The organism is Pseudomonas sp. GW821-FHT09C08 (assembly GCF_059418125.1).
In genome coordinates this window covers 1-112,822 of record NZ_JBWKPG010000006.1, presented here as the reverse complement: position 1 = coordinate 112,822, position 112,822 = coordinate 1, and the positions used below count along the sequence as shown (strand labels likewise).

Genomic DNA, 112,822 nt, shown 5'->3' with positions numbered 1-112,822 from the left:
TTCTTCAAGCTGCTGCAGGCCGGCGGCGCGTCGATCCTGCAGATGAACGTGGCGCGCTGCGGCGGGCTGCTCGAAGCCAAGAAAATCGCGAGCATGGCCGAGGCGTACTACGCGCAGATCGCGCCGCACCTGTACAACGGCCCGATTGGCGCGGCGGCGAGTTTCCAGCTGGCGACCTGCACACCGAACTTCCTGATCCAGGAAAGCATCATGACCTGGGGCGGCTTCCACGCCGAAGTGCTGACCAAGCCGCTGCAATGGGAGGACGGCTACATCATCCCGTCCACCGAGCCGGGCCTGGGCGTGGAACTGAACATGGACGTGGTGCGCAAACACACGCCGTACAGCGGTCAGCGCCTGCACCTGCAAATGGCGCCGACGCCGGCTGACGTCAAAGACACTTCGCCCGCCAAGGGCTAAAAAAACGACTTACGCGGTAACCGTGAATGACATATGACTACATCATCGCCGGCGCTGGCGCCGCAGGTTGCATCCTCGCCAACCGGCTGTCCGCCTCGGGCGAATACTCGGTGTTGCTGCTCGAAGCCGGCGGCAAGGACAGCTCCTGGTGGTTCAAGATCCCGGTCGGATTCGCCAAGATGTATTACAACCCGACCTTCAACTGGATGTACTACAGCCAGCCGCAAAAGCAGTTGGCCGGGCGCGAAATCTACGCGCCACGCGGCAAGGTGCAGGGCGGCTCGGGCTCGATCAACGCGATGATCTACGTGCGCGGCCAGGCCCATGACTTCAATGACTGGGCCGCGAACGGCAACGACGGCTGGGGCTTTGCGGACGTATTGCCGTACTTTCGCAAACTGGAGAATCACCCGCTGGGCGACACCGAGTACCACGGCGGCAGCGGCCCCATCAGCATCACGCCGATGAAGGGCCAGACCCACCCGATCTGCGACGTCTTCCTCAAGGGCTGCGAACAGCTCGGCTACGCCCACAGCGACGACTTCAACGGCCCGCACTTCGAAGGCGCCGGCCTGTATGACGTCAACACCCGCAACGGCGAACGCTGCTCCAGCAGCTTTGCGCACCTGCACCCGGCGCTGGGCCGGCCGAACCTGACGGTGGAGCTGCATGCACTGGTCGACCGCGTGCTGTTCGACGACCAGCAGCGCGCCACCGGCATTGCCGTCACCCAGCACGGCGTGGCGCGCACCTTCAGCGCGCGCAAGGAAGTGATCCTGTGCGCCGGTGCAGTGGACACGCCGAAGATCCTGCAATTGTCCGGGGTTGCCGACCGGCACCTGCTGGCCGAGCATGCGATCCCGCTGGTCAAGCACCTGCCGGCGGTGGGCGAGAACCTGCAGGACCACCTGTGCGCGAGCTACTACTACAAGGCCAATATCCCGACCCTGAACGACGAACTCAGCTCGCTGTTCGGCCAGTTGAAACTGGGCCTCAAGTACCTGCTGACCCGCAAGGGCGCGCTGGCCATGAGCGTGAACCAGGCGGGCGGATTCTTTCGTGGCAACGAGGCGCAGAAGGACCCGAACCTGCAGCTGTACTTCAATCCGCTGTCGTACCAGATCCCGAAAAACAACAAGGCCAGCCTCAAGCCCGAGCCGTATTCCGGCTTCCTGCTGTGCTTCAACCCGTGCCGGCCGACCAGCCGCGGCACCATTCGCATCGCCTCGAAAAACCCACGGGACGCGGCACTGATCGACCCCAACTACCTGAGCACCGAGAAGGACATCGACGAGGTGATCCAGGGCAGCCGGTTGATGCGCAAGATCATGCAGGCGCCCGCGCTCAAGGGCATCACCGTGGCCGAAGTATTGCCCGGCGATGCGGTGCAGACCGATGAGCAGATGCTGCAGTACTTCCGCGAAAACAGCGGATCGATCTACCACCTGTGCGGCTCCTGCGCCATGGGCTCGGACCCGCAGGTGTCGGTGGTCGACAAACGCTTGAAAGTGCACGGCCTGCAGGGCTTGCGCATCGTCGATGCATCGATCTTCCCCAACGTGACCTCGGGCAACACCCACGCGGCGGTGCTGATGGTGGCAGAGAAGGGCGCTGATCTGATTCTCGAGGATGCTTGAGTGGGGAAGTGGCTTTGCTCGCGAAAGCGGTGTGTCAGTCGACATTTTCAGCGACTGACACACCGCCTTCGCGGGCAAGCCCGCTCCCACATGTTTGATCTGTGTGAAGCCTGGGTTTTTGGCGGCGTGGCTGAAATGGCCGGGCCTTGCGCCGCATCAGTGGCCAAAGCATCCCCAATGTGGGAGCGGGCTTGCTCGCGAAAGCGGTGGATCAATCGACACTTCCAGCGACTGACACACCGCCTTCGCGGGCAAGCCCGCTCCCACATTTTTGATTGGTGTGAAGCCTGGATTTTGGCGGTGTGGCTGAAATTGCCGGGCCTTGCGCCGCATCAGTGGCCGATGCATCCCCCAATGTGGGAGCGGGCAGGACAGATCAGTGCCCGACCAATTCTTCCAGCAACTGCTCCTTGTAGCCCTGCAACACCGGCGAGGCGCGGTCGCGCGGGTGCGGCAGGTCGACCTGGATTTCATGCTTGATCCGTCCCGGATGGGCATCCATCACGATCACCCGGTCGCCCAGGTACAGCGCTTCTTCGATGTCGTGGGTGACCATGATCACCGTGCAACGCTGCTGCACCCAGATGCGTTGCAACTCACGCTGCAGGTGCACGCGGGTCAGGGCATCGAGGGCGCCGAGCGGCTCGTCCAGCAGCAACACCTTGGGCTTGTTGATCAACGCCCGGGCAATGGCCGCGCGCTGGGCCATGCCGCCCGAAAGCTGGTGCGGGTAGGCGTTTTCAAAGCCGCTGAGGTTGACCAGGGCGATGTGTTCGGCGACCTGGCGGTCTTTTTCGGCCGCGGGCAGCGCGTGGTTTTTCAGCGCCAGGGCGATGTTCTGGCTGACGGTCATCCACGGGAACAGTCGGTGGTCCTGGAACACGATGCCGCGCTCCAGGCTGGTGGACGCGATGCGTTTACCGTCGAGCAGGATGTCGCCTTCGTATTCGGCTTCCAGCCCGACGATCAGGCGCAGCAAGGTGGATTTGCCGCAGCCGCTGGCGCCGACAATGCTGACGAATTCACCCGGGCGTACGTCGAGGTGGATGTCCTGCAGCACCGGCAAGGCGCGGCCTTCGATTCGATAAGCTTTGTTCAAGCCGCGAATCTGCAGGGCGCCAGTCTGCACGTGTTGATGAAGGGAAGCGTGGGCGATTGCATTCATATCGAGGCCTTTCAACGGAGGTTGCGCCAGCGCAGCAGGTGGCGGCTCAGCAGGGTGAACAACAGGGTCATCAGGTAGCCGAGCAAGCCGATGCACAGCACGCTGAGCACGATGACTTCCATGCGCGAGCCGGCCTCGGCGTTCATCATCAGGTTGCCCAGGCCGGCGCCCGAGGACAGGAACAGCTCACTGCCGATCGCCGTTACCCAGGCAAACGCCAGCGCGTGCAGGACACCGGTGGCGATGCTCGGCAAGGCTGCCGGCAACAGCACCTGGGTAAATTGCTGCAGCGGGGTGAGGACCAGCACCTGGCCGACTTCGCGGTAGCGGCGCTCGACGTGGCTGAAGCCCTGGTAAGTGTTGAGCACCATCGGGTAAAACGCCGCCAGGCTGACGATCAGCACTTTGGAGAACTCGCCATTGCCGAACCACATGGCAATCAGCGGGATCCAGCCGAGCATCGGCACCTGGCGAATCGCATGGAACAACGGGCTGATCAAGCGGTTGGCCACGCTGGACAGCGCCATCAGCACCCCCAGCGTCACCCCGAACAGAATGCCCAGAGCCAGGCCACTGCTGGTGCGCGCCAGGCTCGCCAGCAGGTTGACCAGCAGTTCGCCGTTGCCAAGCATCTCCAGCAGCGCCGAGCCAATTGCCGACAATGGCACGAACGCGTACGCGCCGGCGGCGTCCTGGCGAGAGGCATATTCCCAGGCGAGGATCAGCAGCAGCGGCAGCAACAGCCCACGGGCTTTTTTCAATACAGGCAGCATCGGAACTCCTAGCGGGTTTGCCAGCGGAACAGGCGTTGTTCGATGCGGCGAAAGGCATAGTCGAGGGTAAAACCGATCACTCCGGTGACCACCACGCCGACCATCACCACGTCTATGCGCAGCATCTGCCGCGCCATCTCGATCATCTGGCCCAGGCCACTGTCGGCGGCCAGCAATTCAGTGGCCACCAGCACCACCCAGGCGCGGGTCAGGCTGATGCGAAAGCCGGTGATGATCGGCGGCGCCGCAGCGGGCAGGGCCACCAGGCGCACAAAAGTCGGCCAGCGCAGGCGATACACGTCCGCCACTTCGAAATAGCTGCGCGGGATGCCCCGTACACCTTCGCCAGCGGCCAGTGCCACCGGGAAGAACGCGGTCTTGGCGACGATGATGATCTTGAAGGTTTCGTCGATGCCGAACAGCAGCACGAACATCGGGATCAAGGCGATGCTGGGGATCTGGCGCAGGGTATGAAACAGCGGGCCGCAATACGCCTCGACGTTTTTCGACAGCGCCATCAGCACACCGAAGGCCAACCCGCACAGCGAGCCGATGCCAAAGCCGAGGCCCAGGCGCGACAGACTGTTGCCGAGGTGTTCGAGCAGCTCGCCACTGGCCAGCAGGTCTTCGAAGGTCTGCAGCACCTGGGCGGGCGGTACCAGCAGGTTGCGCGGGAAAATCCCGAGGTGGGCCACCAGCGTCCAGACGGCCAGCAGGGCCACGGGTGAGATAAGCCAGGTGAGGTATCGAAGCAGGCGCATGGCAAGTCTTAATTCAGCTGAATACCCAGCAGCTATCGCAAGACATGTGCCACATCACTGAATCTCCCAGTAGGTGCTGGCTTGGCGGCGATGGGCCCTTCAGGTGTGCGCATTTGCGCAGGACATCATCGCCGGCAAGCCGGGCTCCTATAGGGGGAGGTCGCTGGGAAATGGTGATCGGGTGCTGCTGGAGCAGCACCCATTCAGCAGTCTTCTCAGAAGTCGTAGCTCACACTGGTGTAGTAGAACGCACCCTGCGCGCCTTCCGGGCTGGTGATCGAGTACTTGGGCACGCCATACAGCTGCGCGCCGTCAGCCTTGTCCGGGTGCGAGTCGAACAGGTTGATCGCGCCCACCGAGACCTTCACGCCCTTGTGGAAGGTGTAGGACAGGTCCAGGTCAGTCACCCATTGCGGGCTGTAGGTCTGGTCGAGGTTGGGGTTGGTGGCGTTGAGGCTTTTCCACTCGCCGTAGCGGCGCTGGGCAATGGTCAGTCCCCAGTTTTCATACAGCCAGTTGGCGCTCAGGGTCAGCTTGTTTTGCGGGGTGCCGTCTTCGATCAGGCCCTGGGTATTGCGCCCGATGATCTGCGAGCCCTTGATATTGCCGACGTCGCGCAAGCCGGTGATGGTGGTGTTGTTCTGCGCAAAACCACTGCTCAGGTTCAGGCGGCCCCATTGCTGCAGGTCCCACTGGTAGTTGCCGGTCAACTCGACGCCGTCGGTGCGGGTGTCGGCCACGTTGGTGTAGAACGCCGCGCTCTGGATATTCGCGTAGGGCGTGCCGGCGAAGATCGGCGAGACCACGCTGGCGGGCAATTGGTCGGAGAGGGTGATGCGGTTATTGATGTTGATCCGGTAGGCGTCCACCGTCACCGAGGCATTTTCCAGTGGGCGCCACACCAGGCCCAGGGAGTAGTTGGTCGACTCCTCGGGCTTGAGCGCCTTGCCGCCGAGTGCCTGGGCTTCCGGGCTGTTGGCGCGCAGGGTGCGTTGCTGCACCTCGACGTAGTTGCCGCTGCCCGGCGGTTGCTCCACCACCTGCACGCTGAATGAGGACATGCCGCTCTGCACCAGCGACGGCGCGCGGTAGCCGGTACTGGCAGTGGCCCGGGCGGCGATCTGTGGGGTGAAGTCATAGCGCAGCGACAGCTTGCCGTTGGTGGTGTCGCCAAAGTCCGAATAGTGCTCGGTGCGCACCGCCACGCCGGCCTGGAATTTCTCGGTGATCTGGCCTTCGACGTCGATGTAGGCACCGAGCACCTTGCGGTCCAGCGAGGCCGCATCGACCTGGGTGATGCCCGAGTAATAGCCCGGAATGCGCCGCCCGGTGATCGGGTCGATGGTGTTGAACAGCGGCCCGTTCTGCCAGCCGGCGGCTTCGCCCGCGCTCAACTGGTAGTTTTCCTTGCGCCAGGCCAGGCCTGCCGACAGGGTCAGCGGCTTGAACAGCAGGTCGGTGGGGAAGTCGCGCACCCAGTCCAGGGTCAGGTTGGTCTGGTCGTTTTCGCGCTTGCCGGTGTAGATCGACGACGGACTGTTCACGCCATAGCTGGGGTTGATCGCATTGCGGTCAGCGGACTCCAGTGTGTTGTTGCCATGGTTCAGGGCCAGGTCGAACTTGCCCAATTGGTCGTTCTCGAAGCGCAGGCCGCCGGTGACGGCGTAGTCTTCCAGACTGTAGCGGGTGATCGGCAAGCGACCGTCCGGGTAACGCTGCAACGCGGTGCTGCCGTAGTTGTTGCGCAGGGTGGTCGGCGGGTCGAAGAAGCCTTCGGCGTCGGTGTTCTTGTGGGCATAGGTGGCAAAGCCATAGGCTGTCAGGCCCTCGCCGACGCCGATCTCGCTGTTGGCGACAACATTGTACTGGTCCGAGACATTGCCCGCGCCCCAGCGCCAGGTGCGGTAGCGGTTGTTCTGCTCGCGGGGCGTGTTGACGCTGGTGTCGCCGGGGTAAAAGATCCGGTTGTCGGGGTTGGTATCGCTGGCCGGGTCTTGGCTGCCGGCGTCGAAACTCAGGGTCAGGAAACCGTCGTTGGGCAACGCGAAACCCTTCCAGCCGCTGAGCTTGCGCTGGATACCGTCGCCCTTGTCGTAGCCGCCGAAGCGGTAGCCGAGGTTGCCGCCGTCATCGTTTTCCTTGAGCACAATATTGATCACCCCGGCGATTGCATCCGAGCCGTACTGAGCGGCGGCGCCGTCGCGCAGGATCTCGACGCGCTGGATCGCGCTGAGTGGGATCAGGCTCAAATCCACCGCCGCTGCGCCACGCCCGTTCACCAGGCTCTGGCGGGTGATGTTGGCGCTGCTGTGGCGGCGCTTGCCATTGACCAGCACCAGCACCTGGTCCGAGGCCAGGCCGCGCAACGAGGCGCCCTGGGCGATGGAACCGGCGAAGGCGCCCTGGGGCGACTGTGGGAAGTTGAACGATGGCGACAGGGCGGTGAGGGCACCGGACAAATCGGTGGCGCCGGTCTGTTGCAATTGCTCGCCGGAGAGCACGTCCACCGGTGCTGCGCTTTGCAGGGCGGTCAGGTCGCTGCGCCGGGTGCCGAGGACCACCACGGTGTCGAGGTGATCGTTTTTGACGGTCGGTTGGGTGTCGTCTGCCGCGACGACGGGCAGGGCAAGGCTGCCCATGACCAGCGCGATGGCGCCGGCCAACGGAGTACGTTGGAACATGGAAGTGGTCCTTTCAACAATAGAATGACTGGATAGTGGCGATGGCGGGCCGGGTGTCGTGGCTCAAGCAATGGGGGCCAGTTGTGGGCGCTGGCAAGCCAGTTCCCACATTGATCCTGCTAGGCGGATAAATACCCTCCAGCGTCTGGCTTAGAAGCGGCTGGTCACGCTCAGGCCCACGGTGCGCGGGTCGCCATAGGTGATCACGTATTGGCCGAGGCCACCGTTGGGCCGGCCATGCACTTGGTAGCGGCGATCGGTGAGGTTGTTCACGAACCCGGTGACGCTGAGTTTTTCATCCGCGCTGTACCAGGTCAGGCGGCTGTTGGCCAAGGTGTAGTGCGCTTGGCTCAAGTCCTTGTCGGCGCTGCTCTGGCGGTCGGCGAGAAAGTATTCCTTGTCACGAAAGCTCACGTCGGCACCGGCCACCAGCTTGCCGCCGATTTCCAGCGGGAAGGTGTAGTCGCCGCCCAGCGACACCACATTGCGCGGTGAACGCACGAAGCTGTTGCCGCTGTAGTCGCCGGTGACCGCGCCCGTGGTCGGGTTGGTGTTCTTGAAGTCGGTGTACTCGGTATCGAGGAACGACACCGCCGCGCGCAGGTGCAGGTAGTCGGTCGGCTGGCCTTCGAGTTCCAGCTCGGCGCCCTTGACCTTGCCCTTGGCGCCGTTGGTCAGCGCCGTGGTCAGCACGCCGTTGTTGACCGTCAGCAGGTTGACCTGAATGTCCGAGTAGTCGTAGTAGAAGATGTTCGCGTTGGCCGTGAGGCGGTGGTTGAACCACTCGGACTTGACGCCGAATTCGTACGCGTCGAGTTGTTCCGGGTCCACCGTGGTCAGCTGCGACAGGCTGGTGGACAGCCCGGTGTTGAAGCCGCCGGACCGGAAGCCGTGGGCATAGCGCAAGAACACGCGCACGTTGTCGTTGATGCGGTATTCCGGGGTCAGGTCGTAGGTCCAGGCCTCCCAGGTCTTGTTTTCCTGGCGATTGCCGTTGCTGCCGGCAGCGGCCAGCGGGATCAGCGGGCCGTTGGCGGTGGCGCGGGTCAGCTGCGCGAGGTTGAGGTCGATGTCTTTCTTTTCCTGGGTCCAGCGCAGGCCACCGGTCACGCTGAAGTTGTCGGTGAAGTCGTAGGTCAGGTTGCCGAACAGCGCGTAGCTGTCGGTCTTGTGGTCGTAGCTAAGGTCACGAAAGTCCGTGGCGCCGTTGATCTGGTTGGAGCCGGTGCCGTTCGGTGTCGGGCCAGGCTGGATAAACCGCCCGGCGCTGCTGTCGAGGTCTTCGTGGAAGTAATGGGCGCCGGCCAGCCAGCGCAGGGTTTCCTGCTGGGGCGAGGCCAGGCGGATTTCCTGTGAATACTGGGTGTATTTGTTGTCGGCGGTGGACGTGCCGTTGACCTCGTACGGGGTGTAGTCGGCGTCGCCGCTGGACTGGCCGCGAATGTAGTCGTAGGCCGTGATTGACGTCAGCGTGTAGTCGCCCAGGTGCCAGTTGAGCGTCAGCGAGGTGCCGTCGTGGTCGAGCTTGGAATCGTCCTTCACGTTCAGCGCGATATTGCGCCCCAGCGGGCGCTGGTAGCCGACGTTGTAGTAACGGCCCAGGGTCAGCGCACCGTTGGCACCATCGCCCTTGAACTCGCGGGCGTGGATCTTCCACAGCGCGTCGAGGTCGTCATTGAGCTGGGCGAAGAATTGCAGGCGCACGGCCTTTTTATTCACGTCGCCGTAGGTGTGATCGTCCACCAGGTTCTTCTGGAAGCCGTCGCGCTCCTCGGAGTACAGCGAGATCCGCGCGGCGAGTTTTTCATCCACCAGGGCGCCGCCCAGGGCGCCGCTGAGGATGCGTTCGTTCTTGCTGCCAAAGCCGATAGTGCCGAACCCGTCGGTGTCGAAGGTCGGCTTCTTGGAGATGATGTTCACCGCACCCGCGGTGGTGTTCTTGCCGTACAGCGTGCCCTGTGGTCCGCGCAGAATCTCGATGCGCTCCAGGTCCCAGAGCGGCCCGCCGCCGGCAATCGGCGCGTTCAGGTAGACGTCATCGGCATAGATGCCCACCGGGTAGACGGTCGCCGCGCCGGTATCGCCGGTGCCCAGCCCACGGATGTACCAGCGCGGCCGCCCGTCACCGTCCGGGTTCTTCGCCGAGGCGTTGGGAATGAAGGTGGTGATGTCGCCCATATTGCGTACGCCGTCGGCGACCAGGGTGGTGCCCTGGACCGCCGACACGGCCACCGGAACCTCTTGCAGGGTTTCCTCGCGGTGCTGTGCGGTGACGGTAACGGTCTTGAGTGACGGCTCGGTTTTAGTGGTGTCTTCTTCAGCGGCGTGCGCGCCACCGGCGACCAGTAAAGCCAGCCATAAGCCCTTGGTGATTGGATTGATTTTATGCATTGCAGTCTCCCCCGGAAAAGTGTCCTTGAAGGGGCTAGAGCAGAGATCGTGCCAAGAGGATTTCAGTGTTGATACAAGCGCATAAGCTGTTGAATCTAAACACTAAAAAAACATGTTTGGGTGGAAAAAAGCAGGCGAAAAAAGTCCTCGGGACAGGCCTGTGGAACAATCAGCAGAAAGTGCTTGGCGGGTGCTGCTGGAGCAGCAGGAGAGGTGTTGCCAGGCCAACACAATTGGCCCTGGTTTCAGCGGATTTGTAGAAGCCCGGCTTGTCGAATCGTCGCAGCGCGGCGATGGCGTCATCGAGATCGCCATCGCCGGTGCGAGGGTTACACGGCGACGCGAGAGGTGGAGCCGATGACTTTTTCCAGCACGCTGAAATCGATCCAGTCGCGCACATCAAAACGGCGCGGGATGAAGTTCCAGCGGAACAGGAAATCGGTGAAATCCTGCAGTGCTTCAATCGAGCGGGAGTCGAGGGTCGTGCGCAGACGCCGATGCGCGTCCTCGCCATACGCCGCCGTGACCCAGTACTCGCTGGTATTGAGTTCCTTGGCGAGAAAACGCCGGGTTTCGTCCGGGTTGGCCCAGGCCCACTGCTCGGTGCGCAACACCGTGTCGACGATCTTCACGCTGGCATCGAAGTGCTCCTGCAGCAGGTGGATATCCACCGTGAGCGTGCGGGGCGTGCCGTTGTTTGAGCGGATCAGCGGGTCCGGGTGCGAACCGGTGTCGACCACCACATGCAGGCCGAACTCGTTGGCCAGGTGCACGGCATGCGCGCCCTTGAGGAAGATCGCGTCGATGTCGCCGCGCAGCAGGCCGATCAGCTCGTTATTGCGCCGGCTGAAACGGCTGACGCCCAGGCTGACTTCCGGTCCGTAGACGTAGGAGGTCTGGTTGTCGCTGTAGGTGCCGCCGTAGGGGTAGTCCACCAGCTCCACATCCGAGACCTCCAGGCCTTCGAGCTTGAGCGCATTTTCCAGCCCGCGCAGCGCCTGGGCACGGGTGAAGTCGATTTGCACGTTGGCCCATTTCGGCAGGCCGAAGCGCCGGTTCTTCAGGTCGCGCACGCTCTTCACGCCGCTTTCGGCGGTGGTCAGGATCAACTGCACTTCATCACTCCACGACAGCCCCAGCACGCGGGTTTCGACGCCGCTGGCATAGGCCCAGATCGCCGGGATATTGCCGCCGTGGCGCACCGAATTTTGCAGGTGATGGTCATAGTGCGCTTCACGCACTTCGCGCTCGGTGGACTCGCGCAGCGATTGGATATTGGTGCCAAAGGGCAGGAAGGCTTCAGCGAGTCGCCCGGACTGCACCGCAATGCCGAGCCCGGTGGGCACCGGGCTGTGGGTGTACCAGAGAGTATCGAGTGGTTTGCTCATAAAATTCTTCGTTCCAATCCATGAAGTCTTCTGTGGGCGCCTGGCTGGGTGGCGATGGCGTCCGCAAACACGCTATCGCCGGCAAGCCGGCTCCTACAGGGGTTAGCCGGCGAGTGCGGTGTTGCCTTCGAGCAGCGCCTGCAACGGCCGCGCGTCAATCCATTCGCGCACATCGAAGCTTTGCGGGATAAAGCGCCACCGGTGCAGGAAGTGAGTGAAGTCCTGCAAGGCCGCAATGGCTTGTTCATCCAGCCCGGTACGCAGGCGCAGGTGGGCATCGTCGCCATAGGCGGCGGTCACCCAGTATTCGCTGCTGTTGGTTTCCCGCGCGAGGTAGCGCCGGGTGTCTTCCGGGTGGGTGTGCGCCCACTGCTCGGCACGCAGCACGGAGTCGAGGATGCCGGTGGCCACGTCAAAATGCTGGTCCAGCAGGTTCAGGTCGACCGCCAGGGTGCGCGGGGTGCCATTGTTGCTGCGGATCAGCGGGTCGGGGTGGGCGCCGGTGTCGATCACCGTGTGCAGGCCGAAATCATGCGCGTGCTGCGCCGCGCTGGCGCCTTTGAGGAAGATCGCGTCGACTTCGCCGCGCAGCAGGCCGATCAGCTCCAGGTTGCGTCCAGTCGTCTGCGCAGTCACCGGTGTGCCGGCCACGTTGCGCACTGCGCTGTCGCTGAAGGTACCGCCGTATTGAAAGTTCTTCAGCTTGACGTCGCCGACCTTCAGGCCTTCCAGCGACAGGGCGTTTTCCAGGCCACGCAAAGCCTGGGCCCGGGTGAAGTCGATCTGCGCGCCGACCCAGTCCGGCAGGCCGAAGGTGCGACCCTTGAGGTCCTTGACGGTCTTGATGCCGCTGTCCTGGCGGGTCAGGATCAATTGCACTTCGTCCGCCCAGGATAGGCCGATCACACGGGTTTCACGGCCTTGGGCGCGGGCCCAGATCGCCGGGATATTGCCACCGTGGCGCACGGAATTCTGCAGGGTGTGGTCGAAGTGCGACTCGCGCACGGCCTTGTCATTCGACTCGCGCAGCGACTGCACCTCGGTGCCGAGGGCACCGACAGTGTCTTGCAGCCAGCCTTTTTGCACGGCAATGCCCAGGCCGGTCGGCACAGGACAACGGGTGTACCACAGGGTGTCGAGAGGTTGCGTCATCAAAGGGGCTCCCCCAGCGTTCAGGCGCTGGCTTTCAAAGGTTGGACGGCCGGGCGTTGGTGCACCAGCGGCAAGACTTCCTGGCCAATGCGCAGGGCCTCTTCCAGGTGCGGATTGCCGGCGAGGATAAAGGTCGAGAAACCGGCGTCGCGGTATTCCACCAGGCGCTCGGCAATGTTTTCGTGGCTGCCCACCAGGCCCACGGTCGGGCCCGGCTTGGCCTTGGCAAAACCGGCCCAAAGGTTGGGGCCGATGATCAGGTCATCAAAGCGGTCGACGTTCTGGTGGTAGGCGGTTTGCCGGGCGGCACCGACCGAATCCGAGCCGCTGGTAAAGCCCTTGGCCACGGCACTGGTCTTGCCATCGAGCTTGTCGAACTGGCGGCGCAGGTCCTTCCAGGCCAGCTCTTCGGTTTCGCGGGCGAACAGGTCGACGCGCAGTCCGAAACGCACGGTACGCCCCTGTTTATCCGCCAGTTCGCGCACCCGGTCGATGTGCGGCTTGAGCTTGTCGATCGGCTCGGCCCAGTTCAGGTAGACGTCGGCATGTCGGGCGGCCACACCCAGCGCGGCCTCGGAGAACCCCGAGAAATACACCCCCGGCTTGCGTTCGTTGTGCAGGCCGGCGGGCAGCGAGCCGTTTTCCAGTTGGTAGATATCGCCGTCATAGGAGAATTTCTGGTTTTCCCAGAGGCCCCGGATGATGTCGAGGAACTCGCCGGTGCGCTTGTAGCGCAGGTCATGTTCGAGAAAGTCGCCGTTGGCGCGTTGGCTGGCCGGGTTGCCGCCGGTGATGATGTTCCACTCCAGGCGACCACGGCTGAGATTCTGCAGGATCGCGGCTTGCTGCGCGGCATAGGCGGGCAGGGTCCAGGTGGCCTGGAAGGCGATCAGGAACTTGATGCGCCGGGTTTCCCGCGCGAGTGCTGCGGCGGCAATCCACGGCTCGGGGCCGGTGGGCAGCAGTGCGCCTTCGAAGCCTGCGAGTTCGGCGGCCTTGGCCACCTGGGCGATGTAGTCGATGTAGGTGAAGTCATCGGGCTCGCCATTCGGCAGGCGGCCGGGGGCGATATGGCCGGGGCGGTAGTCCGGGTTGCCCCGGTTGTGCTTGTCGGTGGTCAGCTGCGGGCCGTCGGTGCCCAATGGCAGGCGCCAGAAAAATTCAGTGCTCATGGGTGCTCCTGATTTCAGTCGTGCAAGGTGCGTGGACCTGATTGAGGGGATGTGTGCAACGGGCATGCCATTGGGGGTGGGGGTAATGGTTGCGGGGGGTTGGGGGGGATTATGGGGGAGGGGTGTTGCTGTGGCAGCAGTCTTGCAGCAGTGGGTGTTCAGGGGGCAGCAGGGGGTGGGGGCATATCCGTTGCTGCGGTTATGTCGGCCTATGGTTCCGCCCTTACGGCGGGTCACTTTTGGAAAGGAGCCCCAAAAGTAACCAAAAGGGCTCTTGCCCCAACACTCGGCACCTCGCCTAGGCTCGGTGTGCCCGTAATCCGACATTGATTTGGGGGGCCGCCGCCACGCGCCATCCATGGCGCGGGGCGGCTAAACCGGCATCCCTGCCGGTTTACCCCCCAAATCAATATCGAATTCCGGCCAGCGTGTTTGATGGGGCGCCTAGATCAAGATCAAGATCAAGATCAAAAGCAAAAGCACGGCGGCCTGGCAGCCGGCCTGAGTGGTTAGATCAAGAGCGGATATGTGTAGGAGCTGGCTTGCCTGCTCCCACAGGAATTGAGGTATGGCTCAGGCCCCCGGGTGTATAGAGATCAAATGTGGGAGCTGGCTTGCCTGCGATGGTCGTTAACGATGACGCGGAAGAATCAGAATGCACGCGGCGCACTCACATTTTTTCGCCGGCAAGCCGGCTCCTACAAAGAGCAAAAAGCGCATCCACGATGCGAAGCGAGCCGCTTTTGATCTTGATCCTAGGCGCCCCATTAAACACGCTGGCCGCACGCAGGCTTGAATCCGTGGGTAACCCGGCAGGACGCCGGGTTAGCCGCACTGGGCCAGGGATGGCCCATTGCGGCGGCCCACGGATTCAAGCCTGCGTGCGGGCACACCGAGCCTAGGCGAGGTGCCGAGTGTTGGGGCAAGAGCGTTTTGGTTACTTTTGCGCTGTTCAAAAGTGACCCGCCGTAAGGGCGGAACCCATTGCAGCCATTACCCCAACAACGGATCCCCACACAATCTAAGCCCCAACAACCCTCAAAACCTCATCCGTCACCCGCGCCGCCGTGTGGCGATTCACCGGCACCGGCAAGCCCAAGTGCCCACGCAAAGTGTCGTGGCTGTACTCATGGCGAAACAACCCACGCTCACGCAACAGCGGCAACACCTGATCGGTAAACCGCGCAAAGTCATCCGGCGCGCCCACGTGGATGTTGAAACCATCCACCGCGCCCTCGACAAACCAGCGCTCGATCTCGTCCGCCACGGTCTTCGGCGAGCCGACGAAACTCGAAAACGGCTTGGCAAAACGCAGCGCCGCCTGGCGCAGGGTCAGCTTCTGGTCGCGGGCTACCTGCTTGATATTCTCGGCATGCCCGCGATAGCCGTTGCTGCCCAGGTCGCCCAGTTCCGGAAAAGGTTCGTCGAGCGGGTACTGGCTGAAGTCGTGGTAGTTGAACGGCCGCCCCAGTTGTACCAGCGCCTTGTCCAGGTCCAGCTCGCCATTGCGCGCGCGGTCGATGGCCTGGGCCTCTTCGTCGGTGTCGGCAATGATCGGCGAAATGCCCGGCAGGATGGTCACGTGGTCAGGGTTGCGCCCCGCCGCTGCGGTGCGTCGCTTGATGTCGCTGTAGTAGGCCTGGGCGTCCTCGAAGTTACCCACGCCGGCAAAAATCCCCTCGGCATAATTGGCCGCCAGGCTGCGCCCGGACTCGGAGATGCCCGCCTGGAAAATCACCGGCTGACCCTGCGCCGAACGCTGGATATTCAACGGCCCGGTCACCGAGAAAAACTCGCCATGGTGGTCGAGACGATGCTGGCGCTGCGGATCGAGGAAGACCTTGCTGGCTTTGTCGCGCACGAAGGCATCGTCCTCGTAAGAGTCCCACAGGCCTTGCACCACCTCCAGGTGTTCGGCCGCGCGGCGGTAGCGCTCGGTATGGTCGATATGCTGTTCACGACCAAAGTTGCCAGCCGCGCCTTCAAGGCCCGTGGTGACCACGTTCCAGCCAGCACGCCCGCCGCTGATCAGGTCCAGCGAGGCGAACTGCCGCGCGACGTTGAAAGGTTCGGTATAGGAGGTGGTCAACGTCGCCACCAGGCCAATCTTCGAGGTCGCCCCGGCGATGGCCGAGAGCAAAGTCAATGGCTCCAGGCGGTTGAGAAAATGCGGCGCCGAATCCGCAGTGATGTAGGGGCTGTCGACGATGAAGACCAGGTCGAACTTGGCCGCTTCCGCCTGCCGCGCCTGGGCACGGTACCAGTCGATATCGACACTGGCATCGCCTGGGATCTGCGGGTGCAGCCATTCGTTTTGCGCGGTGCCGACGCCGGTGAGGATGGCGCCGAATTTGAGTTGCCGCGGTGCTGTGGACATGGGACGTCTCCTGGTTGGCATCAAGCGGTGCGGGCGGCGATGGCTTCGACTTCCACCAGTGCACCGGGCAGTGGCAACGCCACCACTTGCAACGCCGTGCGCGCGGGTTTGTGCGGCTGCTCGGGCGTGCCGAAGAACTGCGTATAGCCACGCTGCAAGCCGGCAAAATCGAGCTTGCCGGCCGTCTCTTCGGCGCCGACCAGGAACACGCGCAATTGCACGATATCGCCCAGGTCGAGGTCGTGTTGCTGAAGGATCCTGCGGATCTTGTTGAACACCGACACGGTCTGCACTTCGGTATCGCCATAGGCCGCCGGCGTGCCCGCCTGGGCATTGGCGTCGTGCAGGTCCGGCAAGGTGCCGCTGACGAAGATCAGGCTGGCGGAAGCCGGCACGGTGACGGTCTGCGAGATCGGGAAATCGCCGACGCTGGTACGTTGAATGCTGTCGCTCATGGTGTTGATCCTCAGGAGGCGGCCAGGGCCGCAAGGTGGGTTTGTTGGGTCACGCGCTCAGCCAATTGCGCGACCACATGCCGTGCCGAGTTGGCCGCCGATTCCTGCCAGATGCCCACGCCGCTTTGCACCAGGCCATCGCCGGCGAAGTACACGCGCCCATGCGCCTGTTCGAGCAAGGCACTGGCGTCGGCGGGGAAGTGTTCGCGTTGCAGCCACGGGCCTTCGCTGTAGGGAATCTGTTCCCAGGACACGGCCAGCGGGTTGCGCAGGTGTTTCGAGTAGCCCGGGTGCAACAGCTCCACGGCTTCCTTGGAGGTGGCGTACTGCTTGTCGAACGGCTGGGCGCCAAAGGCCGCGGCGCCCTCCCCGGTCACGTAGCCCGCCACCAGCAGGCCTTCGCGGGTGTTGAGGTCGTTGCTGGGGTACCACAGCAGGCGCGCCGGGTGCTCGATCCAGGACAGGCCGCCGTAGGTGCGATAGTCGGTCTCCCAGAAGCGCGGCGATTGCCAGGCGACTTTGGTGGCCTGGTCGCTGCGGGTGCTGAGCAAGGCGGCCTTGATCGGGTCGCTGAAGTCCGTATCGAGCCTGGCCAGCAGCGGCAGAGGCAGGGTCGAGACCAGGTAATCGGCGCGAACCACCTGTTCACGGCCACTCGGGGTGTCGTGATAAGTGACTGCCACGCCGTCTTCCAGCTGGCGGATCTGGCGCACCTGCGCGCCCAGTTGCACCTGTCCACGGACCCGCTCGTAGAACGCATCGGTGATGCGGTCCATGCCGCCGACCGGCTGGAACATGGTCGCCGAGAATTCCGGAAACTCGGTGTGCAACAAAGCGCCCCAGAGTTCCGGGTGCAGCAGTTGATCCAGCGCCAGCGGACCACGGCTGGCCGGCAAGGCACCAGGATGTGCGGGCGATTCCAGGTGCCCGGAACGAATCGTGCCCTCGAAAGCCAGCTCCTGGGACAGGTCGCCATACACCTGCAGGAACGCCAGCAACCGCGTGCGTTCTTCACTGCTCAACACATCATCGAGGGCATCGCGCTGCACCGCCTTGGCCAGCAACCCGGACAGGTGCCCGCGCGCATCGTTGATCGCCTGGCCGACGGTGAACGCCGGCTTGCTCACATCCGGCCGCACCTGGGCGCCATGGCTGCTGTTGACCAGCACTTCGAGGGGCACGCCCAGCTCGCTGCAGTAGTCGAGAATCGTGCGGTGCTGGCTGGGGATGCGCGCAGGGCCGGCGTTGAAATACAGGCCCTGATCGAATGCCACGGTCTGCGTGCGGCCGTCCTTGTAGTCGACGCGGTCGCCGTTGCGCAGGGTCCAGGTGCGTCCGCCGACCCGCTCACGCGCCTCCAGCACTTGCACACTGAAGCCGGCGCGGGTCAATTCCAGGGCGGTGACCAGCCCGGCAATCCCGGCACCGAGCACCAGCACGCGGGTGCCCTGCCCCAGGCCTTCCTTGAGTTTCAGCGGTTGCGGGCGGCGGTGGGATGAAGGCCCCAGGCCCAATACCGCGAGCGCATCCTTGACGGCTTTTTCGCCACCGACCGCAGCAATGCTGGACAGCGCTTCACGTCGTGTCAGTCCCATGTCAAATCCTCCTTAATCCGGCAGGCCCGGTGGGTTGATCAGCGACTTGTCGACCCGCTCCACGTCCAGGCCCCAGCGTTGCAGCACCTGCTCGTATTGGCCGCCGGCAATCGCGCCTTCCAGCGCGGTGTGGATCGGCTTGACCAGACCATTGTCCTTGCGCGTGGTCACGGCGATATCCGCCTGCAACGGCCAGCCACCGTTGACGGTGCCGACGCGCTTGATGCCGCCGGTGATCGCGGCGGAATAGGCGTACACCGAGTTCGGCCCGAACAGCGCATCACTGCGCCCGGACTGCACCGCCAGTTGCGCAGCGGCCTGGTCGTCGAAGTACTGCAACAGCGCAGGCTTGCGGCCGGCCTTTTCATTGGCGTCGTTCCAGGCGAGCAGGACTTTTTCCTGGTTGGTGCCGGAGCCGACGATGATCTTCAGCCCGGCAATGTCCTCGGCCTGTTTGATCTCGGTGATCTTGCTGGTGCTCTTCACGTAGAAGCCCAGCACGTCCTGGCGATAGGTGGCGAAGTCAAAGCGCTTCTTGCGCGCCTCGGTCACCGTGACGTTGCTGATCACCGCGTCGTATTTGCCCGAACTGACACCCAGGGGCCAGTCTTCCCAACTGGTCTGCACCACGTTGAGTTGCAGGCCGAGGCTGTCGGCCACCAGTTGCGCGGTATCGGCTTCGCTGCCGATGGTGGTCTTGTCGTCACTGGCGAGCAGGGCCAGGGGCGGCCCGGCGACACCGGACACGGCGACGGTGAACTTGCCCGGCTGGGCGAACTTGAAGCCTGGCGGGATCTGCGCGATCGCCGCTTCATTGCGCGGCACATGGATGCGCACGCGGTCAGGGCTGAGGTCAACCTGTTGCACGGCGAAGGCGCTTTGCGCGGTGCTGACGGCCAGCGCCAGCAGGGCCACGCGGGCTGTGGTGATAAACATGGGCAGTCACTCCTTGAACTAAAGCACCTTGCCGAGAAAGGCCACGGTGCGGGGATGTCGGGGTTGGCGGAAAATTTGTTCGGGCGGGCCCTCTTCAATCAGTTGCCCGTCACAGAGGAACACCACGTGGTCGGCCACTTCGCGGGCAAAGCCGATTTCGTGGGTGACGATCACCAGGGTCACGCCCAATTGGGTCAGGCCCTTGATCACGTCGAGCACCTCGCCCACCAGTTCCGGGTCGAGGGCCGAGGTCGGTTCATCGAACAGCAGCACCTTGGGGTCCAGCGCCAGGGCGCGGGCGATGGCGACGCGCTGTTGCTGGCCGCCGGAGAGCTGGCGCGGGTAGGCGTCGACCTTGTCGGCCAGGCCCACCTTGGCCAGCAGTTCACTGGCCTTGGCCTGCGCCTCGGCCTTGCTCCAGCGCTTGTGGGCCAGCGGCGCCTCGGCGATGTTTTCCCAGGCAGTGAGGTGCGGGAACAGGTTGAAGTTCTGGAACACGAAACCGACGTCGATACGCCGCTTGAGAATCTCGCGCTCCTTGAGTTCATAGAGCAGGTCGCCCTTGCGCCGGTAGCCGACGTATTCACCGTCGATGGTGATGTGCCCGCTGTCGATCTTCTCCAGGTGGTTGATGGTGCGCAGCAAGGTGGATTTGCCCGAGCCCGAAGGCCCGAGAATCACCGTGACCTTGCCTGGATCGATGGTCAGGTCGATGTCCTTGAGCACCTGCTGGTTGCCAAAGCGCTTGCCCACGCCCTGGATCTGGATACGCCCTGCGCGTGCTTCAGCCATGGGTTTTCTCCTTCAGCCAGCCGCGTATGCGTTGCAGCGGCGTGGGCGGCAACACGCGCGCGGTGCCCCGTGCAAAGTGGCGCTCGACGTAGTACTGCGCGCTGGTGAGCACGGTGGTGATGATCAGGTACCAGACGGTCGCGACGATCAGCAGCGGGATCACCGCCTGGGTGCGGTTGTAGATGACCTGCACGGTGTAGAACAGCTCCGGCAGGGCCAGCACGTAGACAATCGAGGTGCCCTTGACCAGGCCGATGATTTCGTTGAAACCCGACGGCAGGATCGAGCGCAGCGCCTGGGGCAGGATGATCCGGAAGATCCGCCGCGAAGCCGGCAGCCCCAGGGCCGCCGCGGCCTCATGCTGGCCGGCGTCGACGCCGATCAGGCCGCCGCGAATGATCTCGGCCGCATAGGCCGCCTGCATCAGGCTCAGCCCGAGCACCGCCACGGTGAATTGGCTGAGCACGTCCACCGTCGACCACTCGGCGAAGACCACGCTGGTGAATGGCACGCCGAGCACGATGTGGTCGTACAGGTAGGCGAAGTTGTAGAGGATGATCAGCACCAGCAATGCCGGCATCGAGCGGAAAAACCAGATATAGCCCCAGGCCAGGGCCGCCAGCAACGGCGACCCCGACAGCCGCGCCAGCGCCAGCGCGGTGCCGAGGATGATGCTGAACACGGTGCTCAGCAGGGTCAGCAACAGCGTCTGGCCGAGGCCGCGCAGCACCGACGGCGAGAAGAACCACTGCCCGAACACGCCCCACTCCCAGCGTGGGTTGGTGGCCAGGGAGTGCACGATGGCGAGCAGCACCAGCGCGGCAAAGATCGACCCTGCCCAACGCCAGGGGTGCCGGGCCGGCACCACCTGCAGGGCCTTGATCGGCGTGGAGACACGGCTCTGGCGAACCGGCTGGTCGGTGACCTCATCAATCAGGTCATAGGATTTGGCGACGATGGGCATGGTTTATTCCTCGGCCTTAGAAGGCATAGGTCAAGCGGGTGTAGTAGTAGCCACCGGTAAAACCGAAGGGCGAATAGGTGCCGTAGCTGCTGACCATGGTGCTGCTGGGTACGCCTTGTTTCTTGGGGTAGACGTCGAACAGGTTCTTGGCCCCGATGGCCACGTTGAGGTCTTTGGTGAGGTTGTAGCCAAGGTCGAGGTCGGTGATCCATTTGGCGCTGTAGACCCGGTCGAGGCTGCGGTCATCGGAGACGTTGACCTCCTTGTAGGAGCCGTAGCGGGTCAGGGCCAGGTTGAGGTTGAAGCGGTCGATGCTCCAGTCGCCGCCCAGGATCAGCTTGGTACTGGGCTGCACACCGGTGATCAGGTTGCGCGCCTGGCGGTCCATCAGGTCATAGGCGGTGCCCAGGATCGTGGTCGACTCCTTGTAGTTGAGGATCTTGGTCTGGTTCCAGTTGAACGCCGCCGTCCACTTCAGCGCGCCGTATTGGCCCAGGTCCTGGCTGTAGTTGCCGACCAGGTCCAGGCCTTTGGTGCGGGTGTCGGCACCGTTGATGAAGTACTGCCCGCCGGAGGTGGAGGTGATGCCGTTGCCTTGCAGTACCTGGGTGATTTCGGGGCCGAGCAAGGTGCCGGTGAGGGTGATGCGGTCACGCAGGTTGATCACGTAGGCGTCGGCGGTGAAGTTCAGGCGATCGGTGGGCGTCAGGGTGAAACCGAGGCTGAAGTTGGTCGAGCGCTCGGGCTTGAGTTCCTCGGCACCGAGGGCCTTGGCCGCCGCCGAACCGACCGGCAGCACGCCGTAGTTGATCGACTGGTACACCCCGTTCACCACGCCATACGTGGTCGAGCGCGCACTGAACAGGCTGTTGGCCAGGGACGGTGCACGGAAGCCATTGCTCACGGTGGCGCGCACGGCGAACTGCGGGGTGAAGTCATAGCGGGTGGTCAGCTTGCCGCTGCGGGTCGCGCCCACGCCCTGGTTGTAGTGTTCGTAGCGAAAGGCGGTGCCCACGTACCAGTCCGGCACGGGATTGAAGCCGACGTCGACATAGCTGGCCAGGCTGTTGCGCGAGGCGCTGCTTTCTTCATCCGGCGAAATGCCGTTGGTGACCTGCGCCCCGGACGATGCACAGTTGCCCGGCGCCACGCAGTAGCCGCCGTTGGCATAGGACGCATAATCACCGGCCTGGACCTCATAGGTGTCACGTCGATGCTCGAAGCCGTAACTCAGGTCCAGGGGCTTCTGCAGGCCGATGTCGAAGCCGCGCTTGAAGTCGAGGTTGGTGGTGAGTTCGGTGGAAATCCAGGTGCCGGAGGTGAAGTGGTTCGGCGTGGCCTCGCCCAGCGACGGGTTCTGGTTATGCGTGGTGCCCTGCTCTGCGTCGTTGCGCCCGTAAGTGGTGGATAAGTCCCAGTCCCACTCGCCGACCGTGCCTTTGCCACCCAACGCGGCCTGGAAATCGTCCTCGTCGATAAACCAGGTCGGCGTGTAGCCGCCAGGGTAACCGTTGGGTCCGGTGGTGATGGTGTTGGTGATGGTCGGCAGGCGGAAGTTCTGGCCCTGCTCGGCCTTGCGTCGCGAATAGGTGGTGAAGGAGTAGAGGCTGAAGCTGTCGTCGATCGGCAACTCGGCGTTGTAGCCCAGGGTCAGCAGGTTGGTCTTGGGGGTGCCGTAGCCGCCGTAGGTGGAGCGCCCGGCCTGCTCATAGGCCTGGGCGTAGGTGTAGCCGTTGGCGCTGGCCTTGTTGTCATCGTTCTGGCTGCGTGCATCCAGCGCCAGCTGCACGATGCCGCCGTTGCCGATTTCAAAGCCCTTGTTGAGGCTTTGCTGCACGGTCTGCTTCTTGCCGTCATAACCCTGGCCGACATTGGTCACCGAGGTGCCGCTGGTGTCGGCCTTGAGGATCACGTTGATCACCCCGGCGATGGCATCCGAGCCGTACTGGGCAGCGGCGCCGTCGCGCAGCACTTCCACATGGTCGATGGCGCTGATGGGGATCAGGTCGAGGTCGGCCGGCGCCGCGCCGGTGTTGATGCCGTTGATATTCAAGGTCGCGGCCGTGTGGCGGCGCTTGCCATTGACCAGCACCAGCACTTCGGCGGCGCTCATGCCACGCAGGTTGGGTGCGCGGGCAATGCCGCTGGCGTCCCAGCCGGTCTTTTCCGGCAGGGTCAGCGACGGGATCACCGCGCTCAGGGCTTCCATCAGACCGGGCTTGCCGGTGCTCTGCAATTGCTTGGCGCTGACCACATCGATCGGCACCGGGCTGCTGGTGACCGTGCGCTGTTCGGCGCCACGATTACCGGTGACCACCACGGTAGACAGGGTGCTGTCGTCCTGGGCCTGGGCCGCAGCGGCCAGGATTGCCAGGGCCACTACGGCGGTCGGTTGTAAAACGTGCTTCATAGCCACTCCAGACTTTCCAAATCGCGAGGTCGGGCAATCACGCGGTCGTGCGCGGTGCTCGATGTTTTTCAAGGGGTGTCGCGGCGATTGGAACTAGGTGTGGGGCAGGTGCGGGGATTGAATTGGCAACATACGTCGAACTCCCTTCCAACGATTCTGCCGCGGGGCGCGTGACCCGGTTGTGGCGGGCAGAATCTGAATTACGCTGGGTACCATCCGAGGTCAGGGGTAGGCTGTTGGATTCAACATAAAGGAATGGATATCAAAAATATAATGCTATTTGGGTATAAGCTAATATTCTCTGAATTCATTATTTGTTATTTGTTTTATTCTTTTTGGTAATGTCTTTTTGAGATTATGTTTGGTGGGGGTGAGGGTACATATCCGTTATCTGGGTAACGGCGGCTATGGGTTCCGCCCTTACGGCGGCTCACTTTTGAAAAGCGCAAAAGTAAGCAAAACGCTCTTGCCCCACCACTCGGCACCTCGCCTAGGCTCGGTGTGCCCGAAAACAGGCAGCCCGAAGCGGGCCGCCGCGACGGGGCGTCCCTGCCCCGTCGCGGCTAAACCGGCGTCCTGCCGGTTTACCCGCTCCGTACTACCTGTTTTCGGCCAGCGTGGTTAATGGGGCGCCTGAGGATCAAGATCAAAAGCCGGATCAAAAGCCGGATCAAAAGCTGATTGGCTTTTGTGTGGGAGCTGGCTTGCCAGCCCCTACATGTTGACCACACCGGTCGGTTCAAGGCCGCAGCAGCTGCATCTGCTGCCGATAATCATCTGTCACCTGCCGCGCCTGGCCATTGCTGGTGATCACCTTGGGCGTGATCAACACTATCAACTCGGTGCGATCCTTGGACTTGCTGGTATTGCCGAACAACCACCGCAACCCGGGGATTTTCCCCAGGTACGGCACCGCGCTGACGCTCTCGGCGTTGTCCTGCTTGATCAACCCACCGAGCAATACCGTCTGCCCGCTCTGCACCGCGACCTGGGTCGACACCGAGCGCGTGGAGATGCGCGGGTTCACCGGCGTGTCGCTGTTGGAACCCGGGTTCTCGGCGTCGCTGACCTGCTGTTGAATATCCATATACACCAGGCCACCCGGATTGATGCGCGGCACCACATCCAGGATCACCCCGGTCTGTACATATTCGACGCTGCTCAAGGTGGTGTCCGCATCGCCGGTGTTCACCGTGGTCTGGCTGATGGGAATGTTGTCGCCGACCTGGATCTGCGCCGGCTGGTTGTTCATCACCACCAGCGACGGCGCCGACAGCACCTGGGTACGGCCGTTGGTTTCCAGGGCGTGCAGGGCCACTTGCAGGTTGGAACTGACGAAGGAGTAGAACAGCGAATCCGTCGCGCCCAGCCCTGCCCCGCCGCCGCCCAGGGCGCCTTGGCTGCCCGACGCATTCGCCACCGTGGTGCTGGCGGAATTGCCCGCCAGGCGCCCCAGGTACCACTGCACGCCGAGGTCCAGCTCGCCGGTGAGCTTGACCTCGAGGATGCGGGTCTCGATCTGCACTTGCAGCGGTGGGTTGTCGAGGCGCTTGATCGCGGCTTCGATCTCTTTCCACTGTGCCGGGCGGGTGCGCACCAGCAGTTGGTTACTGCTTTGTTGTGCAGTGATGCGGGTGCCGGCCTCGAGGCTTTTATCCGGCGCGGCGGATGGCGTTTCCCCGGTGGCTTCGGGCTCATCGGCAGGCGGTGGCGGAGTGTTCTGCAAGCCGCCGCCGCTGCTGTTGAGCGACGACAAGGTGGTGGTGCGCAGGCCCGGTGCGACTCTGGCCGGGGTGTCGTCCTGGATCGCGCCATTGCCGTAGATCTGCCGCAGGTATTTGGCCAGGTCGGAGGCTTTCATGTTGCGCACATCGTAGACGTACATCTGCGGCTCGTTGCCGCCGCCCTCATCGATGGTGCGGATCCAGTCGCCCACTTCGCTGAGGTACTGCGGCTGTGAAGAGATCGCCACCACCGAGTTGGTGCGCTCGATCGGCAAAAACCGCAGCATGCCGGCCAGGGGCATGCCGCTGTCCGGGCCGAACAGGCTCTGCAGCTCGGGCATCAGCTCGGCCACCGAGGCGCGTTGCAGGCCGAATACGCCTACCGACATGCCCTTGAGCCAGTCCACGTCGAAGGTGTCGATGGTGTCCTGGTAATTGGCCAGTTCATCCGGGGTGCCCGCCAGGCTGAGCACGTTGCGCGCCGGGTCCACCAGCAAGAATGCGTTCTCCCGGGCGAACGGCTTGAGCAGTTTCTGCATCTCGGTCGCCGAGATATACCGCAACGCAAACAGCCGCGCCGACAAGCCGCTGGACGGCTTGGCCACCGGCATTTGCGGCACCAGCTTGCCCGCCACGGCCTGGCTGGCCGGCAGGATCACGTAGCGCTGGCCCTGGCGGATCATGGCGTTGTCGGTCCACGACAGCAGGGTTTCGAGGATCGACAGCGCCTGCTGTTTGTCCACCGGCTTGGAGGTGGAAAAGCTGACATTGCCCTTCACGCCCTGGGCAATGGTGTAATTCTCATGCAGCAGGTCGCCCATCACGCTGTTGATCACCGCTTCAATGGGCTGGTCCTGGAAGTTGAACACGATATCGCCGCTGCCCTCCTCCTTCCCCTGCGCCGTGGCGGCGGGCTGGCGCACGAACTGCTGGTTGCCGCGAATCAGCTGGCGCTGCGGCGGCGCAGGGATGGCCGCCTGCGGGTTTTCGGCCACGGGCGGTGCGCTGGGCGGACGTTGCGAACCGGTGCCTTGCATGGCTTCGTGGAGCAGATCGTCGTCCGGCTCGAGACGCTCGGGAAAGGCGCCACAGCCACCCAGGGCAATGGCGGTGGCCAGGCAAAACGTTGAGGTGCGCATATCGATCAAGGGAGGGGCTCGCGGGGAAGAGAAGTCGGTGGGCGGGAGGACGGCGGCGGCAAGCGCCTGGCGTAGAGGCTCAAGGTTTGCGTGCGGCCGTCCAGCACAAAACGGGCGTATTGCGGGGTCAGGTGTTCCAGGCGCCAGCCGTTGGGCAGGGTCTGCCCCAGGCGCACAGTCAACGCGCGGCCATCGGCCTGCTTGAGCATCGCCATCTGCAGGTTGCCGGTGATCATGATCCCGCTGAGGGTCAGGTTGGCCAGGCTCGACACCTGGGCGTTGCCGACCACACGATCGGGGCGGCGATCGGGGCTGAACAGCGGCGCCTGCCAGGTGGCGGCGAGGCTTTCCAACGGCACGCTGGGCGCCACCTGCACGCTGGCGGAAGGATGGGCCCGCGCGGCGGGCTCGGGCAGCCACTGCGGTTCATCGCCGATGCTGCTGAGGATCACCGCCATCAACACGCCCAAGGCGGCAGCCAGGACCAGCAGGCCCCATTCGAGGGGGCGCAAGGCACTGATCATCGCGCCCCCTGCGGTTGCAGATAGCCGCGCACCAGCAGCTGCACCACCAGTCGGCCCGCGCCGCCACTGGCCGGGGCCTGCTGGGCACGGCGCACGCGCAGTGAATCGACGAACAGGAACGGCGGCTGGTATTCCAGCTCGTGCAGGATCGCCGTGAGCGGCTCGATGGCGCAGTTGAGGGTGAGGCTGACCTTGACCTGGCGATAGGGCTCGCCGTCGTCCTGCTCCGGGGTGATCGGCTGGCGCTGGGTCAGGCTGCAGCCGCCGCCGAGGTTGGCGTGGCTGTTGATCAGGTCGGCGAGGCGTTGCATCAGGTCGGCGGCGACCACGTCGGGGTCATCCCCCGGCAACAAGCTGGTGCTGCTGGCCGGGTCCTGCCTGGCCTGCTCCAGTTGCTGGCGCAGGGAATCGCCCTGGCGCAGCACGCCGGCGTAGCGTTGCTGCTGCTCGCGCAGTTGCTCGGCCTGTTCGCCCATGGCGCGCAGGGGGCCGGCGAACCAGCTGTCGATCAGCAGCCAATAGGCCGCGCCGACCACCATGGCCAACAACAGCAAGGCCGCGCCGCGACGTTCACGGGGTGTGAGGGGTCGGCGCATCGGCGGCCTCCTGGCGTAGATGAGCGCGCAAGGCAAACTGGTCCTTGCCGGTGCGGGCATCGGGTTGAATCACCCCTTCGAACTGGGCGTTTTCGAGGCTGTGGCAGCCCTTGATCCGGGTAATCAGGGCGCTGGCCTTGGCGCTTTGCCCGGCAAACGAAATCTCGCCGTCCTTCACATCCAGCTGGTCGAGCCAAGTGTCGGCGGGCAGGCAGGTGGTCAAGTCATTGAGCAGCGCAGCCAGGGGCGGTTGTGCCAGTTTGCGCCGGGTCAGGTACTGCGCCGCACCACGTGTCGTGAGCAGTTGCTGGCGCAGCGCATGCACCTGCGCGACCTCGGCCTTTTGTTGCTGGACACTGGCGTGCATGGCGTCGAGCACGCGTTGGCGGTCGTTGAGCCACAGCAGCATCGCCGCGATCAGCAAGGCGCCGCACAGCCACGGCAGGCTACGTTGCAAGCCCTTGCCCACCGGGCGTTGACGCGGACGCAACGGCGCCGGAAGCAGGTCGATGCCCAGATTGGCCACATCCACCCGATGGGGATGCAGGCCGAACGCTGCGCAGTCGATAAGGATCTGGTCCAGGCGCTCGCGCAGGATGGCGACCAATGTCACCTCAAGGTGGCTGGACGTGCGCCGCTCCTGGCGGGCGACGAAGTACAGCTGTTCGGCTTCGAACGGCGTGTAGCGGTCCAGTTCATAGCCGACCACCGCGTTGAGGTTGCGCGCGGCTGCCAGCGGCAGTTGCACGGTTTGCAGCAACACTGCCTCGGGCGCGAGCATCAGCACCTGGCGCGTGCTATCCACGGCAACCGGCGCCGTCAGCGGCCACGGGTGGATCTGCTCCGGCGGTTCGCGCAGCACCAGCCAACGCGGCAGGCAACCGCGCAGTTCCGCGAGCCACAGGCGCCAGCCTTGTTGCAGCAGGCTGCCACGCCAGTGTCGGGCGATGGGTTCGAGTCGATTCATTCTTGCCAACGCAGCACCCGGTAGGGTTGTGCGCTGTCCTCCGATGGGCTCAATAAAACCGTGACTTGCAGCCGGGCCTGATAGCCGCCGGGGCGTTGGGCGCGGCTGTCGACCACCAGCACTTCGCCCGGGTCGGCGCCCTCGGCGTCCGCATGTGGCAGGTTGAGTGCCTGGCGCATCAAGGGACTGGCGAAGGCCGGGTCGGGGCGATCGAGGTCGCTCCACAAGGTGATCTCGGGCAGCAGTTGGCTGTACAGCGCCTGGGTCATGCCGGGCAACTGGCGCACTTCTTCCAGCACCCGAAACGGCGCCAGGCCCTGGTTGCGTCGCGCCTCCAGCGCCTTGACCCACTGCCCGGCCTCGGCCGGACTGGCGCCGCAGGCCAGGGCCAGGTGCATGAGGTCCTGCGCCTCCGCGTTGATCAGGTAGAGCTTGCCGCGCTCGCTGCGCAGGTTCACCTGCACCTGCGCGTCATCAAAACTCAAGGCCCTGTCGCGGCCATCGGCGATCCAGTGTCGATCAGCCATGGCCATGGCGATGCCGGCTTCGGCGGCCAGTACGGTCTGGGTGTGCTGGCGCAGCCACAATGCCTGGCGGCTTTCCAGTTGCACCCAGCCGGCCAGGCCGCCGAGCAACACGGCGAGCAAGGCCAGCACCCACAGCACCAGCAGCAGCGCGGCACCGCGCTGGCGCCTCATTCCTCGACGCTCCCGCTGGACAGGTTCAGGCGCAGGGCAATTACCTGGGTCACCCAGGGCACCGGTCCGTCGACATGCGCGGCGATACGCACCGCCGCCGGCAGGCGCCGGGGCCACGGCCAGGTGTCGATCCAACCAGTCGGTTGGCCCAGCGGGGATAGCCCGCGATAGCTCAGTTGCAACCTTTGCAGGTGGTCGAGCAGCACCTGCGGCTCATCACGCGCGACGGTGCTGGCCGATTCCAAGCGCGAAAACGCCACCTGCAATTGCTGCCCGGTCCTTTGCACCGTGAAGCGTTGAATGCCGCCGCCGAGCACACCGGGCAAGGTCGCTACAAACTGCAGGCGCTCGGGCGTGCCGACAAAAAACCCATCGGCCTGGCTGTCGTCCTCGGTCACATCCAGGGGCAGCGCTTCGCTGATTGCCGTGCGCAAAAACTGCTGGGCGGCGCGCCTTTCATCCAGGCTGACTGTGTAGCGCTGGGCCTTGGCCACCGCGCGATTGGCGCCCAGCAATGCGCCGCCCACCAGCACCAGCAACACGCTGAGCAAACTCAGGACCTCAAGGATTTCCAGCAAGGTGAAGCCCTGCTCGCGGCGCGTCACAGGCGTGCCTTCAGGGTGCTGAAGTGTGCCTGGTACTGGCCTTCGCGCACGCTCAGGTCGAGGCGAAACAGCTGCGGCTGCTGGCGGGTACGGGTCAGTTGCCAGTGGATGCCATCCAGTTCGCCCTGGCTGCGCCCTTCGACCAGGCGCCCGGCCGCTTCCTGGTCCAGCACGGTGAGCGCCACGTGGGTGAGCCGATCGCTGCGGGCGACGTGTGCCAACGAGCGCGCGCTCTGGCCGAACGCGACCAGCAGCACCGTGCTGCACACCGCCATCAGCGTCAACGCCGCGAGCATTTCGAGCAGGGTGAACCCTGCCTGGCGTTTCATCGCAGCACCCGGGACTGGACGCTGCCGGTCAGCCAGCCGATATCAATGCGCCAACGCCGACTGCCGTTGGCCAACACCAGATGGCCGCCGGTGGAACTGCCATCGGGGTAAAACTCGATGGCCGATCCCGCCTGTTCTGCCGTGTGCAAACTGACCTGCAACTCAGGCGGCCAGTGTTGCAGCGCACGGCCCGGTGCCTGGAAAGTCCTGCCCGGCAAATCGAATGCCGTGCGCGCTACCTGGCCGTCGACAATCGCCCCGGCCCGCGTGGTGCGCAGCGCATCGACCAGTTGCCCGACCACCCGCCGCTCCTGCGCCGCCTGCAGCCCCTGGCGCACCCCCAGCCCCAGCAGCCCGGCAGCGACGCCCAGCAGCAGGATCACCACCAGCATCTCCAGCAGGGTAAAGCCGCGCTGGGCCATCGCCAGGTTACTCCCAATTGCCCAGGTCGGCGCTGTAGCCGTCGCCGCCCGGTTGGCCGTCCTGGCCGTAGAAGATCAGGTCGAAAGCGCCGTGTTCACCGGGGAAGCGATAACCGAAGGCGTGGCCGAACGGGTCCTTGAGGTCCGACGGCTTGGCGTATGGCCCGGCCCAACTGGCCGCGTTGCCGGGCTTGTCCACCAACTGCTGCAGGTTGTTGGGCGGCGAGCCGACATCCAGGGCGTAGCTGTCGATTTTCATGCTCAGGCTCGCCAGCTGCGCCTTGCCCGCGCCGTATTTGCCCTTGTCCACATTGCCGCCGACCTGGCGCACCACAATGGTTGCGACGATGCCCAGCAGCACGATCACCGCGAGCATTTCCAGCAGGGTGAAACCGCGTTGGCGGCGTGAAGATTTCATCAGTCTGGCTCCTTGAAGGTTCATATATTGCTGGTCAGGCTCATCAGCGGCAGCATGATCGCCAGCATGATCACCGCCACCAGCACGGCCATGACCACAGTCAGCGACGGCACCAGCGCGGCGAGCAGGCGGTCGATGCCGCGCTTGGCCTCGACGTCGAAAATGTCGGCCACCTTGAGCAGCATGCTGTCCAGTTCACCGGCCTGTTCGCCGACCTCAATCATTTGCAGGGCCAGCTCCGGCAGCAGCGGTTGGCTGGCGAACGCGCTGGCCAGGGTGCCACCGCCTTTCACCGACTCCGCCGCCTGCGCCACCTGGGCCTGCAGCGCGCGATTGCTGCAGACCTGCCGCGCGATCACCAACGCTTGCAGCAGCGCCACGCCGTTGCTGAGCAAGGTGCCGAGGGTCCGCGCCAGACGCGCGGCTTCGACCCGCTGCAGCAGCGGACCGATCACGCGCAGGCCGAGCAGGCGCCGGTCGTGGCGTTGCCGGCGCAGGGGATCGCGCAGGCGCGCGGCGAGTGTCCAGGCCATCACGATCAATGCCGTCAACACCGCCAGGCCATAGCGACCGAGAAACTGGCCGAGCGCGAGAATCACCTCGGTGATCCATGGAATCGGCACGCCCAGGTCCTCGAAGATCGGCACGAATTGCGGCACCACATACGCCAGCAGCAGCGCCAGGGAACCGAGCACGCCGACCACCAGGAACGCGGGATAGATCAGCGCATTGATCACTTCGCCCCTTAATAACTGGCTGCGCTCCAGGTAATCGCTGAGCTGGCGCAAGGTGCTTTCCAGCGCGCCGCCAGCTTCACCGGCACGCACCATGCTCAGGTACAGCGGGGAAAAATTGTCGCCCTCTTGCGCAAGCGCCGCGGATAACGTCTGGCCTGCCTTGACCTGCTCGCGGATGCGTTCGATCAACGCGCGCACCGCGGGCGGGCCGGGCTGTTTGAGCAACAGGCCGAGGGCACGTTCCAGGGGCTGGCCGGCGCCCAACAGCGTGGCCAGTTGCTGGGTGAAACTCACCAGCGCTGCGCCCTTCAACGGCCCGCGTGTGTTGCGCAGCAGCCGGCTGCCCGCCGCTTCGATGTGCAGCAGCAACAAGCCGCGCTTGTGCAAGGCGGCTACGGCGGCAGCCTGGTCGGCGGCATCCAACGTGCCGCTCTGCGTGGCACCCTGGCTGTCCAGGGCGCGGAATTTGAACAGGCTCACGCGCCCTCTCCACGGGTGACGCGCAGTACTTCTTCCAGCGAGGTAATGCCCGCCAAGGCCTGGCGCAGGCCTTCTTCATGCAAGGTCCGCAGGCCGGCACGACGGGCAGCCTGCTCCAGAGTGTCGGCGTCGGCGTGGCGCATCAGCAGGCTGCGCAGCTCATCGTTCATCACCAACAGTTCGGTGATGGCGCTGCGGCCGTGATAACTGCCACGGTAGAGCAGGATCGGGCGCTGTTCGGTCAGGCGGTCGAGGCCATGTTCCTCGACCAGCTCCGGCGGTGCTTCGAACGCGACGCGCGTGGCCGGGTCCAGCCGTCGCACCAGGCGCTGCGCCAGGATGCCGCTGACGGTCGAGGCGATCAGGTAACTTTCCACGCCCATGTCCAGCAGCCGCGTGATACTCGCGGCGGCGCTGTTGGTGTGCAGGGTGGACAGCACGAGGTGGCCGGTGAGGGAGGACTGGATAGCGATGCGGCAGGTTTCGAGGTCGCGGATCTCGCCGATCATGATCACGTCCGGGTCCTGGCGCACGATGGAGCGCAGCGCACCGGCGAAGTCCAGGCCGATGGCCGGCTTGACCTGGATCTGGTTGATGCCTTCGAGCTGGTACTCCACCGGGTCTTCCACGGTGATGATCTTGCGTTCGGTGGTGTTGAGCCGCGCCAACGCGGTGTACAGCGTGGTGGTCTTGCCCGAACCGGTGGGCCCGGTGACCAGCAGGATGCCGTGTGGCCGCTCCAGCAGATCGAGGAAGGCCGCCAGGCGCTGGCCGTCGAAGCCCAGGCTGGGGAAGTCGAACTGCACGGTTTGCCGGTCCAGCAGGCGCATCACCACCGATTCGCCGAAACTGGTGGGCACCGTGGAGACCCGCAGGTCCAGTTCCTTGCCCTGGATACGCAGCATGATCCGCCCGTCCTGGGGCAGGCGCCGCTCGGCGATGTCCAGGCGCGCCATGATTTTCACCCGCGAGATCACCGCCGCCGACGAACTGGCCGGCGGCGCCTCGGCGTCGTGCAGCACGCCGTCGATGCGGTAGCGCACCTTGAGCTGGCTTTCGAAGGGTTCGATGTGGATATCCGACGCGCGCTGTTCCACGGCGCGCTGCAGGATCAGGTTGACCAGGCGAATCACCGGCGCTTCGGAGGCCATGTCCTTGAGGTGTTCGATATCTTCCAGCGCGCCGCCCTGCTCATCGAGGTTCTCGATCAGCGTGCCCATGGCGGAACGCCCCTGGCCGTAATAGCGCTCGATCAGCGTGTCGACTTCAGTACGCGGGCCGATCGCCAGCCACACCGGCACCTGGCAGGCGTAGGCCAGGGCGTGGAACGGATAGGCCTGCGCCGGGTTGGCCGCGAGCACGCGCAGCCCGCCCTGGTTCCAGCCCATGGGCACCACCTGGTAGTGGCGCATGAAGCGCTCGGTGAGCGCCGGCAAAGGGTCGAGCAGCGGCGGCGCGGCATCCGCCAGCAGCAGCGGCGCACCGAGCAGGCCGGCCCAGGCACGCGCCAGCTCGATTTCCGAGACCAGCCCCAGGCGCGTGAGCAGCCCCAGCAGGTCGCCGGCATCGGTGGACAAGCGCCGGGCACGCTCCAGGTCGACGGTTTTCAGCCCGGCGTGCTGCATCAGCCACGCGCACACTTGGTCGGTGTGCGGTATCTGCAGATGGCAGGCATCGATAGGCATGGACGACATAGTAGTGGGTGTCTGATTGCGAGAAAGTATGGCTATTTGGAACTACTGGGCATTAAAGGTAAAAGGCCATTAGTTCGCCACGCCGCAGTCGAAGTTAACCGGGGTTATCGACTGGAAGTTACAACGCTAGTTCCGGAAGCTCGGAAACAAACTGAAAAGAATAGCCAAGGACTGTCCCGGATTTCCGGTACAACCCTTGATTTAAAGCCTTCGTTACCTGCCGTCAGGATTTGGCTAATTGCAATTAGCCACTTACTTAGTTATTCAGGCACTTTCGCGCTCGATCAAGCGACATTGCAAAAGATTCAAGCGCTGAACTTCTTCTTCAACCGGCAATACGCCCAAACTTTGCAGAACCCGCGTCGCTGCTAATACACCGATATCCAGGGCCGGCGGTTTGATCGTACTTAGGCTCGGCAACAACATTTCGGCAAACGGATAATCGCCAAACCCCAGCACCGCGCAGTCCTGCGGGATCTTCACGCCGGCTCGCTGCCCGGCCAACAGGCCGCCGGCGGCCAGGTTGTCATTGGCGAAGAAGATCGCGTCGGGCGGTGTCGCATGGCCCATCAGGGTTTCCATCGCCTGCTTGCCCGCTTCAAAGGGCGCGCGGTCAGCGTCGGGGGCGAATACCCAGGGGTCGACGCCCAACGCCGTCAGCGTCGCGGCGAACCCGTCTCGCCGCTCCAACGCGCTGAAGTCGCCCGGGGCGCTGTTCTGCACGAAGGCGATGCGCCGATAGCCTTTGCCATGCAGGTAGCGCGCGGCCGTGACGCCCACGTCGTAGTGGGAAAAGCCGATCTGCAACGGCTCGCGCTCTGGCACGTAGTCCCAGGTTTCCACCACCGGGATATCGACGTCGGCGATCATCTTTTCGGTGCCCGCGCTGTGGAAGCGACTGGTCAGCACCAGCGCCGCCGGCGACCAGCCGAGGAAGGCGCGCACCGCGCTTTCTTCCTGTTCGGCGCTGAAGTAACTGGACGCCAGCAACAGCTGGTAGCCGTGGCGGCTGAGCGTGTCGCTGAAACCCTGGATGGTATTGGCGAAGATCGGCCCCGAGATGTTCGGGATCACCATCGCCACGATCCGCCCTCGCGCCGAAGCCAGCCCGCCGGCCACCAGGTTGGGCACATAGCCGAGTTCGGCGACTACCGCGGCGATGCGCTCGCGACGCTCGGGCGAGACCTGTTCCGGCTGGTTGAAATAGCGCGACACGGTAATCGCCGATACCCCAGCCTGACGCGCCACGGTGTTCAAGGTGACGCGCCCGGCGCCACGGCGTTTGCGCGGTTTGTCTTCGCTCACGGGATGATCCTGTTAAAAACCAAAAAGAATATAGGGCTAATTTTTTAGTATTTGACGCTCTAAACCAGACCTACCAATAATGCCGATGTTAGCGCTAACAAAGCGCGTTGTCTGCTACTCGCTCGAGCGAATGCCCAAGACAGTTTCACAGGCGCTGACGGTCGCAAGAACCGCAGCGGTTCAGGGCATTTCTTTCGAGCGGACACAGCATGCACAGACGCACTCACTTGTTTTTACTCGCCGGTTTGACGGCCCTCCCCGTACCCGGCGCCTTTGCCGCCGACGAGGCGGAACCGACGCTCAAGTCCGTCACGGTCACGGCTACCCGCCGCGAAGAGTCGCTGCAAAAAGTCCCGGTGGCGGTCTCCGTCCTGGACGGCGAGCAACTGGAGCGCGACAACCGCAACGGCGTGGCGAGCATCGCACAACAAGTGCCGTCACTGAACTTCCGCACCGGCGCATCGAACAAGGACACGTCGCTGTTCGTGCGCGGCGTCGGCACCATTTCCACCTCCCCTGGCGTCGAGCCCACCGTGGCCACCGTAGTCGACGGCGTGGTCTACGCGCGCCCTGGCCAGGCCACCCTCGACCTGCTCGACCTGGAACGCATCGAAGTACTGCGCGGCCCGCAAGGCACGCTGTTCGGCAAGAACGCCTCGGCCGGCGTGCTGAACATCACCAGCAAGGCGCCGACGGCCGAAACCCATGGCTATATCGACCAGTCCTACTACAGTGGCAATGAGAGCCGTACCCGCTTCGGTATCGGCGGCAGCCTGGTGCCGGACGTACTCCAGGGCTCGATCAGCACGTTGTTCGGCAGCTACGATGGCAACGTCGACAACCAACATAATGGCCAGGAGGTCAACGGCTACAACCACAAGGGCATTCGCGGCAAACTGGAATTCACCCCGAATGACGACGTGAAACTGACCCTGATCGCCGACTACATGCAGTCCCACGACGATGCGCCGAATGGCGTGGTGAGCAAGTCCCTCACCCCGGCCTTCGCCAATGCGTTGAACCCGGTGCGCGCTTCCAGCGACAACCGTGATATCAACACCGACACCCGCAGCCATGTGGAAGACACCAACAAGGGGTTGTCTGCGCAACTGGACTGGAACCTGGGCGACTACACCCTGACCTCGATCACCGCCTGGCGCGGCTGGGACAACACCCAGTACCAGGATGGCGACCGCCTCGGCAGCGTCACCGCCGCGTTCCCCGGCACCGCCGACAAAGGCGAGCTGGCCTTCGACCAATACTCCCAGGAACTGCGCCTGGCCTCACCCAAAGGTGAATTCCTGGAGTACGTCGGCGGCCTGTTCTACATGCACGGCAAAGACAAAGAGACCTACCAGCGCACGCTGACGACCACCACACGCACCAACCGTGGGATAGCCGACTACAGCACCACCAGCGACAGCTACGCGGTATTCGGCGAGACCACGCTGAATTTCACCTCGCGCTTTCGCGGCATCGCCGGCCTGCGCTATACCCACGACGACCTGAAATACGATCACCGTCGCACCTCCACCTCTGCCACCCTGGTCAGCGGGATTCAACCGGCCACCTCGAGTTCCGGCTCGGTGGATGAGGATGGCTGGTCCGGGCGCCTCGGCGTGCAGTACGACATCACCGACAACATCACCAGCTACCTCACTTACTCGCGCGGCTACAAAGGCCCGGCGTACAACGTGTTCTTCAACATGCTGGCGCGTGACACCGACGCGCTCAAGCCGGAAACCTCCAACACCTGGGAAGCCGGGATCAAGGCCACGGCCTGGAACAACCGCCTGACCACCAACCTGGCGGTGTTCCACAGCGATTACGACAACTACCAGGCCAACTTTTTCGACACGGTTGCCGGGCAGGTGGTCACGCGCCTGATCAACGCCGGCAGCGTCAGCACCGAGGGCGTCGAACTGGATTACGCCTTGCAGGCCACCCAACAGCTGAAATTCTCGGGTGCCCTGGCCTACACCCGTGCACGCATCGATGAATTCGCCTGCCCGGCGGGCGCGGCGGCCACCTGCAATGTCAATGGCAAGCCGCTGCCTTACAGCCCGGACTGGAAAAGCTACGTGCGCGCCGACTACACAATCCCGCTGGATAACGGCCTGGACATCGAACTGGGCACCGATTACAGCTGGCAGAGCGAAGTGCAGTACGACATCAGCCAGAATGTCGACACCAAACAAGGCGCCTACGGCATCTGGAACGCCAGCGTGGCCCTGGCCGACTACAGCAACGGCTGGCGCGTGGCGTTGCTGGCCAAGAACCTTGCCGACAAGTCCTACTCACCGCTGCTGGCCACCGGCGGCAACTACATCTACCGCGCCGTGCCCCGTGACGATGAACGTTACTTCGGCGTGCAACTGCGCAAGGATTTCTAAGCATGAGCCGTCAACTGAAACTCGGCGCCTTCCTGATGGCCACCGGGCACCATGTCGCCGCCTGGCGCCACCCGGACGTGCCGGCGAATGCCGGGCTGGATTTCGCCCAGTACAAACACCTGGCGCGCGTGGCCGAGGCGGCGAAGTTCGATGCGCTGTTCGTGGCAGACAGCATCGCTGCCGCCACCGGTGAGGTCGCCAGCCATATGGCGCGCTCGGACCATTTCGAACCGCTGACATTGCTGTCGGCGTTGAGTGCAGTGACGGAGCATATCGGCCTGATCGCCACGGCGACCACCAGCTATAACGAGCCTTACCATGTGGCGCGTAAATTTGCATCGCTGGATCACTTGTCCGGCGGGCGCGCCGGCTGGAACCTGGTGACCTCGGACAACGCCGCCGAAGCGCAGAACTTCGGGCGCGAGGAACACCTGGGCCATGCTGAGCGCTACAGCCGCGCGCGCGAGTTTCACCAAGTGGTCACCGGCCTGTGGGACAGCTGGGAAGACGATGCCTTTGTGCGCGACAAAGCCAGTGGCACCTATTACGACCCGAGCAAGCGGCATGTGCTGGAGCATGTCGGCGAACACTTCCGGGTCAAGGGCCCGTTGAATGTGGCGCGCTCGCCCCAGGGCCAGCCGGTGATCGTGCAGGCCGGCTCTTCCGAAGCGGGCCGCGAGCTGGCCGCGCAGACCGCCGAGGTGGTGTTTACCGCGCAGACGTCGCTGGCGAATGCCCAGGCGTTCTATGCCGACCTCAAGGCGCGTTTGAGCCGGTATGGACGTGAGGCGGACGCGCTGAAAATCATGCCTGGCGTATTTGTGGTGGTCGGGCAGACCGAGGCCGAGGCGCAGGCCAAATTCGCCACGTTCCAGGCGCTGGTTGAACCTGAAGTGGGCGTCGCGTTGCTGGGGCGCATGCTGGGCAATTTCGACCTGTCCGGCTACCCGCTGGACGGGCCGTTGCCGGCGCTGCCGTTGACCGACAGCGGGCAGCGCAGCCGCCAGCAACTGTTGAGCGAACTGGCCGAACGCGAGCATCTGACACTGGCACAACTGGGCCGGCGAATTGCCGGCGGTCGCGGGCATTACAGCCTGATCGGCACACCCACGCAGATCGCCGACGAGCTGCAGCGCTGGTTCGAACAGGGTGCAGCGGATGGTTTTAATATCCTCGTGCCGCATCTGCCCGGTGGGCTGGAAGACTTTGCCCGCGAGGTGGTGCCCGAGCTGCAACGGCGCGGCCTGTTTCGCACCGAATACAGCGGCTCGACCTTGCGCGAAAACCTCGGTTTGGCGCGCCCGCAAAATCGCTTCAAGGAGGTTCAGGCATGAGGATTGCCTCGTTATTGCTCAGCCTGCTGGCGGTTACGCACACCGCATTGGCGGCCGCACCCGACACTTTGCGCATCGGCTATCAGAAAGGCTCGATTGCCCTGGTGCTGGCCAAGGAACATGGCTTGCTCGAACAGCGCTTTCCGCAGACGACGGTGAAGTGGATCGAATTCCCCGCCGGCCCGCAGATGCTCGAAGCGCTGAACGTCGGTGCGCTGGACGTGGGCTCGACCGGTGACATCCCGCCGCTGTTCGCCCAGGCCGCCGGCGCCGACCTGGTCTACATCGGCGCCGAGCCCCCCAAGCCCAGTGCCGAAACCATTCTGGTGCGCAACGACAGCCCGCTGCATTCAGTGGCGGACCTGAAGGGCAAGAAAGTCGCGTTCCAGAAAGGCTCAAGCTCTCACAACCTGATCCTGCGTGCCCTGAATAAAGCCGGCCTGAGCTACAAGGATATTCAGCCGGTGTACCTGCCCCCCGCTGACGCGCGCGCGGCGTTCGAACAAGGCAGCGTGGATGCCTGGGCGATCTGGGAACCCTACTCGTCACTCGCCTTGAGCCAGAGCCCCAGCCATGTGCTGGCCAACGGCGAAGGCCTGGGCCTGTCGGGGCCGGTGTATACCGCGCGGCGCGAATATGCGAAGGACAACGGCGGCTTTATCCATGATCTCTTGGATGAACTCAGCAGCGCCGAAGCCCTCACCCGCAGCCAGCGCGAAGACAGCCTGCGCGTGCTGACACAGTTCATGGGCCTGCCCCGCGAAGTGATCGCACGCTACATGGATAACCGCCCGCCTTCGCCGATCTTGCCGATTGATGAGGGGATCATTAACGCGCAGCAGGCGACGGCAGATTTATTCTTTCAGAACCACCTGCTGCCCAAGGCGATTGAAGTGAAGAAGGCAGCGTGGAGTGTTGACGCTCGCTGATAGCAGCACTGTGGAGATGCCCATGAAGGCGGTGGGTCAGTTGACCTTGTATCGACGGATAGCCCGCCATCGCAGGCAAGCCAGCTCCCACAGGTTGCGCGGTGCCCTGAGCCACAACACAAAATCCCATGTGGGAGCTGGCTTGCCTGCGAAGGCGGTGGGTCAGCCACTGCATGAGGTGACTGGTACACAGTCTTCGCGAGCAAGCCCGCTTCCACAGTTTTGATCATCGTCCGGGTTTGGATTCGAGGTGTTTCGCCCACATTCGCGCCGACGGTACGACCCGGTTCGAACTTGAAATACAACCCAAATGTGGGAGCTGGCTTGCCTGCGATAGCGGTCGGTCAGCCACTGCATGAGGTGACTGATACACCGCCTTCGCGAGCAAGCCCGCTCCCACAGTTTTGATCGCCGTCCGGGCTTGGATTCGAGGTGTTTCGCCCACATTCGCGCCGACGATACGACCCGGTTCGAACTTGAAATACAACCCAAATGTGGGAGCTGGCTTGCCTGCGAAGGCGGTGGGTCAGCCACTGCATGAGGTGACTGATACACCGCCTTCGCGAGCAAGCCCGCTCCCACAGTTTTGATCATCGTCCGGGTTTGGATTCGAGGTGTTTCGCCAACATTCGCGCCGACGGTACGACCCGGTTCGAACTTGAAACACAACCCAACTGTGGGAGCTGGCTTGCCTGCGAAGGCGGTGGGTCAGCCACTGCATGAGATGGCTGACACACCGCCTAAGCCAGCAAACCCACTCCCCATTTTCTAACCGAGCCGGGTGCTCTTCTCGACCAGGCACATGGGCGTGCCCGCCACCGGCTCCTGCATGATCTGCACTTGCACTTCAAACACCTGGCGCATCAACTCGGCACTGATCACTTGCTCCGGCGCGCCATCGGCCACCAGCTTGCCGCCGTGCATCACCGCCAGGTGATCGGCGTAGCGGCAGGCCTGGTTGATGTCGTGGAGCACGGTGATCACCGTCTTGCCTTCGGCGGCGAGTTCGCCCATCAGGTCGAGCAGTTCGACCTGGTGGCTGATGTCGAGGTAGGTGGTGGGTTCGTCGAGCAGCACCACGGGCGCGTTCTGCGCCAGTACCATGGCCAGCCAGGCACGTTGGCGCTGGCCGCCGGACAGGTCGGCCAGGGCACGGTCGGCCAGGTTATCCAGTTCCAGGCGCTGCATGGCCTGGGTCACATGGGACTGGTCGTTGCCGCTCAGGCGCCCCCACAGTGAGTTGTGCGGGCTGCGACCGTAGGCGATCAACTGGCGCACGCTGACGCCCTCCGGCACCGGCAACACCTGGGGCAGAAACGCGATCTGTCGCGCCAGTTGGCGGGCAGACAGGCTCGCATAGGCCTGGCCATCCAAGGTCAACTCACCCTGGGTCGGCTTGAGAATGCGCGCAAATGCCTTGAGCAAGGTGGACTTGCCGCAGCCGTTGGGGCCGATCAACGCGGTGACCTTGCCCACCGGCGGCGCGAACGACAGGCCCTGCACGATGCGCGTCGCGCCGTAACCGATATCGAGCTGTCGTGCGTGGAGAATACTCATGTGATCAGCCCTTGAACCGTGCCAGCAACCAAAGAAAATACGGCGCGCCAATCACCGCCGTGAGCACCCCCGCAGGGATTTCGCTGGGCGCAATCAAGCTGCGCCCGAGGGTGTCGGCGAGCACCAGCAGCAGCGCGCCGATCAGCATCGCTGCCGGCAGCAAATAGTGGTGATGCCCGCCCACCAGGCGCCGCGCCATGTGGGGTGCGACCAGGCCGATAAACCCGATCGGGCCGATCACGCCCACCCCCAGGCTGGTGAGCAGCACCGCGCAAGCCATTGCCAGCCAGCGCGTGCGGCCGAGCGCGGTGCCCAGGCTGTGGGCGGCTTCATCGCCCAGGGCGATCAGGTTCAGCGGCTTGGCCAGGCACAAACCCAGCGGGATCAGCACCAGGAACGGCAGCACCAGTGCCACATGGTGCCAGTTGCGGCTCCACAGACTGCCGGTCAGCGCGAGCAAGGCGGTGTTGATATCCAGCGGATGGGACAGGATCAGAAACTCGGTGACGCTGGACAGGGTCACCGCAATCGCCACCCCGGACAGCGCAAAGCGCACCCCGGAAAAACTCACGCCGGTGTTGTACAGCGCCAGCAGCAACGCGCCGCCGGCACCGCCCAGGCACGCCACCAGCGGCAGCCAGGCGATCGGCAGGTGCGGCCAGCCGATGATCGCCACGGTCAGCGCCAACCCCGCGCCTTGTGTCACGCCGAGGATTTCCGGCGAGGCCAGCGGGTTGCGAATCACCCCCTGCACAATCGCCCCGGCCAGGCCGAATGCGCAGCCTGCGAGGATCGCGATCAGGCTGCGTGGCAGGCGGTGGTTCCACACTTCAAAGTCGAGCGCGTCATGGGCCAGCAGGCGGTCCAGCACGGTCTCCGGCGCGAGCCACACGGTGCCCGCGCTGAGGCTGACAAAGGTCGCCAGCACCAACAAACCGAGCAACAGCCAGAGGCGCAATCGTGGCTGGGTCATAGGGCACGCCTGGCGAGAAAGAGGAAGAACGGCGCACCAATCAACGCGGTGACCACCCCGGCCGGGGTTTCCACCGGGAAGGCCACGGCGCGGCTGAGCAGGTCGGCGCCCAGCACGATCACCGCACCCAACGCCGCGCTCAGCGGGATCAGCCAGCGGTAATCGTTGCCGAGAAACTGGCGCAGGATATTCGGCGCGATCAGCCCGACAAAACCAATCGGCCCCACCGCGCAAACGCTAGCGCCCACCAGCAACAGGCTGGCGACAAACACCTGCAGGCGTAGGCTGGCGATGCCCACGCCCAACGAGCGCGCGGCGTCTTCGCCGAGGTTGATCAGGTTCAAGCGCGGCGCGCACCACAGCGCCCACAGGCCGCCGATCAAGGTGCACGGCCAAAGCAATTGCACCTGCGCCGCACCGACGTTGGCCAGGGAACCGGCCAGCCAGTTCAACACGCTTTGCGCCTGGGCCTCGACCAGGATCACGGTGAGGCGGGTCAAGGCTGCACACAGGGCTGCGACGGCAACGCCCGCCAATACCAGGCGCCCCTGGGCCGTGGTCGGCGACCAGGCACCGCCGAGGCTGAACACCGTGATCCAGGCCAGTGCGCCGCCCAGGCAGGTCATCAGCAAGGCGCCACCGGCGAACGGCAACGCGACCAACCCGGTGGAAAACAACGCAAGCCCCAACGCCGCCCCCGCCGTCACGCCGAACAACGAAGGCGATGCCAGGCGGTTGCGGGTGATGCCTTGCATCAGCGCACCGGCCAGGCCCAGGCAAGCCCCCACCAACGCCGCGCACAGCGCTCGCGGCACACGCAACTGAGCCACGATATAGGCCATGTTGCCGCCGACACGGCCCTGATGAACCAGGCCGTTCCAGGCATCCGCCGCCGTGAGGGTGAACGGTGACCAGCTGTACAACGACAGCCAGAACAACCCGGCGCCGAGCAGCAGAATGCCGGCTGCCGCCACACTGCGCGCCATGCTTATTGGCTCAGTACGGCTTTACCGCCCTTGAGAATCGCCAACGCGTCTTCGGCGATCTGCTCCGATGCCAGCACCCCACGGTTACGCGCCCAGCTGTCGCCATCCACTTCGGCCACCTGCTGGTGACGTACGGCGCCGAGCACTTGCCACAGCGGCTGCTTGCTCCAGCTGTCGACGATGCTCGGGCGGCGGTAATGGCCGACCAGTAACCAACCCGGGTCGAGGGCGAGGAGTTGCTCCAGGCTGACGAACTCGGTCGGCGCCGCATTCGCGCGTACCGCTGGCACCTTCAGGCCGATCGCCTGCAGCACGCTGCCCGCGTAGGAGTCCGGGCCGTGCACCGAGAAGCTGTCTTCCCGCGCGACACCAAACAATACGTTGGTGCCGGCGGGGATCTGCGCGGCGATTTTTTTCAGGTTGTCGCGGTTCTGCGCGATACGCGCTTGCATCTGCGGGCCTTTGCCGAGGGCCTTGCCGATCAGTTCGGCGGACTTGAGGCTGCCCTGGTAATCCTCGCCGCGCGAGGGCAGCAACAGAGTCGGCGCAATGCTCGCCAAGTCGCTGTACAGCGCCTGATGGCGGTTAAGGTCGGCAACGATCAGGTCCGGCTTGAGCCGGGCGATTTCCTCGATGCTCGGCTGCGAACGCAGGCCTACGGACTGCCACTGGCCGATGGCTTGGCGCACCCTGGGCAGCACGCGGTTGGCGTCGCCATCGTCAGCGGCGCCAACGGGTGTGACGTCGACGGCGGCCAGGCTGTCGAGAAAGGAGAACTCCAGTACCACCACGCGCTTGGGCGCATCCGATAGATGCACGGCGTGCTGGCCGTCATTGAGGTCGATGGGCGCAGCGCTTAACACGCTTGAAGAAAACGCCAGGAGGCAGGCGGCAAGGGTCGGGATGGAGCGCAGCATTCGCATGACAAGTACCTCGGCGTTAAAACACCCCGGCTAGACAGGCTGGGGAAAACGGCGGGTACTATTCCATATCGGCGCGGCGTGATCAAAAAACATTCTCATTTCCACCCTGGCAACGGGCTTGTTGTGCTGAGCAAGCCTGTTGGGGTCAGCAAACTTGTTGGGGTGAGCAGGCTTGTTGGAGTCAGCAAATTTATTGTGGTGAGCACGCTCCTGTGGCGAGCGGGCTTGCCCCGCGTTGGGCTGCGTAGCAGCCCCAAAACAGATCAGCATGGAATGCCTGGCACACCGCATTTTGCTTGAAAGGGGCTGCTGCGCAGCCCAACGCGGGGCAAGCCCGCTCGCCACAAAAGATCCTGCGCACCCCGCCCTGCAGGCTCACCATAGAAAGCCTGCTCACCATAGAAAGCCCCCTACCCAGGCATACCCGTCACAGCGATCAGAAATCGACAGTAGCCGACAGCAAATACGTACGCGGTGTCGACAGGGTCAGCCCCGGCTCGCTGTCATCCGACGCTCCCGCCGAACTCCAGTAGCGTTTATCGGCGACGTTTTCCACGTTCGCGCGCAAGGTAATGTGCTTGTCATCCACCTTGAACGCATAGCGCGCGCCGACGTCGACACGGTTCCAGGCGTCGATCTCCTTGACGTTGGAGGTGTCCAGGTACTGCGAGCTGGAGTAGATGCCACGGCTGGTCAGCGTCAAACCTTCGAGGCCCGGCACATCCCATTCGGCGCCGAGGTTGACGTTGTACTTGGGCGTGGCCGGCGCGCGGTTGCCGTTGGTGGCGCCGTTGGTGGTGTCCTGCAGCTTGCTGTCGATGTACATCACCCCGCCGAGCAGGCGCACGCCCTTGAGCGGCTCGCCGAACATGCTCAGCTCCGCACCGGTGTTCTGGCGCTTGCCGTTGGGACCGAACACCGTCGTGATGGCATTGGTTTCGTAGGCAGGCTGCTTGATACGGAACACCGCAGCGGTCACCGCAAAGGCGCCGGCGTCGTATTTGGCGCCGACTTCCACCTGGCGGCTGATGAACGGCGGGAAGATTTCATCGTCGTTGGCCGAGGTCGACGGCGCGACCTTGCCCTGGCTCAGGCCTTCCATGTAGTTGGCATACAGCGACAGTTTGTCGGTGGCCTTGAACAACAGGCCACCGGACGGCGAGATCTTTTCTTCGTCATAGGCGGTGCGGCCTTTGACCCCGTTGTTCCAGTCATCCACCTTGACCCGCTGCCAGCGCGCGCCGAGGGTCAACAGCAGGCGGTCGTCAAAGAAGCCCAGGGTATCGGACAACGCCACGCCACTGAAGCGGTTCTCGGTGTAGACCTTCGGATCGGGGCGGGTTTGCACCGAGGGTGTCGGTATCTGCACCGGGTTGTAGAGGTTGCTGCGGCCCTGCGCATACCGTGCGCCGCCGTTTTCGAAATCCATATAGAAGTAGCTGGCGGCCAGGTTGACCTCATGGCTCACCGAGCCGGTCTGGAACCAGTTGCGCACGCCGGCGGTGTAGGTGCGCACATTTTCATCGCGGGTGAAATCGCGCGGCAGCACCAGGAAGTCGCCGGCGGCGTTGGTCACAGACACTGCATGGCGCAGGAAGTCGTGGTTACTTTTGCGCGCGCCCATACCGCCGTACAGCATGACGTTATCGCTGAGGTCGTACTCGGCGTTGACCGTCCCGAAGGTGTCGTTGGTGCTGGCCTTGCTCCAGGACTGCGCGTAATTGCGACGCACATCGTTGGCGCTCGGCACCGGCGCATTGGCTGCCACCTGCACCCGCTCCTGCGGGGCATCGGTGTCGCGCTCGGTGTGACCGATATCCGTGGAAAGACGCAGGCGCTCGCCACGATAATCCAGGCCGAGCACGGCCATTTCACGGTCGACACTCTGGTGGTCCCACTCGGTGTCGCCGGACTGCTTGACGCCGTTGAAGCGGATACCGAACTTGTTGTCCTCGCCAAAGCGCCGCCCTACATCCACGGCGCCGCCGGCCTGGCTGTCGGAGGCCCAGTTGCCGGTAAACGAGTTGATGTCCTTGTCGGTGGCGCGCTTGGGCACCACGTTGATCCCGCCGCCCACGCTGCCACGCGGCGAGATGCCGTTGATCAACTGGGTCGGGCCTTTGAAGATGTCGACGCGGTCGGCCATTTCCATGTCGATGGTGTAGGTCGGCAACACGCCGTAGAGGCCGTTGTAGGCCACATCGCTGTTGAACAGGCTGAAGCCGCGGATGGTGAACTGTTCATAGCGCCCACCGGCCGGGTTGGTGGCGCGTACCGACGGGTCGCTGGCAATCAGGTCACCGAGCGTGCGCGCCTGCTGATTCTTCACCGCATCCTGGGTGTAGGTGGTCATGCTGAACGGGGTTTCCATGAAGTCCCGCGTGCCCAGCAGGCCCTGCGAGCCGCGCCGCGCCACCTGGCCACCGGCGTAGGTGTCGCCGTCGTAGAGGCCGGTGGTGCCGAGAATCGAGGTCGGCGCCAGCTCCAGGCTGCTGCCATCCGGTATCGGCACCAGCATGTAATCGCGGTCGCCCATCGGTTGCAATTGCAGGCCCGACCCTTGCAGCAAGCGGGCAAAGCCCTCCTCCACCCCATATTCACCGGACAAGCCACTGCTGCTGCGGCCGCTGACCAGCGCCGGGTCGACGGACAGGTTGACGCCCGACAACCCGGCAAACCGGGTCAGCGCCGCGCTCAGGCTGCCGGCCGGCACCTGGTAACTGCGCCGGGCGGCGGTGTCTTCGGCATAGCTGACGGGGACGAACAACGGGCTGGCGCTGAGGCTCAGCATCAGGCTCAGTTTCAGCAACGGGCGCAAGCGCAAAGGTAGAACTGCGGGCATTGGAGGAAGCTCTCGATTTTGTTCACTTGCCTGGAATGACAGGCGAGGCGAAAAAAGGGGACAGGCTTCGGCCAACTTTCTTCAACATCGCAGGGAAATGGCGACGCCACCTCCCTGAAAAATGGGGAAAAGAGCCACAAGAGTTTCGGATTTTTCGAAGCGTGCGTTTATGTAGTCTTTTTTATAAAGGAACTCCCACGAAGCTTCCGGGTCGGCTGATGTACCTATTTTCATTTCACTACACGGATGGGTCGGATGAAACAGATGTCCTTCGTCGAGACCGAGCATGCTGGCGCCGCCAAGGACGCTCTGTATGCCCGCCTCTCAGGCCCCAGGCACGCTAACGCAAGCCAGCAGGCTGTGCACGACTTTGATAGCTGTCGGAATATCGAATCAGGCGCCGTATTCATTATTGCCTCCGGCCTGTCAGCCAAGTCATTCCCGTTCGAAACGTTTGCGCACGTGCCTATGATCACGATGAACGGCGCTGTCTCGATGTTTCTGAACACAGACATCCAACCGTTTTTTTACGCCTGCACCGACAGAAGCTTCTCCAAGCAACAGCCGGATTTATTCAAATACGCCATGGCAACCAGCAAACGCGTGGCGCTGTGGGAGGACCATGCGCAATCGTCCCGTGCGCGTCCGACCGGGCAGCTCTATCGGCTGACCAAGGCGAAAAGACCCTCCTGGCTCGATGCGGCCATGGGCAGACACGCTGCCCTGGTGGCCGACCACTCCCTGCTCGCAATGCGCAAAAGGCCGGTAGGCTTCAGCAAAGACATGAGCAAGGGTTTTTTCGACGCACGAACCGTGGCCTACCTGGCCATCCAGTTGGCCTACCACGCAGGCTTCACCAAGGTCTTTCTGGTCGGCGTCGACCTGCATGAAAATTCGGGACGGTTCTACGAGACCCAAGACTCGGTCAAGTCGCCCTGCGGGCTCGATGAGCACTATGAAACCCGCATCCTTCCCTCGCTCGAGCTGATGTCCAGGAAGGTCATGGGTAATGACTTCATGGTGTACAACTTCTCCGACTGCTCGCGGATCCCAGAGAGCGTCATACCCCGCGTGACGCTGGGGGAAGTCCAGGCGATGCTCCAGTAAGCCTGCGCGCAGCACTTCCAGGGCCCAAGCCCTGGAGCGCGCCGATCACGCTCCCCCTTCAATCGCCGCGGCCGGGCAGCATGCCTGCGAGCACGTTGTCCTTGTCAATGAAGTGATGCTTCAGCGCCACCAATGCATGCCCACCCACAAGTACCCCGCATAGCCAAGCAGTGTAGGTGTGGATGGCCTTCGCCAAGTCATAGAGACTTTGATCAGGCTCCACCAGCGGCGGCAACAGCAACAACCCGGCGAGCAGGATGGGTTTGTCTGCAACCGAACTCCAGTACCAGCCGGACATCGGCAACCCCACAAGCGCAACGCCGTACAACAGCAGATGACCGACGAACGCGCCCCGCTGCATCAGCGGGCTCATCGTCGCAGGCATCGCCGGGGCCGCATGTGTAAGACGCCAGCCAACACGCAGCACGATAAGCAAGAGCAGAACGCTGGCCATCGCCTTATGGACAAAGGTGAGCTGGTGCTGAGGGTTAAGCTCATCGCGCCAATGCACCGCCACAATCCCGACAAACCAAGCCACCACCCAGATCAGCGCCATGCCCCAGTGCAACCACTTCGCGGTGGCCGTATAGCTTTCTGCCTTCGACATTCGGATAGCTCTCCCTTTTTGAGAAGCTTGGATTATCGTCAATGGGCGTTATCGAAAAACCGTAAAATGCCGATGATGATGATCGAGTTTTCTGATTTTTCAGGGGGGATGGCGGGTCTTCAGATAGGCTGCAGCGTTAACAAAGTGGGGACTTCACCGACCTTCGCGGCCAGCCTGCGAGGCGCGATTACTTTTTTACGGGCATGAAAAAGCCCAATCGTTTCAGATTGGGCTAAGTCATTGAAAATATGGTCGGGACGGAGTGATTCGAACACTCGACCCCTAGCACCCCATCTCCTTTTTCATGCTTCTTGAAAGATTCCAGAATTTTACTCTGGAATTTTCTAAGCTAGTATTTACTTGAGCTCCAGCGGTATTCTGCTCTAAGAGAGTCCAGTAACGTCCATCAAGAGCCGACGTTTTTGTGGGGGTAAAAGTAGGGGGAGCCCATTTCATGGCCAAAATCACCATCAAAGAACTCGAGTCGCTGACTCCCAACGATGCCGGCCGAATCCTCCGAGAGGATGGCAATCTAGCCGGTCGAATCTCAGTCCGTAAGGACGGCGTGTCGGTCAGCTTTTTCTATCGCTATCGCTGGGGCGAGCAGAACAAAGAGTACGCCTGCGGAACCTGGCCGCGCAAATCCCTGACGGACATCCGCAAGGCCCGCAACCAGGCCAGGGCGCTCATTGATGAGCAGATCAATCCCAACGAGCAAAAGAAAACCGCCAAGACACAGGCATACGCTGCTGCTAACGTAGAGGCCGAACAAGTCAAAACGACGAAGGTGAAAACGCTGACCGTCCAGGACCTGGTCAAGGTCTGGCTATTGGATGGCGTGGCACGGAAAGATGGTAATGCTGAATTGCAACGACGCTTTAACAAGGACCTTTTTCCGACAATTGGCAAGACCGCGGTGAGCAGCGTCTCCGAACACGATGTTCGAGCGCTGATTCGCGCCGTGGTCAACCGCGGCGCTCACCGGCAAGCGATCAGCTTCTTCGCCGACCTCACTCAGATGTTCGGCTGGGCCAGAAAACGCCAACCTTGGCGGGCGTTACTGATCGAGGGTGATCCGACTGAACTGGTCGACATCTCCCCCCTGATCCCTGCTGACTACGAAGCGGAAAGAAGCCGGATCCTTTCCCCGGCGGAGCTGTTGGAACTGCACACCCGCTTCCAGCAAATGACAGCCGATTACGACGCCCTCCCCGCGGGCCAAAAATACGACGGCATTCGACCGCTAAAGAAGGAAACACAGCTTGCGCTCTGGATCAGCCTGGGCACGCTGTGCCGGATTGGCGAGTTGCTGCAGGCCGAATGGAAAAATGTCGATCTAGACCAGCAGACCTGGTTCCTCCCCAGCGAAAATGTCAAAGGCACCCGTGGCAAAAAACAAGACCACCATGTCTTCCTCTCCCCCTTCGCCCTGCATTTCTTTCAGGAACTCAAAATCCTGACGGGAGACTCACAATGGTGCTTTCCGAACAAGCTGGATGATGGGCATGTGGACGTGAAAGTGGTGAGCAAACAGGTAGGCGATCGCCAGGCCCGATTCAAAAACCGCAAAGCCCTCTCCAGAAGGTGCCATGACGATACCCTAGTCCTTGCCGACGGCCAAAACGGCGACTGGACGCCGCATGACCTGCGCCGTACGGGGGCGACCATGATGCAAGCCTTAGGCGTCAGCCTGGACGTCATTGATCGCTGCCAAAATCATGTACTGGCCGGATCTCGGGTGAGACGCCACTACTTGCATCACGACTATGCCGAAGAGAAGAAAAACGCCTGGAACCTATTGGGCGATCGGCTCAGTGCGGTGTTGTCTTCGACCTACGAGCATCGCCAGCAGAATCGATGATGTCTTTTCCAGATTATACCGCGACAGGATCACTGCTGCCTTCATAAGTCGATTTAGTTAGTGCTGTGTCTTCATAGCGTCGTAGGGATCGCCGCGCGCTTTTTCAGGTCCGTTCCGGCCAGCCATGACCGGCAAAAATCGGCCAAGATCAGTCATTCAGCGATGGCAATGTTGATTAGTGAGAGCTATTTATGGCGCCAGCCATGACATAGCGCATCGGCTACCTGGTTCAAAACCGTAGCCATTTACGACCGTCTATATACTCTTCATTCCACAGCCGCATTAACCTGCCATCGTTGCCTGGCGGGCTAAACATCCGACATCATCAAACTTTCCCCCTCAAACACTCCCGCCACCTTCACGTCAGCGCAAAGCCCCCGGATGATCAGGACTCCTGCCCTCTCAGCTCAAGGAGCTAAACATGCTGGATAAACTGTCTCAGGAAATTGTCAGTCGCGCGGTGTCGCTGGCAAACGAGCAAGGCTTCGCAATCTGCATCAGCGTGGTTGATGACGCCGGACTCTTGCGAGCCTTTCTGCGAATGGATGACGCCCTCCCCGGCGCCATAGAAGTCGCCACCAAAAAGGCTCGCACCGCTGCGTTGTTCCGGACGGACAGCGCTGAGCTCGGTGTTCGGGCTCAGCCGGGGGGTGATATTTACTCCCTGGAAGGCACCAACGGCGGGTTGATCAGCTTCGGTGGCGGCATTGTTCTGCACGACCGTCAAGGCAAGGTCATAGGCGGGCTCGGGATATCGGGTGCAACAGTCGAGGTGGATCAAGTCATTGCACTGGGAGCAGGTCGCCCACAGCTCTGACCCTATTGAACTTTAATCAGCTACCTATTTGAGGATTGACTCATGCAGCCGTCTACAAAAAGAAAACTCGGCCGAGTGAACCTGGATGTCAGCAATTTTGCCTTTGGGACCTCCCCCGTCGGCAACCTGTTTCGCCCCACCGACGAAGCCACTTCGGATGCAATGTTCCAACGCGCCTGGGAAGGTGGTGTCCGCCTCTTCGATACTGCCCCGATGTATGGCCACGGCCTGGCCGAACTGCGCACCGGGCACTCGCTGCGCTGGAAGAATCGCGATGAGTTCGTGCTCTCATCCAAGGTCGGACGCGTTCTCAAGGCCAAGCCCCGCTCGCAAATCGATTTCAGTCCCTGGAGCAACGCTGCCCCAAATGAAATGACCTTCGACTACAGCTATGACGGCACCATGCGCTCGTTCGAAGACTCTCTCCAACGATTGGCGCTGGAGCGAATAGACATTTGCTTTATCCATGACATCGACGTCTTCACTCGTGGATCGGAACAACCTCAAGTGTTCAAGCAAGCCATGGACGGTGCCTGGCGGGCGCTCTCACGACTGCGCGACGAAGGCGTGGTGAAAGCGATCGGTGTCGGGGTGAACGAATGGCAAGTCTGCCATGAAGCCCTTAAGCAACGGGATTTCGACTGCTTCCTGCTCGCCGGTCGCTACACGCTACTCGAGCAGGACTCCCTCAATGAATTCTTGCCACTGTGCGAAGAACGGGGGGCTGCCGTGCTCATCGGAGGGGGATTCAATTCAGGGATATTGGCCACCGGTGCCGTCGAAAGTGCTCGATACAACTATGCCCCGGCCCCTGCACATATCCTTGAGCGGGTACGGGCCATCGAAGTGGTGTGCAAGGCGTATGGCGTACCACTGCCGGCCGCCGCCATGCAGTTCGTGGTCGCTCACCCGGCGATTCCCTCGTTCGTAGCCGGCACACGCACCCCGGAGCAACTGGAGAAGAATCTTGAGTGGTTCAGTCACCCGATTCCTGCCGAGTTCTGGCAGGCATTGAAACGTCACGGGCTTCTGCGTGAAGACGCGCCAACCCCTGACTGATAGTTGCAGCGTACGGAATGCAAGGTCTGGCGCGCTTAACCTGACCTTGCATCCATGCCGAAAGAAGTAACTTGAGCGCTCGCTCTTCCAAAAGATGAACAAGGCACCTGCAAAAAAGCCACGACGTGCTGTCGTGGCTTTGAAATAGAGCTGAAGATTCAGGCCGTAAAGCTAGAAACTGCTCTGGATTTTTACCCCAGCCACCCAGGCATTATCGACCTCGCTAACGCCTCCCGGATTGTGTACGTACTGAATATTGGGGCGGATGACCAGCCACTTCGTTGCGTGGACACCATAGTACAACTCAGCGTCATACTCGTTACCCTGTACCGGCTGATACGCGGGCTTGTCGTAGTCGGTCTGGTTGTTGGCCTGGTTGATCGCTTTCTGATTATTGCGAAAACGCGAGTTGGTACTGATGCGCGCCACACCGAATCCGAGATCGTCCTGGGGACGGGCATCGAACAAGCCTTTATAGGTCAATCCTGCCTGAACAAAGTGCCCGACCTGACTGGTTTCCCGGTCCTGCACCGTTACGTTGGCAAACAGCGACAAACCACGGCTGGGGTCACCATTATGAGTGGTGACCTGCTGTTGTGCGACTAACCAGTAACCATATTTGCTGTCACGTGAAACCAGGTTGCTGGACACATCACCGGGCACTTCACGGCTTTCGACATCGGTGGCATCGGCAGTGCTGTAATAAGCGCCCACCCGATACTCGCCGGGCAGAGAGTTCACTGTTGGCGTCCAGAGCAACTCTATCGGCAGGATCAAACCTTCTCCGCCACTCAGGTTCAGTTTGAAACCGTTACTGTCTTCCAGCAGCGAAGGGTTGTGTTCGTAAGCCCCCACCTGGACGAACACTTGTGGTGCCAGTTCATACTTGATTCGCCCGGCCCACTGCGAGATTGGCCAGTTGAACCAAATACCGCCGCCGGCCCAGTTGCCCATTTGCGAACCGCACATCGCCAGGTTCTGGAAATCGCAGGGGAAGCTGTTGAAGTCTTCACCTTCACCAAAGCGCCCGAATTTAAGGTTGAGTTTCTGATCCAGATACGACTGGCTGATCCACATCTGCGTCAGTCGCCACGTCTGCCCTCGCCCCCAGACTTCCTGGTTCGAGGAGTACATCGGCGCGCGCGGGTCACTGATCCGGTCATTGGTGATGTTGTGGCCTTCACGCTCGGTGATGGCCAGCTTGAATGTTGCATCCTGCCAACCGAAGATTTTCTGCAAATCCAGTTTCGCACCGAGGGTGAACTGCCCGGCCCAGCGCGCCGTTCGATCCTGGTCATAACCGCCATCGGCGTTGTAACCCAGCTCGCCGACATAATCGAGCGTGAAGTCATAACCCTGCTGCAGAAGTTCGTTGCGTGTACCGCCCCAATCGCCGGTCATGCCCACTGCATCTTTGTCGAAAGGCCCGGCTGCCATGGCCTGGTTAACTCCGGAAAGTACCGAACCCATAGCGATTAAACCGGTAAAAAGCGCGCAGGAATGCCTCCCGCGCAATTGAGCGTTGATCATTGTGTGGCGACCTCTGTTGTTTTTGATATGAGTCTTGAGCGCACAACCCATCGCCCACGGCCTGTTGAAGAACAGGCCGCGCCGATTTCACTGACAGCGTTTAAATCAATGTTTAACGGACTTTTCCGACGGTGTTACAACGAGGCCTGAAGTTCCGGAAGTGTTTCGAACAGATCCGCCACCAGGCCGTAATCGGCCACCTGGAAGATCGGCGCTTCTTCGTCCTTGTTGATCGCAACGATCACTTTGGAGTCTTTCATGCCGGCCAGGTGCTGGATCGCGCCGGAGATACCGACGGCGATGTACAGCTGTGGCGCAACGATCTTGCCGGTCTGACCGACCTGCATGTCGTTGGGTACGAAACCTGCGTCGACCGCGGCGCGCGAAGCACCGACGGCAGCGCCCAGCTTGTCGGCCAGGGCGTACAGGTGTTTGAAGTTGTCACCGTTCTGCATGCCGCGACCGCCGGAAACGACGATCTTGGCAGCGGTCAGTTCCGGACGATCCGATTTAGCAAGCTCTTCGCCAACGAAGCTGGAAATTGCAGCATCGTGAGCAGCAGCAACGGCTTCAACGGCAGCCGAACCACCTTCAGCGGCAACCGGGTCGAAACTGGTGGCACGCACGGTGATCACTTTCACTGCAGCGTTCGATTGCACGGTAGCGATGGCGTTACCGGCGTAGATCGGACGCTTGAAGGTGTCAGCGCTTTCAACCGAAATGATCTCGGAGATCTGGTCAACGTCCAGTGCAGCGGCAACGCGCGGCAGGATGTTTTTGCCATTGGAAGTGGCGGCAGCCAGGATGTGGCTGTAGCTCGCGGCCCCTGCTTCTTGAACGAGAGCAGCGACCAGCGGTGCAACGTTTTCCGGCAGTTGATGAGCGTAGGCGGCGTTATCGGCTACCAGCACTTTAGCCACGCCAGCGACTTTCGCAGCGGCTTCAGCCACGGCGCCAGCGCCCTGGCCTGCAACCAGAACGTGGATGTCGCCACCGATTTTGACGGCAGCAGCAACGGTGTTCAGTGTGGCCGGGGCTAGCACTTTGTTGTCCTGCTGATCGGTTGAGTAGTCAGCAATAACCAGGATAGTCATTCAAATCACCTTCGCTTCGTTCTTCAGTTTCTCCACCAATTCAGCCACCGACTTGACCTTGATACCCGCGCTGCGTGCAGCAGGCGCTTCGACTTTGACGGTCTTGTTGGTGGGGGCGGTGGAAACGCCCAAAGCGTCCGGAGTCAGCCCTTCGAGAGGCTTCTTCTTGGCTTTCATGATGTTTGGCAGAGACGCGTAGCGCGGCTCGTTCAAACGCAGGTCGGTGGTGACGATGGCTGGCAGTTTCAGGGAAACCGTCTGCGCGCCGCCGTCGATTTCGCGAGTCACGGCAACGCTGTCGCCGCTGATTTCGACTTTCGAAGCGAACGTGCCCTGACCGTAGCCGCTCAATGCAGCGAGCATCTGGCCAGTCTGGTTGTTGTCGCTGTCGATGGCTTGTTTGCCAAGGATCACCAGCTGAGGCTGTTCCTTGTCGACAACGGCCTTCAGCAGCTTGGCAACGACCAGGGAAGTCAGGTCTTCGGCGGACTCGACGAGGATGGCGCGGTCGGCACCCAGAGCCAGCGCGGTGCGCAGTTGCTCTTGAGCGGTGGACGGGCCGACGGAGACGACGACGATTTCAGTCGCAACACCTTTTTCTTTCAGGCGTACGGCTTCTTCCACGGCGATTTCGCAGAACGGGTTCATCGACATCTTGACGTTGGCGAGGTCGACGCCGGAATTGTCCGCCTTGACGCGAACCTTGACGTTGTAGTCGACCACCCGCTTGATTGACACAAGGACTTTCATTGCTGTTTTCCACCGTATTGGGATGTATTACTTGACGACCGGAAGCTTCGAACGATCGATGGTGAAGGCCACTGCGATGATCAGGATCACGCCGAAAACGATCTGTTGGGCAAACACGCTGACACCCACGAACGTCATGCCGATCCGCACCACGGAAACCAGCAGCGCACCAATCAGCGTTCGCCAGACGCCACCCACGCCACCGGTCAATGCCGTGCCCCCCACCAGTACCGCCGCGATTGCCGGCAACAGGAACTCATTGGCCAAAGTGGGTGAACCGCTGGACAGCCTTCCGGCCATGATGATTCCAGACAACGCCGCCAGACCGGCCGAGATCGCGAAGGTCATGATCTTGATGCGATTGACGTTGATACCCGACGCCCAGGCAGCGGGCTCACCGGCCCCAATGGCGTTGCCGAACCGACCGAAAGGCGTCTTGCGATGCAGGAAAATGCACAGCATGAGCACAACAAAGGCCACGCAGACTTCATTGGGAATTCCGGCGGTATGGCCAGTGACCCAGCCAAACCAGGCATCGCGCTCTGCGCCGTCGATATTGATTGACCGATTGTTCGACGCGAGCATGGTGACACTGGTAACGACGCCGCCGACCGCCAGGGTGACAATGAACGAGGGCAGTCGCAGCCACGTATGCAGCAAGCCACTGAGTGCGCCGGTCGCGATTCCCAAGCCGAGCCCGATCGGGAAAGCCCAGAATCCGTAAGCCGGCAACAACAGCGCGACAATCACACTGGCCATGGAAGCCACGGCCTGGGAAGACAGATCGATACCGCCGATGAGCAATACAAAAGTAATGCCGGTCGCCATCACAAACAGTGTCGAGGTGTCGGCAAGCAGACCAAGAACAGCACCGGGGTGAATGAACCCAGGGTCATATCCGCCGATCAGTGCAACCAGAACAATCAAGGCCAGCAAAGGCGCCTGACTGCGAAATCCGCTAAGGGAAATGGGCATTTTTGTACTCTCTCAAACCATGTACTTGATCAGGTCTACTTGCTGCGGCTTGGCGCCGGGCAGGCAGTCGAAGGATTGAGCAACTTCACCATCTCGCATGACCAGAATCCGGTGACTCAGCCCAATCATCTCCTCCAGGGTATCGGCGGTCAGAATCACCGAGACGCCTTGGCGGGTGATCTCGCGGATCAGTTGGTAAACGTCTTCCTTGGCACCCACATCCAGCCCGCGAGTCGGGTGATCCAGAATCAGAATTGTGGAGCCCGCATTGCGCCACTTGGCCAACACCACTTTTTGCTGGTTGCCACCACTGAGGTTGAGCAGCAAAGCATCCGGTCCCGGGGTTTTGATGCTCAGGCGCTTGATCCAGTCTTCGGCGATCGAACGCTCTTTGCGCTCATCGAGCAGCCCAAGCGAGGTCACTTGACCGATGCGCGCCAGGGTCATGTTCTGCGCCACGCTGAGCATTGAAACGATGCCTTCAACCTTGCGTTCACGGGGGATGTAACCGATACCCGCACGAATCGCCGCCCGCGGGTTTCCAGTGTCCAGACGACGGCCTTGCACCTGGATTTCACCGCGACTTTTAGGCATCAAACCGGCCAGTACCCGACACAACTCTTCACGGCCCGAGCCAATGACCCCGGCGATGCCAAGCACTTCTCCCCGATGCAAATCGAAATCCAGGCTGGAAAAGTGGCCGTCGAGCGCCAACTCGCGCGCCGACATCACGACCTCGGACAAGCACGGCTGCTGGAGTGACTCACGGTAAAACTCGGCATGCAGCGAACGACCTACCATCAAGGTGTGCAAGCGGTCTTTCGAGGCTTCGGCGGCGTCCATTTGCGCCACCACTTCCCCGTCCTTCATCACATAAACCCGGTCACTGAGGTCGAGTAACTCGTCCAGTCGATGGGAGACGAAGATGAACGAAGCACGGGACTTGAGTTGCCGCACCAGGCGGAACAATGTGTCAATTTCCTTTTGTTCGAGTGCCGAGGTCGGCTCATCCAGAAGGATCACCAAATGACCGTCAGTACGCTCTTCCAGTGCCAGGGCCTTGGCCAGTTCAATCATTTGCCGCTGACCGAAGCTCAACTCACTGCACAACATGCCAGGGTCGATATCCAGATTGACTTTGGCCAATTGCAGGCGAGCAGCCTTGTGCAGTTTTTTCCAGTTCAGCCAACCGAAGCGCGAGAACTCGTCCTCGCGCCCCATGAACAGGTTTTCAGCGACCGACAGGTTGAGCAGGATCGATTGCTCCTGGTAAACCATGGCGATGCCGTTGGCGGTGGCGCCACGCGGACCATCGAGCAGGATTGGCGAACCATCGAGTTCCAAATGACCTTCATCCGGTTGGTAGACACCGGTGAGAATCTTCATCAACGTCGATTTGCCTGCACCGTTTTCGCCGATCAGCCCGACAACTTCGTGTTTGCGCACTTCAAGCGAAATGTTCTTCAGCACCGTGACGCCGTTGAACCGTTTACTGACATTATTGAGCGTGAGCATGGGACCTCCTCACTTGACGACACGTGCTTTCGCACGATCGAGGGCGATGGCTACAGCGGCAATAATCAGCACGCCCTGCACACCTTGCTGGACGTAGGGGGCGACCCCCATCAGCACCATGCCATTGCTGACCACCACGACGATCAACACCCCCAGCAACGTTCCCAACGGACTGCCATTGCCACCTGCCAATGAGGCGCCGCCAACGACAATCGCAGTGATCGCGGTAAACAGTTGGCCTTGGGCAATCAATGCATGCCCTTGCCCGAACTGAGCCACGGCGAGGATCGCCGCCAACCCGTAAAAGGCCCCGGCCAAAGCGAAAATGGTGATCCGCGTACGGTTGACGTTGATGCCATTGAGTCGCGCCAGATCCTCCCCGCCACCAATGGCCAGTGCGTGCCGCCCCAGCGTCGTGTGCCGGGAAATGAAGTGAGCGACACCCAGCGCCAACACCACAATCCAGACCGATACCGGCAACCCCATCAGGCGAGTCAAGGCAATCGCCCGGGTGTTCATGTCGAGCACCCGCACGGTGTTGCCTTCAAGCAAAGCGGTGGCCAGGCCAATGCCGATGAAACCGACGCCCAGCGTGGCCATGAACGACGGGATGCGCATTTTGACTTGCAACAGCCCGTTGATAAGACCGGTCAGTGCGCCAACCAGGATCGCTATCGGCAGCGCCCAAAACCCAATGGCGTGGCTATTGATGGAGTTGCCGATCAGCAAAGCGAGCGATACCGCTGAGACCGCAACAACCCCTTCAACGGAAAGGTCGATACTTCCCATCTGAATAACGAACAGTCCCCCCAACGCCATCAGTAGCGGAATTGACGATGTGGTGGCGATTCGAGCCAGGTTCATCGGGTCAAAAAAACTGGGATTGACCGAACCGATGAGCAGACCGATGAGCAGCAGGACAATAAGCGATGAAAACCGTCGCAGGCGGACCATGACGATAACTCCGGAAACAGGCATTGAAAAAGCGTTCATGTGCCGCTGCGCCTCTAATTAAAGGGCAGCAGAAACAGGAAAATTCGTGACTGAGGGGTTACGAGTTGTAGCGAATGGGCCCGGCAATTCGACCCCAGAAATCGCTGACATCCAGTGTCGGCGTCCCCTTGAAGTTGCTCGCATAAAAGGCTTCGACGTTCTTCTTCGTGATCAACTGTGGCCGAACATAGAACTCGCGATGCTCGTGAGGCTCTTTAGCCGGATCGAACTGGCCGGTTTTGGCTGCATGCGCCAGTGCCAATCCCATGCTGCCGAGCCAGTACGGGTCCAGGTTGGAGGTGGCGACATATTCGCCGGTACGAATGGCATCCACGGCCTGTTCGATAGCATCGATACCAACCACCGGAATCGTCCCCGCCAACCCTTCGCCGCGTAACGCTTCCAGTGCGCCCATGCCCATGTCGTCATTGGCGCACCAGATGCCTTTGATCTCGCTGCCGAAACGCGTTAGCCAGGACTGCACGATCGGGAACGCTTTGTTGGCACTCCAGTCGGCCGCCTGGAAATCCAGCAGCTTGATGTCTGGATATTTTTTCAAGGCAGCGTCAAGGCCGCTGCGGCGTCCGATCGACGCAACGTTACTGAAGATGCCGCCCAAGCCGACGATACCGCCCTTTCCACCCATTGCTTCGAACAGTTCAATGGCCACCGCCTCACCCACGGCCTGGCCATCCTCGGCCATGTGTGCCACCCAATACGGACTGTAGTCCCAGGGATGCATGTCATCCGGCTTGTTCCAGATGGTCGTGACGTATACGCCAGCCTTGACGCATTGCTCGATGATGACCCGGGCGTCGGCGGAATCGTTCGGTTCGACGTTGAGGATCAGGTTGCCGTCAGTCTTGGCGATCAAGGCGCGAATGTCGGCAATGCCCTTCTGGCTGTTGCCTTCGGTCACAAGCGGCGAGTACGGCAGCTTCTGGCTGGCGGCATAGGCTTCACCGCCCCGATTGAAAATCGCGTGGTAGGGATTGGTCAGCGAACGGAAGGAGTTGGAGAAAGTCAGCGTTGTCTGTGCCCACAGCATCGTGGGAAACAAACCCGCCACTGCACCGGCACCGGCCAGGCTGGCGGCTCCCAACAGCAGCTTGCGGCGGCTCATTTCGAGGAGCCGAACTGGATCATTTTCATTGTTGTTATTCATGTGACCTCCGGGCGCGCCTCACCGGGTGATAAGCGCTTTATTGTATTTTTAGTAACCAACTAGTTATTTATAAATCTAATGCAGCGAGGATGCAATCGTTAGCGATTGGAGGAGGTTAAAAAATTCTCGAATGGTCGATAGCGATGAAGCTCCTGCGCATCAAGGACAGCCATCGATGCGCAGAAACCCAAGCGTTATACGGTTTGATCCTGGGATTGGAGACCGCTTTTGGTCTGCACTTCAGAAGGCGTCAGGGTGCGCCCCAGCAGAAAGTCGGCCCCCTTCTCGGCAATCATGATCGAAGGCGCATTGGTGTTGGCGCTGATCAGCCGAGGCATCACTGAAGAGTCGATGACGCGTAGCCGCTGCACGCCGCGCACACGCAGCTGCGGGTCGACCACAGCGAATTCGTCTACCCCCATTTTGCATGTCCCGACCGGGTGATAGCCGGTTCGACCGCAACGTCGTGCGTAATCTTCGTAATCCGCCTGGGTGCGCACACTGGCACCAGGAAAATGCTCGGATTTGAGGTAACGACTCAAGGAATGCTGGGCCATGATTTCCCGGCTCAACTTGATACCTTCTACTGAGACATGCAGGTCATACGGGTCGCTGACGTAGTTGGGATCAATTGACGGCGGTTGCAAGGGGTCAGCGCTACGCAACCTCACGCTGCCACGACTGCGAGGGCGCAGGAAGTACGAGTTGAGCGTGCAGCCAGCCCCCGAAGGAACGGGAGGAATACCCGCCTCGACACCTGCCCCCGGCAAAAAATGAAACTGCAGATCAGGCGTGCTGGAGCGTGAGTCGCCGTACCAGAAAGCGCCAGCCTCAGCGATGTTCGAAGTCACGGGGCCTTTGTTGAAGAGCTTATATTCCAGACCTGCCATTAACATCATGTGCGGCTTGGCGTACTTGTCCAGGCTCTGCGAACCCTTGAGCTCATAGACGATATCGATGTCAAAATGGTCTTGCAGGTTCCGCCCTACACCAGGCAAGTCCTGCTTGACCGCGATCCCCAGACCGGCCAGTTCTTCGGCCGGACCGACACCAGAGAGCATTAGAATCTTGGGGGAGCCGATAGCCCCCGCCGCCACCACGACCTCGCGCTCGGCCGCGACGAATTTCACCTCTCGCGAACCGCTACCCTGAACATACTCCACACCCGTGGCCTGGCCGTCCTCGATACGAATCCGCGTCACCAGGCATTCCGTCTGAATGGTCAGATTGGGTCGATTGCGAACCTTGCTCAAATAACCTTGGGCCGCGCTGCAACGGCGTCCGCCGCGTTGCGTGACTTGATAGGTGCCACAGCCTTCTTGCCTGGCACCATTGAAGTCCGGGTTGTACGGAATACCCGCCTCCTGGGCAGACCGCACGAATGCCTTCGTCAGCTCGTTGACCGTGATCAGATCGGAGACACCCAAGGGGCCTTCGGTGCCATGATACTCATTGGAGAACCGCTCGTTGTCCTCGGCCTTGCGAAAATAAGGCAGCACATCGCGATAAGACCAGCCACGGCAGCCCTCCTCCTGTTCCCAATCGTCATAGTCTTTGGCATTGCCACGGGTATAGACCATTGCGTTGATCGAGCCACCCCCGCCCAGAACCCGGCCTTGGGGAAAGAGAATCGAGCGATTCTGGATGTCACCCTGCGCCACGGCTTCATAGCCCCAGGTCAGAGGCCCACCCGTCATCTTGAAAAAGCCGACCGGCATATGAATGTAAGGGTTGGTGTCAGCGGGCCCCGCTTCGAGCAAAAGTACTCGAACGTCGACCGACTCGCTCAAGCGCGCCGCCAGCACGCAACCTGCCGAACCACCGCCGATAATGACGAAATCGTACATGGTGATGTTTCCTCTCTTGTTTTTGTACGGTCGCGGGTCAGGCCTGAACCCAGCGGGAGCGCTCGCCCAACTGGACATGCACGGATTTAAGCTCAGTGTATTCCTCCACCCCGTAACGGCCGGTTTCCCGCCCGATACCCGACTGTTTGAAGCCGCCAGAAGGCAGCTCCGGGCCGCCGGCAATGGTGGTATTGACCCATACGCGACCCGCCTTGATTTCCCGCATCGCCTGCAATGAGGTTTCCAGATCGCGACTCCAGATGCTCGCAGCCAGGCCGAACGGCGTGTCGTTGGCCAGCCGCATGGCTTCTTCGAAATCGTCAAACGCGGTGATGGTCAAAACTGGGCCAAAGATCTCTTCACGGGCAATGACCATGTCTGCAGTCACCTGATTGAAAACTGCCGGCTGCAAATAGAGCCCTTGCACGGAATCGATTCTGGCTCCGCCATGAACCAGCACAGCCCCTTCCTTGCGACCTTGTTCGATGTAACCCAGGACTCTTTCCAGATGACGCTGCTCGGTAATGGAACCGACCTGCGTCGACTCCAAAAGCGGGTCACCGATACGGACTTTTCCAATCAGCGCGAGTACTTTTTCGGTCAACTGTTTTTCTACGGAGCGATGGACCACCAGACGGCTGCCACTGACACAACATTGACCGGCGTTGAAGCAAATGCCAAAGACAATGGCATCGGCCGCAGCGTCCAGGTCAGCGTCGGCGAAGACGATCTGCGGATTCTTGCCTCCCAGTTCCAGGCCAATTTTCTTCATATTGCCAGCCGCCGCGTTCATGGTCAGGCGACCGACTTCGGTAGAGCCGGTGAACGACACCATATCGATATCCGCATGCCCGGAAATGGCTTGACCAACCACCGAGCCCGGCCCGGTCAGCACATTCACGACACCATCGGGCAAACCGGCCTGCTTCAACAGTCCGGCCAACATCAACGTGGTACCGGAAGTCAGTTCGCTGGGTTTGACCACCACAGTGCAACCGGAGGCGAGAATGAAGGGCAACCGCTCTGCGAGGATGAAGAATGGAAAATTCCACGGTGTGATCAAACCCACCACACCCACCGGCTCACGCGTCACCAGCCCAAGCAGGTTCTCGCCAAGATTGTTGAACGAGTCACCGTGCAGCGCCCTGGCCTGTCCTGCGGCATATTCCCAGATGCCCGCAGCACCGAGCACTTCACCCCTCGACTGATTGATCGGCTTACCCGTTTCGAGCGTCTCGCAAAGCGCCAGCTCTTCGCTGTTCTCGCGAATCAATGCCGCTGTTTTCAGCAGTATCGTGGCGCGAAAGTCTGCCCCGGATTTGGCCCAACGCCCGTGATCGAACGCCCGACGAGCTGCTCCTACCGCCCGATCGACATCGGCCACGCCCCCCGATGGATACTGACTCACCGGAACATTGTGCGCCGGACTCAGTCGCGTTACCTGCTTGATTGCCGAGCCCTGGGTCCATTGCCCGTCGATGAACATGTCAAAGTGGCGCGGCTGAACTGGCAGTTGATGGATCCGGGTGTTGCCATTGTTGTCATTCACAAAAACGTCCTCTGTACAGCGTTCGATTCAGGCAGTTGAAGATTCAAAAAACCGGGAAAATGAACCCACCGCCAAAGATATATAACTAACCGGTTGTTTACATGCAAGCCTCAGGCTAAGCTTTATTTGTCAGTTGCATACCCTACGGCTAAGCTCATCGCCCGGCCGCCGTGGCAAGCCATATCAGCGTTATGAGTAACAGCACCTATGCTCTGGAGAGCGTTTTAAATGCCCACGAAACCTACCGACGACACGTCGGCGCGTCCTACTCGCGATTCCGATGCCACACGACTGAGGATTCTCAATGCGGCAAAAATCGAATTTGCCAAGTTGGGGCTTGGCGGTGCCCGCATTGACAGCATCGCGCTGAGAGCAAAATCCAATAAACGAATGATTTATGAGTACTACGGCAATAAAGAAGGCTTGTTCGAAGCCGTGCTTGAATTGGCCTATCAAGACATTCGCCAAGCCGAACGCAAGCTCAAACTGGAAGAACTGGAACCGGTCGAAGCGATCAGCAAACTGGTGAGCTTCACCTGGAAGTACTACCTGAAAAACCCTCACTTCCTGACCCTGGTCAACAGCGAGAACCTGCACAAAGCCGCGCACTTGAAACGCTCTCGCGAAAAGATGCATGACATGCATGCACCGATGGTTTCGATGGTGGCCGAGATCCTTGCCCGAGGCGTTGCACAGGGCGTATTCCGCGAAGGCATTGATCCAATCCAGCTGAACATCACGATTGCCGCGATCAATTACTACTACCTCAACAACCGCTTTACCGGCGAGATCATCTACGGCTTCGACCTGATGTCCCCGGAAGCGCTGCAAGCCCGTATCGACTTCAACATTCAGACGATCCTCGGCATGCTGCGCCCCGACTGAGACAGCCAGCTCCAATCGCCCCTTTTCGCTCGCACGCAAGCCAAAAGGGGCAAGCATCACACCAGCCCTGCCACTTTCACATCGCGAACGATGGGCGTGAACGCCATGCGATCAAGCACGTCACGCTGGATATCGACGCCTTGTGCAACCTCGATCAACTCAATGCCTTCGGGTATAAGCCTGAACACTGCGCGCTCCGTGACATAGAGCACTTCCTGTCCGGCCAGTACGGCTTGCGGCCCGCTGAAGGTGATATGACGGACTTTTTCAACCAGCTTGGGAACCTCGCCGAGCCGATTGAGCTGCAACTCGCCACCGACCTTCGCCACCTCCAATCCCTTGGCCTCAAAGGCTCCGCAAAACACCACTTTGCGAGCGCCCTGGGTAATGTCGATAAAACCACCGGGACCGACCAGCGTGCCACCGAGGCTGGATACGTTGACGTTGCCCTGGCTGTCCATTTCGCCCATGCCGAGAAAAGCCAGGTCCACCCCGCCACCGCTGTAAAAATCAAACTGATCAAGGGAGGTGACAATCGCTTGCGGATAACGCGCAGCGCCAAACATCGCACCGCCCATCATCCGGCCGTTATGAATGCCCTGTTCGATACTGCCCCAATAACTGTCTTGCAAACCGCGCTCGGCGAGCAATGAAGGAATGCCGCCAGGAATGCCGAACCCGAAATTCAAGGACATGCCGGGCATGAATTCGTCAGCTGCGCGCTGCGCAATGATTCGACGGATGTCGTCTGGAATGGACGTTTCGACCTCTGCCGATTGCGCCAGGCATTCGCCGCTGATGGCCGGGTCATAATCAGCCGCTGCACACTGACGTTGCTCGGGCACAACGACCACTTCATCGACCAGCACGCCGGGAATCCGTACCAGCCGCGCCGGAACAAAAGCACTGTCGCTCAGCTCACGAACCTGGGCGTACACCTTGCCACCACTGTTATGGGCCGCCAGCGCCAGCGCATAGGCATCCAGATCCGCCGCTTCGTGGCACAGGGAAATGTTCCCGCTCGGATCAGCCAGGCTGCCCCGGACAATGGCCACATCGACCTTGAATGGTTTGTAACGCAAGTATGTTTTGCCATCGATGTCCAGACGCTCAACGATCGATTCGGTCGCCCGAGCGTTGCATTTGCCACCCGCAACCCGTGGATCGGCGAAGGTGCCCAGACCGATATGCGTAATCAGGCCCGGACGCGCCGCACCGATCTCCCGCATCAGGCTCATGATCACCCCGGCAGGCAAGCTGTACGCCTCTATCGCATTGTTACGCGCCAGCGCTTGCATCTTGGCCGACCAGCTCCAATGCCCGCCAATGACCCTTTTCACCAAGCCTTCGTGTGCGAGCCGCTCCAGACCACTGCCTTTCCCATCTCCAATTCCCAGCGCGTGAACCACGGTAAGCCCGCAGGGATGACCTGTACGCAAAAACGATGCTTCGATCGCCGCAAGCAGCGCGTCAGGTTCAAGCAGAGTCCCTGAACCGCAGACCGCGATCGTGGCCCCGTCACCCATCCTGCTAACCACTTCTGACGCTGATGAACAGCTTCTTTTCATTGTTGTTTCCTCATCAATACGTTCGCCGCAATCGAATCCGAGATTTTTCAGAGAGCGCTTGACGCTTTCAGAAAGGACGCATTAAATAAATAACCGGTTGGTTACATAGATTCACTTTAATCCAGCTAAAAACAGAACACAACCCAAGCGATGAAGGCCTTTTCCCGTCGCGCAACAGAAAGGAAAAAAACAATGCAGCTTTCTGAAACCCACGTGCAGATCCGTGATCTGGCCCGTCGTTTTGCCGACCAGGCAATCCGCCCGCTGGCTGAACAGCTCGATCACGACGAAAGCTTCCCCGCCGCGCTGTACCGTCAAATGGGTGAACTGGGCCTGTTCGGCATCACCGTGCCTGAAGCGTTTGGTGGTGCCGGCCTGGATACCAGCGCCTATGCGTTGGTGATGGAAGAGTTGTCGCGAGGCTATGCCTCGATAGCGGACCAATGCGGTCTGCTGGAGCTCATCGGCACCTTGTTATCGGTGCACGGCAGCGCCGAGCAGCGTGAGCGTTTTCTGCCCTCTTTGCTGAGCGCACAAAAGCACCCGGCGTACTGCATCACCGAAGCCGAGGCCGGCTCAGATGTGTCGGGGATTCGCACCACTGCTGTTCGTACCGAGAATGGCTGGCTGCTCAACGGTTCGAAACTGTGGATTCATAACGCACCGGTGGCTGACCTCGCGTTTGTGCTGGCGCGCACTGACCCGGCGGCAGGCAAACGCGGGATGAGTATTTTCATCGTCGATTGCCATTTGCCCGGCGTGTCCAAAGGACCCAAAGAACACAAGATGGGACAGCGCGCATCGCAGGTCGGCGGATTGAATTTCGACAACGTCGAACTCGCTCCCGATGCCCTGCTCGGCCAGGAAGGCCGTGGTTTTCACATCATGATGAGCGCCCTGGACAAAGGCCGGATCGGCATCGCGTCGCTGGCGGTGGGCATTGCCCAGGCAGGTCTTGAGGCGGCGCTCGAGTACGTGCCGCAACGCAAACAGTTTGGCAAACCCATCGCTGACAACCAGGGGTTGCAGTGGATTCTGGCGGACATGGCCAAAGACATTCGTGCCGCGCGCTTGTTGGTGCTCGATGCCGCGGATCGCCTGGACCGCGCTGACAACGCCACCATTGCCTGCTCGATGGCCAAGTGTTTCGCCGCAGACATTGCCGTAGCGCACACCGCCAATGCCGTGCAGTTGTTCGGTGGCAGCGGATTCATCCGTGGTTTCGAAGTCGAGCGTCTGTACCGCGACGCGAAGATCACCCAGATCTACGAAGGCACCAACCAGATCCAGCGCACGATCATTGCCCGTGAGCTGCTTAACCACGGGGCACGCTCATGATTGCGCGTCCAACCGCGCTGGTTACCGGCGCACGCGGAGGTATCGGCCGCGCCATTGCGGTGGGCCTGGCGCAAGCCGGTTTCGATCTGGCCGTGGTGGATTTGCAGGTCGATGAGGCGCTTCAGGAAACCGTACGGCTCGCCACAGATGCAGGCGCACACGCGGTTGCACTGGTCGGTGACATCGCGGCCATCGAGCGAAATGAAACGCTGCTTGATGCTGCCCAGGCAGCACTCGGTCCGCTGACATGCCTGGTCAATAATGCCGGAGTTTCGGTTCTGTCACGGGGCGACTTGCTTGACGTCACCCCGCAGAGCTTTGATCGATGCCATCAGATCAACACCCGCGGTACGTTCTTTCTGACCCAGGCGTTTGCCCGCCGTCTTAAATCGCAAACGCCGAGCGAACGCCATCGCTGCATCATCACCATTACCTCCTCCAACGTGCATGCGGTGTCGACCTTGCGCGGCGAATACGGCATTTCCAAGGCCGGCTTGTCCATGGCCTCGCGCTTGTTCGCAGTGCGTCTGGCCGATGAAGGCATTGGGGTCTACGAGGTGCAACCGGGGCTGATCGCCACCGAAATGACGGCACCGTCCAAGGCCCGCTACGACGCGGAAATTGAACATGGTCTGACCGCCATTAAACGCTGGGGACTGCCCGAAGATGTCGCGCGTGTCGTGATCACCATGGCGACTGGTGGCTTGCCCTACACCGTCGGCCAGGCAGTGCCAGTGGACGGCGGCCTGTTGATTCCAAAGTTCTAATTTGCCAAGAGACACGCACATGCCTTTAACCATTGATTTGTTGACCTCTGACGCGGCCCGCCCGCTGCAGAAATACTCGTTGACTGGCGAGCCTCTTTTACCGCCGGCTAAACCGTTGCCCAATAACCGAATCGCCTTGTCTGCCGCACACGTCGTCGCCGACCCGTTCAGTGCCAACCAGCCTGGCAGCACAGCCGCCATCGACTGGGACAAAACCCTTCAGTATCGGCGCTACCTCCTGCAACAGGGCCTGGGCATTGCAGAGGCAATGGACACGGCCCAGCGTGGCATGGGCCTCGATTGGCCGACCGCACTGGAGCTGATCAAACGCACGCTCGAAGATACTCGCGACATCAAGCATGCAGTGATTTTTTCCGGCTGCGGGACTGATCAATTGGCGGCAAATGAGGCCAGTAGTCTTGATGATGTTCTCAAGGCGTATGACGAACAACACAGCGCGATCGACAAGCTCGACGGGCGCATCATTCTCATGGCCAGCCGCGCCCTGGCGCGTGTTGCCAAAGGTGCCCAGGACTACAAACGGGTCTACCGCAAGGTACTGGCGGATGCCCGGCAACCGGTGATCTTGCACTGGCTGGGTGACATGTTCGATCCGGCCCTAACCGGGTACTGGGGCAGTCAGAAGTTTGAGCAGGCACTGGAAACCTGTCTTGAAATCATTCACGAGAACCCGGCCAAGGTCGACGGAATCAAAATCTCGTTGCTCGACAAGGAGAAGGAAATCCTCCTGCGCCGACGACTGCCGGAATCGGTGAAGATGTACACCGGTGACGACTTCAATTATCCGGAACTGATCGCCGGTGATGAACAGGGTTTCTCCCACGCCCTACTGGGTATTTTCGATGCCATCGCACCGGCAGCCTCACACGCACTGGCGGCTTTGGCAGAGAGTGATGTGGCGCGTTACCACGCCCTGCTTGATCCTACCGTGCCGCTGGCACGCCTGATTTTCAGCAGCCCGACCCAGTACTACAAAACAGGTGTGGTGTTCCTGGCCTACCTCAATGGTCATCAGGATCACTTCATCATGCTCGGTGGCCAACAAGCCATGCGTCCCCTGCCCTACTTCTGCGAGATCTTCCGTCTTGCCGACCAGGCCGGGCTACTCAGCGACCCGACATTGGCCGTGGCCAGAATGAAAACCTTCCTCGGTCTCTATGGCGTAGACGCTTAACGTGTTACGCGGAGCGCCGCCTGTGCCGCGCTCCGTGATGGGACCATCTGCATTCGTGGAGAATTGAATGACATTGCGCACGCTGGAAAACCGGCTCGACCTCTGTTCGATCAACACCGCCACACTCGGCCATCGTCTGCCTATCGAGCAGACCCTGGACCTTATCGCCCACGCGGGATTCGGTTACGTCGCCCCGTGGCGCAAGGATATCCAAGGCCGCACGCTCAGCCAGGTTCGCCGGCAGTTACACGACAGCGGACTAAAGGTAAACGCTTATTGTCGCTCGACCTACATCCCGCAAGCCACGCGAAAGGACTTCGACGCTGCCATTGCCGACAACCTCAAAGCCATCGAGGAAGCCGCCGAGTTGCAAGCACAATGCTTCGTCATGGTGGTCGGTGGCTTGCCCGCAGGCTCCCGGGATCTGCCGGCAGCACGCAATCAGGTAGCCGAAGGCTTGGCCTTGCTGCTTGATCACGCCAAACAGCATCAGGTGTCGCTGGCTCTGGAACCGCTGCATCCGATGTATGCAGCGGACCGTTCCTGCTTGTCGACGCTGGAGCAGGCATTGGACTTGTGCGAATTGCTCGAGCCTGGAAACTACCAGCATCTGGGCGTTGCCGTGGACGTCTATCACTGCTGGTGGGACCCCAGGCTGCACGAGCAAATACAGCGCGCCGGTGCACAACAACGAATATTGGGCCTGCACCTGTCCGACTGGCTGGTGCCTACCCAGGACTTGCTGCTGGATCGCGGCATGATGGGCGACGGGGTCATCGATCTGCGTGGCATTCGCCAGCAGATTGAAACGGCCGGTTATGAGGGCGCTGTCGAAGTCGAAATCTTTTCCCGGGACAACTGGTGGAAACGTGACGAAGCCGAGGTTTTGCGCGTGTGCGCCGAACGTTTGCAGCGCTGTTGTTAACTGCCGTACCCCCACAGTTCACAAGAACAATAAGAAGCGAGATGCCCAAATGTCACATCAATACCGCTGGCAAATCTGTGCGCTGCTGTTTTTCGCCACCACGATCAACTATCTCGACCGACAGGTGCTTGGCCTGCTCAAGCCACTTCTGGAACAACAGTTTCATTGGAGCGAGACGGACTACAGCTATCTGGTCATTGTCTTCCAGGCCTGCTACGCGGGCGGACTGCTGATCTTCGGCAAACTGATCGACCGCTTGGGCACCAAGCTCGGCTACGGCCTTTGCATCACGGTCTGGAGCATCGCCGCGATCGGCCATGCCGCTGCCCAGTCCACCTTGAGTTTCATGTACATGCGCGCCTTGCTGGGGCTGGGTGAATCGGGAAATTTCCCGGCGGCCATCAAGGCCGTTTCTGAGTGGTTCCCGAAAAAGGAACGAGCCCTGGCCGTAGGCATTCTCACTTCCGGAACCAGTGTTGGTGCAATTCTGGCACCCGCCTGTGTGCCATGGCTCGCAGCTACGTACGGCTGGGAGTCCGCCTTTATCATTACCGGCCTCACAGGATTTGTCTGGCTGGTTTTCTGGAAGATTTTTTACCAGAGCCCTGCCGCACATCCAAGGATCAGCCCAAGCGAACTGGCCTACATCAACCAGGACGCTCACATTGAACCCGTCGACAAGGTCAAATGGGCCGATCTGCTAAAGCTGCGCTCCACCTGGGTGTTTGTCACCGGCAAGTTCCTCACCGACCCGATCTGGTGGTTCATGCTGTTCTGGTTGCCGTCCTACTTCTCCAGTCGCTTCGACCTGGACCTCAAGCACCTGGGACTGCCGCTGATGATTGTCTACTGCGCGACCTCCATCGGCAGTGTCGGCGGCGGCTGGCTTTCGTCGCGAATGATCAGTGCTGGCTGGTCGACAACAAAAGCCCGCAATAGCGCGATGTTGTTCATGGCGATACTGGTTTTGCCAATCGGGCTCTCCAGCTATATCGACAACATGTGGGTCATGGTTGGCCTGTTGAGCCTGGCAGCCGCAGCCCACCAGGGCTGGTCAGCCAATCTGTTCACCACCGTTGCGGACAATTTCCCCCGCTCGCAAGTCGCCTCGGTCATGGGCATTGGCGGCACGGCGGGCTCAGTGGGCGGGATGATATTTCCATTGATCGTCGGCATCGTTCTGCAACACTACAAGGCCCTGGAAAACCTTACCCTCGGCTACAACCTGATTTTCATTGTGTGCGCGAGCTCTTACTTGACTGCGTGGATAATCATGCGATTGATGGCCAATCGCGGTGCACCCTTGCTTCAAGTACCCCTGAAGTCCTGATCGCCAGGGCTCCGGCCGGGCCACGCGCCAACGACTGTTCGTGGCCCGAAGTCTCAATTCAGACAAACGAAAGCGCCTCACATGATCAACGAGAACAAAGGCATACAGTCCGTCGAACGCGCAATGATGATTCTTGAGACCATCGCGGCGGCAGGTGGCGAAATCCGTCTGGTAGACCTTGCGGCGCAGTCGGGCTTGCACAAAAGCACCTTGCACGGGTTGCTCAATACCTTCGCCGCCATGGGCTACATCGCCCGTCGCGGCACGCACTACGCCCTGGGCTTGCGTCTGCGGGAGATAGCGCAGCCGTTGAGCGATGCGGATGCACACTTGCGCGAAACCTTTGCCCCCGCCCTGCGCACGCTGGCCGACCGCAGTGGCGAAACCTGTTTTCTCGCGGCACCTTGCGGCACCCGCGAATACTTCTATATGGACGCCCTTGAAGGCACCGGCAGTCTGTGTGTTGCCAGCCCGCGTGGGCGCCGCGCGGGCCTGACCACCTCGGCCATCGGCAAAATATTCCTGGCCTTCGACGAAGACTTGCGCCGCAGTTTGCGCCGCGCGCAATTGCTACCTGCGGAGCTGGAGAGTGAACTGGCAAGCATCGTCACAGCCGGCTATGCATTGGACCTTGAAGAAGCCGAGGCCGGGCTCAATTGCGTAGCACTGCCCCTGCGCTTGCAAGGTCGGGTAGTCGCGGCGCTCGGCGTCGCGGCACCGGCGTCTCGCTTGCCCCAAAAAGCGTTGCACAAGCTGGCGACCCAGGCCATGCGGGAAATGTTCGACATGCTCAAACTTTAGTCGCCAATGGCCCGGGGCATATTCCCCTGGAAAGCAATCATCGGGATCATCGGGACTCTGTCGTTTTACTCATTGGAGTCCCGAATGTTTGAGCAACTGTCCTTGCAAGTGATTAACCGTGCAAAAGAACTGGCGCGTGATCAAGGCTTCGCCGTTTGCATCAGCGTGGTCGACGATGCCGGACTTCTGCGCCATTTCGTCCGTATGGATGACGCCGTGCCCGGCGCCATTGATGTTTCACTCAAGAAAGCGCGCACAGCGGCATTGTTTCGCACCGACAGTGCCGAACTGGGTGTGCAGGCGCAACCGGGTGGGTCCATCTACTCGCTGGAGGCCACCAACGGTGGTCTGATCAGCTTTGGTGGTGGCGTGGTGTTGCAGGATGAACGGGGCAAGGTCATCGGTGCCGTAGGCGTCGCCGGTGCCACTGTCGAGGCTGATCAGGTGATCGCTCTGCAGGCGGCAGGCCGTCCATGAGTCAGGCCATGCAACGCATTCATCCAGGCGTACTGGCATTGGCGGTGACAGCCTTCGCTATCGGTATGGCCGAGTTCATTGTCGTGGGTATCCTTCCAGCTATCGCCTCTGACCTCGACATACCACTGGCGCGTGCGGGCAGCCTGGTCGGGCTATACGCACTGGCGCTGGCCATAGGTACGCCATTGACGGTTCTGGCTTTGGCACGCTTACCACGAAAACCCGTGTTGTTGACGCTTATTGCGATCTTTCTGGGCGGGAACCTGCTGGCGGCACTGTCCACCGATTACCGCTCGCTATTGGCAGGACGCGTTGTGACAGCACTCGCGCATGGCAGTTTTTTTGCTATCGGGGCCACCGTCGCCGCCTGCCTGGCGCCAAAGGGACAATCAAGTAAAGCGATCGCAGCGATGTTCGCCGGTCTGACGCTGGCAATGGTTGTTGGAGTGCCGCTTGGCAGTTTCCTGGGCAACGGCATGGGCTGGCGACTGCCGTTTTATGCCGTCGCGTTGTTGGCCGCATTGGCCCTTGTGGCTACCTCCCTGTGGTTGCCTAACGTGCCAACGCCGCCATCGGGAAAAGCGTTGACTCAACTCGCGGCACTCAGGCATCCAGCCATCCTGGCGATGATGATGGTGACTGTATTGGGCTTCGGCGCAAGCTTTGCGGCATTCACCTTTATCACGCCGATCCTTACTGATATCAGCGGTTTTTCAACCGCAACCGCTAATCTGCTGTTAGTCGTATTCGGCATCGCGACACTGGCGGGCAATCTCGGTGGGGGCCGTCTGGCCGCCAAAATGGGCTGGCAACCTGCACTCCGTGTGATCTTCGTACTGCTTGCATTTGTACTGGCCGCCGTTGCGCTGTTGCTGCCCTATCAGGTGCCGATAGTGGTGATGTTGTTTTTCTGGGGCGCGCTGGCCTTCGGTCTGTCTCCCGCAGCACAGTCGGGGATGCTGGCCACCGCTGAGCGTTTCACCCCACAAGCGGTCGCGTTTGCTTCGGCGCTGAACATTTCGGCATTCAACCTAGGTATCGCCTTAGGAGAATCCAGCGGCAGTGCTTTGGTCAACAACGGGCAGATCACCCTTACTCCTTGGGCGGGTGTTGTAACGGTTATCGTTGCACAGTTGCCGCTGGTTTGGCTGGTGTCGCGCAATCGTGGCGATCAGCGCCAAATACACCGCAGCTCCACTGTTGGTTGAGGCTGCTTATGAAGTTGCCGGGCAGGCCGTGATGGGCTGGTCAATTTTGGTGCTGACCACCATTACCCATCTGTGATGGGGGCGTCAGTTATCCATTAAATCCCTCTCTTACAAAGGTGAAGTACATGAATGAAGTCCGCGTCTCTATCGCCGTTGAACGCCCCATCGAGCAAGTCTGGGCGCTTCTCGGCGGATTTGATTGGTTGCCACGCTGGCTGAATGCCATCGCGAGCAGTACCCTCAGCGATGGTGGGCGTCTGCGCCACCTGAAAACGGCTGACGGTGCAATCATCATCGAGCGCTTGCTCACCTTTGACGAAGATCAAAAGCAATATACCTACGCCTTGCTTGAAGGTCCTTCGCCGGTCATTGATTACGTCGGCAGAATGTCCGCCAAGGTTGATGTTCAGGGCGGAACAGTGGTCTGCTGGTCCAGTACCTTTTTGATCAAGGACGCCGATGAAACTGAGGTTGCCCGGAATTTTGAGGACTTGTACCGCGAAGGTCTGGAACACCTGAAAAACATCATCGAATCCACGAACTGACGATTGCGACTTAGAGGTGATATCTGCACCGGCGTGCTCATGAGCATCTTGCTGGTGATCTTGATTTCACCTTGCCTGGGCCATTGAGTGACTATTGGTTGTCGGTATACCCGGATAGCGCTCAGCGTTTCGCTAGCTTCGCCACTGTGATTACACGCCATCCGTAGCGATTCTAAACAAGCAGCGATCGGCACAACTCACGAACATATCCCCCCACGACTCTGGCCGCTTTGGACAACGGGTGTTGGTGAGTGAATGTCAACGAGTCGGATCAAGAAGCATTTTTGATCCCCATTCAGGATGCCGGGTTACAGACGCATCTTCGCTCGCTTGACATTCGTTACAGCTGAAATCATGAGTTGGACAGGATTGTCAAAGTTGATGAGGGCAAGGAGAGATCTCGATTTTTTCACTATAAGCACCGGTCTGGAGCACGCTTGACGCCGAAGGCAAAAAACCAACGTCGAAGGACCTGGCTTTTTTACAGCCAACAATCGAAGAGCGCCTGTCAGAACACGACAACTATATTCATGGGACCGGTGTCGTGCTGGAACCGGGGGAACTCGCCGATCAAGAGCTGTTCCTGGAATGGTTCTACCGCCCCTCGAGCGGAAAAGTCGCCCCAATGATGCTGAACTTCAACCGGCAAAGCGAAAGCTTCTACAACTACCAGGGCATGCCCTGGTTCACGCGCCCCAAGCTGACGGGCGAAGCCTCGGTCGAAGGGCCGTTCGTGGATCTCTATGGCACCGAACTCTACATACTGGCGTTCTCCGTGCCGATTTTCGCCGGCGGGCATTTTGTTGGCGTCGCCGCGGCGGATATCGCCCTGCACGAATTCGATCAACTGCTCACCCGTTGCCTGCTATGCATGAAGAATGTGGCATTCATCATCAACGGCGAAGGCCGGTTCATCGCGGCTAATTCGGCGAACTGGTTCGTCGGCAACATGGCCAACCGCCCTGCTGCCGCCAAAGTACACAAGCTCAAACCTCTGTCGATCGAGTGGTCGCTGGTTGAGCTGCCGGTGCCGCGGTAGATAGCTGCACGCCTGGGCAAAACTGTTTTCCGACTCTCCCACAACAGCAAAAATCGAAGAGGAAATACAACTCCAATCGGCAGAAAACCAGCACAGGAAATAGTTCGCGAGGAATCAGACTGGGTCAGTGGCATCTCGCTAACTGGGTCAAATCAGCGCTGGTGCCAACACAAGTGGAGATTACGAAGGGTTTTACGTGGAGTAATCGAGCTCAGAGCCAAGCGATCAAAAGTGCAGCGCTTGTCCTACCTCGCGACTCAAGCGGACAAAGTCCCAAGTGCTGCCTAGGTTTAGCGGAGCCGCTCGTTTCAGGGGTGACGATGAGACTTATCGTCGTGCTGAGAACAAACGGCCACTAATACTTTTATGAGGTTGAAGGAGACACTACGGTCACCGAGGGAGATTCCACCGAGAGCCAGTCGTTTTGTAGGGGTAAAAACGACCAAAAACAAAAAGGGGTCGCGAGATAAAATCTCGCAACCCCTTGAATTATATGGTCGGGACGGAGTGATTCGAACACTCGACCCCTAGCACCCCATGCTAGTGCGCTACCGGACTGCGCTACGCCCCGACTAGGCGTGTTACTGGGTTTGCTTCGCAACGAAGCGATCAGGAATATACCGCAAGCTTTTGAAATGTGGAAGTATTTTAAAAGCCGGATTTATTTCTTCAAAACCACCAGCACATCTTCGAGTTCGGAGATCATCTGGCGGATCAGTTGCTTGTATTGGGTGGTGTCATCTTTGGCTTCATCACCGGACATGCGCTGGCGCGCACCACTGATGGTGAACCCCTGGTCGTACAGCAACGCACGGATCTGTCGGATCATCAGCACATCCTGGCGCTGATAATACCGACGGTTCCCGGTGCGTTTGACGGGGTTGAGTTGAGGAAACTCCTGCTCCCAATAGCGCAGCACGTGCGGCTTTACCGCGCATAGCTCGCTGACTTCACCAATGGTGAAGTAGCGTTTGCCTGGGATGACGGGTAGCTCGTCGTTATGACTTGGTTCCAGCATAAGCCTCAACTCGGGCCTTCAACTTCTGCCCTGGACGAAAGGTGACCACACGGCGAGCCGTGATCGGGATTTCTTCTCCCGTTTTTGGATTGCGGCCAGGCCGCTGGCGTTTGTCCCGCAGGTCAAAATTGCCGAAACCGGACAATTTGACCTGCTCATTGTCTTCCAGAGCGTGCCTGATCTCTTCAAAAAACAGCTCGACCAATTCCTTGGCCTCGCGTTTGTTCAGACCCAACTCTTCGTACAGACGTTCCGCCATCTCAGCTTTCGTCAAAGCCCCCATACGTCACTTCCTTAACGTGGCGTTCAACCTTTGTTCGAGCGAGGTGAGGATATTTTGTGTCGTGGTATTCACCTCATCGTCATTAAGAGTGCGCGATGGATGCTGCCAGGTCAAGCCAACTGCAAGGCTTTTTCTATGCGGATCAATGCCTTTACCCTGATAGACGTCAAATAGCCTGAGGTCTGTCAGCCATTCCCCTGCATTTTCACGGATTACATCCAGAACGGCAGTAGCGGCCACTTCACGGTCAGCGATCAGCGCCAGGTCGCGACGCACTTCAGGGAAGCGCGACAACTCGCTGAATTTAGGCATCTTGCCCGCGGCGACTTCAGCCAGGACCAGCTCGAAAACGAAGACTGGGCGGTCCAGCCCCAGGGTTTTCGACAGCTCAGGGTGAATAGCCCCCACGAAACCCACCAGGCGACCTTCGCGCTCAATGCGTGCAGTCTGGCCCGGATGCAGTGCCGGATGCTGACCCGGTACAAAAGTGAAGTCATCCAACGCACCGGCAAAGCCCAATACTGCTTCCACGTCGGCCTTGACGTCGAAGAAGTCCACGCCATCGCGGCCCTGCGCCCAGCCTTCCGGCAGACGGCTGCCACAGACCACGCCCGCCAGCATTGGCTCTTGCTTGAGGCCGTCGAGTTGACCGACGAAACGCAGGCCGCTTTCGAACATGCGCACGCGGTCTTGCTGACGGTTCAGGTTGTGGGAAAGCGCCTTCACCAAGCCAGGCCACAGCGACGAACGCATGGCAGCCATGTCATTGGAGATCGGATTGGCCAACAGCAGCGGCTCGACGCCCGGGTTGAACAGTTCGAACTGCTTCGGGTCGATGAAGCTGTAGGTCACCGCTTCCTGGTAGCCACGGGCAACCAGCAGACGGCGCAACTCGGGCAAGTGCGCACGCGCCTCGGCCTTGGGTTGTGGTGCCAGGCGGGCTTGCGGGTAGCGAACCGGCAGACGGTTGTAACCGTATAGACGCGCCAGTTCTTCGATCAAGTCGACTTCCAGGCTGATATCGAAGCGATGGCTTGGCACTTCAACGTGCCACTGCCCTTCCCCACCGGCGGTAATACCCAGGCCGAGAGCGGACAACAGTTGCTCGATTTCAGCCGGTGCGATCACCAGGCCGAGCATCTGCTCGACGCTTTTGGCACGCAGGGTAATCGGCGCAATGGACGGCAGGTACTGCTCACTGACGGTTTCAGTGATCGGACCCGCTTCACCACCGGTGATTTCCAGCAGGAGGCCCGTGGCGCGCTCCATGGCTTCACGGGCGAGTTTCCAGTCCACACCACGCTCGTAGCGGTGCGAGGCATCGGTGTGCAGGCCGTAGGAACGCGCCTTGCCAGCGATGGCGATCTGGTCGAAAAACGCGCTCTCCAGGAAGATATCGCGGGTAGTCGCGGATACACCGCTGTGCTCGCCACCCATCACACCGGCGATGGCCAGGGCGCGGGAATGGTCGGCGATTACCAGGGTATCGGCACGCAGGCTGACTTCCTGGCCATCGAGCAGCACCAGCTTCTCGCCTTCTTCGGCCATGCGTACGCGGATGCCACCGTTGATTTCGGCGAGATCGAACGCGTGCAGCGGTTGGCCCAATTCCAACATCACGTAGTTGGTGATGTCGACAGCGGCATCTATGCTGCGCACGTCAGCGCGACGCAGGCGCTCGACCATCCACAGCGGAGTAGGCTTGGACAGGTCGACGTTACGGATTACCCGACCCAGGTAACGTGGGCAGGCGTTGGGCGCCAGCACTTCGATCGAGCGCACTTCATCGTGCACTGCCGCTACAGGAGCGACCACGGGGCGGGTCACGGGGGCGTTGTACAGCGCACCCACTTCACGGGCCAGGCCGGCCAGGGACAGGCAGTCGCCACGGTTCGGGGTCAGGTCGACCTCGATGCTGGCGTCTTCCAGTTCCAGGTAGACACGAATGTCCTGGCCAACCGGTGCGTCGGCCGGCAGCTCCATCAAGCCGTCGTTGCCCTCGCCCACCTGCAGCTCGGCCTGGGAGCACAGCATGCCGTTGGACTCGACGCCACGCAGCTTGGCCTTCTTGATCTTGAAGTCGCCTGGCAGCTCGGCACCGATCATGGCGAACGGGATCTTCAGGCCCGGGCGCACGTTAGGCGCTCCGCACACGACCTGGAAGGTCTGCGCGCCATTGCTGACCTGGCACACACGCAATTTGTCGGCGTCCGGATGTTGCTCGGTGCTCAGCACCTCGCCCACCACCACGCCACTGAAAACACCGGCGGCCGGCGTCACGCTATCGACCTCGAGGCCGGCCATCGACAGACGAGCAACCAGCTCGTCGCGACCTACCTGCGGGCTTACCCAGCCACGCAGCCATTGTTCACTGAATTTCATCCTGCTCTCCTAAAGATTCGTTACGACTAGCGAAATTGCGCGAGGAACCGCAAGTCGTTGTCGAAGAACAGACGCAAGTCATTCACGCCGTAACGCAGCATGGCCAGACGCTCGACGCCCATGCCGAAGGCAAAGCCCGAGAACTCTTCCGGGTCGATCCCGGACATGCGCAGCACGTTGGGGTGAACCATGCCGCAGCCCATCACTTCCAGCCAGCCGGTCTGCTTGCAGACGCGGCAGCCTTTACCGCTGCACATCACGCATTCCATGTCGACTTCAGCGGACGGCTCGGTGAACGGGAAGAACGAAGGACGGAAGCGCACCGCCAGCTCTTTCTCGAAGAACACCCGCAGGAACTCTTCGATGGTGCCCTTGAGATCGGCAAAGTTGATGTCGCGATCAACCAGCAGGCCTTCGACCTGGTGGAACATCGGCGAGTGGGTGATATCGGAGTCGCTACGGTACACACGGCCTGGGCAGACGATGCGGATCGGCGGCTTGTTCGCTTCCATGGTGCGGACCTGTACCGGCGAGGTATGGGTGCGCAACAGCATGTTCGCGTTGAAATAGAAGGTGTCGTGCATCGACCGGGCCGGGTGATGGCCTGGGATGTTGAGCGCCTCGAAGTTGTGATAGTCGTCCTCGACCTCAGGGCCTTCGGCAATGCCGTAGCCGATGTGGGTGAAGAACTGCTCGATTCGTTCCAGAGTCCGGGTGATCGGATGCAGACCGCCCGAGGCCTGGCCACGGCCAGGCAAGGTCACGTCAATCGACTCGGCGGCGAGCTTGGCCGCGAGATCGGCCTCCTCGAGCGACGCCTTGCGCGCATTGAGCACCTCTGTGACACGCTCCTTGGCGACGTTGATCAGCGCACCGACTTGCGGACGCTCTTCAGCCGGCAAATTCCCCAGGGTCTTCATCACCTGAGTCAATTCGCCCTTTTTGCCAAGGTAGTGAACCCGGATTTGCTCCAGGGCATTGATATCTTCAGCGCTTTGCACAGCCTCAAGAGCTTGAGCGACGAGCGCGTCCAGGTTTTCCATGTACAGACTCCAGATACAAAATAGGGGAAGAGCTTGAAGGCTCTTCCCCTATTTATGACGTTTAACACCTTGGGCCACAGGAGTGACCCAGGGTGACTGTCGGGGGTACTTAAGCCAAGGTGGCTTTAGCTTTCTCGACAATCGCAGCAAACGCCGCTTTTTCGTTCACTGCCAGATCAGCCAGAACCTTACGGTCGATCTCGATGGACGCTTTTTTCAGGCCAGCGATGAAACGGCTGTAGGACAGACCGTTAACACGAGCACCAGCGTTGATACGAGCGATCCACAGAGCGCGGAACTGACGTTTTTTCTGACGACGGTCACGGTAGGCGTATTGGCCTGCCTTGATTACCGCTTGCTTGGCAACACGGAATACGCGTGAGCGTGCGCCGTAGTAGCCTTTAGCAAGTTTCAGAATTTTTTTGTGACGTTTACGGGCAATGACGCCACGCTTTACACGAGCCATGAGTTACTTCCTCTATTCTTGATCCAAAAATTAACGAAGGCGCAGCATGCGCTCGACTTTTGCCACGTCAGACGGATGCAGCAAGCTGCTACCGCGCAGTTGACGCTTACGCTTGGTCGACATTTTGGTCAGGATGTGGCTCTTGAAAGCGTGCTTGTGCTTGATACCGTTAGCAGTTTTCAGAAACCGCTTAGCAGCACCACTTTTAGTCTTCATCTTTGGCATGTTCGGATACTCCGCATTCAGTTGATAAACATAATCAGAAGGCCTGCCGTGCCCTGTTGATTACTTCTTCTTTTTCGGGGCGATGACCATGATCAGCTGGCGTCCTTCCATCTTAGGATGCTGTTCGACCGAACCGTACTCGAGCAGGTCAGCTTCAACCCGCTTGAGGAGTTCCATCCCCAGCTCCTGGTGGGCCATCTCACGGCCGCGGAATCGCAAGGATACCTTGGCCCTGTCCCCATCACTCAGGAAACGTACCAGGTTGCGCAGTTTTACCTGGTAATCCCCTTCCTCCGTCCCTGGACGAAACTTGATTTCTTTTACTTGAATCTGCTTCTGGTTTTTCTTCGCCGCAGCAATCTGCTTCTTCTTCTCGAAGATCGACTTGCCGTAGTCCATCACCCGGCAAACAGGCGGGACTGCGTCGGCGGAGATTTCCACCAGGTCCAATTTGGACTCTTCAGCGATACGAAGCGCTTCATCAATCGAGACGATGCCAATCTGCTCGCCGTCAGCGCCAATTAACCGAACCTCGCGTGCCGAGATATTCTCGTTGATCGGGGCTTTCGGTGCAGCTCGTTTATCTTGTCTCATTTCACGCTTAATAATAATTACTCCGAATCTGGGCGACCACGCCGGGAAACCGCTTGCGCGAGGAACTCAGCGAACTGGGCGACGGGCATCGAGCCCAGGTCAGCACCTTCACGAGTACGCACAGCGACAGTCTGCATCTCGACTTCCCGATCTCCGATAACCAAAAGATAGGGAACCTTGAGCAAAGTATGCTCGCGGATTTTAAAGCCGATCTTTTCATTTCTCAAGTCGGACTTGGCACGAAATCCGCTTTCGTTGAGAGTTTTTTCAACTTCAGCGGCAAAATCTGCCTGTTTATCAGTGATATTCATGATCACTGCCTGGGTCGGAGCCAGCCACGCAGGGAATGCACCCTCGTAGTGCTCGATCAGGATCCCGACGAACCGTTCGAACGAGCCAAGGATCGCCCGGTGCAGCATAACCGGGTGTTTACGGCTGTTGTCTTCGGAGACGTATTCGGCTCCCAGACGGATCGGCAGGTTAAAATCGAGCTGCAAGGTACCACATTGCCAGACACGGCCAAGGCAATCTTTCAGCGAGAACTCGATCTTCGGCCCGTAGAAGGCCCCCTCGCCCGGCTGCAGGTCGTACGCAAGGCCCGCACTGTCTAGCGCTGCGGCCAGCGCAGCTTCGGCGCGATCCCACAGCTCGTCGGAACCGACGCGTTTTTCCGGACGAGTGGACAGCTTCATTTCGACTTCGGTAAAGCCGAAATCGCGATAGACATCCATGGTCAGCTTGATGAACGCGGCGGATTCGGCCTGCATCTGCTCTTCGGTGCAGAAGATGTGGGCGTCGTCCTGGGTGAAGCCGCGCACACGCATGATGCCGTGCAGCGCACCCGAGGGCTCGTTACGGTGGCAGGCACCGAACTCGGCCAGGCGCATCGGCAACTCGCGGTAGCTCTTCAGGCCCTGGTTGAACACCTGCACGTGGCACGGGCAGTTCATCGGCTTGATGGCGTAGTCGCGGTTTTCCGACTGGGTAGTGAACATGTTGTCGGCGTAGTTGGCCCAGTGCCCGGATTTCTCCCACAGGCTGCGGTCAACGACTTGTGGAGTCTTGATCTCCAGGTAGCCGTTTTCGCGCTGAACCTTGCGCATGTATTGCTCGAGCACCTGGTACAGGGTCCAGCCGTTCGGGTGCCAGAACACCATGCCCGGCGCTTCTTCCTGGAGGTGGAACAGGTTCAGGCGCTTGCCGATCTTGCGGTGATCGCGTTTTTCAGCTTCTTCGATGCGCTGGATGTAGGCCGCCAGCTGCTTCTTGTCAGCCCAGGCAGTGCCGTAGATCCGCTGCAGCTGCTCGTTCTTCGCGTCGCCGCGCCAGTAGGCACCGGACAGCTTGGTCAGCTTGAACGACTTGAGGAAGCGTGTATTCGGCACGTGCGGGCCACGGCACATGTCGACATATTCTTCGTGGTAATACAGGCCCATGGCCTGCTCGTCCGGCATGTCTTCCACCAGACGCAGCTTGTAGTCTTCGCCACGGGCGGTGAACACGTCGATCACTTCGGCGCGCGGCGTGACCTTCTTGATCACGTCGTAATCTTTTTCGATCAGCGCGTGCATGCGCTGCTCGATAGCCGCCAGGTCGTCCGGGGTGAAAGGACGCTCGTAGGCGATATCGTAATAGAAGCCTTCTTCGATGACCGGGCCGATCACCATCTTCGCGGTCGGGTACAGCTGCTTGACCGCATGGCCAATCAAGTGCGCGCAAGAGTGGCGAATGATCTCCAGCCCCTCTTGATCCTTGGGCGTGATGATTTGCAGGCTGGCGTCACGGGTGATCAGGTCGCTGGCATCCACCAGCTTGCCGTCGACCTTGCCGGCCACGGTGGCCTTGGCCAGGCCTGCACCAATGGATGCGGCGACCTCGGCTACGGAAACCGAATGATCGAATGAACGTTGACTGCCGTCGGGAAGAGTAATAGTTGGCATGGCGCCTCCTCTCCTAGTGGTGACCCCTACCAAAGGTCACGTGGGTTGGGATGAGCCAGTACAAGATCCAACACCAGGCCGTTCAGTGATGAACGCCTGCCTTACAGCGGCAGGAGCCTTTCGGCCAACCGATAATCGAACCAGAGTGACTGGAGTGAGCTAAAAAGAAACATGGCAAGGCGGCAATTGGCACGCCCGGAATTCGCCAAGCGCAAGATGCTAGCACAGATGAACGGTCATCGCGCCGACGGCATCCTGCGTAAACGCAAATTCCGGCCTTTATAGCTGCAAAAGTGAACTTGAGCTGTACGCCATGCCTCAAACCCACTGAGAATCGCCGTTCGTCCTCGACCCAAAGGAGCATCCCATGATGCGTTTCACCTCTACCCTCGCTCTCGCCGCTACCCTGAGCCTCCTTTCCCTCGGCGCGCAGGCTGCAGCCCCATCCAACTGGCCAGCCGGCGCCCGTGACAGCTTCGTCAGAGACTGCAGTGCAGCCGCCCAACAGAACGTGGACGCCAAAACTGCCAAAGACCATTGCGAATGTGGCGCCGACAAGATCAACGCAGAATTGAGCACTGCCGAGATCAAGGAGCTGATGACCAATCAGAACGCGGATCCTGCGCTCAAGAACAAGGCAGTCGCGGCGATTACGTCGTGCAAAGTCGTGAAGAAAAAGTAACTTCGACCCGAAATCAGACGGTCGTTTTGCTGAAAAAAAGGCCTGAAAACTGCCATTTCGCACAAATTACGCAGCTTTTACGGCTTTTTTTAACAGCTGATATTTCGTGCTAAAGCCCCGTAGATCGGGGCTTTCAGCCAAGAACAGCACTAAACGCAACGCTATTGATTAGCAAACAATGCCTTGGGGGGGCTCCCAAGTCGAACATTTCGACTATGATAGCCCAGTGTGCCCAGTTGGCCTGAGCAGCACAGCACTACTGAAAATATATGTTTCTTGGAGATACACCATGTCTAATCGCCAAACCGGCACCGTTAAATGGTTCAACGATGAAAAAGGCTTCGGCTTCATCACTCCTCAAGGTGGCGGTGACGACCTGTTCGTACACTTCAAAGCTATCGAAAGCGACGGTTTCAAAAGCCTGAAAGAAGGCCAAACCGTTTCCTTCGTGGCTGAGAAAGGCCAAAAGGGTATGCAAGCTGCACAGGTTCGCGGCGAGTAATTCTCCGCTGAGCTAAAAAAAACCCCGTCCATGTGACGGGGTTTTTTATGCGCGCTGCAAAAGCCGGCAGGCTATCAGCCGCAGTTGACCCGCGTGATCACCAGGTTATCGTCGGTGTTGAGGTTCAAGCGGTCGGAGCGGTATTCCAGGGTGATCATATCGTTGGGCTTGAGGATGCGCGCGTTCTGCGCACCGGCGCGGGTACGGGCCTGCTCCAGCAACTGGGGCGAAGCTTTCTGGCCGATCGTGAATTCGGCGGCCTTCGACTCACAGCGGCTATGACCGGCATCGGCCACGGCGGCGTCTTTGGCTGGCTCAGAGGCACCCTGGGTGCTGCAACCCGCCAACGCGAGTGCTGCCAACAAAGTACCGAATGATGCGAGCTTCCAAGGCATGAAGCCTCCTATGATAAAAAATGGACAGAGATCGTGCGACAGCAGTCGCGCGGATTGGTTTCAAGACGTAAACCGCCGCGTGGCAAGTCTGCCTGACTCTGCACAGGCATTCGCCCGGTCAATCGTGACCAGATATGAAAACAATCAGTAGATATCGATGTAGTCAAACGGCGGCTTCGGCCAGTTCTGCTTCAACGCATTGAAAATCTGCGTGACCCATACCTCATCGCTCGCCGCCACATTGCCTACATAACCAGAGCCTTTGGCCCAGGTTTCCAGGCGAAACAGCAGCCCATCGATGTCCACGCCGCCCACAGCCTTCCCGGAAGAGATGTAGGCAATGCCGCCCTTGGTCACCCGCAACTGGGTATGTTCGTCGTCGCTGGCACTGGCGATCAGTTGACGCACGGCGGCCAGGGTCAGGTTCTCGGGGTTGTTCAAATCGATCTGCACGCGGTGTTCCCCGGCAATTGGACAGGCCGACAGTGTCGCACAGGGCTGGGCATCTGCCGAAGCGCTTGATGCCTAAGTAGCAGTGCCAAACGCCGCGCAAAATGGTTAACTGCGCCCGTGAGAACCGCGTTCCAGCGCATTGCCCAGTACTTTCAGCCCCGTGAGATTTCCATGACCACCGTAACCCTCCAAGCCGACATCAAAGCCAAGTGGCCCCAGGGACAGAGCTCCTACAGCCCCGGAAGCCCGGAGGAATTGGCGATCATCGGTATCGACCTGCTGGTCAAGGAACTCGGCACCCAGGCGGCGCAAGCCTTCATCGGCCAGATATTCGAGAAATACCCGGCCGACCACATGGGCGCACACGACCCCGAGCGCGAATAAGAACCGGCCGGCGAGCGCCGACCGGCTACAGCATTACTTCAGACGCGCGAGGCGCTCGGTCAGCAGGTCGAAGAAGCCCTGGGCGTCGCCGTTTTCAACCCAGAACGCGTTCTTCGGTTGTTTCAGGCCGTCGTACCAATCGACGATGGTCTGGCCGAAGGTCGGGCCTTCACGGCTGTCCACCACCACATTGACCTCACGGCCGCTGAACAGCGAAGGCTTGAGCAGGTAGGCAACTACGGTAGCGTCATGCACCGGGCCGCCGGGAATGCCGTAGTGCTCCATGTCGCCCTTGACGTATTCATTCAGGATATCGCCGACGATCTTGCTCGCGTTGTTCTTGATATCGGCGATCTGTTTCAGGCGCGCTTCACTGGTCAGGACCTTGTGGGTCACGTCCAGCGGCAGGTAAGTCAGCTTCACCCCGCTCTTGAGCACGATCTCGGCCGCTATCGGGTCCGCGAACAGGTTGAACTCGGCCACGGGCGTGATGTTGCCGCCATTGAAGTGCGCACCGCCCATCACCACCACTTCCTTGATGCCTTGGGTGATTTCCGGCGCCTGGGTCAGTGCCAGTGCGAGGTTGGTCTGCGGACCGAGCATGGCGATGGTGATGCTGTGGGGCTTGGCGGTGCTCAGGGTCTTGATCAGGTAGTCGACGGCATTGCCGTCAGCCAGGGCCTTTTTCGGTTCATGCACGGTGACCCCGGAAATCCCCTCCTTGCCATGGATGTTCTCGGCGTAGATCGGCGTGCGCAGCAGTGGCTTTGGCGCACCGGCGTACACCGGAATGTCCTCGCGCCCCGCCCACTCGCGCGCCAGGCGTGCGTTGCGAGAGGTCTTGTCCAGGCGCACGTTGCCGGCGACGGTGGTCAGCGCACGAATGTTCAACTCATCCGGCGAGGCCATGGCGAACAGCAACGCCACCACATCATCGGCACCAGGATCGGTGTCGATGATCAGGTCGATTTTTTCCGCCGCTTGGGCGCTCGCAGCAGTGAGTGCGGACAAAAGCAGAACACTCCGAAACAGATTTTTCAGGGTTGGGAGACCACGTTGCATAAAACACTCCTTGTCGTTGGGAACTCTAGAAGGTTACGCCGGACACCAGCGCGATATTGCAGTAAGGCTGGCATTCGCCGGTGCGCACCACGGCGCGCGCCTTGCGGCTGAGCTGTTTGAATTCGTCATGGTTGACCAGCCGCCGCTCACCCAGGGCCGCCTGTTCGGTGAGCGTATTGAGCTCGGCCAGCGCCGGCGGCTGCTTGAGCAGGATCTCTTCGGCCAGCACATGGCTTTCCACCTGCATCTCACTGAGCACGATGCGCAAGGTGCTGATGAAATCCGGGATGCCCTGGGTCAACGCCAGGTCGATCAACTCGACGCCGGGCGGTACCGGCAAGCCGGCATCGCCGATCACCAGGATGTCGCCGTGACCCAGGGAGGCGATCACGCGCGACAGGGCGATATTGAGCAGAGGGGTCTTTTTCATGAGGGCACAAAACCTTGTACGTCGTGCAGCGTGGGAATGGAGGGTTGCGCACCGGCACGAGTGACCGACAGCGCTGCCGCGACCTGGCCAAAACGAATCGCCTCGGCTTCGCGCTTGCCATTGGCCAGCGCTGCCGCGAAGCCACCGACAAACGTATCGCCGGCCGCAGTGGTGTCCACTGCCTTGACCTTGGGTGCCGGCAAATGCTCGAACACTTGGCCGTCAGTAAACAGCGCGCCCTCGGCCCCCAGGGTGATGATGACCTTACCGGCGCCCGCCTTGATCAACTGCGTCGCAGCGACCTTGGCGCTATCGAGGGAATCAACCGTCACGCCGCTCAGCGCACTGGCTTCGCTTTCGTTGGGGATCAGGTAGTCGATCGAGGCGTACCATTCGGCTGGCAAGGGCGCGCTGGCCGGGGCCGGGTTGAGGATCACCGTCTTGCCCAGTTCGCGACCGCGCTTGAGGGCATAACCCACGGTATCCATCGGCACTTCCAGCTGGCAGATGATCACGTCGGCCGCCTGCAGCACGGCGTCAAACGCCTGCAACGAAGCGGGCGTCAGCTGACCATTGCTGCCGGCGACGATCACGATGGCGTTCTGGCTGTTGTCGTCGACCACAATCAGCGCCACGCCGCTGGAGCCATCTACGGTGCTGACGGCCTGGCAATCGATACCTTCCACCAGCAACGCGTCACGCAGCTGAGTGCCATACGCATCGCTGCCGACGCAGCCGACCATCGCCACCTCCGCCCCGAGCCGCGCCGACGCCACAGCCTGGTTCGCCCCCTTACCGCCGGGCACGGTGGAAAACGTCTGGCCAACCAAGGTTTCACCGGCACGCGGCAGCCGGCTGGCACGGGTGACCAGGTCCATGTTCAAGCTGCCTACTACCACTACTTTTGCTGGCATACATCAGTACTCATCAATTCGGTTCAGCGGTATTGCGCAAACGTACCGGCGATAGGCGCCGTCGACTCGCGCAACACGATGCTCGGCGTCACGATCCGTTGATCGATCGGCAGTTGGGGTGTTGCAATTCGTCGCAATAAAAGCTCGGCCGCGGTCTCGCCCAGTTGCACGATCGACTGCCCGACCGTGGTCAACGCCGGGTAGACATAGCGACCCATTTGAATGTCATCGAACCCGATCACCGACAGCTCGCCGGGTACACGGATATTACGCTCGGCAGCGGCGCGCAATACGCCGAAACCAATCATGTCGTTGCTGGCGAAAATCGCACTGGGCGGGTTTTCCGCTAGCAGCTTCACCGCCGCGGCATACCCGCCGGTGCTGGTGAAATCACTTTCCTGCGCGCGATCAGCCGCCACCTCGACGCCCGCCTCGCGCAGCGCGCGGTGATACCCCGCCAGGCGCATCTGCGCGACACGGGTATGGGCCGGGCCGCCGATGCAGGCGATGTCCCGATGGCCCAGCTCGAGCAAATGCCGGGTGGCCAGGTACGCGCCCTGCTCATGGTCGATGCGCACCAGGTCGACATCAATGCCGTCCAGCGCCCGGTCGACGATCACCATCGGCGTGCGCACCGCGCTCAAGCCGGCGGCGAGGCCACTGTCATCGCCGCCCACCGAGGTCACGATCAACCCGTCGACGCGCTTCTCCAGCAACACGCGCAAATAGCTGCGCTGCTTTTCGGCGTTGTCATCGGAGTTGCAGAGGATCACGCAGTAGCCGTTACGCTCGCAATAATCTTCGATGCCGCGCGCCAGTTCGGCAAAATATGGGTTGAGGCTGTTGGGCACCAACAAACCAATGGTTGCCGTGGTCTTGGCCTTGAGCGAGCGCGCGACGGCGCTAGGCACGTAGTCGAGCTGCTTGATCGCCGCTTCGACTTTGATCCGTACCGGCTCGCTGACCGGGCGCGTCTTGTTCACCACGTGGGACACCGTGGTGTAGGAAATGCCTGCAAGCGCTGCCACATCCTTGATCGTTGCCATGGTTCAGCCTCGACGACTGGCGCGCTGGCTGCGGTAGGTATCGAGCACCACGGCAATCACGATCACGGCCCCGGTGATGATGCGTTTGGTCGGTTCCGTGGCACCGATCTGCGCCAGGCCGGCGGCCAATACGGAAATGATCAACACGCCGAAGAAGGTGCTGATCACCGAACCGCGTCCGCCCATCAGGCTGGTGCCGCCGATCACCACCGCTGCAATCACTTGCAGCTCCAGGCCGGAGCCGGCATTCGGATCCGCCGCTTCCAGGCGTGAAATCTGGAACAGGGCCGCCACACCGGCCAACAGGCCCATGAGGCTGAACACCAGGATTTTATACGGCTTGGGGTTGATCCCCGCCAGGCGCACGGCCTCTTCGTTGGTGCCGATGCCGATCAGGTAGCGCCCGAAGACAGTGCGGGTCAACACCAGTTGGGCCGCTATGATCACCAGCAAGGCGATGATGAACGACGGCGAAATCCCAAAGGCAATCGGGTTGGACAGCCAGGCAAACGAGTCGCCGATGTAGGCGGTGCGCGAACCGGTCATCTGGTACGCCACGCCACGGGCCATTTCCAGCACGCCCAGGGACACGATAAACGAGGGGATCCGCCAGGCCACGGTGATCGAACCGGTGATAGTGCCGGCCAATGCGGCGCAGCCCATGCCGAGCACGGCCGCCGGCAAGACGCTCCAGCCCCAGCCGAGAATCGCCACGCTGACAGCCGACGCCGCCAGTGCCAGCACCGAGCCTACCGACAGATCGATGCCACCGATGATCAGGATGAAGGTCATGCCGACCGCCAGCACCATCAGGTCTGGAATCTGGTTGGCCAGGGTGCTGAAGGTGTCATAGGACAGGAAGTGATCGCTGAGCACCGAGAACAGCGCAATCATCGCCAGCAACGCGCCCGCCAGCCCCAGATAGGTACCCAGGCCGTAGAAGTTGCCGCCAGTTTTACCGGGGGAAGTTGTTGTTTTCATGGGGTATCCCTAAGCACTGCGTCATTGAGCAGCGCATCACGTTTCTGATAGCCGGCAAAGGCGGCGGCGAGCAATTCGTCCTGGGTCCAGCTGTCGCGCTCGAAGGTCTCGATCAGGCGGCCGGCAGACAGCACGCCGATGCGGTCGCAGATCAGCATGAGTTCGCGCAGGTCACTGGACACCACCACCAGCGCTTTGCCCTGGCGGGTCAATTCGCCGAGCAAGGCATAAATGTCGAACTTGGCACCCACGTCGATGCCACGCGTGGGCTCGTCGAACAGCATCACCGAGCAGTCGCGTTCCAGCCAGCGGCCAATCACGACTTTCTGCTGGTTGCCGCCCGACAGCTCCGATACCAGCTGCGCCGGGCTGGAACTGCGGATACGCATGGCGTCGATCTGGCGCTTGGCCAAGGCGGTTTCGTCGCGGCTGTTGACCACGCCGCCGCCGGAGATTTCCGGCATGTTGCCCAAGGCGATATTGGCGCTGATGGACTGGGTCAACAGCAGGCCTTCGCCCTTGCGATCCTCGGTAATCAGCGCAATGCCATGGCCGACCGCGTCCACTGGCGAACGAATGCTCACCACTTGGGCCGGCGAACCCAGGGCCACCGTGCCGCTGTCGGCCAGGTCGGCGCCGAAAATCAGGCGCAGCAACTCGGTGCGACCGGCGCCGATCAGGCCGGAGATGCCATAGATCTCGCCGGCACGCACTTCAAAGGAGACGTCGCGGACCTTGTCCGCGCGGGTCAGGCCTTTAACCGTCAAGGCCGGGCCGCCGATGCTGCGCGGCCCCAGGTCAATGTGTTCGCCCAGCTCGCGACCGACCATCAAGGTGACCAGTTGCTCGCTGTTGTAGTTGGCCATCGGCTCGACGCACACCAGCTTGCCGTCACGCAGGACCGCAATGCGTTGGGCGACACGGGCGAGTTCTTCAAGCCGGTGTGAAATGTAGATGATCGCCACGCCCCGGGCCTGCAGGCGGGTGATTTGTTCAAACAGCATCTCGACTTCACGGGCAGTCAACATGGCCGTGGGTTCGTCGAGGATCAGTACATGGCAGTCGCCGATCAGGTTGCGGGCGATCTCGACCATTTGCTGGTGGCCGATACCGAGGCTGCCGACCAGGGTGTCCGGGTCGATGGCGTCCAGGCCGACCTGGGCCATGGCTTCGATGGCGGCTTTGCGCAACTGCTTGCGACTGATCCAGCCACAGTGGCTGGGCAGATTATCCAGGAACAGGTTTTCGGCCACGGTCAGCGTCGGCAGCAGGTTGAGCTCCTGCATGACCATGCGCACGCCCAGTTCTTCAGCCTGGGTGCGGCTGCCGGGACGGTAATCCTGGCCGTTGAACTGCATATGCCCGGTCGTCGGCGTGACCAGCCCGCCGATGATTTTCGACAACGTGCTTTTACCAGCGCCGTTCTCACCGGTCAGCGCCAGCACTTCCCCACGATTGAGCGTCAGGGTGATGTCGGACAGAACCGGTTGGGCATAGGTCTTGCCGATACCGCTGACCGAGAGGACAGCGTTCGGGGCGGAAGATGACATAGGAAAATCTCCAGGCGCCCGCTCAGGACGAGCGGGCGCTGTTGGGTGCTGCCAGGATTACTTCTTGAGGACGAGTTCGACCGGGGTTTCGATCACGCCATCTTTGGCATCGACTTTCTCACCCTTGACCAGCTTGAGCGCGTTCTGGATACCGAACACAGCTTGCTGGGCAGCGGCCTGGTCAGCGGTCGCCAGGACGCGGCCGTCCTGCAGCATGGGCTTGATGGCTTCGATGTTGTCGTAGCCAACTACCAGGACCTTGCCAGCCTTGCCGGCTGCACGCACGGCGGAAACCGCGCCCAGCGCCATGTTGTCGTTACCGGCCAACAGGGCCTTGAGGTCCGGGTATTCGCTCAGCATGGCCGAGGCGACTTTCTGGCCCTGGTCGATTTCCCAGTTGCCGGATTGGGTCGAGACGATCTTCATGCCGGCAGCGTCCATCGCATCCTTGTAGCCCGCGGTGCGCTGCTGGGCGTTGGTGGTAGTCGGTACGCCTTCGATGATGCCGACCTTGTCACCCGCGGCCAGTTGCTTGGCCAGGTAGTCGCCGACCAGCTTGGAGCCTTTGCGGTTGTCCGGGCCTACGAACGGGATGTCGAGGTTTTTGCTTTTCAGCACGTCCGGGTCCAGGCGGTTGTCGATGTTGACCACCTTGATGCCGGCATCGGAGGCTTTCTTCAACACCGTCACGAGTGCCTTGGAATCGGCGGGCGCGATGACGATGGCGTTGACCTTGGCGAGGATCATCTGATTGACGATATCGATCTGCGCGCTGGTATCGGTTTCGTTCTTGATACCGTTGGTGATCATGTCGAAATCGGCGGCGTGGTCTTTCTGATAGGCCTTGGCGCCGTCCTGCATGGTCACGAAGAATTCGTTGGCGAGGGATTTCATCACCAGGCCAACCTTGGGTTTGGCGGCGTCATCGGCGAATGCAGAGGAAAGAGGTAAAACGGCGGATGCGGCAGCAAGCACAGCGACAGCAAGAAGACGTCCAGCGAATGGCAGCTTCATGGGTTCACTCCGATCTTATGATTATTGTGAGCAACGCTTGCACCGAAGAGTGCTTCGGCAGCCCTCCCACCCGGGGTGGCTGATACGAGCTGTCACGTTACTCCAGGAGTGCGCCGTGAAACATCTCGCAAACGTTTGCGTTAATCAAACTATGAGAACCTTGTCGAGATTTGTCAACGGTAGAAACCGGTCTTTCATCCAAGCCCTCTAGCGCCTGGCCTCGCAGTGTGCAAGGCGCGAGATTAAACATCGCGACCTGCCCTTCGTTCTCTAAAACGACAGGCTTTGCCGGATCATTCGCCACCGCCCCCATGAAACCAGTGCGCATTTTCGGACAACCGAACGCAATCGCGGCCAATGTTCGGAAAGCCGGACGAAGGGGGTTCGAACGCACTCAAAAACAACAAAATAAGTTGTTTTAAATCAACAGCTTAATTTATATCCGTGAATACAATCAGCCTGGTACAGATCCTGCTCTCATCCTGCACCTCGTGGCATTCAGAACCGCCCGGGTGTTCTAGATGAACCTGCTACAGCACTCATCAAAAACCAGAGAGAAAAATAATGAAATCTGCACTGAAGAACATTGTCCCGGGCGCATTAGCCCTCCTGCTGCTGTTCCCTGTTGCCGCCCAGGCAAAGGAAGCCGAAACCAAGACCAAGCTGTCCAACGTGGTGATTCTCGCCACCGGCGGTACCATTGCCGGCGCTGGCGCCAGCGCGGCCAACAGTGCCACCTACCAGGCGGCGAAAGTCGGTATCGAGCAATTGATCGCTGGTGTTCCTGAGCTTAGCCAGATCGCCAATGTACGCGGCGAACAAGTGATGCAAATTGCGTCCGAAAGCATCAACAACGAAAACCTGCTGCAACTGGGCCGTCGCGTCGCCGAACTGGCCGACAGCAAGGACGTGGATGGCATCGTGATCACCCACGGTACCGACACCCTGGAAGAGACCGCCTACTTCCTGAACCTGGTGGAAAAAACCGACAAGCCAATCGTCGTGGTCGGCTCCATGCGCCCTGGCACCGCCATGTCGGCGGACGGCATGCTCAACCTGTACAACGCCGTGGCCGTGGCCGGCAGCAAAGACGCGCGCGGTAAAGGCGTGCTGGTGACCATGAACGACGAGATCCAGTCGGGTCGTGACGTCAGCAAGATGATCAACATCAAGACCGAGGCGTTCAAGAGCCCATGGGGCCCGCTGGGCATGGTGGTTGAAGGCAAATCCTACTGGTTCCGCCTGCCTGCCAAGCGCCACACCATGGATTCGGAATTCGACATCAAGACCATCAAGAGCCTGCCGGACGTGGAAATCGCCTATGGCTATGGCAACGTGAGCGACACAGCGGTCAAGGCCCTGGCCCAGGCTGGCGCCAAAGCCATCATCCATGCCGGCACCGGCAATGGTTCGGTGTCTTCCAAGGTGGTCCCTGCCCTGCAGGAACTGCGCAAGCAAGGCGTACAGATCATCCGCTCTTCCCACGTGAATGCCGGTGGCTTCGTTCTGCGTAATGCTGAACAACCTGACGACAAGTACGACTGGGTCGCCGCACATGACCTGAACCCGCAAAAAGCCCGCATCCTGGCCATGGTCGCCCTGACCAAGACCCAGGACAGCAAAGAGCTGCAACGGATGTTCTGGGAATATTGATTCCTGGCCATACCTTGTAGGAGCTCGCCTCTCCAGACGCGCTCCTACACATTTCACTCCCCCGCCTTACGCAAAACTACCTGAACAGCTGTCAGACGAACTTCTTGAAATTTAAGCAGTTGCGAAATCGCCCACAGTTAAATACTGTATGTGCGTACAGCTTATTAAGGAATACTCCGTGGCAAAGTCCTCTTCCGCAGCGCCAACCCCGCCTGATGCCTACGAACGCCTGGCCATTCGTGTGCAAAAGATCATCAACTCGACCAACGCCCAAAAAGCCAAGGCAGCCTTGATCTTCCGCCTGCCGGACGAGCCGGAGGATGAGTGGGAGCGGTTGCTGGAAGAAATTGCGGAGAACGACAACGTCACCCTCGCCTATCGGGACGACGGTGGCGTGCAGATTTTCTGGGTTGTACCGAAGGAAGATTGATTCAATGAGTGTCCGTTTTATCGCTGTGTGCTGCCTGTTCTTTGCTGTCGGTGCCCAGGCCCAGGCACCCCGCACCTTCAGCGAAGCCAAGAAAGTTGCCTGGAAACTCTATGCCCCCCAATCCACCGAGTTCTACTGCGGCTGCAAATACACCGGCAACCGCATAGACCTGAAAGCCTGCGGCTACATCCCGCGCAAAAACGCCAACCGCGCCGCCCGCATCGAGTGGGAGCACATTGTTCCGGCCTGGCAGATCGGGCACCAGCGCCAGTGCTGGCAGAACGGCGGGCGCAAGAACTGCACGCGCCACGATGACGTGTTCAAGCGCGCCGAGGCAGACCTGCACAACCTGGTGCCGAGTATCGGCGAGGTCAACGGTGACCGTAACAACTTCAGTTTTGGCTGGCTGCCGGTGCAAAGCGGGCAGTACGGCTCATGCCTGACCCAGGTCGACTTCAAGGCCAAGAAGGTCATGCCCCGCCCGTCTATCCGCGGAATGATCGCGCGCACCTATTTCTATATGAGTAAGCAGTACGGCTTGCGCCTGTCGAAACAGGATCGCCAGCTCTACGAAGCCTGGAACAAGACCTACCCGGTGCAGGCTTGGGAGCGCCAGCGCAACCAGACCGTGGCGTGTGTGATGGGACGTGGCAATGAGTTCGTCGGCCCGGTGAACCTGAAGGCCTGCGGTTGAAACTGGGCGGTACTCCCGCCCATCCAGCCGATTATTGCGCAGCCGCGTGCTCGATGACTTGCGATTCGGTATCGGTTTTCTTGGCGCGTGCCAGCTTTTCAGTGAGTTGCACCTGCTTGGCCTCGGCTTCAGCCTTGGTGGCGAACGGCCCCAGCAGCACTTCGTCCTTGCCGTCGACCTTCACGATGTAAAAATTGAAACCATGTTCCAGCAACCAGGCCGTGAGGTCGGTGAGCGCCTGTAATTTGTGGTCGGGTGGCCCGACCCATACATCCCATTCCTGAGCGGCAATCGCGCCGGTTTGTGGCTGGCTTTCAGTCACGGCAGGCTTGGCCTTGGGCGCATCGACGCTTTTGCCTTCACCGCAACCGGCCAATGCCAACACCGCAATTGCCATCGCTACTTTACGCACTGCCCTGCTCCTTAAAGGATTAAAGAGGCGACTTTATCATTCACTGTCTATTCTGGCCGTCATAAACGTTGGCTTAAACAATGCGAATGATGTATCGCAGACCTGTATGATGCCGGCATGGGAATTAATGCCGCCTCTATGCGTCCTAAAAGAGGCAGCCACAGGGAAGCGCTTAGCAGTAAGCTACACACATCTGACATCTGCCCTGTCTGAAACACGTGTCCTTAAAAGTAATCAAGGAGAAGTCCATGCTTATACTCACCCGCAAAGTCGGTGAAAGCATAAACATCGGTGATGACATCACGATCACCATCCTGGGCGTCAGCGGCCAGCAAGTACGAATCGGCATCAACGCACCCAAGGATGTTGCCGTGCATCGCGAGGAGATCTATCAGCGCATCCAGGCCGGCCTGAGTGCCCCGGACAAAAACCAGACGCCTTGAAGAACCTTCAGTAGCCAGCCCTTTCGTTCACTGTAACGGCTGGCGAAAACCCCTTCGAACCGCTCTAGTGTCTATTGCGTGACTGACGCCTCCAATGCATTCATCTTCGCGCCAAGATGAAACTGTCTTCACGCTTTGAACTTGTCGTGTCATCCATAGCCGAATCATCTACTGATACCCTGCCATCCGTGCGCGCGAAGGAGCACGTCGATGAGGCTAACCCCTGCGCAACCATTCGCTCTACGAGCCTGGATCATCGCCCTCCTGATAGGGCTGGCATTCGTGGGGCTGGAATATGGCTTGAGGCTTGAAATCGCAGGCACCGACCCCGCCGATCCGCCGTCCTGGCTCGACCTCACACTGGTGCTGGGTGGCTACCTCTTCATGTTCTGCCTCAAGCCCATCCAGAGGGCCGTGCAGCTTAAATTGTGTCAACAAACCGCTCAGAAAAATGCACGTTGATGCGCAGCGCTTCGCTATCAGATCGCCGGTATTTACAGCGACGCAGCACGACCTATGCTTTGCTCTGCACGCTCACTGAAAGGTGCTGAAACCGATGGACACTTTGAGCAAATCGCAAATCGAGTCTGCACTGGCTGCCCGTCTGCCGAGCTACAAGGTCACCTGCACATTGCACGCCGACGGCACCCTGTCGGCGGTGCTCAGCGGCCCGGAAACCGACCACTTCGCAATTACCGGAATTGTGCGCGCGCACTATCGTGGGGCGGAAGCCATTGCCCGGCTGGCGAATGAAATTCTCAGGGAAATGGTGCTGTCCCGCCAGGCGATGAGGAATGACCGTATGCAGCCTCCCTCTGCTTCACCTGGCTGCGAACAAGGCCGAGACCAGTAACGGGCTCGGCCTTTTTGTATCAGCCCACTTCATTCTGCAAGGACAGCAAGCCATCAGCACCGCGCTGCACGCGCAGGTGGGCATAGCCGTCAATCCTGGCGTGCTCGGTCACCATGGGCTTGAGGTGCGTCGACGTTACGACCATCACGTCCGCCCCTGCCGCTTCTCCCGCACGAATCCCCACCGACGCATCTTCAAACACCAGGCAGTCCTGCACCGGCACGCCCAGGCGCTGTGCCCCCAATAGGTAACAGGCCGGGTCGGGCTTGCCAATGGCGACGTCTTCGGCCGTGACCAGCACCGCCGGCGGCGCAATCCCGGCCGCTCGCAGCCGACGCAACGCCAGCTCACGAGGCGCCGAGGTGACCAGCGCCCATTGATCGCCCGGCAGGCGGTTCAGAAACGCGACCGCGCCAGGGATCGCGACAATGCCTTCGACATCATTGATTTCCGCTTCGGTAATCCACTGCGCCTCTACTTCAGGATCAACCCCCGGCAACGCCTGGCGGGTGATGGTATCGATCGCGCGGGCGCCGTGAATGGTGGTCAGGAACGCCGCCACGTCCAGGCCGTGGCGTTCGGCCCAGGTGCTCCACACCCGCTCGGCGGCGGCGATGGAGTTGAGCAGGGTGCCGTCCATATCGAACAGAAAGGCGCGGTAACGGCGGGCAAATACGGCTGAACCTCGGATGGACACTGCGTGGCTTCCTCGTGGGCGGTAACAAATAATCGGCCCGATGCAATCTACGGATCACCTCGGTGCTTGTAAACGCCGCCAACCCCTCGATCGCATTACAGCTTTGTAATGAAGCTGTAAGTCTTGTCAGCACCCTCACTTCATACAGTGGCGGCGTCAGTCACCCACACCGGTTGACGCCACCTTCCCACTGATGAAAAGGGTCACCCCATGAAACCTGCAAGCAAACTCTGCCTGATCGCCGCCAGCCTGCTGATGCTGGGTACCGGCACCGCCCTGGCCGGCACCGTCGCACCGGTCAAAGCCAACAACGTGGTGCTGGTGCACGGTTCCTGGGCAGATGGCTCGAGCTGGTCCGAAGTGATCACCCGCCTCCAGGCCGCCGGCCTGCACGTCACCGCCGTGCAAAACCCACTGACATCGGTGGCCGACGATGTCGCCGCCACCAACCGCGTACTGAATCAACAGGACGGTCCTACCGTGCTGGTCGGCCATTCCTACGCTGGCACCGTGGTAAGCGATGCCGGGGTGAACCCCAACGTCAGCGCCCTGGTGTACGTGGCGGCCCGCGCCCCGGATGCCAATGAAGACTTTGTCGCGCTTTCCGCCAAGTACCCGACCATGCCGGTGCGGGCCGGTGTGGAGGATCACGATGGCTACCTCACGCTGAGCCAGGACGCGTTTCTCAAGTACTTCGCCGCCGACGTGCCGCACGCCAAGGCCATGGAGCTGTACGCCGTGCAGCAACCCATCACCAAGAGCCTGTTCAGCGGCCGCACCGTGAACGCCGCCTGGCACACCAAGCCGTCCTGGTACGCGGTGTCGACCCAGGACCAGACCATCAACCCGGACCTGGAACGGTTCCTCGCCAAGCGCATGAACGCCAGCACGATCGAGCTGCCCTCGAGCCACTTGTCGCTGGTGTCCCACGCCAAGGAAATCACCGACCTGATCCTCGAAGCCTCCGGCCGCCAGCCTTGAGCCCTTGCATTACAAACTTGTCATGAACCTGTTGGTTGGCTGTTCGGAGCGCTTGGTTACCGTGAACCCACTGCCACGCTCTGGCAGCCAACCTATTAAGAGAGAGATCGCCATGAAACTGTTTATCCTCGGCTTTGCCGCTTTGTTTGCCACTGGCACCGTGTTCGCTGCCGAACCCGTCATCCACGACAAGACCGGCTTTTTCGTGCATCTGGATGTCGACAAAGTCTTGTCGAGTACCGATACCTACGGCCAATGCGGCATCGTTCCCGCGCGTCTCGACTACCTGGACCACCAGGGCCGCGAACACGTGCTGGACTACCAGGTACAGGCGATCGGTTGTCCGAGTGACAATTGATCGGACTACACTTGCGCAACGCACAGAAGCAGGGCACTTCCCATGAACATTCTTGTAGTCGAAGACGAACCCAAGGCCGGCAATTACCTGCTTAACGGCCTGCAGGAGCTGGGCTACTCCGTCAGCCTCGCCCGCGACGGCGTGGACGGTTTGCACCAGGCCCTGGAAACCTCGTTCGACGTGATCGTGCTGGATGTGATGATGCCGAAGATGGACGGCTGGGAGGTCCTGCGCCGCTTGCGCAAGGAAGCCGATACGCCGGTGCTTTTTCTGACGGCCCGCGACGATATCGCCGACCGCATCAAGGGCCTGGAACTCGGCGCCGATGATTACCTGATCAAGCCCTTCTCCTTCGCCGAACTGGTGGCGCGCCTGCGCACCCTGACCCGCCGTGGCCCGAGCCGGGAAGAAGAACAACTGCAGGTCGCCGACCTGCAGATCGATGTGCTGAAACGCCGCGTGACCCGCGCCGGCACACGCATCACCCTGACCAACAAAGAGTTTGCCCTGCTGCATTTGTTTGCCACTCACCAGGATCAGGTGTTGTCGCGCTCGCTGATTGCCTCGCGAGTGTGGGACATGAACTTCGACAGCGACACCAACGTGGTGGACGTGGCCGTGCGGCGCCTGCGCCTGAAAATCGACGACCCGTTCCAGCTCAAGTTGATCCACAGCGTGCGGGGCATCGGCTACCGCTTCGATACTCAGCCATGACCCGCCGTCGCCATTATTCACTGACCCTGCGCCTGGCGGTGATTTTCGCACTGCTGGCCTTCGCGCTGCTGGCCACGCTGGGCGTTGCGCTGTACCGCGAACTGGAGCGTGAGTTGATCAAGCGTGACGACGCTGCGCTGATCTATCGCACCGATCAGTTACGCAACCTGCTCAACGACAGCAATACATTGGATCTGATCAAGACCAAGCCTGAGCTGTTCCAGAACATGCTGGGCAACAGCGAGTCAGTGCTGAGCATCGCGGCGCCGGGGCAGAAGCCCTTGCTGCTGGTCAACCCGGGCAATATCGAGATGCCGGTGGTGCCAGCCGTTGCCAAAGACCACGCGCTGGGCCTTGCCGATGTGCACCATTTGCCTGGGGTCAACAATGTCCCCTTCGCCGCCGTGGCGGCGTCGATCGATTCGGGGGACCTGGGCAGCCTGCAAGTCACCACCGGACGCTTGATGACCGAACGCACCGCCATGCTCGCCAGCTATCGCCTGAGCGTGTTTATCCTGGCAAGCATTGCCGCGATCATCCTTGCCCTGGTCGGGTACTTGCTGGTGCACCGTGGCCTGCTGCCGTTGCGACGCCTGGCCCGGCATGCCCAGGGCATCGGCGTCGGCAACCTGGCCGAGCGCCTCGACAGCTACGGCGCGCCAAAGGAATTACTGCCGATGATCGACGCGTTCAACACCATGCTCGAACGCCTGGCCAGAGGGTTTGTGCAACTGGGCCAGGTGTCCACAGACATGGCCCACGAACTGCGTACGCCGATCAACAACCTGCTGGGCGAAACCCAGGTCGCGCTGCAACAGAGCCGCAGCATCGAGAGTTATCAACAGTTGCTGGCGTCCAACGTCGAAGAGCTTGAACGCCTGGCGCGGATGCTCGACAACATGTTGTTCCTCGCCCGCACTGATCCGGCCAGCGCCCTGCGCCAACGCCAGGAACTCAGTGCAGCGGATGAAGTGGAACGTATCGCCGATTACTTCGAAGGCTTGGCCAGTGACGTGGAGGTCAGCATTCATGCCGAAGGTGAAGGCGTGATCTGGGCTGAACCGATGCTACTGCGCCGGGCCCTGGCGAACCTGTGCGCCAACGCGATCAAATATGGCGCGCCGCGTTCCGAGCTGCTGATCCAGGCGGTGCCACACGCCGAAGGCATCACCCTGAGGGTCAGCAACCAGGGTGAAACCATTGCTGCCGAGCACCTGCCACGGCTATTTGAGCGCTTTTACCGGGTGGATGAATCGCGCGAGCGCTCGGCCCAGTCCAATGGCCTGGGCCTGTCGATTGTGGCGACCATCATGCAGTTGCATAACGGTCGATACAGCGTGAGCAGCGAGGCAGGACTGACGTGTTTTGAGTTGTTTTTTCCGAGGCGGGACGACTGAACCGCGCCTCCCACGCAGCTGGTGTTATTTTGCAAAAATTTGGCTGTCACCCCTGGCCGGAGTTCCCACTATTCTTTTCCCCAAAGCGCACGCTCAGTATGGGAAACAGGTGAAGTGCAGTGGAAAGGAAACACTATCGATTCGGCGGGACAAACTCGCTGAACACCCCACCTCAAGGCAGAGGTGGTGGCGGTAACGACGGAGGTTCAGGCATGGAAAAACGATTGGGTCTACTGGAAAAGGGGCTGGCTGAAATGAAAGAAAGGCTGATCACCGTTTCGAGCAGGGCAGACTCCCTGGAAAAGCACTTCGCGACCAAGGCGGACCTTACGACCACCGAGGTGAATCTCATCAAATGGTACGTGGCCACCGCCTTCGCAATGACAGGCCTGGCGTGCGCCATCACCTTCGGGCTCACCCGCCTGTTTGCTAGCTGACGATGACCCGCGCAGGTCAGCTGACCTGCCCGCCCGTTTCCGTCACATCCACTGATGTATGCCAAGCGGCCAGCAACGCCACCCGCAGTCCCTCGACCTGCGTCTCCAGCGCCATTGACGCGGTGCCCGAAGCCAGCACTTGTTCGGGCAGATATGGCACGTGGATAAACCCACTGCGCACGGCGCTAGCAGCCAGTGCATGCTGCAATAGGTAAAACACCTGGTTACACACGAAGGTACCGGCCGTGTGCGACACCGTCGCCGCAATCTCCGCTTCGCGCACCGCCTTGACCATCGCCTTGATCGGCAGCGTGGTGAAGTAGGCTGCGGGGCCGTCAGCCACCACGGCGGCATCAATCGGCTGCTCGCCGAGGTTGTCGGGAATACGCGCGTCATTCAGGTTGATCGCCACCCGCTCCATGGAAATAGCACTGCGCCCCGGCCCCAGCCCCGTGGCGATCACCATCGCCGGCTGCAATTGGTCGATCAACTGGATCAGGCACTCACCCGCCGTGGCAAACGCACACGGCAGCCGACGCGCAACAACCTGCACATCGGCGCCCAGTTGCCAGCCATCCAGCAGGCGTACCACTTCCCAGGACGGGTTTATCCGGTCTTGATCAAAGGGCTCGAAACCCGTCAACAATAGAGTCTGCATCGTGGCCTCACATCAACAGGTAAAGCAGGACAATATTGACCACCAGCATCATCAGCGCGGTCGGCAGCTGGGCCTTGATCACCGCGTTTTTGTCGGGCAACTCCAGCAGTGCTGCCGGCACGATATTGAAGTTGGCCGCCATCGGTGTCATCAACGTACCGCAGTAACCCGAGAACATGCCAATCGCGGCCATCACTGCGGGGTTGCCGCCGTAGATCCCCACCAGCACCGGCACGCCGACGCCGCCGGTCATCACCGGGAATGCCGCGAAGCCGTTCCCCATGATCACCGTGAACAGTGCCATGCCCAGCACATACACCATGACTGCCACCAGCTTGAAATCCAGGTTGATGTAGGTGGTGGTGACATGCGCGACGGCCGTACCGACTCCGGCTTCATTGAACAACAGCCCCAGCATCGCCAGCATTTGCGGCAGCACCATGGCCCAGCCCAGGGCCTCGGTCAGGCGCCGCGATTCGCGCAAGGCCTGCACCGGGGTGTCGCGGGTCAGCCAGCACGCCAGGCCGAGGGCGATCAGGCACCCGATGCCGAGGGAAACGAAGGTGGTGTTTTTCGGGTCCAGCAGCGGTACGCCGCCGATCTCGGTGTGCTTGAGCAATACTGAGCCGATCACCGTCGTCAGGGGAATCGCCAACGCCGGGATAAACAGTTTGTGCCCCAGGCGACCGGCGCTGGCGCGGGATGCCTTGTCATGCAGCTCGGCGTGCGTGCCACGGCCGACGCCACCCAGCCCGGCAATCAACGCCATGACCACCACGCCAACACCAATGACCACCGAGGGCAGACGCTCGCCCACCAGGAACGGAACCGCGAACAGCAACCAGAACAAGGCGCTGGACCAGCGCTTGGGGTGGGTCCGGTCCATCAGGATCATGCCCGCAGTGATCAGCAGCAGCACTCCGGCGAGCCAGTACAGGTATTGAATCGAGATGATCATTGCGCGGCCTCCACGGCAGTGGCGACAGGCGTCATCTCACGGGTCAGCCGCCGGTCGAACCGATGCAGGCGAATCGCGTGAATGATAAACGCGCAGATCGCCGTCGGGATGCCCCACACCGCGATGTGCAGCGGCTCGACATCAATCCCCGAGCCCAGCAGGAAGGTGTGCATCAGCGCAATCGCACCAAAGGCGACGAAGATGTCCTCACCGAAAAACAGGCCGACGTTGTCCGTCGCAGCGCACATGGCCAGCACCTTGTGGCGCAACTTGTCCGGCAACTTGCCGTAGCGTTTTTCCGCTGCGCCCTCGGCCATCGGCGCCAGCAGTGGGCGCACCATCTGCGGGTGTCCGCCGAGGCTGGTCAAACCCATGGCGGCGGTGGATTCACGCACAAACAGGTAGATGATCAACAGGCGCCCTACCGTGGCGCGCTCGAACCGCGCGATCCAGTTCTGCGCGTGCAGGCGCAACCCATGGCGCTCCAGCAAGCCGATAACCGCCAGCGGCAATAACAGAATCAATTGCAGGGCACGGGTCTGAAGGAAACCGTCGCCCATGGTCGCGAGGATTTTTTCCAGCGGGAAGTGGGCGGCAAGCCCGGTGGCGATGGCGGCGGCGGTCACCACCAACAGCGGATTGAAGCGCAAGACAAAGCCAACCACGATCACAAGTACGCCGATCAACGGCCATAAGTTCACAACAGTTTGCATGGCGGTGAGGTCCTTTAATGCGCGCTGCGGCGCCGTTACAGCAGGATGTGAACAAAGGGTTCACAGCAGGAAGTGGCGTGCAGTCGGCTCGGTTTTTTATTGTTGACCCGGAAGGTCGAGCGTCAGTGGCGGCAACTTTGCTGCCTGGGGGCGGGAGGTGTCCAACAAGAAAAATTGTTGCTGCAAACCAATAAATTTTGTCGGGGTTTGCTGCGCACACGTAACAAGATGTGGACAGGTAACCCGCGAGTCACGCATCTTAGCGCCGCCCGTTGATCGGGTGCGGCACCGGGTACCGGCGCACGCCTCTCTCACTATTGTTGTGGATATGGAAATTCGATGAAAACCCAAAAGGTCCTGATCGCCCTCTCGTGCGCCGTTGCCCTGTCCCTGCTGGGCGGTTGTGCAGCGAAAGTTAAAAGTGGCGGCAGCGCAGCACTGGCCATCCCGGAAGCGGCCAAGCAGAACCTGGTGGTGAGCATCCAGGGCGAAAAACAGGTGGAGCAAAACCCTGACTGGAACCTGCTCAAGCGCGACTGGAATAACGCGCTCCAGGTCGAAGCACGCCAGGCCGGCTTCACGGTCACCGAAAGCCCTAAAGTCGCGGCCAATGGTGAAGACGGCGTGGGCATCAGCATCAACGTGAGCAAGTTTCGCTACATCGAACCGGGTTCGCGGTATGTCGCCGGTGCGCTGGTGGGTAATGCCTGGGTGTTCTCCCGCGCTGACTACTCCGACTTGAAATCCGGCGCGCCCATTGGCTCACGCACCTACGACACGTCATCCTCGGCCTGGGAAGGCGTGGCTTCGGCAATGACGCAGAAGCAGGTCCAGGCAATCGCCAAGCAGATGATCAGCGACATCAAGAGCGCCAAGGCCCAGTAAGCCACCGCGCCTGCAAAAAGGGCCAACCGCCGGGTTGGCCCTGATACTGCAATTCCGCCTGGCTTGCTTCAGAGTTGCTTGAGGGTCTCACGCGACACTTCTTGCAGACCCGCCTCGGTGATTTTCTTCCAATCACTCTCCGTCACCGCCTGCATGCTTTCATTCTTGCGCGTCACCACATTCAGCGCAGTGGCGCCCGGGGTTTCGATACGCAGGTGGGCTTTGTTACTCACGTCGACAGAGAAGAAGCCTGGGGTAAACCAGGACCAGAATTCGACAATATGCACGTTCACTGGCGCGGCATCCGGAGTGCCTGGCTCGGTGACGACCTGGTAACCGGCCTGCTTGTAAGCCGCGGCTACCGACTCATTCACCAGTTGGGAAACGGTGCGGCCGGAGGGCAGCAACACGTCGCCCAACCCTTTGCCGTAACCGTTGCGCTTACGGGCAATGGCGCGCTCGGTAATCGACTTGTCATTGACCTCGTCATTTTTCAGCGATGGCGTATCCGGGCTTCGTGGAGCTATCTGGAAAACGCGATCATCCACGGTGCTGATCAGGACTTTCTTGCCATTGCTTGTTGCTGCGGCCTGGCTTGTGCTGAGCGGCGCAACATTGACATCCACTTCCGACCGACTCGTGGCGCATCCCGCCAGAACCATCAGTGCCGCAATCCCCACCACTAACCGAACGCTCATGACTACCGCTCCTTATCGCCATCGTTGGCATGGCCGGATATCGGCCGGCGACGATTGTACATGCGCGATATCATTTAGACATCACTCCGACTTTTTTGAAAGTAACTGCATGCCGGTGAGTGTGTACTCAAGCCCGACCCGGTATCGTCAACCCAGAACGACCGTCAATGAACAAGGGGCAGCACCGGTGACTTCTTCCGCCACACCCACCGCCGAGAATGGCCTCAGCATCCAGACCCGCCTGATCGCCCTGGTGGTCGCCGTGACTTTCTTCATGGAAAACCTCGATGCCACGGTGATCGCCACGGCATTGCCGACCATGGCCACAGCGTTCGGGGTCACGCCGGTCGACATGAACATCGGCATCACCGCCTATATTCTCGCCGTGGCGATCTTCATACCGTTGTCCAGCTGGATCGCCGACCGATTGGGTGCGCGCCGGGTATTTGCCGGCGCGATCATCGTCTTCACGCTCGCCTCGCTGCTGTGCGGGCTGAGCCAGAGCCTTGAAATGTTCGTCTTTGCGCGCGTCCTGCAGGGCATCGGTGGTGCACTGATGGTGCCCGTGGGGCGACTGGCGGTGCTGCGCAATACGGATAAAAAAGACCTGGTCAAAATGATCGCGATCATCACCTGGCCCGGCCTGGTGGCGCCGATCCTGGGGCCAGTGGCCGGCGGACTGATCGTCACCCATGCCTCCTGGCCCTGGATCTTCTACGTGAACCTGCCGCTGGGCGTATTGGCGTTCGCCGCCGCACTGTGGCTGGTACCGGAAGGTCGCGAAGCCAGCGTGCGCAAGTTTGATGCGAAGGGGTTCTTACTGCTCGCAGGCGCCTGTGTCGCCTTGCTGGGCGGGCTGGAATGGTTGGGCAGCGAGGCCGGCGAAATGCTCATCCCAGGCGTGGCGCTGGTCGCAGCGGGCATTGCGTTGGCGGTGTGGGCCGTGCACCACTGTCAGCACCATACTGACCCGTTGTTGCCGCTGCAGACCCTGGCGATCAATACCTTTCGCGTGAGTATCTATGGTGGATCGCTGTTTCGGCTGGCCATCAGCGCGCTGCCGTTCCTGCTGCCGTTGTTGTTTCAGGTGGCCTTTGGCTTATCCCCGGTGGACGCGGGCCTGTTGGTGCTGGCGGTTTTTGCCGGCAACCTGGCAATGAAACCCTTGACCACGGCCATCATGCAGCGCTTCGGCTTTCGCCAGGTGCTGCTGGTGAATGGCGTGATCGGGGTGGCGTCGATTGCGGCGTGCGCCCTTTTCACCGCGCAGACTCCGCTCGCGGTCATCGCAGTGGTGCTGTTTGTGGGCGGGTTGTCACGCTCGATGCAGTTCACCTGCTACAACTCGATTGGCTTTGCAGATGTGCCCAAGCCACGCATGAGCGAGGCGTCGGCGTTGTTCAGCATGTCGTTCCAGTTGGCCATGGGGATGGGCGTGACGGCAGCGGCGCTGTTGTTGCGCGCGTCGATGAGCGTGCAGGGGCATGAGATTCACGCACAAGTGGGTGACTTCCGGGTGGCGTTCATCGGGGTGGCATTGCTGGGGGCGCTCGCGCTGGTAGACGTCTATCGACTGCCAGCGCACGCGGGAGAAAGTGTGTTGAAGCGCGGTTGAACGCCGCCTCGTCGAATTAGGCGGTGGTGCTGACGATTGATCCCGTCGCACTGCCGCCCTCAGCGGTGACAGCCTGCAACAGCGCGGCAGTCGCTGTCTGCAACGCAGCGGCAGTGGTTGCAATCTGCGCTTGTTCCGCCGCAACCGCAGCAGCCTTGGCCGCCTCGCTCTGGTTGCTGGACTGTGCCTGCTGCATGGCTTGTTGTTGCTCTTGAAGTTGCTTTTGCAACTGCTCGATCTGCTTCTTCAACTCCTTGACCGTGTCCGACTCCGTCGAGCTGGAAGACGCCTGGCCACCGCCGCCAGCACCCGCAGTCGCTTGCGTGCCCGCGTTCATATTGACGGTCAGGCCGCCGGTACGGTTGGTGCTCTCGGTTGCCTGGGGAACCGTCGAGGTTGCAACGCTTTGACTGCTGGCTACGGCAGGAGGATTGCTAATGTTGATGAGCATGCCAAATGTCCGATGATGAAGGCTTACCGACTGCATCGGCGTGTCGGTCGATTAATTGAGGGCGGCGTCAGGATTAAATCCGAGGCAACAAAAAAGGGCCCACCTTTCGGTGAGCCCTTCTAGACCGCCCAGCAGAGCGGATTTTGTTTGGTAGGCGCGATTGGACTCGAACCAACGACCCCCACCATGTCAAGGTCTGCTAGGAGCAGGCTCCTAGCCCTGCTGCTCTTGGATTTCACAGAACGCCCATTCACACCTATGAGGCGTCAACAATGGCCAATTTCCGCGTACTTCCGTCCGGCAACTGGAATGCTCAGGTACGGGATAACAGCACTATTGCAGGGTCTACATCGCCAATCTTGGGAAACTAGGCTACCTCCCGCCATAGGATGCTCATCTGGTTGTGAGTTTCTATTAGTACGTCGATAGCGTAGTACAGGACGTCATAGAAGGCGGGATCATCTATGAAGGTACGGATGACCCAGAAGCCTTTATAGAGGCTGCAAACGTCCTTTAATTCGCGTTAGACGCTGCACAGCTACTGGCTGACAGACATGAGCAGAAATAAGCGTCTCCAGACCGTGAGCCGCATGATTTGAGCAGTAAGCGGAGTAGTACAATCGGAAAACAAAAAAGCCTCGCAGACCTTGATCTGCTGGGCTTTCATTTGTATGGCGGAGAGATAGAGATTCGAACCCTAGGTAGTCGTGGAGGTACAACGGATTTCGAATCAGTCCAATCCGGCCAACGGGGAGCCTTCGCTAATCAAATGCTGATGATGCAGTTGCGGTACAGAAGATCAACAATCGCTCTCAGGCGCTCGCCAAAGGCCGTGCTGTCGCTGACACTACAGTCGCCAATGATCAACGCATAAAGAAAGTAAACGAACATGAAGCGACGGTACAGCCCCACCTACTGGCATGCCCGTACAACAAGTTGACTACGCTTCAGGCCATAGCTGACTAACTCAACGCAAAAGGCTCGCGTACGGCCCGTGGCGCCACTTTCACACCAACGGCAGTACGTTGCTCATGCTGGCTTTCAATGTCTCATTCTGAGGCTGTTGAGGCTTCAAAGCCGCCCAACTTATTTCTCTTTCCCGCAGGTTGCCATTTGGCCTACTCGTGATGTGCTTAGCACCTCTCGCACTCAAAGCCGATTCACGATCCGTACCTATTATTTTTCACGTAGTCATACTTGAAGCGTCAGCGGGGGCCCACTTATTTTTGGCGGCGGGGCAAAGACTATACCCACAAATAGATAGAAAATCAGTCTCGTGCTACAAACAAAACATACAAGGAACTGAGAGAGAGGGCGTCATGGGTGAATTTGCAAAATCGCTATCTGAACGAAGCAAACACACCAAAATCACAAGCGGCCATTGCCTGATCTGTGGCACATACGGAACACTTTCCCAAGATCATGTCCCCCCACAAGGAAGCATCACGGTAACTGTGGTGGAACAAGTCCACCTCACCGAAGCTTTCGACCTCCAACTCCCAAAAGTGAAAGGCGTGCGATCTCCGAATGGCAGCAAATTCCGCACAATCTGTCGAAACTGCAACATGACGGCACTGGGTCAGAATGACGGAGAAATCGCCGATGTCTGTAAGTCTCTAACGCTCAAAATCAACCATTTCTTCAAGTATGCGAATAGCCCCGTTTCGAGTGTCCACACCCCAGTAAACGCCCTGAAGTACGCACGCGCTATGGTTGGTCACGTCCTATCTGCCACGTCGGTAGAAGAATGTTTTAAACCCGGCCAATCCACACCCTACTTCGATCCACTGAAGGCGTTTGTGCTAGGCGATGATCACGCCATGAGCGATACACACGATATCTTCTACTGGTTCTTTCCACACAAGCATCATCAAAGCATCAAGCTCTTCAGCGTGAAAAACGGGCAGAACACGTGCTGCATGAGCCTCCTTTCCTTTTTTCCCCTGGCGTTCCTTATCACAGAGAAAGACAAGGGAATATATCCCGCGGGAGCGGTGAAACTGGAGCTAACTGATAAGTCGCTGTTTTTGGATCTTTCGGGTCGGAATGTTCGTTTTTCCAGCTTCCCTGCGGTCGAGTTGCAAGGGGATCAAATGGTCGCACTGGCTGCCCAGATGTCTATCGTAAGCTACCCCATAAAATAAACAGTCAAAGGAGCAACTATGCGGAGAAGGTGGGATTTACCTGCACTCAAGGAACATATTCGCACCAGCGAACCCGACAAAAAATGGCTGCTAAGTACCGTCGACTCGGTTTATCAATCCCTATGCATATATCAATATCACAAGAATGCGGCTCGCAAAGCGTTTGCCGCCTATAACGCTGATCACGACCCGGACGGGATTAAAATGTTTGCTGCCGCAATGATGGCAGGGTCCGACGAGGAGCTAGAGGAGTTCGCGGCTGCCAAAATCGCGAGCGAAGCAAACCTGATTGCCGCAATCAACATCACCCGCAATACATTCGATATCTTTGCTCAGATAGTTAACGCCATGGCACTCCTCAATCCAATCCCCATCGAGGATTGCACCATCAGTAAGGTGCGTGACACCCTTCCTGAAGGCCCACTGAGAAAGGAAATAACACGAGCCACTAAGCTCCATTGGTTTAGATATCTCGCTGGATTCAGCAACACAATCAAACACCGCCAACTCATATCGCACAAGACATCACAGAAGTATGAAGAGGGTACAGGTGAATATCTTGGAGGTGGAGCGGAGGTAGCGGCCTTCAAGCATCACCGAAAAGAATTTAAGAGCTATTGGGTACAAGAGGTGCTGCAAGGCACAGTGGAAATGCACAATGAAATTGTCACCCTCGGCATTACCCTCAACGAACATTGCCTGACTCCAGCCACACCCTAACCGCAACGAGATCAGCGTTCACATTGCCCGTGTGAACGAACCCGATATTTTGTGAATGTTCTGTAGGAATCCCAGACAACAAAAAAGGGCCCACCTTTCGGTGAGCCCTTCTAGACCGCCCAGCAGAGCGGATTTTGTTTGGTAGGCGCGATTGGACTCGAACCAACGACCCCCACCATGTCAAGGTGGTGCTCTAACCAACTGAGCTACGTGCCTGCTGTGAGGCGGCATTCTACGGAATTCCGGAGGGGTGTCAACATCTTTTTTGCAGCTAACCCTATGAATATGCGAATTTTTTATTTGCGGCCGGCACATCGGTATTTTTTCGGTGGCTGGCAGGCAATTTTCAACTCAGGTAGGATCGGGGCACTCGTAAAAAATATAAAACAGAGGTTCCAGGATGGCGAACACCCCCTACCCCCAGTCGTATTACGCCGCTTCCGCGAATGCCGTACCGCCACGCCCAAGCCTGCAAGGCGAGGTCGAAACCGACGTGTGCGTGATCGGTGCCGGCTACACCGGCCTTTCCAGCGCGCTGTTCCTGCTGGAGAACGGTTTTCGCGTGACCGTGCTGGAAGCCGCCAAGGTCGGCTTTGGTGCCTCTGGTCGCAATGGCGGGCAGATCGTCAACAGTTATAGCCGTGACATCGACGTGATCGAGCGCAGCGTCGGCCCCAAGCAGGCACAGTTGCTCGGACAGATGGCGTTCGAGGGCGGCAAGATCATTCGCGAGCGGGTGGCGAAGTACCAGATCCAGTGCGACCTGAAGGACGGCGGCGTGTTCGCTGCACTCAACAGCAAGCACATGGGCCACCTGGAGTCGCAGAAGCGCCTGTGGGAGCGTTACGGCCATACGCAGCTGGAGTTGCTGGACGAACGTCGCATCCGCGAGGTCGTGGCGTGTGACAACTATGTCGGCGGCCTGCTCGACATGAGCGGCGGGCACATCCACCCCCTCAACCTGGCGCTGGGCGAAGCAGCGGCGGTGGAATCCCTGGGCGGCAGCATCTATGAGCAGTCCGCGGCAGTGCGCATCGAGCGCGGCGCCAATCCCGTAGTGCACACCGCCGAGGGCAAGGTCAGGGCCAAGTTCATCATCGTCGCGGGCAATGCCTACCTGGGCAACCTGGTGCCGGAGCTGGCAGCCAAGTCGATGCCCTGCGGCACGCAAGTCATCACCACTGCACCGCTGGGTGACGAACTGGCCAAGTCGCTGCTGCCGCAGGATTACTGCGTCGAAGACTGCAACTACCTGCTCGACTACTACCGCCTCACCAGCGACAAGCGCCTGATCTTCGGCGGCGGCGTGGTGTATGGCGCACGCGACCCGGCGAACATCGAGGCGATTATCCGTCCGAAGATGCTCAAGGCCTTCCCGCAGCTCAAGGACGTGAAAATCGACTACGCCTGGACCGGCAATTTCCTGCTGACCCTGTCGCGCTTGCCACAGGTCGGCCGCCTGGGCGACAACATCTACTACTCGCAGGGCTGCAGCGGCCATGGCGTGACGTACACACACTTGGCCGGCAAGGTACTGGCAGAAGCCCTTCGAGGCCAGGCAGAGCGTTTTGATGCGTTTGCCGACCTGCCCCACTACCCATTCCCGGGCGGCCAACTGTTGCGCACGCCGTTTGCCGCACTGGGCGCCTGGTACTACGGCTTGCGCGACAAATTAGGCTTTTGAGGCAAAACCTGTAGGAGCCCGCTCGCGGGCGATGGCGTCCGTGAGTTCGCCATTGCCCATAAGCGGGCTCGCACATTTCATAAATCGCAGACACAAAAAACCCCGGTCTTTCGACCAGGGTCTTTGCTATCGGATCAAAGTAGCCAGAGGCTTTCTTTGTGCTTCAAGGCGTTCAGTGGGCCTTGAGGCAGATATGGCGCAGCGGACGGGACTCGAACCCGCGACCCCCGGCGTGACAGGCCGGTATTCTAACCGACTGAACTACCGCTGCG

105 protein-coding genes, 3 tRNA genes and 1 pseudogene (1 of these 109 cut by a window edge) are annotated in these 112,822 nt (G+C 60.7%); 39 read left to right on the top strand and 70 right to left on the bottom strand.

Annotated elements, in window-relative coordinates; translation table 11 throughout:
- Together AC07OJ_RS21350 and AC07OJ_RS21345 are read left to right on the top strand one after the other, a co-directional pair.
- Window positions 1-420, top strand: partial view of a mandelate racemase/muconate lactonizing enzyme family protein gene (locus AC07OJ_RS21350; protein WP_065909902.1) — the 3' portion only. 798 nt of this gene lie to the left of the window's left edge; 420 of the gene's 1,218 nt are visible here — the last part of the coding sequence; its start codon lies beyond the left edge, outside the window; its stop codon occupies window positions 418-420.
- A 26-nt stretch (window positions 421-446) separates the two neighbouring features.
- Window positions 447-2,057: a GMC family oxidoreductase gene (locus AC07OJ_RS21345; protein WP_106804080.1), complete on the top strand. Its 1,611-nt coding sequence runs from the start codon at window positions 447-449 to the stop codon at window positions 2,055-2,057.
- A 376-nt stretch (window positions 2,058-2,433) separates the two neighbouring features.
- Here the strand turns inward: AC07OJ_RS21345 and AC07OJ_RS21340 are convergent, their stop codons facing one another.
- The 27 genes from AC07OJ_RS21340 to AC07OJ_RS21210 form a co-directional block, all read right to left on the bottom strand.
- Entirely contained in the window at window positions 2,434-3,222 is a 789-nt protein-coding gene (locus tag AC07OJ_RS21340; RefSeq protein WP_065909916.1) for an ABC transporter ATP-binding protein, read from the bottom strand.
- Window positions 3,223-3,233: 11 nt separating this feature from the next.
- Window positions 3,234-3,995 (bottom strand): ABC transporter permease, encoded by a 762-nt coding sequence (locus AC07OJ_RS21335; protein ID WP_495095127.1) that lies wholly within the window; start codon window positions 3,993-3,995, stop codon window positions 3,234-3,236.
- An 8-nt stretch (window positions 3,996-4,003) separates the two neighbouring features.
- Complete coding sequence (locus tag AC07OJ_RS21330) at window positions 4,004-4,756, bottom strand: ABC transporter permease (protein WP_120448455.1); 753 nt, start codon at window positions 4,754-4,756, stop codon at window positions 4,004-4,006.
- A 215-nt stretch (window positions 4,757-4,971) separates the two neighbouring features.
- Window positions 4,972-7,437 carry a TonB-dependent receptor gene (locus AC07OJ_RS21325; protein ID WP_213554556.1) on the bottom strand — a complete coding sequence of 822 codons (2,466 nt, stop codon included), beginning with the start codon at window positions 7,435-7,437 and terminating at the stop codon, window positions 4,972-4,974.
- 150 nt (window positions 7,438-7,587) lie between these two features.
- Window positions 7,588-9,828, bottom strand: coding sequence for a TonB-dependent receptor (locus AC07OJ_RS21320; protein ID WP_106804073.1), 2,241 nt, complete (start codon window positions 9,826-9,828; stop codon window positions 7,588-7,590).
- A gap of 329 nt (window positions 9,829-10,157) precedes the next feature.
- Window positions 10,158-11,216 carry an ABC transporter substrate-binding protein gene (locus AC07OJ_RS21315; protein ID WP_495006187.1) on the bottom strand — a complete coding sequence of 353 codons (1,059 nt, stop codon included), beginning with the start codon at window positions 11,214-11,216 and terminating at the stop codon, window positions 10,158-10,160.
- Window positions 11,217-11,318: 102 nt separating this feature from the next.
- The gene (locus AC07OJ_RS21310; protein ID WP_106804071.1) at window positions 11,319-12,368 is read right to left on the bottom strand and encodes an ABC transporter substrate-binding protein; all 1,050 of its coding nucleotides are present in this window, start codon (window positions 12,366-12,368) and stop codon (window positions 11,319-11,321) included.
- A 20-nt stretch (window positions 12,369-12,388) separates the two neighbouring features.
- Window positions 12,389-13,540, bottom strand: a complete 1,152-nt coding sequence (locus tag AC07OJ_RS21305; protein WP_495095126.1) for an LLM class flavin-dependent oxidoreductase — start codon at window positions 13,538-13,540, stop codon at window positions 12,389-12,391.
- 1,021 nt (window positions 13,541-14,561) lie between these two features.
- On the bottom strand, window positions 14,562-15,917 hold the full coding sequence (locus AC07OJ_RS21300) for an LLM class flavin-dependent oxidoreductase (protein WP_120449153.1): 1,356 nt from the start codon (window positions 15,915-15,917) through the stop codon (window positions 14,562-14,564).
- A gap of 20 nt (window positions 15,918-15,937) precedes the next feature.
- Window positions 15,938-16,372, bottom strand: a complete 435-nt coding sequence (locus AC07OJ_RS21295; protein WP_106803223.1) for a RidA family protein — start codon at window positions 16,370-16,372, stop codon at window positions 15,938-15,940.
- An 11-nt stretch (window positions 16,373-16,383) separates the two neighbouring features.
- A complete protein-coding gene (locus AC07OJ_RS21290) occupies window positions 16,384-17,967 on the bottom strand; it encodes a flavin monoamine oxidase family protein (protein WP_065903546.1) in 1,584 nt (527 codons plus the stop codon).
- A 12-nt stretch (window positions 17,968-17,979) separates the two neighbouring features.
- Window positions 17,980-18,903, bottom strand: coding sequence for an ABC transporter substrate-binding protein (locus AC07OJ_RS21285; RefSeq protein ID WP_065903548.1), 924 nt, complete (start codon window positions 18,901-18,903; stop codon window positions 17,980-17,982).
- A gap of 18 nt (window positions 18,904-18,921) precedes the next feature.
- A complete protein-coding gene (locus tag AC07OJ_RS21280) occupies window positions 18,922-19,695 on the bottom strand; it encodes an amino acid ABC transporter ATP-binding protein (RefSeq protein ID WP_065903551.1) in 774 nt (257 codons plus the stop codon).
- On the bottom strand, window positions 19,688-20,659 hold the full coding sequence (locus tag AC07OJ_RS21275; protein ID WP_065903553.1) for an amino acid ABC transporter permease: 972 nt from the start codon (window positions 20,657-20,659) through the stop codon (window positions 19,688-19,690). Before AC07OJ_RS21275 ends, AC07OJ_RS21280 begins: the two co-directional genes overlap by 8 nt.
- 16 nt (window positions 20,660-20,675) lie before the next feature.
- Entirely contained in the window at window positions 20,676-23,069 is a 2,394-nt protein-coding gene (locus AC07OJ_RS21270) for a TonB-dependent receptor plug domain-containing protein (protein ID WP_065903555.1), read from the bottom strand.
- 739 nt (window positions 23,070-23,808) lie between these two features.
- A complete protein-coding gene (gspD, locus tag AC07OJ_RS21265; RefSeq protein WP_495095125.1) occupies window positions 23,809-25,932 on the bottom strand; it encodes a type II secretion system secretin GspD in 2,124 nt (707 codons plus the stop codon).
- Between the two features lie 5 nt (window positions 25,933-25,937).
- A complete protein-coding gene (locus AC07OJ_RS21260) occupies window positions 25,938-26,456 on the bottom strand; it encodes a type II secretion system protein, XpsN-like (RefSeq protein ID WP_495095124.1) in 519 nt (172 codons plus the stop codon).
- On the bottom strand, window positions 26,453-27,052 hold the full coding sequence (gene gspM / locus AC07OJ_RS21255; RefSeq protein ID WP_495095123.1) for a type II secretion system protein GspM: 600 nt from the start codon (window positions 27,050-27,052) through the stop codon (window positions 26,453-26,455). The genes AC07OJ_RS21260 and gspM overlap by 4 nt, the downstream gene beginning before the upstream one ends.
- Window positions 27,027-28,019 carry a PilN domain-containing protein gene (locus AC07OJ_RS21250; RefSeq protein WP_106803219.1) on the bottom strand — a complete coding sequence of 331 codons (993 nt, stop codon included), beginning with the start codon at window positions 28,017-28,019 and terminating at the stop codon, window positions 27,027-27,029. The genes gspM and AC07OJ_RS21250 overlap by 26 nt, the downstream gene beginning before the upstream one ends.
- Window positions 28,016-28,717 carry a general secretion pathway protein GspK gene (locus tag AC07OJ_RS21245; RefSeq protein ID WP_120449158.1) on the bottom strand — a complete coding sequence of 234 codons (702 nt, stop codon included), beginning with the start codon at window positions 28,715-28,717 and terminating at the stop codon, window positions 28,016-28,018. The genes AC07OJ_RS21250 and AC07OJ_RS21245 overlap by 4 nt, the downstream gene beginning before the upstream one ends.
- A complete protein-coding gene (locus AC07OJ_RS21240) occupies window positions 28,714-29,322 on the bottom strand; it encodes a prepilin-type N-terminal cleavage/methylation domain-containing protein (RefSeq protein WP_495095122.1) in 609 nt (202 codons plus the stop codon). The genes AC07OJ_RS21245 and AC07OJ_RS21240 overlap by 4 nt, the downstream gene beginning before the upstream one ends.
- Window positions 29,319-29,651: a prepilin-type N-terminal cleavage/methylation domain-containing protein gene (locus AC07OJ_RS21235; RefSeq protein ID WP_495095121.1), complete on the bottom strand. Its 333-nt coding sequence runs from the start codon at window positions 29,649-29,651 to the stop codon at window positions 29,319-29,321. The genes AC07OJ_RS21240 and AC07OJ_RS21235 overlap by 4 nt, the downstream gene beginning before the upstream one ends.
- Window positions 29,648-30,073: a pilus assembly FimT family protein gene (locus tag AC07OJ_RS21230; protein ID WP_282397082.1), complete on the bottom strand. Its 426-nt coding sequence runs from the start codon at window positions 30,071-30,073 to the stop codon at window positions 29,648-29,650. The genes AC07OJ_RS21235 and AC07OJ_RS21230 overlap by 4 nt, the downstream gene beginning before the upstream one ends.
- Window positions 30,074-30,080: 7 nt before the next feature.
- Window positions 30,081-30,491 carry a type II secretion system major pseudopilin GspG gene (gspG, locus tag AC07OJ_RS21225; protein ID WP_106803214.1) on the bottom strand — a complete coding sequence of 137 codons (411 nt, stop codon included), beginning with the start codon at window positions 30,489-30,491 and terminating at the stop codon, window positions 30,081-30,083.
- A 20-nt stretch (window positions 30,492-30,511) separates the two neighbouring features.
- The gene (gspF, locus tag AC07OJ_RS21220) at window positions 30,512-31,708 is read right to left on the bottom strand and encodes a type II secretion system inner membrane protein GspF (RefSeq protein ID WP_495095120.1); all 1,197 of its coding nucleotides are present in this window, start codon (window positions 31,706-31,708) and stop codon (window positions 30,512-30,514) included.
- Entirely contained in the window at window positions 31,705-33,402 is a 1,698-nt protein-coding gene (gspE, locus tag AC07OJ_RS21215; RefSeq protein WP_495095119.1) for a type II secretion system ATPase GspE, read from the bottom strand. The genes gspF and gspE overlap by 4 nt, the downstream gene beginning before the upstream one ends.
- Before the next feature lie 264 nt (window positions 33,403-33,666).
- Window positions 33,667-34,707, bottom strand: a complete 1,041-nt coding sequence (locus AC07OJ_RS21210; RefSeq protein WP_495095118.1) for a LacI family DNA-binding transcriptional regulator — start codon at window positions 34,705-34,707, stop codon at window positions 33,667-33,669.
- 209 nt (window positions 34,708-34,916) lie between these two features.
- Here AC07OJ_RS21210 and AC07OJ_RS21205 point away from each other — a divergent pair, with 209 nt between their 5' ends.
- From AC07OJ_RS21205 to AC07OJ_RS21195, 3 genes are read left to right on the top strand one after another with little or no spacing between them, the layout of a single operon-like run.
- Entirely contained in the window at window positions 34,917-37,100 is a 2,184-nt protein-coding gene (locus AC07OJ_RS21205) for a TonB-dependent receptor (protein ID WP_495095117.1), read from the top strand.
- Window positions 37,101-37,102: 2 nt separating this feature from the next.
- On the top strand, window positions 37,103-38,434 hold the full coding sequence (locus tag AC07OJ_RS21200; RefSeq protein WP_495095116.1) for an LLM class flavin-dependent oxidoreductase: 1,332 nt from the start codon (window positions 37,103-37,105) through the stop codon (window positions 38,432-38,434).
- Window positions 38,431-39,363: a sulfonate ABC transporter substrate-binding protein gene (locus AC07OJ_RS21195; RefSeq protein WP_495095115.1), complete on the top strand. Its 933-nt coding sequence runs from the start codon at window positions 38,431-38,433 to the stop codon at window positions 39,361-39,363. Before AC07OJ_RS21200 ends, AC07OJ_RS21195 begins: the two co-directional genes overlap by 4 nt.
- Window positions 39,364-40,131: 768 nt before the next feature.
- Here the strand turns inward: AC07OJ_RS21195 and fecE are convergent.
- The 5 genes from fecE to AC07OJ_RS21170 form a co-directional block, all read right to left on the bottom strand.
- The gene (gene fecE / locus AC07OJ_RS21190) at window positions 40,132-40,920 is read right to left on the bottom strand and encodes a Fe(3+) dicitrate ABC transporter ATP-binding protein FecE (RefSeq protein ID WP_495095114.1); all 789 of its coding nucleotides are present in this window, start codon (window positions 40,918-40,920) and stop codon (window positions 40,132-40,134) included.
- Between the two features lie 4 nt (window positions 40,921-40,924).
- Window positions 40,925-41,893, bottom strand: a complete 969-nt coding sequence (locus tag AC07OJ_RS21185) for an iron chelate uptake ABC transporter family permease subunit (protein WP_201145436.1) — start codon at window positions 41,891-41,893, stop codon at window positions 40,925-40,927.
- Window positions 41,890-42,879 (bottom strand): iron-dicitrate ABC transporter permease FecC, encoded by a 990-nt coding sequence (gene fecC, locus AC07OJ_RS21180; RefSeq protein WP_495095113.1) that lies wholly within the window; start codon window positions 42,877-42,879, stop codon window positions 41,890-41,892. Before fecC ends, AC07OJ_RS21185 begins: the two co-directional genes overlap by 4 nt.
- 2 nt (window positions 42,880-42,881) lie before the next feature.
- Window positions 42,882-43,796: a Fe(3+) dicitrate ABC transporter substrate-binding protein FecB gene (locus tag AC07OJ_RS21175; RefSeq protein ID WP_495095243.1), complete on the bottom strand. Its 915-nt coding sequence runs from the start codon at window positions 43,794-43,796 to the stop codon at window positions 42,882-42,884.
- 442 nt (window positions 43,797-44,238) lie between these two features.
- Window positions 44,239-46,644, bottom strand: coding sequence for a TonB-dependent siderophore receptor (locus AC07OJ_RS21170; RefSeq protein WP_495095112.1), 2,406 nt, complete (start codon window positions 46,642-46,644; stop codon window positions 44,239-44,241).
- Window positions 46,645-46,899: 255 nt separating this feature from the next.
- On the opposite strand from AC07OJ_RS21170, the gene AC07OJ_RS21165 reads away from it, so the two are divergent.
- Complete coding sequence (locus tag AC07OJ_RS21165; protein WP_495095111.1) at window positions 46,900-47,751, top strand: WaaZ-like lipopolysaccharide core biosynthesis protein; 852 nt, start codon at window positions 46,900-46,902, stop codon at window positions 47,749-47,751.
- A 58-nt stretch (window positions 47,752-47,809) separates the two neighbouring features.
- Here the strand turns inward: AC07OJ_RS21165 and AC07OJ_RS21160 are convergent, their stop codons facing one another.
- Entirely contained in the window at window positions 47,810-48,358 is a 549-nt protein-coding gene (locus AC07OJ_RS21160) for a cytochrome b (RefSeq protein ID WP_106803202.1), read from the bottom strand.
- Window positions 48,359-48,812: 454 nt separating this feature from the next.
- Between AC07OJ_RS21160 and AC07OJ_RS21155 the strand changes: the two are divergent.
- From AC07OJ_RS21155 to AC07OJ_RS21145, 3 genes and pseudogenes are all read left to right on the top strand, one after another.
- Window positions 48,813-50,266, top strand: a pseudogene (locus AC07OJ_RS21155) (tyrosine-type recombinase/integrase).
- 374 nt (window positions 50,267-50,640) lie between these two features.
- A complete protein-coding gene (locus tag AC07OJ_RS21150; RefSeq protein ID WP_330565404.1) occupies window positions 50,641-51,036 on the top strand; it encodes a GlcG/HbpS family heme-binding protein in 396 nt (131 codons plus the stop codon).
- Window positions 51,037-51,078: 42 nt separating this feature from the next.
- A complete protein-coding gene (locus tag AC07OJ_RS21145; protein WP_330565403.1) occupies window positions 51,079-52,095 on the top strand; it encodes an aldo/keto reductase in 1,017 nt (338 codons plus the stop codon).
- A 171-nt stretch (window positions 52,096-52,266) separates the two neighbouring features.
- On the opposite strand, the gene AC07OJ_RS21140 is transcribed toward AC07OJ_RS21145, so the two are convergent.
- The 9 genes from AC07OJ_RS21140 to AC07OJ_RS21100 all read right to left on the bottom strand — a co-directional run bounded on the left by AC07OJ_RS21140 (window position 52,267) and on the right by AC07OJ_RS21100 (window position 63,513).
- Window positions 52,267-53,565 (bottom strand): carbohydrate porin, encoded by a 1,299-nt coding sequence (locus AC07OJ_RS21140; protein WP_330566018.1) that lies wholly within the window; start codon window positions 53,563-53,565, stop codon window positions 52,267-52,269.
- 194 nt (window positions 53,566-53,759) lie between these two features.
- Window positions 53,760-54,719: an electron transfer flavoprotein subunit alpha/FixB family protein gene (locus tag AC07OJ_RS21135; protein ID WP_330565402.1), complete on the bottom strand. Its 960-nt coding sequence runs from the start codon at window positions 54,717-54,719 to the stop codon at window positions 53,760-53,762.
- Window positions 54,720-55,469: an electron transfer flavoprotein subunit beta/FixA family protein gene (locus AC07OJ_RS21130; protein ID WP_495095110.1), complete on the bottom strand. Its 750-nt coding sequence runs from the start codon at window positions 55,467-55,469 to the stop codon at window positions 54,720-54,722.
- Between the two features lie 27 nt (window positions 55,470-55,496).
- Window positions 55,497-56,444: an ABC transporter permease gene (locus AC07OJ_RS21125; RefSeq protein ID WP_330565400.1), complete on the bottom strand. Its 948-nt coding sequence runs from the start codon at window positions 56,442-56,444 to the stop codon at window positions 55,497-55,499.
- A 12-nt stretch (window positions 56,445-56,456) separates the two neighbouring features.
- Window positions 56,457-57,959 (bottom strand): sugar ABC transporter ATP-binding protein, encoded by a 1,503-nt coding sequence (locus AC07OJ_RS21120; RefSeq protein ID WP_262165019.1) that lies wholly within the window; start codon window positions 57,957-57,959, stop codon window positions 56,457-56,459.
- 9 nt (window positions 57,960-57,968) lie between these two features.
- Window positions 57,969-58,952, bottom strand: a complete 984-nt coding sequence (locus tag AC07OJ_RS21115; RefSeq protein ID WP_262165018.1) for an ABC transporter permease — start codon at window positions 58,950-58,952, stop codon at window positions 57,969-57,971.
- Between the two features lie 58 nt (window positions 58,953-59,010).
- Window positions 59,011-60,117, bottom strand: coding sequence for a sugar ABC transporter substrate-binding protein (locus AC07OJ_RS21110; RefSeq protein ID WP_495095109.1), 1,107 nt, complete (start codon window positions 60,115-60,117; stop codon window positions 59,011-59,013).
- 194 nt (window positions 60,118-60,311) lie between these two features.
- Entirely contained in the window at window positions 60,312-61,964 is a 1,653-nt protein-coding gene (locus AC07OJ_RS21105) for a GMC family oxidoreductase (RefSeq protein ID WP_495095108.1), read from the bottom strand.
- A 37-nt stretch (window positions 61,965-62,001) separates the two neighbouring features.
- Window positions 62,002-63,513 (bottom strand): aldehyde dehydrogenase family protein, encoded by a 1,512-nt coding sequence (locus tag AC07OJ_RS21100; RefSeq protein WP_262165015.1) that lies wholly within the window; start codon window positions 63,511-63,513, stop codon window positions 62,002-62,004.
- A 228-nt stretch (window positions 63,514-63,741) separates the two neighbouring features.
- On the opposite strand from AC07OJ_RS21100, the gene AC07OJ_RS21095 reads away from it, so the two are divergent.
- Entirely contained in the window at window positions 63,742-64,398 is a 657-nt protein-coding gene (locus tag AC07OJ_RS21095; RefSeq protein ID WP_330565397.1) for a TetR/AcrR family transcriptional regulator, read from the top strand.
- A 56-nt stretch (window positions 64,399-64,454) separates the two neighbouring features.
- Here AC07OJ_RS21095 and AC07OJ_RS21090 read toward each other — a convergent pair whose 3' ends face one another.
- On the bottom strand, window positions 64,455-65,966 hold the full coding sequence (locus AC07OJ_RS21090) for an acyl CoA:acetate/3-ketoacid CoA transferase (RefSeq protein ID WP_495095107.1): 1,512 nt from the start codon (window positions 65,964-65,966) through the stop codon (window positions 64,455-64,457).
- Window positions 65,967-66,158: 192 nt separating this feature from the next.
- Here AC07OJ_RS21090 and AC07OJ_RS21085 point away from each other — a divergent pair, with 192 nt between their 5' ends.
- From AC07OJ_RS21085 to AC07OJ_RS21040, 10 genes are all read left to right on the top strand, one after another.
- Window positions 66,159-67,304: an acyl-CoA dehydrogenase family protein gene (locus tag AC07OJ_RS21085; protein WP_262165012.1), complete on the top strand. Its 1,146-nt coding sequence runs from the start codon at window positions 66,159-66,161 to the stop codon at window positions 67,302-67,304.
- Window positions 67,301-68,071 (top strand): 3-ketoacyl-ACP reductase, encoded by a 771-nt coding sequence (locus AC07OJ_RS21080; RefSeq protein WP_495095106.1) that lies wholly within the window; start codon window positions 67,301-67,303, stop codon window positions 68,069-68,071. Before AC07OJ_RS21085 ends, AC07OJ_RS21080 begins: the two co-directional genes overlap by 4 nt.
- 19 nt (window positions 68,072-68,090) lie before the next feature.
- Complete coding sequence (locus tag AC07OJ_RS21075; protein WP_330565394.1) at window positions 68,091-69,266, top strand: dihydrodipicolinate synthase family protein; 1,176 nt, start codon at window positions 68,091-68,093, stop codon at window positions 69,264-69,266.
- Window positions 69,267-69,333: 67 nt separating this feature from the next.
- The gene (locus AC07OJ_RS21070) at window positions 69,334-70,191 is read left to right on the top strand and encodes a sugar phosphate isomerase/epimerase family protein (RefSeq protein WP_330565393.1); all 858 of its coding nucleotides are present in this window, start codon (window positions 69,334-69,336) and stop codon (window positions 70,189-70,191) included.
- 49 nt (window positions 70,192-70,240) lie between these two features.
- Complete coding sequence (locus AC07OJ_RS21065) at window positions 70,241-71,521, top strand: MFS transporter (protein WP_495095105.1); 1,281 nt, start codon at window positions 70,241-70,243, stop codon at window positions 71,519-71,521.
- An 81-nt stretch (window positions 71,522-71,602) separates the two neighbouring features.
- Window positions 71,603-72,322, top strand: a complete 720-nt coding sequence (locus AC07OJ_RS21060) for an IclR family transcriptional regulator (RefSeq protein WP_495095104.1) — start codon at window positions 71,603-71,605, stop codon at window positions 72,320-72,322.
- Between the two features lie 84 nt (window positions 72,323-72,406).
- A complete protein-coding gene (locus AC07OJ_RS21055; RefSeq protein ID WP_330565390.1) occupies window positions 72,407-72,799 on the top strand; it encodes a GlcG/HbpS family heme-binding protein in 393 nt (130 codons plus the stop codon).
- A gap of 8 nt (window positions 72,800-72,807) precedes the next feature.
- Entirely contained in the window at window positions 72,808-74,007 is a 1,200-nt protein-coding gene (locus AC07OJ_RS21050) for an MFS transporter (RefSeq protein WP_495095103.1), read from the top strand.
- Between the two features lie 125 nt (window positions 74,008-74,132).
- Window positions 74,133-74,552: an SRPBCC family protein gene (locus tag AC07OJ_RS21045; RefSeq protein WP_495095102.1), complete on the top strand. Its 420-nt coding sequence runs from the start codon at window positions 74,133-74,135 to the stop codon at window positions 74,550-74,552.
- Between the two features lie 472 nt (window positions 74,553-75,024).
- A complete protein-coding gene (locus tag AC07OJ_RS21040; protein ID WP_495095242.1) occupies window positions 75,025-75,591 on the top strand; it encodes a cache domain-containing protein in 567 nt (188 codons plus the stop codon).
- A 494-nt stretch (window positions 75,592-76,085) separates the two neighbouring features.
- On the opposite strand, the gene AC07OJ_RS21035 is transcribed toward AC07OJ_RS21040, so the two are convergent.
- The 9 genes from AC07OJ_RS21035 to thrS all read right to left on the bottom strand — a co-directional run bounded on the left by AC07OJ_RS21035 (window position 76,086) and on the right by thrS (window position 83,542).
- Window positions 76,086-76,162 (bottom strand) — tRNA-Pro (locus tag AC07OJ_RS21035).
- A gap of 90 nt (window positions 76,163-76,252) precedes the next feature.
- Window positions 76,253-76,609 carry a MerR family transcriptional regulator gene (locus tag AC07OJ_RS21030; protein WP_003174972.1) on the bottom strand — a complete coding sequence of 119 codons (357 nt, stop codon included), beginning with the start codon at window positions 76,607-76,609 and terminating at the stop codon, window positions 76,253-76,255.
- Entirely contained in the window at window positions 76,590-76,892 is a 303-nt protein-coding gene (gene ihfA, locus AC07OJ_RS21025) for an integration host factor subunit alpha (protein ID WP_002553164.1), read from the bottom strand. The genes AC07OJ_RS21030 and ihfA overlap by 20 nt, the downstream gene beginning before the upstream one ends.
- Window positions 76,893-76,895: 3 nt before the next feature.
- Entirely contained in the window at window positions 76,896-79,274 is a 2,379-nt protein-coding gene (pheT, locus tag AC07OJ_RS21020; protein WP_282397102.1) for a phenylalanine--tRNA ligase subunit beta, read from the bottom strand.
- A 26-nt stretch (window positions 79,275-79,300) separates the two neighbouring features.
- The gene (gene pheS / locus AC07OJ_RS21015; RefSeq protein ID WP_034099107.1) at window positions 79,301-80,317 is read right to left on the bottom strand and encodes a phenylalanine--tRNA ligase subunit alpha; all 1,017 of its coding nucleotides are present in this window, start codon (window positions 80,315-80,317) and stop codon (window positions 79,301-79,303) included.
- Window positions 80,318-80,426: 109 nt separating this feature from the next.
- Window positions 80,427-80,783: a 50S ribosomal protein L20 gene (gene rplT, locus AC07OJ_RS21010; RefSeq protein ID WP_002553161.1), complete on the bottom strand. Its 357-nt coding sequence runs from the start codon at window positions 80,781-80,783 to the stop codon at window positions 80,427-80,429.
- Between the two features lie 30 nt (window positions 80,784-80,813).
- Window positions 80,814-81,008, bottom strand: coding sequence for a 50S ribosomal protein L35 (gene rpmI, locus AC07OJ_RS21005; protein WP_002553160.1), 195 nt, complete (start codon window positions 81,006-81,008; stop codon window positions 80,814-80,816).
- A 60-nt stretch (window positions 81,009-81,068) separates the two neighbouring features.
- Window positions 81,069-81,620: a translation initiation factor IF-3 gene (gene infC / locus AC07OJ_RS21000; RefSeq protein ID WP_169850653.1), complete on the bottom strand. Its 552-nt coding sequence runs from the start codon at window positions 81,618-81,620 to the stop codon at window positions 81,069-81,071.
- On the bottom strand, window positions 81,620-83,542 hold the full coding sequence (thrS, locus tag AC07OJ_RS20995) for a threonine--tRNA ligase (protein ID WP_065903656.1): 1,923 nt from the start codon (window positions 83,540-83,542) through the stop codon (window positions 81,620-81,622). Before thrS ends, infC begins: the two co-directional genes overlap by 1 nt.
- A gap of 367 nt (window positions 83,543-83,909) precedes the next feature.
- Between thrS and AC07OJ_RS20990 the strand changes: the two genes are divergently transcribed.
- Entirely contained in the window at window positions 83,910-84,224 is a 315-nt protein-coding gene (locus AC07OJ_RS20990; protein ID WP_106803200.1) for a hypothetical protein, read from the top strand.
- Between the two features lie 289 nt (window positions 84,225-84,513).
- The gene (locus AC07OJ_RS20985; protein WP_003234260.1) at window positions 84,514-84,726 is read left to right on the top strand and encodes a cold-shock protein; all 213 of its coding nucleotides are present in this window, start codon (window positions 84,514-84,516) and stop codon (window positions 84,724-84,726) included.
- A 74-nt stretch (window positions 84,727-84,800) separates the two neighbouring features.
- Here AC07OJ_RS20985 and AC07OJ_RS20980 read toward each other — a convergent pair whose 3' ends face one another.
- Both AC07OJ_RS20980 and AC07OJ_RS20975 read right to left on the bottom strand, forming a co-directional pair.
- Window positions 84,801-85,121, bottom strand: a complete 321-nt coding sequence (locus AC07OJ_RS20980) for an I78 family peptidase inhibitor (protein WP_065903659.1) — start codon at window positions 85,119-85,121, stop codon at window positions 84,801-84,803.
- A 144-nt stretch (window positions 85,122-85,265) separates the two neighbouring features.
- Window positions 85,266-85,574, bottom strand: a complete 309-nt coding sequence (locus AC07OJ_RS20975) for a hypothetical protein (protein WP_065903662.1) — start codon at window positions 85,572-85,574, stop codon at window positions 85,266-85,268.
- Window positions 85,575-85,745: 171 nt separating this feature from the next.
- Between AC07OJ_RS20975 and AC07OJ_RS20970 the strand changes: the two genes are divergently transcribed.
- Complete coding sequence (locus AC07OJ_RS20970) at window positions 85,746-85,958, top strand: hypothetical protein (protein WP_010209115.1); 213 nt, start codon at window positions 85,746-85,748, stop codon at window positions 85,956-85,958.
- Between the two features lie 33 nt (window positions 85,959-85,991).
- On the opposite strand, the gene AC07OJ_RS20965 is transcribed toward AC07OJ_RS20970, so the two are convergent.
- The 7 genes from AC07OJ_RS20965 to AC07OJ_RS20935 are packed head-to-tail and all read right to left on the bottom strand — an operon-like array spanning window position 85,992 to window position 92,955.
- Window positions 85,992-87,020, bottom strand: a complete 1,029-nt coding sequence (locus AC07OJ_RS20965) for a nucleoside hydrolase (protein ID WP_495095101.1) — start codon at window positions 87,018-87,020, stop codon at window positions 85,992-85,994.
- A gap of 25 nt (window positions 87,021-87,045) precedes the next feature.
- Entirely contained in the window at window positions 87,046-87,450 is a 405-nt protein-coding gene (gene rbsD, locus AC07OJ_RS20960) for a D-ribose pyranase (protein WP_065903671.1), read from the bottom strand.
- Window positions 87,447-88,364 (bottom strand): ribokinase, encoded by a 918-nt coding sequence (rbsK, locus tag AC07OJ_RS20955; protein ID WP_495095100.1) that lies wholly within the window; start codon window positions 88,362-88,364, stop codon window positions 87,447-87,449. Before rbsK ends, rbsD begins: the two co-directional genes overlap by 4 nt.
- Before the next feature lie 23 nt (window positions 88,365-88,387).
- Window positions 88,388-89,410: a LacI family DNA-binding transcriptional regulator gene (locus AC07OJ_RS20950; protein WP_120449179.1), complete on the bottom strand. Its 1,023-nt coding sequence runs from the start codon at window positions 89,408-89,410 to the stop codon at window positions 88,388-88,390.
- Window positions 89,411-89,413: 3 nt separating this feature from the next.
- Entirely contained in the window at window positions 89,414-90,391 is a 978-nt protein-coding gene (locus AC07OJ_RS20945; protein WP_010209107.1) for an ABC transporter permease, read from the bottom strand.
- On the bottom strand, window positions 90,388-91,941 hold the full coding sequence (locus tag AC07OJ_RS20940; RefSeq protein ID WP_065903699.1) for a sugar ABC transporter ATP-binding protein: 1,554 nt from the start codon (window positions 91,939-91,941) through the stop codon (window positions 90,388-90,390). Before AC07OJ_RS20940 ends, AC07OJ_RS20945 begins: the two co-directional genes overlap by 4 nt.
- A 57-nt stretch (window positions 91,942-91,998) precedes the next feature.
- Window positions 91,999-92,955 carry a sugar ABC transporter substrate-binding protein gene (locus tag AC07OJ_RS20935; RefSeq protein WP_065903701.1) on the bottom strand — a complete coding sequence of 319 codons (957 nt, stop codon included), beginning with the start codon at window positions 92,953-92,955 and terminating at the stop codon, window positions 91,999-92,001.
- 564 nt (window positions 92,956-93,519) lie between these two features.
- On the opposite strand from AC07OJ_RS20935, the gene AC07OJ_RS20930 reads away from it, so the two are divergent.
- The 3 genes from AC07OJ_RS20930 to AC07OJ_RS20920 all read left to right on the top strand — a co-directional run bounded on the left by AC07OJ_RS20930 (window position 93,520) and on the right by AC07OJ_RS20920 (window position 95,732).
- Window positions 93,520-94,608, top strand: coding sequence for an asparaginase (locus AC07OJ_RS20930; RefSeq protein ID WP_065903702.1), 1,089 nt, complete (start codon window positions 93,520-93,522; stop codon window positions 94,606-94,608).
- Window positions 94,609-94,786: 178 nt separating this feature from the next.
- Window positions 94,787-95,038, top strand: a complete 252-nt coding sequence (locus AC07OJ_RS20925; protein WP_177343942.1) for a DUF1654 domain-containing protein — start codon at window positions 94,787-94,789, stop codon at window positions 95,036-95,038.
- 4 nt (window positions 95,039-95,042) lie between these two features.
- Window positions 95,043-95,732: an endonuclease gene (locus tag AC07OJ_RS20920; RefSeq protein ID WP_106803194.1), complete on the top strand. Its 690-nt coding sequence runs from the start codon at window positions 95,043-95,045 to the stop codon at window positions 95,730-95,732.
- Between the two features lie 31 nt (window positions 95,733-95,763).
- Here the strand turns inward: AC07OJ_RS20920 and AC07OJ_RS20915 are convergent, their stop codons facing one another.
- Window positions 95,764-96,129 (bottom strand): penicillin-binding protein activator LpoB, encoded by a 366-nt coding sequence (locus AC07OJ_RS20915; RefSeq protein ID WP_065903706.1) that lies wholly within the window; start codon window positions 96,127-96,129, stop codon window positions 95,764-95,766.
- 263 nt (window positions 96,130-96,392) lie between these two features.
- Here AC07OJ_RS20915 and csrA point away from each other — a divergent pair, with 263 nt between their 5' ends.
- The 3 genes from csrA to AC07OJ_RS20900 all read left to right on the top strand — a co-directional run bounded on the left by csrA (window position 96,393) and on the right by AC07OJ_RS20900 (window position 97,440).
- Complete coding sequence (gene csrA, locus AC07OJ_RS20910; RefSeq protein WP_027604095.1) at window positions 96,393-96,587, top strand: carbon storage regulator CsrA; 195 nt, start codon at window positions 96,393-96,395, stop codon at window positions 96,585-96,587.
- A 210-nt stretch (window positions 96,588-96,797) separates the two neighbouring features.
- Entirely contained in the window at window positions 96,798-97,049 is a 252-nt protein-coding gene (locus AC07OJ_RS20905) for a hypothetical protein (protein ID WP_106803193.1), read from the top strand.
- A gap of 94 nt (window positions 97,050-97,143) precedes the next feature.
- Window positions 97,144-97,440: a DUF1652 domain-containing protein gene (locus AC07OJ_RS20900; RefSeq protein WP_106803192.1), complete on the top strand. Its 297-nt coding sequence runs from the start codon at window positions 97,144-97,146 to the stop codon at window positions 97,438-97,440.
- A gap of 19 nt (window positions 97,441-97,459) precedes the next feature.
- Here the strand turns inward: AC07OJ_RS20900 and AC07OJ_RS20895 are convergent, their stop codons facing one another.
- On the bottom strand, window positions 97,460-98,137 hold the full coding sequence (locus tag AC07OJ_RS20895; RefSeq protein ID WP_201145446.1) for an HAD-IA family hydrolase: 678 nt from the start codon (window positions 98,135-98,137) through the stop codon (window positions 97,460-97,462).
- Between the two features lie 210 nt (window positions 98,138-98,347).
- On the opposite strand from AC07OJ_RS20895, the gene AC07OJ_RS20890 reads away from it, so the two are divergent.
- The 5 genes from AC07OJ_RS20890 to AC07OJ_RS20870 all read left to right on the top strand — a co-directional run bounded on the left by AC07OJ_RS20890 (window position 98,348) and on the right by AC07OJ_RS20870 (window position 102,024).
- On the top strand, window positions 98,348-99,118 hold the full coding sequence (locus tag AC07OJ_RS20890) for an alpha/beta hydrolase (protein ID WP_065903721.1): 771 nt from the start codon (window positions 98,348-98,350) through the stop codon (window positions 99,116-99,118).
- 112 nt (window positions 99,119-99,230) lie between these two features.
- Window positions 99,231-99,476, top strand: a complete 246-nt coding sequence (locus tag AC07OJ_RS20885) for a DUF2790 domain-containing protein (RefSeq protein ID WP_106803190.1) — start codon at window positions 99,231-99,233, stop codon at window positions 99,474-99,476.
- Between the two features lie 42 nt (window positions 99,477-99,518).
- The gene (locus AC07OJ_RS20880) at window positions 99,519-100,190 is read left to right on the top strand and encodes a heavy metal response regulator transcription factor (RefSeq protein ID WP_065903725.1); all 672 of its coding nucleotides are present in this window, start codon (window positions 99,519-99,521) and stop codon (window positions 100,188-100,190) included.
- Window positions 100,187-101,587, top strand: a complete 1,401-nt coding sequence (locus AC07OJ_RS20875) for a heavy metal sensor histidine kinase (protein WP_495095099.1) — start codon at window positions 100,187-100,189, stop codon at window positions 101,585-101,587. Before AC07OJ_RS20880 ends, AC07OJ_RS20875 begins: the two co-directional genes overlap by 4 nt.
- Window positions 101,588-101,799: 212 nt before the next feature.
- Window positions 101,800-102,024 (top strand): hypothetical protein, encoded by a 225-nt coding sequence (locus tag AC07OJ_RS20870; protein WP_495095098.1) that lies wholly within the window; start codon window positions 101,800-101,802, stop codon window positions 102,022-102,024.
- A gap of 16 nt (window positions 102,025-102,040) precedes the next feature.
- On the opposite strand, the gene pcp is transcribed toward AC07OJ_RS20870, so the two are convergent.
- From pcp to AC07OJ_RS20855, 3 genes are read right to left on the bottom strand one after another with little or no spacing between them, the layout of a single operon-like run.
- Entirely contained in the window at window positions 102,041-102,682 is a 642-nt protein-coding gene (pcp, locus tag AC07OJ_RS20865) for a pyroglutamyl-peptidase I (RefSeq protein WP_120450783.1), read from the bottom strand.
- Between the two features lie 7 nt (window positions 102,683-102,689).
- A complete protein-coding gene (locus tag AC07OJ_RS20860; RefSeq protein ID WP_065903735.1) occupies window positions 102,690-103,640 on the bottom strand; it encodes a DUF979 domain-containing protein in 951 nt (316 codons plus the stop codon).
- The gene (locus AC07OJ_RS20855; RefSeq protein WP_065903737.1) at window positions 103,637-104,353 is read right to left on the bottom strand and encodes a DUF969 domain-containing protein; all 717 of its coding nucleotides are present in this window, start codon (window positions 104,351-104,353) and stop codon (window positions 103,637-103,639) included. Before AC07OJ_RS20855 ends, AC07OJ_RS20860 begins: the two co-directional genes overlap by 4 nt.
- 339 nt (window positions 104,354-104,692) lie before the next feature.
- Between AC07OJ_RS20855 and AC07OJ_RS20850 the strand changes: the two genes are divergently transcribed.
- The gene (locus tag AC07OJ_RS20850) at window positions 104,693-105,238 is read left to right on the top strand and encodes a DUF4410 domain-containing protein (protein ID WP_065903742.1); all 546 of its coding nucleotides are present in this window, start codon (window positions 104,693-104,695) and stop codon (window positions 105,236-105,238) included.
- Between the two features lie 68 nt (window positions 105,239-105,306).
- Here AC07OJ_RS20850 and AC07OJ_RS20845 read toward each other — a convergent pair whose 3' ends face one another.
- Window positions 105,307-105,936, bottom strand: coding sequence for a YajG family lipoprotein (locus AC07OJ_RS20845; protein ID WP_177343943.1), 630 nt, complete (start codon window positions 105,934-105,936; stop codon window positions 105,307-105,309).
- Window positions 105,937-106,123: 187 nt separating this feature from the next.
- Between AC07OJ_RS20845 and AC07OJ_RS20840 the strand changes: the two genes are divergently transcribed.
- On the top strand, window positions 106,124-107,551 hold the full coding sequence (locus AC07OJ_RS20840) for a DHA2 family efflux MFS transporter permease subunit (RefSeq protein ID WP_495095097.1): 1,428 nt from the start codon (window positions 106,124-106,126) through the stop codon (window positions 107,549-107,551).
- Between the two features lie 16 nt (window positions 107,552-107,567).
- On the opposite strand, the gene AC07OJ_RS20835 is transcribed toward AC07OJ_RS20840, so the two are convergent.
- Window positions 107,568-108,002, bottom strand: a complete 435-nt coding sequence (locus AC07OJ_RS20835; RefSeq protein ID WP_495095096.1) for a hypothetical protein — start codon at window positions 108,000-108,002, stop codon at window positions 107,568-107,570.
- A 1,319-nt stretch (window positions 108,003-109,321) separates the two neighbouring features.
- On the opposite strand from AC07OJ_RS20835, the gene AC07OJ_RS20830 reads away from it, so the two are divergent.
- The gene (locus AC07OJ_RS20830; RefSeq protein ID WP_495095095.1) at window positions 109,322-110,146 is read left to right on the top strand and encodes a metal-binding protein; all 825 of its coding nucleotides are present in this window, start codon (window positions 109,322-109,324) and stop codon (window positions 110,144-110,146) included.
- A gap of 18 nt (window positions 110,147-110,164) precedes the next feature.
- On the top strand, window positions 110,165-110,866 hold the full coding sequence (locus AC07OJ_RS20825) for a hypothetical protein (RefSeq protein ID WP_495095094.1): 702 nt from the start codon (window positions 110,165-110,167) through the stop codon (window positions 110,864-110,866).
- A gap of 139 nt (window positions 110,867-111,005) precedes the next feature.
- Here AC07OJ_RS20825 and AC07OJ_RS20820 read toward each other — a convergent pair.
- Window positions 111,006-111,082: transfer RNA gene (locus tag AC07OJ_RS20820), tRNA-Val, on the bottom strand.
- A 184-nt stretch (window positions 111,083-111,266) separates the two neighbouring features.
- Between AC07OJ_RS20820 and AC07OJ_RS20815 the strand changes: the two genes are divergently transcribed.
- A complete protein-coding gene (locus AC07OJ_RS20815; RefSeq protein WP_065904552.1) occupies window positions 111,267-112,550 on the top strand; it encodes an NAD(P)/FAD-dependent oxidoreductase in 1,284 nt (427 codons plus the stop codon).
- A 194-nt stretch (window positions 112,551-112,744) separates the two neighbouring features.
- Here the strand turns inward: AC07OJ_RS20815 and AC07OJ_RS20810 are convergent.
- Window positions 112,745-112,821, bottom strand: a tRNA-Asp gene (locus AC07OJ_RS20810).
- Window position 112,822: the final 1 nt, after the last annotated feature.

Excerpts from the sequence above, each read along its gene's own strand:
- AC07OJ_RS21345 (WP_106804080.1), top strand. The coding sequence starts at position 447 with ATGACATATGACTACATCATCGCCGGCGCTGGCGCCGCAGGTTGCATC.
- AC07OJ_RS21340 (WP_065909916.1), bottom strand. The coding sequence starts at position 3,222 with ATGAATGCAATCGCCCACGCTTCCCTTCATCAACACGTGCAGACTGGC.
- AC07OJ_RS21335 (WP_495095127.1), bottom strand. The coding sequence starts at position 3,995 with ATGCTGCCTGTATTGAAAAAAGCCCGTGGGCTGTTGCTGCCGCTGCTG.
- AC07OJ_RS21330 (WP_120448455.1), bottom strand. The coding sequence starts at position 4,756 with ATGCGCCTGCTTCGATACCTCACCTGGCTTATCTCACCCGTGGCCCTG.
- AC07OJ_RS21325 (WP_213554556.1), bottom strand. The coding sequence starts at position 7,437 with ATGTTCCAACGTACTCCGTTGGCCGGCGCCATCGCGCTGGTCATGGGC.
- AC07OJ_RS21320 (WP_106804073.1), bottom strand. The coding sequence starts at position 9,828 with ATGCATAAAATCAATCCAATCACCAAGGGCTTATGGCTGGCTTTACTG.
- AC07OJ_RS21315 (WP_495006187.1), bottom strand. The coding sequence starts at position 11,216 with ATGAGCAAACCACTCGATACTCTCTGGTACACCCACAGCCCGGTGCCC.
- AC07OJ_RS21310 (WP_106804071.1), bottom strand. The coding sequence starts at position 12,368 with ATGACGCAACCTCTCGACACCCTGTGGTACACCCGTTGTCCTGTGCCG.
- AC07OJ_RS21305 (WP_495095126.1), bottom strand. The coding sequence starts at position 13,540 with ATGAGCACTGAATTTTTCTGGCGCCTGCCATTGGGCACCGACGGCCCG.
- AC07OJ_RS21300 (WP_120449153.1), bottom strand. The coding sequence starts at position 15,917 with ATGTCCACAGCACCGCGGCAACTCAAATTCGGCGCCATCCTCACCGGC.
- AC07OJ_RS21295 (WP_106803223.1), bottom strand. The coding sequence starts at position 16,372 with ATGAGCGACAGCATTCAACGTACCAGCGTCGGCGATTTCCCGATCTCG.
- AC07OJ_RS21290 (WP_065903546.1), bottom strand. The coding sequence starts at position 17,967 with ATGGGACTGACACGACGTGAAGCGCTGTCCAGCATTGCTGCGGTCGGT.
- AC07OJ_RS21285 (WP_065903548.1), bottom strand. The coding sequence starts at position 18,903 with ATGTTTATCACCACAGCCCGCGTGGCCCTGCTGGCGCTGGCCGTCAGC.
- AC07OJ_RS21280 (WP_065903551.1), bottom strand. The coding sequence starts at position 19,695 with ATGGCTGAAGCACGCGCAGGGCGTATCCAGATCCAGGGCGTGGGCAAG.
- AC07OJ_RS21275 (WP_065903553.1), bottom strand. The coding sequence starts at position 20,659 with ATGCCCATCGTCGCCAAATCCTATGACCTGATTGATGAGGTCACCGAC.
- AC07OJ_RS21270 (WP_065903555.1), bottom strand. The coding sequence starts at position 23,069 with ATGAAGCACGTTTTACAACCGACCGCCGTAGTGGCCCTGGCAATCCTG.
- gspD (WP_495095125.1), bottom strand. The coding sequence starts at position 25,932 with ATGCGCACCTCAACGTTTTGCCTGGCCACCGCCATTGCCCTGGGTGGC.
- AC07OJ_RS21260 (WP_495095124.1), bottom strand. The coding sequence starts at position 26,456 with ATGATCAGTGCCTTGCGCCCCCTCGAATGGGGCCTGCTGGTCCTGGCT.
- gspM (WP_495095123.1), bottom strand. The coding sequence starts at position 27,052 with ATGCGCCGACCCCTCACACCCCGTGAACGTCGCGGCGCGGCCTTGCTG.
- AC07OJ_RS21250 (WP_106803219.1), bottom strand. The coding sequence starts at position 28,019 with ATGAATCGACTCGAACCCATCGCCCGACACTGGCGTGGCAGCCTGCTG.
- AC07OJ_RS21245 (WP_120449158.1), bottom strand. The coding sequence starts at position 28,717 with ATGAGGCGCCAGCGCGGTGCCGCGCTGCTGCTGGTGCTGTGGGTGCTG.
- AC07OJ_RS21235 (WP_495095121.1), bottom strand. The coding sequence starts at position 29,651 with ATGAAACGCCAGGCAGGGTTCACCCTGCTCGAAATGCTCGCGGCGTTG.
- AC07OJ_RS21230 (WP_282397082.1), bottom strand. The coding sequence starts at position 30,073 with ATGGCCCAGCGCGGCTTTACCCTGCTGGAGATGCTGGTGGTGATCCTG.
- gspG (WP_106803214.1), bottom strand. The coding sequence starts at position 30,491 with ATGAAATCTTCACGCCGCCAACGCGGTTTCACCCTGCTGGAAATGCTC.
- gspE (WP_495095119.1), bottom strand. The coding sequence starts at position 33,402 with ATGTCGTCCATGCCTATCGATGCCTGCCATCTGCAGATACCGCACACC.
- AC07OJ_RS21205 (WP_495095117.1), top strand. The coding sequence starts at position 34,917 with ATGCACAGACGCACTCACTTGTTTTTACTCGCCGGTTTGACGGCCCTC.
- AC07OJ_RS21200 (WP_495095116.1), top strand. The coding sequence starts at position 37,103 with ATGAGCCGTCAACTGAAACTCGGCGCCTTCCTGATGGCCACCGGGCAC.
- AC07OJ_RS21195 (WP_495095115.1), top strand. The coding sequence starts at position 38,431 with ATGAGGATTGCCTCGTTATTGCTCAGCCTGCTGGCGGTTACGCACACC.
- fecE (WP_495095114.1), bottom strand. The coding sequence starts at position 40,920 with ATGAGTATTCTCCACGCACGACAGCTCGATATCGGTTACGGCGCGACG.
- AC07OJ_RS21185 (WP_201145436.1), bottom strand. The coding sequence starts at position 41,893 with ATGACCCAGCCACGATTGCGCCTCTGGCTGTTGCTCGGTTTGTTGGTG.
- fecC (WP_495095113.1), bottom strand. The coding sequence starts at position 42,879 with ATGGCGCGCAGTGTGGCGGCAGCCGGCATTCTGCTGCTCGGCGCCGGG.
- AC07OJ_RS21175 (WP_495095243.1), bottom strand. The coding sequence starts at position 43,796 with ATGCTGCGCTCCATCCCGACCCTTGCCGCCTGCCTCCTGGCGTTTTCT.
- AC07OJ_RS21170 (WP_495095112.1), bottom strand. The coding sequence starts at position 46,644 with ATGCCCGCAGTTCTACCTTTGCGCTTGCGCCCGTTGCTGAAACTGAGC.
- AC07OJ_RS21165 (WP_495095111.1), top strand. The coding sequence starts at position 46,900 with ATGAAACAGATGTCCTTCGTCGAGACCGAGCATGCTGGCGCCGCCAAG.
- AC07OJ_RS21160 (WP_106803202.1), bottom strand. The coding sequence starts at position 48,358 with ATGTCGAAGGCAGAAAGCTATACGGCCACCGCGAAGTGGTTGCACTGG.
- AC07OJ_RS21150 (WP_330565404.1), top strand. The coding sequence starts at position 50,641 with ATGCTGGATAAACTGTCTCAGGAAATTGTCAGTCGCGCGGTGTCGCTG.
- AC07OJ_RS21145 (WP_330565403.1), top strand. The coding sequence starts at position 51,079 with ATGCAGCCGTCTACAAAAAGAAAACTCGGCCGAGTGAACCTGGATGTC.
- AC07OJ_RS21140 (WP_330566018.1), bottom strand. The coding sequence starts at position 53,565 with ATGGGTTCGGTACTTTCCGGAGTTAACCAGGCCATGGCAGCCGGGCCT.
- AC07OJ_RS21135 (WP_330565402.1), bottom strand. The coding sequence starts at position 54,719 with ATGACTATCCTGGTTATTGCTGACTACTCAACCGATCAGCAGGACAAC.
- AC07OJ_RS21130 (WP_495095110.1), bottom strand. The coding sequence starts at position 55,469 with ATGAAAGTCCTTGTGTCAATCAAGCGGGTGGTCGACTACAACGTCAAG.
- AC07OJ_RS21125 (WP_330565400.1), bottom strand. The coding sequence starts at position 56,444 with ATGCCCATTTCCCTTAGCGGATTTCGCAGTCAGGCGCCTTTGCTGGCC.
- AC07OJ_RS21120 (WP_262165019.1), bottom strand. The coding sequence starts at position 57,959 with ATGCTCACGCTCAATAATGTCAGTAAACGGTTCAACGGCGTCACGGTG.
- AC07OJ_RS21115 (WP_262165018.1), bottom strand. The coding sequence starts at position 58,952 with ATGAACGCTTTTTCAATGCCTGTTTCCGGAGTTATCGTCATGGTCCGC.
- AC07OJ_RS21110 (WP_495095109.1), bottom strand. The coding sequence starts at position 60,117 with ATGAATAACAACAATGAAAATGATCCAGTTCGGCTCCTCGAAATGAGC.
- AC07OJ_RS21105 (WP_495095108.1), bottom strand. The coding sequence starts at position 61,964 with ATGTACGATTTCGTCATTATCGGCGGTGGTTCGGCAGGTTGCGTGCTG.
- AC07OJ_RS21095 (WP_330565397.1), top strand. The coding sequence starts at position 63,742 with ATGCCCACGAAACCTACCGACGACACGTCGGCGCGTCCTACTCGCGAT.
- AC07OJ_RS21090 (WP_495095107.1), bottom strand. The coding sequence starts at position 65,966 with ATGAAAAGAAGCTGTTCATCAGCGTCAGAAGTGGTTAGCAGGATGGGT.
- AC07OJ_RS21085 (WP_262165012.1), top strand. The coding sequence starts at position 66,159 with ATGCAGCTTTCTGAAACCCACGTGCAGATCCGTGATCTGGCCCGTCGT.
- AC07OJ_RS21080 (WP_495095106.1), top strand. The coding sequence starts at position 67,301 with ATGATTGCGCGTCCAACCGCGCTGGTTACCGGCGCACGCGGAGGTATC.
- AC07OJ_RS21075 (WP_330565394.1), top strand. The coding sequence starts at position 68,091 with ATGCCTTTAACCATTGATTTGTTGACCTCTGACGCGGCCCGCCCGCTG.
- AC07OJ_RS21070 (WP_330565393.1), top strand. The coding sequence starts at position 69,334 with ATGACATTGCGCACGCTGGAAAACCGGCTCGACCTCTGTTCGATCAAC.
- AC07OJ_RS21065 (WP_495095105.1), top strand. The coding sequence starts at position 70,241 with ATGTCACATCAATACCGCTGGCAAATCTGTGCGCTGCTGTTTTTCGCC.
- AC07OJ_RS21060 (WP_495095104.1), top strand. The coding sequence starts at position 71,603 with ATGATCAACGAGAACAAAGGCATACAGTCCGTCGAACGCGCAATGATG.
- AC07OJ_RS21055 (WP_330565390.1), top strand. The coding sequence starts at position 72,407 with ATGTTTGAGCAACTGTCCTTGCAAGTGATTAACCGTGCAAAAGAACTG.
- AC07OJ_RS21050 (WP_495095103.1), top strand. The coding sequence starts at position 72,808 with ATGCAACGCATTCATCCAGGCGTACTGGCATTGGCGGTGACAGCCTTC.
- AC07OJ_RS21045 (WP_495095102.1), top strand. The coding sequence starts at position 74,133 with ATGAATGAAGTCCGCGTCTCTATCGCCGTTGAACGCCCCATCGAGCAA.
- AC07OJ_RS21030 (WP_003174972.1), bottom strand. The coding sequence starts at position 76,609 with ATGCTGGAACCAAGTCATAACGACGAGCTACCCGTCATCCCAGGCAAA.
- ihfA (WP_002553164.1), bottom strand. The coding sequence starts at position 76,892 with ATGGGGGCTTTGACGAAAGCTGAGATGGCGGAACGTCTGTACGAAGAG.
- pheT (WP_282397102.1), bottom strand. The coding sequence starts at position 79,274 with ATGAAATTCAGTGAACAATGGCTGCGTGGCTGGGTAAGCCCGCAGGTA.
- pheS (WP_034099107.1), bottom strand. The coding sequence starts at position 80,317 with ATGGAAAACCTGGACGCGCTCGTCGCTCAAGCTCTTGAGGCTGTGCAA.
- rplT (WP_002553161.1), bottom strand. The coding sequence starts at position 80,783 with ATGGCTCGTGTAAAGCGTGGCGTCATTGCCCGTAAACGTCACAAAAAA.
- rpmI (WP_002553160.1), bottom strand. The coding sequence starts at position 81,008 with ATGCCAAAGATGAAGACTAAAAGTGGTGCTGCTAAGCGGTTTCTGAAA.
- thrS (WP_065903656.1), bottom strand. The coding sequence starts at position 83,542 with ATGCCAACTATTACTCTTCCCGACGGCAGTCAACGTTCATTCGATCAT.
- AC07OJ_RS20990 (WP_106803200.1), top strand. The coding sequence starts at position 83,910 with ATGATGCGTTTCACCTCTACCCTCGCTCTCGCCGCTACCCTGAGCCTC.
- AC07OJ_RS20985 (WP_003234260.1), top strand. The coding sequence starts at position 84,514 with ATGTCTAATCGCCAAACCGGCACCGTTAAATGGTTCAACGATGAAAAA.
- AC07OJ_RS20980 (WP_065903659.1), bottom strand. The coding sequence starts at position 85,121 with ATGCCTTGGAAGCTCGCATCATTCGGTACTTTGTTGGCAGCACTCGCG.
- AC07OJ_RS20970 (WP_010209115.1), top strand. The coding sequence starts at position 85,746 with ATGACCACCGTAACCCTCCAAGCCGACATCAAAGCCAAGTGGCCCCAG.
- AC07OJ_RS20965 (WP_495095101.1), bottom strand. The coding sequence starts at position 87,020 with ATGCAACGTGGTCTCCCAACCCTGAAAAATCTGTTTCGGAGTGTTCTG.
- rbsD (WP_065903671.1), bottom strand. The coding sequence starts at position 87,450 with ATGAAAAAGACCCCTCTGCTCAATATCGCCCTGTCGCGCGTGATCGCC.
- rbsK (WP_495095100.1), bottom strand. The coding sequence starts at position 88,364 with ATGCCAGCAAAAGTAGTGGTAGTAGGCAGCTTGAACATGGACCTGGTC.
- AC07OJ_RS20950 (WP_120449179.1), bottom strand. The coding sequence starts at position 89,410 with ATGGCAACGATCAAGGATGTGGCAGCGCTTGCAGGCATTTCCTACACC.
- AC07OJ_RS20945 (WP_010209107.1), bottom strand. The coding sequence starts at position 90,391 with ATGAAAACAACAACTTCCCCCGGTAAAACTGGCGGCAACTTCTACGGC.
- AC07OJ_RS20940 (WP_065903699.1), bottom strand. The coding sequence starts at position 91,941 with ATGTCATCTTCCGCCCCGAACGCTGTCCTCTCGGTCAGCGGTATCGGC.
- AC07OJ_RS20935 (WP_065903701.1), bottom strand. The coding sequence starts at position 92,955 with ATGAAGCTGCCATTCGCTGGACGTCTTCTTGCTGTCGCTGTGCTTGCT.
- AC07OJ_RS20930 (WP_065903702.1), top strand. The coding sequence starts at position 93,520 with ATGAAATCTGCACTGAAGAACATTGTCCCGGGCGCATTAGCCCTCCTG.
- AC07OJ_RS20920 (WP_106803194.1), top strand. The coding sequence starts at position 95,043 with ATGAGTGTCCGTTTTATCGCTGTGTGCTGCCTGTTCTTTGCTGTCGGT.
- AC07OJ_RS20915 (WP_065903706.1), bottom strand. The coding sequence starts at position 96,129 with ATGGCAATTGCGGTGTTGGCATTGGCCGGTTGCGGTGAAGGCAAAAGC.
- csrA (WP_027604095.1), top strand. The coding sequence starts at position 96,393 with ATGCTTATACTCACCCGCAAAGTCGGTGAAAGCATAAACATCGGTGAT.
- AC07OJ_RS20905 (WP_106803193.1), top strand. The coding sequence starts at position 96,798 with ATGAGGCTAACCCCTGCGCAACCATTCGCTCTACGAGCCTGGATCATC.
- AC07OJ_RS20900 (WP_106803192.1), top strand. The coding sequence starts at position 97,144 with ATGGACACTTTGAGCAAATCGCAAATCGAGTCTGCACTGGCTGCCCGT.
- AC07OJ_RS20890 (WP_065903721.1), top strand. The coding sequence starts at position 98,348 with ATGAAACCTGCAAGCAAACTCTGCCTGATCGCCGCCAGCCTGCTGATG.
- AC07OJ_RS20885 (WP_106803190.1), top strand. The coding sequence starts at position 99,231 with ATGAAACTGTTTATCCTCGGCTTTGCCGCTTTGTTTGCCACTGGCACC.
- AC07OJ_RS20880 (WP_065903725.1), top strand. The coding sequence starts at position 99,519 with ATGAACATTCTTGTAGTCGAAGACGAACCCAAGGCCGGCAATTACCTG.
- AC07OJ_RS20875 (WP_495095099.1), top strand. The coding sequence starts at position 100,187 with ATGACCCGCCGTCGCCATTATTCACTGACCCTGCGCCTGGCGGTGATT.
- AC07OJ_RS20870 (WP_495095098.1), top strand. The coding sequence starts at position 101,800 with ATGGAAAAACGATTGGGTCTACTGGAAAAGGGGCTGGCTGAAATGAAA.
- pcp (WP_120450783.1), bottom strand. The coding sequence starts at position 102,682 with ATGCAGACTCTATTGTTGACGGGTTTCGAGCCCTTTGATCAAGACCGG.
- AC07OJ_RS20860 (WP_065903735.1), bottom strand. The coding sequence starts at position 103,640 with ATGATCATCTCGATTCAATACCTGTACTGGCTCGCCGGAGTGCTGCTG.
- AC07OJ_RS20855 (WP_065903737.1), bottom strand. The coding sequence starts at position 104,353 with ATGCAAACTGTTGTGAACTTATGGCCGTTGATCGGCGTACTTGTGATC.
- AC07OJ_RS20850 (WP_065903742.1), top strand. The coding sequence starts at position 104,693 with ATGAAAACCCAAAAGGTCCTGATCGCCCTCTCGTGCGCCGTTGCCCTG.
- AC07OJ_RS20845 (WP_177343943.1), bottom strand. The coding sequence starts at position 105,936 with ATGAGCGTTCGGTTAGTGGTGGGGATTGCGGCACTGATGGTTCTGGCG.
- AC07OJ_RS20835 (WP_495095096.1), bottom strand. The coding sequence starts at position 108,002 with ATGCTCATCAACATTAGCAATCCTCCTGCCGTAGCCAGCAGTCAAAGC.
- AC07OJ_RS20830 (WP_495095095.1), top strand. The coding sequence starts at position 109,322 with ATGGGTGAATTTGCAAAATCGCTATCTGAACGAAGCAAACACACCAAA.
- AC07OJ_RS20825 (WP_495095094.1), top strand. The coding sequence starts at position 110,165 with ATGCGGAGAAGGTGGGATTTACCTGCACTCAAGGAACATATTCGCACC.
- AC07OJ_RS20815 (WP_065904552.1), top strand. The coding sequence starts at position 111,267 with ATGGCGAACACCCCCTACCCCCAGTCGTATTACGCCGCTTCCGCGAAT.